At 66.4% G+C, this 112,178-nt stretch carries 109 protein-coding genes, 1 tRNA gene and 1 riboswitch (2 of these 111 cut by a window edge); of the genes, 41 read left to right on the top strand and 69 right to left on the bottom strand.

Annotated elements, in window-relative coordinates:
- Positions 1-154, bottom strand: partial view of a M10 family metallopeptidase gene (locus J4G32_RS15685; RefSeq protein WP_210496264.1) — the beginning only. 1,613 nt of this gene lie to the left of the window's left edge; only the first 154 of its 1,767 coding nucleotides appear in the window; the start codon lies at positions 152-154; the stop codon falls past the left edge of the window.
- A gap of 192 nt (positions 155-346) precedes the next feature.
- Here J4G32_RS15685 and J4G32_RS15680 point away from each other — a divergent pair, with 192 nt between their 5' ends.
- Complete coding sequence (locus J4G32_RS15680) at positions 347-844, top strand: BA14K family protein (protein ID WP_246505118.1); 498 nt, start codon at positions 347-349, stop codon at positions 842-844.
- A 43-nt stretch (positions 845-887) separates the two neighbouring features.
- Here J4G32_RS15680 and J4G32_RS15675 read toward each other — a convergent pair whose 3' ends face one another.
- The 22 genes from J4G32_RS15675 to miaB all read right to left on the bottom strand — a co-directional run bounded on the left by J4G32_RS15675 (position 888) and on the right by miaB (position 25,030).
- Positions 888-2,627: a M10 family metallopeptidase gene (locus tag J4G32_RS15675; protein WP_210496263.1), complete on the bottom strand. Its 1,740-nt coding sequence runs from the start codon at positions 2,625-2,627 to the stop codon at positions 888-890.
- Between the two features lie 180 nt (positions 2,628-2,807).
- Positions 2,808-3,158, bottom strand: coding sequence for a RidA family protein (locus tag J4G32_RS15670; RefSeq protein ID WP_210496262.1), 351 nt, complete (start codon positions 3,156-3,158; stop codon positions 2,808-2,810).
- A gap of 83 nt (positions 3,159-3,241) precedes the next feature.
- Positions 3,242-3,862 carry a pyridoxamine 5'-phosphate oxidase family protein gene (locus J4G32_RS15665; protein WP_210496260.1) on the bottom strand — a complete coding sequence of 207 codons (621 nt, stop codon included), beginning with the start codon at positions 3,860-3,862 and terminating at the stop codon, positions 3,242-3,244.
- 73 nt (positions 3,863-3,935) lie between these two features.
- The gene (gene mbfA, locus J4G32_RS15660) at positions 3,936-4,919 is read right to left on the bottom strand and encodes an iron exporter MbfA (RefSeq protein WP_210496258.1); all 984 of its coding nucleotides are present in this window, start codon (positions 4,917-4,919) and stop codon (positions 3,936-3,938) included.
- Positions 4,920-5,215: 296 nt separating this feature from the next.
- Positions 5,216-5,863 carry a tetratricopeptide repeat protein gene (locus J4G32_RS15655; protein ID WP_210496256.1) on the bottom strand — a complete coding sequence of 216 codons (648 nt, stop codon included), beginning with the start codon at positions 5,861-5,863 and terminating at the stop codon, positions 5,216-5,218.
- Positions 5,864-5,977: 114 nt separating this feature from the next.
- Positions 5,978-8,134 (bottom strand): polyribonucleotide nucleotidyltransferase, encoded by a 2,157-nt coding sequence (gene pnp / locus J4G32_RS15650; protein ID WP_210496255.1) that lies wholly within the window; start codon positions 8,132-8,134, stop codon positions 5,978-5,980.
- A 228-nt stretch (positions 8,135-8,362) separates the two neighbouring features.
- Complete coding sequence (gene rpsO / locus J4G32_RS15645; RefSeq protein ID WP_210496254.1) at positions 8,363-8,632, bottom strand: 30S ribosomal protein S15; 270 nt, start codon at positions 8,630-8,632, stop codon at positions 8,363-8,365.
- A gap of 241 nt (positions 8,633-8,873) precedes the next feature.
- On the bottom strand, positions 8,874-9,809 hold the full coding sequence (gene truB / locus J4G32_RS15640) for a tRNA pseudouridine(55) synthase TruB (RefSeq protein WP_210496253.1): 936 nt from the start codon (positions 9,807-9,809) through the stop codon (positions 8,874-8,876).
- Positions 9,802-10,407: a YcxB family protein gene (locus J4G32_RS22105; RefSeq protein WP_210496252.1), complete on the bottom strand. Its 606-nt coding sequence runs from the start codon at positions 10,405-10,407 to the stop codon at positions 9,802-9,804. Before J4G32_RS22105 ends, truB begins: the two co-directional genes overlap by 8 nt.
- A gap of 5 nt (positions 10,408-10,412) precedes the next feature.
- On the bottom strand, positions 10,413-10,838 hold the full coding sequence (gene rbfA / locus J4G32_RS15630; RefSeq protein ID WP_210496251.1) for a 30S ribosome-binding factor RbfA: 426 nt from the start codon (positions 10,836-10,838) through the stop codon (positions 10,413-10,415).
- Between the two features lie 164 nt (positions 10,839-11,002).
- A complete protein-coding gene (gene infB / locus J4G32_RS15625; protein WP_210496250.1) occupies positions 11,003-13,834 on the bottom strand; it encodes a translation initiation factor IF-2 in 2,832 nt (943 codons plus the stop codon).
- Entirely contained in the window at positions 13,827-14,501 is a 675-nt protein-coding gene (locus tag J4G32_RS15620) for an RNA-binding protein (protein ID WP_343232665.1), read from the bottom strand. Before J4G32_RS15620 ends, infB begins: the two co-directional genes overlap by 8 nt.
- 29 nt (positions 14,502-14,530) lie before the next feature.
- Positions 14,531-16,138: a transcription termination factor NusA gene (gene nusA, locus J4G32_RS15615; RefSeq protein WP_210496248.1), complete on the bottom strand. Its 1,608-nt coding sequence runs from the start codon at positions 16,136-16,138 to the stop codon at positions 14,531-14,533.
- A gap of 5 nt (positions 16,139-16,143) precedes the next feature.
- Entirely contained in the window at positions 16,144-16,797 is a 654-nt protein-coding gene (rimP, locus tag J4G32_RS15610; RefSeq protein WP_210496247.1) for a ribosome maturation factor RimP, read from the bottom strand.
- A 189-nt stretch (positions 16,798-16,986) separates the two neighbouring features.
- Positions 16,987-17,685 carry a tRNA (guanine(46)-N(7))-methyltransferase TrmB gene (gene trmB, locus J4G32_RS15605; protein WP_210496246.1) on the bottom strand — a complete coding sequence of 233 codons (699 nt, stop codon included), beginning with the start codon at positions 17,683-17,685 and terminating at the stop codon, positions 16,987-16,989.
- Positions 17,686-17,693: 8 nt separating this feature from the next.
- Positions 17,694-18,872 (bottom strand): methionine adenosyltransferase, encoded by a 1,179-nt coding sequence (gene metK, locus J4G32_RS15600; RefSeq protein ID WP_210496245.1) that lies wholly within the window; start codon positions 18,870-18,872, stop codon positions 17,694-17,696.
- A gap of 110 nt (positions 18,873-18,982) precedes the next feature.
- A complete protein-coding gene (locus J4G32_RS15595) occupies positions 18,983-19,384 on the bottom strand; it encodes a helix-turn-helix domain-containing protein (protein ID WP_210496244.1) in 402 nt (133 codons plus the stop codon).
- 23 nt (positions 19,385-19,407) lie between these two features.
- The gene (gene lnt, locus J4G32_RS15590) at positions 19,408-21,030 is read right to left on the bottom strand and encodes an apolipoprotein N-acyltransferase (protein WP_210496243.1); all 1,623 of its coding nucleotides are present in this window, start codon (positions 21,028-21,030) and stop codon (positions 19,408-19,410) included.
- Positions 21,027-22,082, bottom strand: coding sequence for a hemolysin family protein (locus tag J4G32_RS15585; RefSeq protein WP_210496242.1), 1,056 nt, complete (start codon positions 22,080-22,082; stop codon positions 21,027-21,029). The genes lnt and J4G32_RS15585 overlap by 4 nt, the downstream gene beginning before the upstream one ends.
- A gap of 31 nt (positions 22,083-22,113) precedes the next feature.
- Positions 22,114-22,593, bottom strand: a complete 480-nt coding sequence (ybeY, locus tag J4G32_RS15580; protein WP_210496241.1) for an rRNA maturation RNase YbeY — start codon at positions 22,591-22,593, stop codon at positions 22,114-22,116.
- A complete protein-coding gene (locus J4G32_RS15575; protein WP_210496240.1) occupies positions 22,590-23,657 on the bottom strand; it encodes a PhoH family protein in 1,068 nt (355 codons plus the stop codon). Before J4G32_RS15575 ends, ybeY begins: the two co-directional genes overlap by 4 nt.
- A gap of 14 nt (positions 23,658-23,671) precedes the next feature.
- Positions 23,672-25,030 carry a tRNA (N6-isopentenyl adenosine(37)-C2)-methylthiotransferase MiaB gene (gene miaB / locus J4G32_RS15570; RefSeq protein WP_210496239.1) on the bottom strand — a complete coding sequence of 453 codons (1,359 nt, stop codon included), beginning with the start codon at positions 25,028-25,030 and terminating at the stop codon, positions 23,672-23,674.
- Between the two features lie 224 nt (positions 25,031-25,254).
- A riboswitch (FMN riboswitch) is annotated at positions 25,255-25,407 on the top strand.
- A gap of 81 nt (positions 25,408-25,488) precedes the next feature.
- On the opposite strand from miaB, the gene J4G32_RS15565 reads away from it, so the two are divergent.
- A complete protein-coding gene (locus J4G32_RS15565; RefSeq protein WP_343232664.1) occupies positions 25,489-25,956 on the top strand; it encodes a 6,7-dimethyl-8-ribityllumazine synthase in 468 nt (155 codons plus the stop codon).
- 19 nt (positions 25,957-25,975) lie between these two features.
- Here the strand turns inward: J4G32_RS15565 and olsA are convergent, their stop codons facing one another.
- The 8 genes from olsA to murJ all read right to left on the bottom strand — a co-directional run bounded on the left by olsA (position 25,976) and on the right by murJ (position 32,457).
- Positions 25,976-26,737 (bottom strand): lyso-ornithine lipid O-acyltransferase, encoded by a 762-nt coding sequence (gene olsA, locus J4G32_RS15560; protein WP_343232663.1) that lies wholly within the window; start codon positions 26,735-26,737, stop codon positions 25,976-25,978.
- Positions 26,734-27,108 carry a Fur family transcriptional regulator gene (locus J4G32_RS15555; protein WP_210496618.1) on the bottom strand — a complete coding sequence of 125 codons (375 nt, stop codon included), beginning with the start codon at positions 27,106-27,108 and terminating at the stop codon, positions 26,734-26,736. Before J4G32_RS15555 ends, olsA begins: the two co-directional genes overlap by 4 nt.
- Positions 27,109-27,251: 143 nt before the next feature.
- Positions 27,252-27,737 carry a GNAT family N-acetyltransferase gene (locus J4G32_RS15550; protein ID WP_210496237.1) on the bottom strand — a complete coding sequence of 162 codons (486 nt, stop codon included), beginning with the start codon at positions 27,735-27,737 and terminating at the stop codon, positions 27,252-27,254.
- A complete protein-coding gene (gene tsaB, locus J4G32_RS15545; protein ID WP_210496236.1) occupies positions 27,734-28,417 on the bottom strand; it encodes a tRNA (adenosine(37)-N6)-threonylcarbamoyltransferase complex dimerization subunit type 1 TsaB in 684 nt (227 codons plus the stop codon). The genes J4G32_RS15550 and tsaB overlap by 4 nt, the downstream gene beginning before the upstream one ends.
- A gap of 134 nt (positions 28,418-28,551) precedes the next feature.
- The gene (locus J4G32_RS15540) at positions 28,552-29,112 is read right to left on the bottom strand and encodes a NifU family protein (RefSeq protein ID WP_210496617.1); all 561 of its coding nucleotides are present in this window, start codon (positions 29,110-29,112) and stop codon (positions 28,552-28,554) included.
- A gap of 142 nt (positions 29,113-29,254) precedes the next feature.
- The gene (locus tag J4G32_RS15535; RefSeq protein WP_425515525.1) at positions 29,255-29,752 is read right to left on the bottom strand and encodes a universal stress protein; all 498 of its coding nucleotides are present in this window, start codon (positions 29,750-29,752) and stop codon (positions 29,255-29,257) included.
- Between the two features lie 73 nt (positions 29,753-29,825).
- The gene (trpS, locus tag J4G32_RS15530; protein WP_210496235.1) at positions 29,826-30,866 is read right to left on the bottom strand and encodes a tryptophan--tRNA ligase; all 1,041 of its coding nucleotides are present in this window, start codon (positions 30,864-30,866) and stop codon (positions 29,826-29,828) included.
- A gap of 67 nt (positions 30,867-30,933) precedes the next feature.
- A complete protein-coding gene (gene murJ, locus J4G32_RS15525; protein WP_210496234.1) occupies positions 30,934-32,457 on the bottom strand; it encodes a murein biosynthesis integral membrane protein MurJ in 1,524 nt (507 codons plus the stop codon).
- 145 nt (positions 32,458-32,602) lie between these two features.
- Here murJ and J4G32_RS15520 point away from each other — a divergent pair, with 145 nt between their 5' ends.
- The 3 genes from J4G32_RS15520 (at position 32,603) to J4G32_RS15510 (ending at position 37,486) form a co-directional block, all read left to right on the top strand.
- On the top strand, positions 32,603-33,817 hold the full coding sequence (locus tag J4G32_RS15520; RefSeq protein ID WP_210496233.1) for a putative DNA modification/repair radical SAM protein: 1,215 nt from the start codon (positions 32,603-32,605) through the stop codon (positions 33,815-33,817).
- The gene (locus J4G32_RS15515) at positions 33,817-35,229 is read left to right on the top strand and encodes a UdgX family uracil-DNA binding protein (RefSeq protein ID WP_246505117.1); all 1,413 of its coding nucleotides are present in this window, start codon (positions 33,817-33,819) and stop codon (positions 35,227-35,229) included. The genes J4G32_RS15520 and J4G32_RS15515 overlap by 1 nt, the downstream gene beginning before the upstream one ends.
- A gap of 115 nt (positions 35,230-35,344) precedes the next feature.
- A complete protein-coding gene (locus J4G32_RS15510) occupies positions 35,345-37,486 on the top strand; it encodes a transglycosylase domain-containing protein (RefSeq protein ID WP_425515524.1) in 2,142 nt (713 codons plus the stop codon).
- Positions 37,487-37,489: 3 nt separating this feature from the next.
- On the opposite strand, the gene J4G32_RS15505 is transcribed toward J4G32_RS15510, so the two are convergent.
- From J4G32_RS15505 to J4G32_RS15490, 4 genes are all read right to left on the bottom strand, one after another.
- Positions 37,490-38,677 (bottom strand): multidrug effflux MFS transporter, encoded by a 1,188-nt coding sequence (locus tag J4G32_RS15505; protein WP_210496614.1) that lies wholly within the window; start codon positions 38,675-38,677, stop codon positions 37,490-37,492.
- A 73-nt stretch (positions 38,678-38,750) separates the two neighbouring features.
- Positions 38,751-39,521 carry a M48 family metallopeptidase gene (locus J4G32_RS15500; RefSeq protein ID WP_210496231.1) on the bottom strand — a complete coding sequence of 257 codons (771 nt, stop codon included), beginning with the start codon at positions 39,519-39,521 and terminating at the stop codon, positions 38,751-38,753.
- 66 nt (positions 39,522-39,587) lie between these two features.
- Positions 39,588-40,856 carry a polyhydroxyalkanoate depolymerase gene (locus tag J4G32_RS15495; RefSeq protein ID WP_210496230.1) on the bottom strand — a complete coding sequence of 423 codons (1,269 nt, stop codon included), beginning with the start codon at positions 40,854-40,856 and terminating at the stop codon, positions 39,588-39,590.
- Positions 40,857-41,028: 172 nt separating this feature from the next.
- Positions 41,029-41,739, bottom strand: coding sequence for an ArsR/SmtB family transcription factor (locus J4G32_RS15490; RefSeq protein ID WP_210496229.1), 711 nt, complete (start codon positions 41,737-41,739; stop codon positions 41,029-41,031).
- Between the two features lie 83 nt (positions 41,740-41,822).
- Between J4G32_RS15490 and J4G32_RS15485 the strand changes: the two genes are divergently transcribed.
- The 4 genes from J4G32_RS15485 to J4G32_RS15470 are packed head-to-tail and all read left to right on the top strand — an operon-like array spanning position 41,823 to position 44,571.
- Positions 41,823-42,167: an NIPSNAP family protein gene (locus J4G32_RS15485; protein ID WP_210496228.1), complete on the top strand. Its 345-nt coding sequence runs from the start codon at positions 41,823-41,825 to the stop codon at positions 42,165-42,167.
- Positions 42,164-42,529, top strand: a complete 366-nt coding sequence (locus J4G32_RS15480; protein WP_210496227.1) for an antibiotic biosynthesis monooxygenase family protein — start codon at positions 42,164-42,166, stop codon at positions 42,527-42,529. The genes J4G32_RS15485 and J4G32_RS15480 overlap by 4 nt, the downstream gene beginning before the upstream one ends.
- Before the next feature lie 51 nt (positions 42,530-42,580).
- Entirely contained in the window at positions 42,581-43,969 is a 1,389-nt protein-coding gene (locus J4G32_RS15475; protein WP_210496226.1) for an ActS/PrrB/RegB family redox-sensitive histidine kinase, read from the top strand.
- A gap of 44 nt (positions 43,970-44,013) precedes the next feature.
- Positions 44,014-44,571, top strand: coding sequence for an ActR/PrrA/RegA family redox response regulator transcription factor (locus J4G32_RS15470; protein WP_210496225.1), 558 nt, complete (start codon positions 44,014-44,016; stop codon positions 44,569-44,571).
- 6 nt (positions 44,572-44,577) lie between these two features.
- Here the strand turns inward: J4G32_RS15470 and J4G32_RS15465 are convergent, their stop codons facing one another.
- Complete coding sequence (locus J4G32_RS15465; protein WP_210496224.1) at positions 44,578-45,075, bottom strand: MmcB family DNA repair protein; 498 nt, start codon at positions 45,073-45,075, stop codon at positions 44,578-44,580.
- A 112-nt stretch (positions 45,076-45,187) separates the two neighbouring features.
- Positions 45,188-45,742, bottom strand: a complete 555-nt coding sequence (locus J4G32_RS15460) for a tetratricopeptide repeat protein (protein ID WP_210496223.1) — start codon at positions 45,740-45,742, stop codon at positions 45,188-45,190.
- 234 nt (positions 45,743-45,976) lie between these two features.
- On the opposite strand from J4G32_RS15460, the gene J4G32_RS15455 reads away from it, so the two are divergent.
- The 6 genes from J4G32_RS15455 to J4G32_RS15430 all read left to right on the top strand — a co-directional run bounded on the left by J4G32_RS15455 (position 45,977) and on the right by J4G32_RS15430 (position 55,236).
- On the top strand, positions 45,977-48,514 hold the full coding sequence (locus tag J4G32_RS15455; RefSeq protein WP_210496222.1) for an ABC transporter family protein: 2,538 nt from the start codon (positions 45,977-45,979) through the stop codon (positions 48,512-48,514).
- Positions 48,515-48,599: 85 nt separating this feature from the next.
- Positions 48,600-49,520: an MBL fold metallo-hydrolase gene (locus J4G32_RS15450; RefSeq protein ID WP_210496221.1), complete on the top strand. Its 921-nt coding sequence runs from the start codon at positions 48,600-48,602 to the stop codon at positions 49,518-49,520.
- A gap of 135 nt (positions 49,521-49,655) precedes the next feature.
- Positions 49,656-52,100, top strand: coding sequence for a calcium-binding protein (locus J4G32_RS15445; protein WP_210496220.1), 2,445 nt, complete (start codon positions 49,656-49,658; stop codon positions 52,098-52,100).
- 154 nt (positions 52,101-52,254) lie between these two features.
- Positions 52,255-53,265 carry an NAD-dependent epimerase/dehydratase family protein gene (locus J4G32_RS15440; RefSeq protein ID WP_210496219.1) on the top strand — a complete coding sequence of 337 codons (1,011 nt, stop codon included), beginning with the start codon at positions 52,255-52,257 and terminating at the stop codon, positions 53,263-53,265.
- A complete protein-coding gene (locus J4G32_RS15435; RefSeq protein ID WP_210496218.1) occupies positions 53,252-54,304 on the top strand; it encodes an MraY family glycosyltransferase in 1,053 nt (350 codons plus the stop codon). Before J4G32_RS15440 ends, J4G32_RS15435 begins: the two co-directional genes overlap by 14 nt.
- Entirely contained in the window at positions 54,301-55,236 is a 936-nt protein-coding gene (locus J4G32_RS15430; protein ID WP_210496217.1) for an NAD-dependent epimerase/dehydratase family protein, read from the top strand. Before J4G32_RS15435 ends, J4G32_RS15430 begins: the two co-directional genes overlap by 4 nt.
- On the opposite strand, the gene J4G32_RS15425 is transcribed toward J4G32_RS15430, so the two are convergent.
- From J4G32_RS15425 to J4G32_RS15415, 3 genes are read right to left on the bottom strand one after another with little or no spacing between them, the layout of a single operon-like run.
- Entirely contained in the window at positions 55,175-57,136 is a 1,962-nt protein-coding gene (locus J4G32_RS15425) for an SDR family NAD(P)-dependent oxidoreductase (RefSeq protein WP_210496216.1), read from the bottom strand. The two genes, J4G32_RS15430 and J4G32_RS15425, sit on opposite strands and share 62 nt — an antisense overlap.
- A gap of 51 nt (positions 57,137-57,187) precedes the next feature.
- Positions 57,188-57,997 carry an ABC transporter ATP-binding protein gene (locus tag J4G32_RS15420; RefSeq protein ID WP_210496215.1) on the bottom strand — a complete coding sequence of 270 codons (810 nt, stop codon included), beginning with the start codon at positions 57,995-57,997 and terminating at the stop codon, positions 57,188-57,190.
- The gene (locus tag J4G32_RS15415; RefSeq protein WP_210496214.1) at positions 57,994-58,998 is read right to left on the bottom strand and encodes a FecCD family ABC transporter permease; all 1,005 of its coding nucleotides are present in this window, start codon (positions 58,996-58,998) and stop codon (positions 57,994-57,996) included. Before J4G32_RS15415 ends, J4G32_RS15420 begins: the two co-directional genes overlap by 4 nt.
- Positions 58,999-59,118: 120 nt before the next feature.
- On the opposite strand from J4G32_RS15415, the gene J4G32_RS15410 reads away from it, so the two are divergent.
- From J4G32_RS15410 to J4G32_RS15400, 3 genes are all read left to right on the top strand, one after another.
- On the top strand, positions 59,119-60,273 hold the full coding sequence (locus J4G32_RS15410; protein ID WP_210496213.1) for an aminotransferase: 1,155 nt from the start codon (positions 59,119-59,121) through the stop codon (positions 60,271-60,273).
- 100 nt (positions 60,274-60,373) lie between these two features.
- Positions 60,374-61,459 (top strand): polyamine ABC transporter substrate-binding protein, encoded by a 1,086-nt coding sequence (locus tag J4G32_RS15405; protein WP_210496613.1) that lies wholly within the window; start codon positions 60,374-60,376, stop codon positions 61,457-61,459.
- 99 nt (positions 61,460-61,558) lie between these two features.
- Entirely contained in the window at positions 61,559-62,278 is a 720-nt protein-coding gene (locus J4G32_RS15400; RefSeq protein ID WP_210496212.1) for an SIMPL domain-containing protein, read from the top strand.
- 46 nt (positions 62,279-62,324) lie between these two features.
- On the opposite strand, the gene ptsN is transcribed toward J4G32_RS15400, so the two are convergent.
- The 8 genes from ptsN to J4G32_RS15360 form a co-directional block, all read right to left on the bottom strand.
- Positions 62,325-62,783 (bottom strand): PTS IIA-like nitrogen regulatory protein PtsN, encoded by a 459-nt coding sequence (gene ptsN, locus J4G32_RS15395; RefSeq protein ID WP_210496211.1) that lies wholly within the window; start codon positions 62,781-62,783, stop codon positions 62,325-62,327.
- 126 nt (positions 62,784-62,909) lie between these two features.
- Entirely contained in the window at positions 62,910-63,479 is a 570-nt protein-coding gene (hpf, locus tag J4G32_RS15390; RefSeq protein ID WP_210496210.1) for a ribosome hibernation-promoting factor, HPF/YfiA family, read from the bottom strand.
- Positions 63,480-63,553: 74 nt separating this feature from the next.
- Complete coding sequence (gene rpoN / locus J4G32_RS15385; protein ID WP_210496209.1) at positions 63,554-64,996, bottom strand: RNA polymerase factor sigma-54; 1,443 nt, start codon at positions 64,994-64,996, stop codon at positions 63,554-63,556.
- Between the two features lie 117 nt (positions 64,997-65,113).
- Positions 65,114-65,953, bottom strand: a complete 840-nt coding sequence (lptB, locus tag J4G32_RS15380; RefSeq protein WP_210496208.1) for an LPS export ABC transporter ATP-binding protein — start codon at positions 65,951-65,953, stop codon at positions 65,114-65,116.
- 53 nt (positions 65,954-66,006) lie between these two features.
- On the bottom strand, positions 66,007-66,651 hold the full coding sequence (locus J4G32_RS15375; protein WP_210496207.1) for an LptA/OstA family protein: 645 nt from the start codon (positions 66,649-66,651) through the stop codon (positions 66,007-66,009).
- Positions 66,648-67,409, bottom strand: a complete 762-nt coding sequence (gene lptC / locus J4G32_RS15370) for an LPS export ABC transporter periplasmic protein LptC (RefSeq protein ID WP_210496206.1) — start codon at positions 67,407-67,409, stop codon at positions 66,648-66,650. Before lptC ends, J4G32_RS15375 begins: the two co-directional genes overlap by 4 nt.
- A gap of 79 nt (positions 67,410-67,488) precedes the next feature.
- A complete protein-coding gene (locus J4G32_RS15365; RefSeq protein ID WP_210496205.1) occupies positions 67,489-68,103 on the bottom strand; it encodes a ribonuclease D in 615 nt (204 codons plus the stop codon).
- A gap of 89 nt (positions 68,104-68,192) precedes the next feature.
- Positions 68,193-68,816: a hypothetical protein gene (locus J4G32_RS15360; protein WP_210496204.1), complete on the bottom strand. Its 624-nt coding sequence runs from the start codon at positions 68,814-68,816 to the stop codon at positions 68,193-68,195.
- Positions 68,817-68,859: 43 nt separating this feature from the next.
- Between J4G32_RS15360 and J4G32_RS15355 the strand changes: the two genes are divergently transcribed.
- From J4G32_RS15355 to J4G32_RS15345, 3 genes are all read left to right on the top strand, one after another.
- On the top strand, positions 68,860-69,150 hold the full coding sequence (locus J4G32_RS15355; protein WP_210496203.1) for a hypothetical protein: 291 nt from the start codon (positions 68,860-68,862) through the stop codon (positions 69,148-69,150).
- 131 nt (positions 69,151-69,281) lie between these two features.
- Positions 69,282-70,355 carry a sensor histidine kinase gene (locus J4G32_RS15350; RefSeq protein WP_210496202.1) on the top strand — a complete coding sequence of 358 codons (1,074 nt, stop codon included), beginning with the start codon at positions 69,282-69,284 and terminating at the stop codon, positions 70,353-70,355.
- A gap of 72 nt (positions 70,356-70,427) precedes the next feature.
- Positions 70,428-71,102 (top strand): spermidine synthase, encoded by a 675-nt coding sequence (locus J4G32_RS15345; RefSeq protein ID WP_210496201.1) that lies wholly within the window; start codon positions 70,428-70,430, stop codon positions 71,100-71,102.
- Positions 71,103-71,109: 7 nt separating this feature from the next.
- On the opposite strand, the gene J4G32_RS15340 is transcribed toward J4G32_RS15345, so the two are convergent.
- The 3 genes from J4G32_RS15340 to J4G32_RS15330 all read right to left on the bottom strand — a co-directional run bounded on the left by J4G32_RS15340 (position 71,110) and on the right by J4G32_RS15330 (position 75,828).
- The gene (locus tag J4G32_RS15340) at positions 71,110-74,265 is read right to left on the bottom strand and encodes an efflux RND transporter permease subunit (RefSeq protein WP_210496200.1); all 3,156 of its coding nucleotides are present in this window, start codon (positions 74,263-74,265) and stop codon (positions 71,110-71,112) included.
- Between the two features lie 4 nt (positions 74,266-74,269).
- Complete coding sequence (locus J4G32_RS15335; protein ID WP_210496199.1) at positions 74,270-75,388, bottom strand: efflux RND transporter periplasmic adaptor subunit; 1,119 nt, start codon at positions 75,386-75,388, stop codon at positions 74,270-74,272.
- A gap of 182 nt (positions 75,389-75,570) precedes the next feature.
- Positions 75,571-75,828 carry a DUF2171 domain-containing protein gene (locus J4G32_RS15330; protein WP_210496612.1) on the bottom strand — a complete coding sequence of 86 codons (258 nt, stop codon included), beginning with the start codon at positions 75,826-75,828 and terminating at the stop codon, positions 75,571-75,573.
- Between the two features lie 152 nt (positions 75,829-75,980).
- Here J4G32_RS15330 and J4G32_RS15325 point away from each other — a divergent pair, with 152 nt between their 5' ends.
- Entirely contained in the window at positions 75,981-77,087 is a 1,107-nt protein-coding gene (locus J4G32_RS15325; protein WP_210496198.1) for an AI-2E family transporter, read from the top strand.
- Between the two features lie 33 nt (positions 77,088-77,120).
- Here the strand turns inward: J4G32_RS15325 and J4G32_RS15320 are convergent.
- Positions 77,121-77,205, bottom strand: a tRNA-Leu gene (locus J4G32_RS15320).
- 194 nt (positions 77,206-77,399) lie between these two features.
- Between J4G32_RS15320 and J4G32_RS15315 the strand changes: the two genes are divergently transcribed.
- The gene (locus J4G32_RS15315) at positions 77,400-78,467 is read left to right on the top strand and encodes a complex I NDUFA9 subunit family protein (RefSeq protein WP_210496197.1); all 1,068 of its coding nucleotides are present in this window, start codon (positions 77,400-77,402) and stop codon (positions 78,465-78,467) included.
- Between the two features lie 21 nt (positions 78,468-78,488).
- Here J4G32_RS15315 and J4G32_RS21825 read toward each other — a convergent pair whose 3' ends face one another.
- The 3 genes from J4G32_RS21825 to J4G32_RS15300 form a co-directional block, all read right to left on the bottom strand.
- Positions 78,489-79,208, bottom strand: a complete 720-nt coding sequence (locus J4G32_RS21825; protein ID WP_246505115.1) for a DUF930 domain-containing protein — start codon at positions 79,206-79,208, stop codon at positions 78,489-78,491.
- 73 nt (positions 79,209-79,281) lie between these two features.
- Positions 79,282-80,004, bottom strand: a complete 723-nt coding sequence (locus tag J4G32_RS15305) for a sulfate transporter family protein (protein WP_210496196.1) — start codon at positions 80,002-80,004, stop codon at positions 79,282-79,284.
- Between the two features lie 40 nt (positions 80,005-80,044).
- Entirely contained in the window at positions 80,045-81,037 is a 993-nt protein-coding gene (locus J4G32_RS15300) for a 2-hydroxyacid dehydrogenase (RefSeq protein ID WP_210496195.1), read from the bottom strand.
- Positions 81,038-81,254: 217 nt separating this feature from the next.
- On the opposite strand from J4G32_RS15300, the gene J4G32_RS15295 reads away from it, so the two are divergent.
- On the top strand, positions 81,255-81,791 hold the full coding sequence (locus J4G32_RS15295; RefSeq protein ID WP_210496194.1) for an SH3 domain-containing protein: 537 nt from the start codon (positions 81,255-81,257) through the stop codon (positions 81,789-81,791).
- Positions 81,792-81,826: 35 nt separating this feature from the next.
- Complete coding sequence (locus tag J4G32_RS15290; protein ID WP_210496193.1) at positions 81,827-81,976, top strand: DUF3096 domain-containing protein; 150 nt, start codon at positions 81,827-81,829, stop codon at positions 81,974-81,976.
- Here the strand turns inward: J4G32_RS15290 and J4G32_RS15285 are convergent.
- A complete protein-coding gene (locus J4G32_RS15285; protein WP_210496192.1) occupies positions 81,973-82,854 on the bottom strand; it encodes an EamA family transporter in 882 nt (293 codons plus the stop codon). The genes J4G32_RS15290 and J4G32_RS15285 overlap by 4 nt on opposite strands.
- A gap of 112 nt (positions 82,855-82,966) precedes the next feature.
- On the bottom strand, positions 82,967-83,437 hold the full coding sequence (gene irr / locus J4G32_RS15280) for a Fur family transcriptional regulator Irr (RefSeq protein WP_210496191.1): 471 nt from the start codon (positions 83,435-83,437) through the stop codon (positions 82,967-82,969).
- A 249-nt stretch (positions 83,438-83,686) separates the two neighbouring features.
- Between irr and fabA the strand changes: the two genes are divergently transcribed.
- The 4 genes from fabA (at position 83,687) to J4G32_RS15260 (ending at position 87,268) form a co-directional block, all read left to right on the top strand.
- On the top strand, positions 83,687-84,205 hold the full coding sequence (gene fabA, locus J4G32_RS15275) for a 3-hydroxyacyl-[acyl-carrier-protein] dehydratase FabA (RefSeq protein ID WP_210496190.1): 519 nt from the start codon (positions 83,687-83,689) through the stop codon (positions 84,203-84,205).
- Between the two features lie 113 nt (positions 84,206-84,318).
- Positions 84,319-85,542, top strand: a complete 1,224-nt coding sequence (gene fabB / locus J4G32_RS15270; protein WP_210496189.1) for a beta-ketoacyl-ACP synthase I — start codon at positions 84,319-84,321, stop codon at positions 85,540-85,542.
- Positions 85,543-85,670: 128 nt separating this feature from the next.
- Entirely contained in the window at positions 85,671-86,501 is an 831-nt protein-coding gene (gene fabI, locus J4G32_RS15265) for an enoyl-ACP reductase FabI (protein WP_343232662.1), read from the top strand.
- Between the two features lie 140 nt (positions 86,502-86,641).
- On the top strand, positions 86,642-87,268 hold the full coding sequence (locus tag J4G32_RS15260; RefSeq protein ID WP_210496188.1) for a DsbA family protein: 627 nt from the start codon (positions 86,642-86,644) through the stop codon (positions 87,266-87,268).
- Positions 87,269-87,310: 42 nt separating this feature from the next.
- Here the strand turns inward: J4G32_RS15260 and J4G32_RS15255 are convergent, their stop codons facing one another.
- On the bottom strand, positions 87,311-87,733 hold the full coding sequence (locus J4G32_RS15255; RefSeq protein ID WP_210496187.1) for an OsmC family protein: 423 nt from the start codon (positions 87,731-87,733) through the stop codon (positions 87,311-87,313).
- 168 nt (positions 87,734-87,901) lie between these two features.
- Here J4G32_RS15255 and J4G32_RS15250 point away from each other — a divergent pair, with 168 nt between their 5' ends.
- A complete protein-coding gene (locus J4G32_RS15250) occupies positions 87,902-88,543 on the top strand; it encodes a DUF1345 domain-containing protein (RefSeq protein ID WP_210496186.1) in 642 nt (213 codons plus the stop codon).
- 29 nt (positions 88,544-88,572) lie between these two features.
- Here the strand turns inward: J4G32_RS15250 and J4G32_RS15245 are convergent, their stop codons facing one another.
- Genes J4G32_RS15245 through J4G32_RS15235 form a run of 3 tightly spaced genes read right to left on the bottom strand, consistent with a single transcriptional unit; the run spans position 88,573 to position 91,092 of the window.
- Positions 88,573-89,109 carry a regulatory protein RecX gene (locus tag J4G32_RS15245; RefSeq protein ID WP_210496185.1) on the bottom strand — a complete coding sequence of 179 codons (537 nt, stop codon included), beginning with the start codon at positions 89,107-89,109 and terminating at the stop codon, positions 88,573-88,575.
- On the bottom strand, positions 89,106-89,837 hold the full coding sequence (locus tag J4G32_RS15240; RefSeq protein ID WP_210496184.1) for a phosphatase PAP2 family protein: 732 nt from the start codon (positions 89,835-89,837) through the stop codon (positions 89,106-89,108). Before J4G32_RS15240 ends, J4G32_RS15245 begins: the two co-directional genes overlap by 4 nt.
- A gap of 49 nt (positions 89,838-89,886) precedes the next feature.
- Positions 89,887-91,092, bottom strand: coding sequence for a winged helix-turn-helix domain-containing protein (locus J4G32_RS15235; protein WP_210496183.1), 1,206 nt, complete (start codon positions 91,090-91,092; stop codon positions 89,887-89,889).
- A gap of 177 nt (positions 91,093-91,269) precedes the next feature.
- Here J4G32_RS15235 and J4G32_RS15230 point away from each other — a divergent pair, with 177 nt between their 5' ends.
- From J4G32_RS15230 to J4G32_RS15210, 5 genes are all read left to right on the top strand, one after another.
- Positions 91,270-92,772 (top strand): MDR family MFS transporter, encoded by a 1,503-nt coding sequence (locus tag J4G32_RS15230; RefSeq protein WP_246505114.1) that lies wholly within the window; start codon positions 91,270-91,272, stop codon positions 92,770-92,772.
- A 125-nt stretch (positions 92,773-92,897) separates the two neighbouring features.
- Positions 92,898-94,448, top strand: coding sequence for a helicase HerA domain-containing protein (locus J4G32_RS15225; RefSeq protein WP_210496181.1), 1,551 nt, complete (start codon positions 92,898-92,900; stop codon positions 94,446-94,448).
- Positions 94,449-94,548: 100 nt separating this feature from the next.
- On the top strand, positions 94,549-95,487 hold the full coding sequence (locus tag J4G32_RS15220; protein ID WP_210496180.1) for a ring-cleaving dioxygenase: 939 nt from the start codon (positions 94,549-94,551) through the stop codon (positions 95,485-95,487).
- Between the two features lie 150 nt (positions 95,488-95,637).
- Entirely contained in the window at positions 95,638-97,158 is a 1,521-nt protein-coding gene (locus tag J4G32_RS15215) for a serine hydrolase (RefSeq protein WP_210496179.1), read from the top strand.
- Positions 97,159-97,175: 17 nt separating this feature from the next.
- Entirely contained in the window at positions 97,176-97,508 is a 333-nt protein-coding gene (locus J4G32_RS15210; protein WP_210496178.1) for a hypothetical protein, read from the top strand.
- Between the two features lie 94 nt (positions 97,509-97,602).
- Here J4G32_RS15210 and J4G32_RS15205 read toward each other — a convergent pair whose 3' ends face one another.
- Together J4G32_RS15205 and J4G32_RS21820 are read right to left on the bottom strand one after the other, a co-directional pair.
- Positions 97,603-98,709 carry a linear amide C-N hydrolase gene (locus tag J4G32_RS15205; RefSeq protein ID WP_210496177.1) on the bottom strand — a complete coding sequence of 369 codons (1,107 nt, stop codon included), beginning with the start codon at positions 98,707-98,709 and terminating at the stop codon, positions 97,603-97,605.
- 76 nt (positions 98,710-98,785) lie between these two features.
- On the bottom strand, positions 98,786-99,994 hold the full coding sequence (locus tag J4G32_RS21820) for an FAD-dependent monooxygenase (RefSeq protein WP_210496176.1): 1,209 nt from the start codon (positions 99,992-99,994) through the stop codon (positions 98,786-98,788).
- A gap of 392 nt (positions 99,995-100,386) precedes the next feature.
- Between J4G32_RS21820 and J4G32_RS15195 the strand changes: the two genes are divergently transcribed.
- The 3 genes from J4G32_RS15195 (at position 100,387) to J4G32_RS15185 (ending at position 103,215) form a co-directional block, all read left to right on the top strand.
- Positions 100,387-102,627 carry a putative bifunctional diguanylate cyclase/phosphodiesterase gene (locus J4G32_RS15195; protein WP_210496175.1) on the top strand — a complete coding sequence of 747 codons (2,241 nt, stop codon included), beginning with the start codon at positions 100,387-100,389 and terminating at the stop codon, positions 102,625-102,627.
- Between the two features lie 42 nt (positions 102,628-102,669).
- Positions 102,670-102,876 (top strand): hypothetical protein, encoded by a 207-nt coding sequence (locus tag J4G32_RS15190; RefSeq protein WP_210496174.1) that lies wholly within the window; start codon positions 102,670-102,672, stop codon positions 102,874-102,876.
- 135 nt (positions 102,877-103,011) lie between these two features.
- Complete coding sequence (locus J4G32_RS15185) at positions 103,012-103,215, top strand: hypothetical protein (protein WP_210496173.1); 204 nt, start codon at positions 103,012-103,014, stop codon at positions 103,213-103,215.
- Here J4G32_RS15185 and J4G32_RS15180 read toward each other — a convergent pair.
- Positions 103,212-103,982, bottom strand: coding sequence for a TSUP family transporter (locus J4G32_RS15180; RefSeq protein ID WP_210496172.1), 771 nt, complete (start codon positions 103,980-103,982; stop codon positions 103,212-103,214). The two genes, J4G32_RS15185 and J4G32_RS15180, sit on opposite strands and share 4 nt — an antisense overlap.
- Before the next feature lie 290 nt (positions 103,983-104,272).
- Here J4G32_RS15180 and J4G32_RS15175 point away from each other — a divergent pair, with 290 nt between their 5' ends.
- Both J4G32_RS15175 and J4G32_RS15170 read left to right on the top strand, forming a co-directional pair.
- The gene (locus J4G32_RS15175) at positions 104,273-104,737 is read left to right on the top strand and encodes a DUF4126 domain-containing protein (protein WP_210496171.1); all 465 of its coding nucleotides are present in this window, start codon (positions 104,273-104,275) and stop codon (positions 104,735-104,737) included.
- Positions 104,734-106,116, top strand: coding sequence for an FAD-containing oxidoreductase (locus J4G32_RS15170; RefSeq protein ID WP_210496170.1), 1,383 nt, complete (start codon positions 104,734-104,736; stop codon positions 106,114-106,116). Before J4G32_RS15175 ends, J4G32_RS15170 begins: the two co-directional genes overlap by 4 nt.
- Here the strand turns inward: J4G32_RS15170 and J4G32_RS15165 are convergent.
- The 3 genes from J4G32_RS15165 to J4G32_RS15155 all read right to left on the bottom strand — a co-directional run bounded on the left by J4G32_RS15165 (position 106,100) and on the right by J4G32_RS15155 (position 108,873).
- Positions 106,100-106,675: a 3'-5' exonuclease gene (locus J4G32_RS15165; protein ID WP_246505113.1), complete on the bottom strand. Its 576-nt coding sequence runs from the start codon at positions 106,673-106,675 to the stop codon at positions 106,100-106,102. The genes J4G32_RS15170 and J4G32_RS15165 overlap by 17 nt on opposite strands.
- A 79-nt stretch (positions 106,676-106,754) precedes the next feature.
- A complete protein-coding gene (locus J4G32_RS15160; RefSeq protein ID WP_210496169.1) occupies positions 106,755-107,603 on the bottom strand; it encodes a universal stress protein in 849 nt (282 codons plus the stop codon).
- A 73-nt stretch (positions 107,604-107,676) separates the two neighbouring features.
- Positions 107,677-108,873, bottom strand: coding sequence for an ABC transporter permease (locus J4G32_RS15155; RefSeq protein WP_425515523.1), 1,197 nt, complete (start codon positions 108,871-108,873; stop codon positions 107,677-107,679).
- A gap of 255 nt (positions 108,874-109,128) precedes the next feature.
- Here J4G32_RS15155 and J4G32_RS15150 point away from each other — a divergent pair, with 255 nt between their 5' ends.
- Complete coding sequence (locus tag J4G32_RS15150) at positions 109,129-109,971, top strand: universal stress protein (RefSeq protein ID WP_210496168.1); 843 nt, start codon at positions 109,129-109,131, stop codon at positions 109,969-109,971.
- 7 nt (positions 109,972-109,978) lie between these two features.
- Here the strand turns inward: J4G32_RS15150 and J4G32_RS15145 are convergent, their stop codons facing one another.
- Together J4G32_RS15145 and gyrB are read right to left on the bottom strand one after the other, a co-directional pair.
- On the bottom strand, positions 109,979-111,568 hold the full coding sequence (locus J4G32_RS15145) for an MBL fold metallo-hydrolase (protein WP_210496167.1): 1,590 nt from the start codon (positions 111,566-111,568) through the stop codon (positions 109,979-109,981).
- A gap of 69 nt (positions 111,569-111,637) precedes the next feature.
- Positions 111,638-112,178: the 3' portion of a DNA topoisomerase (ATP-hydrolyzing) subunit B gene (gyrB, locus tag J4G32_RS15140; RefSeq protein WP_210496166.1), read on the bottom strand. Its footprint extends 1,886 nt past the window's final position; the window shows 541 of its 2,427 coding nt (coding positions 1,887-2,427); its start codon lies off the right edge, out of view — the gene reads right to left on this strand; the stop codon is at positions 111,638-111,640.

Below are 112,178 nucleotides of genomic sequence, written 5' to 3'. Positions count from 1 at the left end.
CCGCCGTGTTCTCGGCGCCGTAGGCCTGCCCGTCGTCATAGAAACTCCCGTTGCGCGGGAAACTGAAATTCAGGCTCGGGAGGCTCCAGGCCACGCCAGAAAGCAGGCCGTTGATGGATTGGTCGGTGCTGAGCGGGACAATGCGTGACGTCATGGCAAGACTCTAACAAATGGCAATAATGTTATTGTATAACTTAAATGTGCCAGAATGCCAGCGCCCGCCACGAAAATCCCTGGCGGCTCCGCCTGACGGCATTGTCACAACTCCGCGACAGGACGGCCATTCCCGAGGTTTGCCGGAACGGCCGGCAGAAATTGGCGTTCCGCCTGCAAGGAGAATGTCCTCATGCGTAAACTGATGTTGAGTCTGGCCGCGATGGCGGCCCTGTCGAGCGCGTCCCTTGTAGCCCCCGCCATGGCGGCGGAATCGCCATCGCAGGCTGTGGCCGCGCCGCTTGCAGCATTGCAAGCCTCCACTCTGGACACGAGCTATGCCCAGTATCGGGGTCGCGGCGCCTACCGGGGCGGATACCGCGGAGGCTATCGTGGCGGCTATCGCGGGCGGCCGGTCTATGGCGGCGGACGCTATTACGGCCGTCCGGGTTACGGGCGTCCCTATTACGGAAGACCCTATTATGGTGGAAACTACGGTGGCGCTGCCGCCGCCGGAGCGGTAGGCCTCGCGGCCGGGGCCATCATCGGCGGTGCGATCGCGCAACAATCGGCACCAGTCTATGCCGCGCCGAACAATGCCGTGGCGTATTGCGCCCAGCGCTTCAAATCCTACAACCCGGCGACGGGAACCTATCTGGGATATGATGGCCTGCGCCATTCCTGCCCCTGAGGTGACTACCCCCGAGAGCTTCGGCCTCGGGGGTCACCCGAGGTCAGATGACGAAGAAGTCCAGGGCGGTCATCTTGAGGCCCTTCTTCAGGGTGGCGATCTCGAGCGCTGTTTTCCCGCCTGAGCCGTCAGCGTCATAGAACAGCACCCCGGTCTTGGCATTGAACACCACGTGGTCATTCTTGTCGCGGGCATGGTCACCGATGGTAAAGAACGCCTTGTTCAGCTTGCCGGGTCTGGCCTCGGTGCCCTTTCCAAGGGTCTTGAACACCGCATTGTCGAGCCATATGGAATCGTCGCGCACGGAGAAATCCGCGATCTTGTCCCAGTTTTTCCGACCCGCTGTGGCATTGAACACGAAGACGTCCTTGCCCGTCCCTCCGGTCAGCCCATCGCGACCGGCCCCGCCGTAGAGGCGATCGTTTCCTGTGCTGGCCGTGAGGTTGTCATTGCCGCCGCCCCCGCTCAGGGTGTCGTTGCCGGATGCGCCCCGGAGGAGGTTCGCGCCGGCATTCCCGGTGAGCCGGTTGGCCAGGCTGTTGCCCGTGAGCGAGAACCCCGAAGCACCGGTGAGAACCGCGTTTTCGATATTGGCCCCGAGCAGCAGGGCAATGGATGTCTGGATCGTGTCGATGCCCTCGTTCGCCGCCTCGATGACGAAATCGCCCGGATTGTCGACCCAATAGATATCGGACCCTGGGCCGCCCCTGAGACTATCGGGTCCCCCCTTCCCGTCGAGGGTATCGTTGCCGGCATTTCCCACCAGGATATTGCTGGCGGCGTTGCCAATCAGCGTATCGAAACCGCTGCCGCCCAGAGCGTTCTCGATGAGCGATCGCGCGTCGCCCTGGAACAGCCGGGCATTGGCGACATTGCCGAGGGCCGGACGCGTGACGCTGCTTCCGTCCAGATCGGCCAGTTGCGTCGAATCGAACGTCGAGAACCCACCGGGCTGAAGGTCGATTTTCAGGGCTGTGGTGTAGAACGAGAGATCGTACGTGTCGTTGCCGTTGCCATCCCAGATCGTCATCAGGATCTTGCGGTCGATCGGCGTGCCCCAGTTCACCCCGTCGATGAAGAAGCCGCCGCTGGCAGGATCCCACTGATAGAGCGTATTGCCCGCATTCGTGCCGAAGTTCGGGCCATACAGATATTGCAGCGCCGCGATGTCGTCCTGCATGTAGGTGGTCGGATTGTCGCTGGTGAAGTTGCCGCGCACCACATCGGTCGCGGCGCCCGCATAGCTGCGGTAGGTCATCAGCGAGTAGTTCCAGTTGTCCTCCCCGGTCGGCAGAGAGCCTGGATTGAAACCGTTGAGACCGTTCGTTTCGTGTCCGTGCTTAAGGCCCAGCGTATGGCCGACCTCGTGCATGATGGTCGCCAGACCCCAGTTGCCCACGCCGGGCGTGGTGTAGGTCGGGCCGCCATTGGGGTTCATCCAGATGTCGCCGTCCTGGAGGTTGCCCGACGGATAGAACCCATAGGCGGTGGACGGCACGTTCGACATGGAAAGCCGGATCGCGGCGTGGTTGATGTTCGTCTCCACGATCTCGTTGAACTGCAGCGCCGTGTAGCTCTGGATCAGCCCGAGACCATACCGCACGCTCTGCTGCTGGAGCGTATTGGCTGGTTGGAACGAGTTGGTTTCGCCGTTGCCATAGCCATTGCCATAGACGGCGCCGCTGCCGGGGAAACTGAACGTGAGGAGGTTCTGTGTCCAGGCGACCCCGGACAGAATGCCGTCGATGGATTGATTGCCGCTGAGAGGAACGTTGCGCGCCATGGCCACCTGGGCTCCCACAATCGCGGCAGAGCCGCGCCAGATAGGGCTAGCGATGCATCAGGGGCCGCTTGGCTGAACTCTCTTCACTCTCTCTATCATGGGTAGTGACGTTACGGCAGCTATCCAGAAGGATGACGCGCCCCGGGAGCCGTCGCCGACCGCTCCCGGGATCTGTGCCATTTACTTGGCGGCGATGATGGCGATTTCGACCTTGAGGGGAGCCGATGCGAGCTTGGCCTCGACGGTCGCACGGGCGGGCGAATTGCCGGCCGAGACCCACGCATCCCACACCGCGTTCATCTCCTGGAACGTACCGATGTCGGTGAGCCAGATATTGGCCATGAGCGCCTTGGATTTATCCGTACCGGCCTCGGCCAGGAGGCCATCGATCTTGGCGAGAATTTCCTTGGTCTGCTCGGTCACGCTCTGACCGGCCGTCTTCTCGGCGACCTGCCCTGCGAGATAGACCGTGTTGCCGTGAACGACGGCGCCGCTCATGCGCGGGCCGGGTTTGAAACGCTGGATCGTCATGTCAAAAATCCTCAGTGGCTGGCGGAAAAGAACACAGGGCTTTGTCACGGGCTCATGGCGTCGCGTCAAGACACGCATCGACGCTAATAAAGCGTGTTGCGCACCCGTTCCGGCAGGGCCCTGTCGTATTCGGCGCCACCGAGCCTGCTCTCGCTCAGGGCGGCGAGCATCTCGCCGGCGCTCGGCAGCGCTCCGCGCGGCACGTGATGGGCAGGGTCCCACAGATGGGAGCGCAGGATGGCGCGCGCGCATTGGAAGAACACCGACTCGACGCTGACCACCAGAACCGTGCGGGGGAGCGTCTCGCCCACGGCAAAGCGCGCCAGCAAAGCCGGATTGGTCGAGATCGTCGCCCGGCCATTCACCCGCAGGGTCTCGCCGATGCCGGGGATCAGGAACAGCAGCGCCACCCGCGGATCCTCGACGATGTTGCGCAGGGAATCGAGTCGGTTGTTGCCCCGGCGGTCCGGCATCAGCAGCGTTCTCTCGTCGGCCACATGGACGAAACCCGGCCCGTCGCCGCGGGGCGAGCAGTCGAGCCCGGAAGGTCCGCTCGTGGCCAGGGAGACGAAAGGGGCGGCGGCGATGAAGGCCGCGTAGACCGGCACGATCCGGTCGACCTCCTTGACGCGGGAGGCCTCGGCGGCGGTGCCATAGAGGGTTTCGAGGTCGGGCAGGGTGGTGACGGTGAAGGAGTCGCTCACGGGTTTCTCTCGCGGGTAGCTCGGACGAGGACACGATCCCTAGCGCAAAACTGTCGCGCTGACATCTTTCCCCTCAGGCATTGCCGATGATCACACCGGCGGCAAAGACCAGGGAGCCGCCCAGCACCACCTGGAAGGCGGCGCGGAGGAAAGGCGTGTCCATGTAGCGGTTCTGGATGAACGCGATGGCCCAGAGTTCGACGAACACGACGCCCATGGCCACCAGGGTGGCGGTCCAGAAATGCGGAATGAGATAGGGCAGGGCGTGGCCGAGGCCGCCGAGCGCCGTCATGATGCCCGAGGCAAGGCCGCGCTTCAGCGGCGAGCCGCGTCCCGACAATTTGCCGTCGTCATGGGCCGCCTCGGTGAAGCCCATGGAAATGCCCGCCCCGATCGAGGCCGACAGCCCGACCAGAAAGGTCTGCCAGGTATCCTGCGTGGCAAAGGCCGCGGCGAAGATCGGCGCCAGGGTCGAGACCGAACCGTCCATCAGGCCAGCGAGCCCTGGCTGGACGAAGGTGAGGATGAACTGCCGGCGTTCGACCTCCCGCTCCTCCTCCTGCACATTGGCGGGCGTATGCGCGACGCCAAGGTCGCGGGCTAGCGCCTGGTGGCCCTGTTCTGCCGCAGCCAGATCGCCCAGGAGCTTGCGGGTGTTCGCATCGGTGCTGCGCTTGGCGGCCTCCACGTAGAACAGGTGCGCCTGCTCTTCCATGGTCTCGGCCGCGGCCCGGACCTTGTCGATCCCCAGCGGGCGGACGAGCCAATCGGGCTTGCGCTCGTAATAGCCGCTCACATGCTCGCGGCGGATCAGCGGGATTGTGTCGCCAAACCGGCGCTGATGCGCCGCGATCAGCGCACCGCGATGCCGGTCCTCCTCGTCCGCCATGTCATCGAAGACCTTGGCGGATTGCGGAAAGGCCTCGCGCAGGCCGTCCGCATAGGCGCGATAGATCCGGCCATCGTCCTCCTCGGACGAGATCGCCAGGGCGAGAATCTCCTGCTCGGACAGGGAATCGAAGGGACGGCGGTTGAAGCTGAAGACCCGGGAGAGCATGGGGACACCTTGTTTAGAATTATTCTAATAAACCTCCCTGCGGCCATGTCAAATCTGGCGGCCGAACCGGCACGCGATTGACGGGTGTTCGGTCCTCGGTAGGCGGCCGAGGGCCGCGGCTGTTGCGGATAGGATATCCGTGCATGCAGCCCTCGGGGCCGAAGGTAGGGCTTCGCCCCGTTGCCCGAGCGAATTGCGACCCACGCCGATAGATCGGGGTATCGGGTCACGCGCGGCTCTCAGCGTCTCGGTGACGTCTCAGCCGTTCTCTTTGCAGACGACGTTCACCGAAAGGGTCACCGTGCCGCCGCCTCGCGCAAGAGCGCCTTCACGAGATCCTGATGGGGCACCATGTAGCGTTCGAAGTACTGGCGACCTCGTGCCTGAGCCTGCTCCAATTGAGCCGGACTCAGCATGCTTGCCAGTTGCATGGCATTCTTGGTCGCCGCACCATCCATGATGGACGCGTGGGTGGCGGGGAACAACCACGCAAATCCCTCGACGAGATCGACACTCACGCCTTGGCCTTGCACGTAAAGTAAAGCCAACTCGTTCGCGGCCCGAAAGTGGCCGCGTTTTGCCGCAAACTCATACCATTGAGCAGCCTTCCCAGGATCAGCCGCCACGCCGTCGCCCTTGCGGAGCGCCTGACCAAGATTGAACGCGGCGAGCGCGCTCCCTTTGCGCGCTGCCTGCTCATAATACGAGACAGCCTTGGGCATGTCGCGCGGCAGGGCTTTTCCGGCCGAGTGGTAAATTCCGAGATTGTAGAGGGCCTGGGGATCGCCCTTCCCAGCCGCGTCTTCGAGGTGGCGCAGGGCAAAGACGTAGTCGCCGCGGTTGTAAGCCGCAATGGCGTCCGCCACATCCGCCAGCGCCGGGTTGGATATCGTCCATCCGATGAGGGTGGCGAGAGAGGCCACAACCCGTTGAACGCGTGACATGGGAAACCCGATAAATGATATGTCATCACTCTTAATCGGAGGCCCCAGAAGAAGCAAGGGCGCGGTTTGCACCGCGCCCTCTGACTTTATCGAAGCAAGTGATGAACCGCTGGCTTACTCGGCAGCGCGGGTCTTCTCGGCTTCCCGCTCTGCCTTCAGCTTCTCGGTGATGTCCTCGCCGGTTTCCTGGTCGACCACCTTCATGGACAGGCGCACCTTGCCGCGCTCGTCCATGCCGAGGAACTTGACCTTGACCTTGTCGCCTTCCTTGACCACGTCCGTGACCTTGTTGACGCGGTTCTTGGCCAGCTCCGAGATGTGGACGAGGCCGTCGCGCGAACCAAAGAAGTTCACGAACGCGCCGAATTCCATCACCTTGACGACCGTGCCCTCGTAGACCGTGTTGATCTCGGGCTCGGCCACGATGGAGCGGATCCAGTTATAGGCCGCCTTGATGGACTTGCCGTCGGCCGACGCGATCTTGATGAGGCCGTCGTCGTTGATGTCGATCTTGGCGCCGGTCTTCTCCACGATCTCGCGGATGACCTTGCCGCCCGAACCGATGACTTCGCGGATCTTGTCGGTGGGGATCTGCATGGTCTCGATGCGGGGCGCATGCTCGCCGAGTTCCGAGCGCGGCGCGGTGAGCGCGTTGTTCATCTCGACCAGGATGTGGTCGCGGCCGGCCTTGGCCTGATCGAGCGCGACGCGCATGATCTCTTCGGTGATGCCCGCGATCTTGATGTCCATCTGGAGGGACGTGATGCCGCCCTCGGTGCCGGCCACCTTGAAGTCCATGTCGCCGAGGTGATCCTCGTCGCCCAGGATGTCGGACAGAACCGCGTAGCGCTCACCCTCGAGGATGAGGCCCATGGCGATACCCGCCACCGGACGGCGCAGCGGCACGCCGGCATCCATCAGCGACAGCGAAGCGCCGCAGACGGTGGCCATCGACGATGAACCGTTCGACTCGGTGATTTCCGACACCACGCGCAGGGTGTAGGGGAACTCGTGCGCCGGCGGCAGCATCGGACGGATGGCGCGCCAGGCGAGCTTGCCGTGGCCGATTTCGCGGCGGCCGGGCGAACCCATGCGGCCGGTCTCGCCGACCGAGTAGGGGGGGAAGTTGTAGTGCAGCAGGAAGGTCTCCTTGCGGGTGCCTTCAAGCTGGTCGATGTACTGCTCGTCCTCGCCGGTGCCGAGCGTGGTGACGACCAGCGCCTGGGTCTCGCCGCGGGTGAACAGCGCCGAACCGTGGGTGCGGGGCAGGACGCCGACTTCGGAGACGATCTGGCGGACGGTCGACAGGTCACGGCCGTCGATGCGCTTGCCGGTATCGAGGATGTTCCAGCGAACGACCTTGGCCTGGGCGTCCTTGAAGACCGCCTTGACCTTCTCGGCGCTGAATTTGGCTTCGCCCTCGGCCGGAACCAGCGCATCCATCACCTTGTGCTTGACGAGGTCGATGGCGGCGTAGCGGTCCTGCTTCTTAGTGATCTTGTAGGCTTCGCGCAGATCGTCGCCGGCGATATCGAGCACGGCCTTTTCGATCTCGGCCACGTCGGCCGGCTGGTAATCGCGCGGCTCCTTGGCGGCCTTTTCGGCGAGGCGGACGATCGCTTCGATCACCGGCTGGAAATGCTTGTGGCCGAACATCACGGCGCCGAGCATCACGTCTTCGGCGAGCTCCTTGGCTTCCGATTCGACCATCAGGACCGCGTCGGCGGTGCCGGCGACCACGAGGTCGAGGGTGGATTCCTCAAGCTCCTGCAGGGGCGGGTTCAGCTTGTACTGGCCGCCGATATAGGCGACGCGCGCAGCGCCGACCGGACCCATGAAGGGCACGCCCGAGAGGGTGAGGGCGGCTGAGGCCGCCACCATGGCGACGATGTCGGGATCGTTCTCGAGATCGTGCGACAGCACCGTCACGACGACCTGCGTCTCGTTGCGGTAGCCGGCGGCGAAGAGAGGACGGATCGGGCGGTCGATGAGGCGGGAGACCAGGGTCTCCTTCTCGGTCGGGCGACCTTCGCGCTTGAAATAGCCGCCGGGGATGCGGCCGGCCGCGTAGGTGCGCTCTTGGTAGTTCACCGTGAGCGGGAAGAAGTCGATGCCGAGCTTCGGCTCCTTGGCCGACACGACGGTTGCGAGCACCGAGGTCTCGCCGTAGGTGGCGACGACGGCGCCGTCAGCCTGGCGGGCGATCTTGCCCGTTTCGAGCACGAGCTTGCGCCCGGCCCACATCAGTTCTTCGCGTTGAATATCGAACATCAGGGTGTCTTTCATGACATGGCGGGGGCGATGCCATGAGCAAGACGGCAAGAGGCTCAGGTGCAACGGGGGTCAGCGCCGGGCTGAGCCTCTGCGTCGGATAAGCCTCTTGCGATCCTGCCATGGTCATCGCGTCGTCCGCCTCTTTTTCCAAGGGCGCGGGGACCACGTCCCACGAGCGCCAAGAGGCCGTCCGGAGCCGGGCTCCGGACGGAAGTGTCATCGAGGTTAGCGGCGGATGCCGAGCTTCTCGATCAGGGTCCGGTAGCGCGCCTCGTCGCCCTTCTTGACATAGTCGAGAAGCGAGCGACGCTGCGACACCATCTTCAGGAGGCCGCGGCGGGAATGGTTATCCTTCGCGTGGGTCTTGAAGTGGCCGGTCAGGTTGTTGATCCGCTCGGTCAGAATGGCGACCTGCACCTCTGGGGAGCCGGTATCGCCTTCCTTGTGAGCGTATTCCTTGATAAGCGCGGTCTTGCGCTCAGCCGTAATCGACATCGATCAGTCCTTTCGGGTTGGTCGTTGAAAGCGGCCTGTTTCCTTTGGAAATCAGGCCATGGTCGCTGGGGAAGGCCGGGCCGGGATGTCGTCCAGCGCGGTCTCGATCGCAGCGCATCCTGCAGACAAGGCCTGCGGGAAGTGGCCGCACCATACACGAAAAGCGCGTAAGTGCGAGTGAAATCATGCGGTTGGTGAGGCCGGTCCGGTTTGCCCGATCAGGCGCCTGCCCGGTTTGCGCTCACGCCCCGAGATTGAAGACCCGGTGCGGCACCAATTCGCCCTTCTCGACATCGCCCACCGCAACGAGCACCCCGTTGCAGGTGGCGAAGATCTTGCCCGAAATGGGCGCGTCCCGCCCGCGCAGGATGATCGACTGGCCGCGCATGAGGCGACCGGCCATGTCGCGGCTCACCGCGATGGAGGGGATGTCGTGCAGAGCCGATTCGACGGGCCGAAGCGCTGCCGCATCCGTCGTCAGATCGTCGACCGTGACCGCGTCGGCTTCCGTGAACGGCCCGACCCGGGTCCTCCGCAGGGCTGCGATGTGGCCGAGGCAGCCGAGCGCCCGGCCGAGATCGCGGGCGATGGCGCGCACATAGGTGCCTTTCCCGCAATCGGCCTCGAGCACGGAGCGATTGCCCCGGTGGTGCACCAGCGCGATCCGGTCGATCTCGACGGTGCGCGGCTGCAACTCCACCACCTCGCCGTCGCGGGCGAGATCATAGGCGCGCTCGCCCTGGATCTTGATGGCGGAAAACCGGGGCGGCACCTGCTGCACCTGGCCGATGAAACGCGGCAGCAGGGCTTCGATGGCGGCGGCTTCCGGCAGCAGATCCGTGCGACCCACCACCTCGCCCTCGGCGTCGTCGGTGTTGGTCTCCTCGCCCCAGGCAACGGTGAACACGTAGGATTTGCGGCCGTCCATGATGAACGGCACGGTCTTCGTGGCCTCGCCCAGCGCAATCGGAAGGATGCCGGAGGCCAGCGGATCGAGGGTCCCCGCATGGCCTGCCTTCTTGGCCGACAGCCCGCGCTTGACCACCGCGACCGCGTGGGTCGACGTCATGCCGACGCCCTTGTCGAGGATAATCCAGCCGTTGACGTCGCGCTTTTTCGGCCGGTCGCCCTGGGGCCGACGCTGCGGGGGATGGGGGTTTGTCGGTGCGTCATTCATGGCGGGTCTCTGGCGGGTACGGGGTCTGACCAGCAGGAGCGATCATGCGACCCAGGAAACGTGCAAAAGCCGTCGCATCGTCGGGTCTGGCGAAGGCGGTTTTCGGAATCGCCAGAAATGGCGTGCGGCGTTTGAACAGGACGAGGTGGGTTTTGGTTTCCGCAACCCGGGACACGGAAGACAGCCTCACGTGAAAGCCGATCTCCTCATTGTCCATGGTCAAGGTATGGCCATCGGCGCGCAGCCGGGACGGCGGGTTTTCTGCCAGGTCGCGGGCGATCCCGTGCTTCCAGGCCCGCTCCATGGCGAACCGGTAAGCGGCGATGCCGAACAGCCCTCCAAAGATCCCGGTGGAAAGCAGCGTCAATCCCAACGGCACATCCGGGTCGGTCAACACCACGAATCCCACGGTGGCGAAGGCCGCAAGCGCGCCGGCGCCGAGCCGTGCGAGGAGGGTGGTTGCCACATGGTATGACCGATACGGATTGAAGCGCGCCAGAGCGCGCTGATCGGCCCCCGTCGCGTCCACGGTCAGGTCGAGGATGCCCGTGGCCGCTCCGATCGCGGGGCCGGGCTCCTGTGCGTTCTCCGCGCTCACCGATGCTACTCGTCGGCGTCGGATTCGTCGTCCGATCCGGGCTTGGCCGTATCGCGGGCGACCTTTTCGGTGCGCAGGAGCTTGGTGATCCGGTCGGCCTCGTCGAAGGTCTCATCCCGATGGAAACGCAGGTCGGGGGCGAATTTCAGGTTTACCCGGCGCGCCACTTCCTTGCGGAGCACGACCTTGTTCTTCTCGAGCGCCTTGATGACCGCGTCTTCGTCGCGCCCGCCGAGCGGCATCACGTAGGCGGTGGCAAGCTTGAGGTCAGGTGACATGCGCACCTCGGGAATGGTGATGACGTGTTTGCCCAGCACAGGGTCCTGCACGTCGCCGCGTGACAGCACCTCGGCCAGCGCATGCCGCACGATCTCGGCGACGCGCTGCTGGCGCTGCGTGGGGCCGGCGTTTTGATCAAACCGTTTAGCCATCTTCAACCTCCGGGATTGGACCGGACCCTCTCGCCTGATCGTGCGGGGACGCGCCCGGTCGCACGGTCTGGCGACGCATTGCTCATGCGATCTTGCCAAGCAGTGTCACCGGGAAAAGCCCGGTGACGATGAGTTTTTTGAACGAACGCGGGTCGAAGCGCCTGTCAGAGCGAGCGCTTCACTTCCTCGACGCGGTAGCACTCGATCTGATCGCCAGGACGCATGTCCTGGTAATTCTCGAACGCCATACCGCATTCCTGTCCGGACGTGACCTCGCGGGCATCGTCCTTGAAGCGCTTGAGCTGGCTCAGGCGGCCTTCGTGGATGACCACGTTGTCGCGGATGAGGCGCACATGCGCGCCGCGCTGGACCACGCCGTCGAGGACGCGACAACCGGCGATCTTGCCGACCTTCGACACGTCGAAGACTTCGAGGATGAGCGCCTCGCCCAGCCGCTCTTCGCGCAGGGTCGGAGCCAGCAGGCCGGACATCGCCTTTTTAACATCGTCCACGAGATCGTAAATGATGTTGTAGTAGCGAATCTCGACGCCGGCCCGTTCGGCCGCCTCGCGCGCTTCCTTGTGGGCGCGCACGTTGAAGCCGAGCACGATGGCGCCTGACGCCTCCGCCAGGGTGATGTCCGATTCCGAGATGCCGCCGACGCCCGATTGAAGGATGCGGGCCGTGACCTCGTCGGTGCCGAGTTTCTCGAGCGCGCCGACGATGGCTTCCGCCGAGCCCTGCACGTCTGCGCGCACGACCAGGGGGAATTCCTTCCGGCCGGCTCCGGCCTTCAGGTCCTGCATCATGTCGGCCAGCGTGCGGCCGGCTGCACCCGTGCGGGCGGCCTGACGCTCGCGCTTCTGGCGGGTGCGGTACTCGGTGACTTCACGGGCCCGGGCTTCCGACTCGACGACCGCGACGCGATCGCCGGCGTCCGGCGTGCCGTTGAAGCCCAGCACCTCGACCGGAACCGAGGGGCCTGCTTCCTTCACGTTGGCGCCGCTGTCGTTGATCAGCGCGCGGACACGGCCCCATTCGGCGCCGGCCACGACAATGTCGCCGGTCCGCAGGGTGCCGCGTTCGACCAGGACAGTGGCCACAGGACCCCGCCCGCGATCGAGCTTGGCCTCGATGACCGTGCCTTCGGCGGACCGTTCGGGGTTTGCCTTGAGGTCAAGGATTTCAGCCTGGAGCTGCAACCCTTCGAGCAGCGTGTCGAGACCGTCGCGGGTCTTGGCCGACACCTCGAATTCGAGGGTGTCGCCACCCATCGATTCCACCACGATGGAATGCTGCAGGAGCTCGGTGCGAACCCGCTGCGGGTTGGCGTCGGGCTTGTCGATCTTGTTGATCGCGATGATCAGCGGAACGTCGGCGGCCTTCGCATGGGCGATGGCCTCCACGGTCTGCGGCATGACGCCGTCATCGGCTGCCACCACGAGCACGACGATATCCGTCACCTTGGCGCCACGGGCGCGCATGGACGTGAAGGCGGCGTGACCGGGCGTGTCGATGAAGGTGATCTTGCCGCCGAGCGGCGAGGTGACCTGATAGGCGCCGATATGCTGGGTGATGCCACCGGCTTCGCCAGACACCACGCTGGTCTTGCGGATCGCGTCGAGCAGCGAGGTCTTGCCGTGATCGACGTGACCCATGATGGTGACGACCGGCGGACGGGTCTCGAGATTCTCGTCCACATCCTTGGCGTCGAACAGGCCCTCTTCCACGTCCGATTCAGCCACGCGCTTGACGGTGTGGCCGAGCTCTTCGGCGATCAGCTGGGCGCTGTCGGAATCGATCACATCCGTGATCTTGTGCATCTGCCCTTGCTTCATGAGCATCTTGATCACGTCCACGGCCCGCTCCGACATGCGGTTGGCGAGTTCCTGGATCGTGATGGTCTCGGGAATGATCACCTCGCGGGCGATCTTTTCCTTCTGCTCGACCTGGCGATGACCGGTGAGACGCTGGTTGCGGCGACGGAACGACGCGACGGAGCGCGTGCGCTCGTCCTCGCCCGAGGTCGCAGCCGTGACGGTCAGGCGGCCGCGGCGCTTTTCTTCACCGGGCGTAACCTTGGGAGTCTTGAGAACCGTGGCGGGCTTGACGGCCACGCCGGGGCGCCGGATCGTCCGGGCTCCATCCTCGTCCTCGATGGTTGCCGGGCGGGCAGCCACGGGCGCTGCCGAACGGGTGTTGGGCTTGGCCGTCGTCGGATCGGGCGCCACCGGAGCTGGCGGACGCGCCATGTGATTAAGGCTCTGCGGACGACCGCCAACCGTTCCACCGCCGGAACGAGGACCGCCGAAGCCACCCGGCCGAGGGCCGGTGCCGGCCGGACGCGGACCGCGCTCGCCCATCGGACGATCGCCGGCCGGACGCGGTGACGGCGCTGACGGGCGGGAAGAGGGGCTGGAGGGCGACGCGGACCGGGGAGCCGAGGCCGGCACAGCCTCTTCGCCCAGGCGGCGACGGGCCTGATCTTCGGCGACGCGCTTGCGCTCGTCCTCGTGGCGGCGGCGATCCTCATCGTCGCGCTTGCGCGCTTCGGCGGCTTCGCGTTCCTGAGCCTCGGCAGCGTCCCGCTCGGAGCGCCGACGGGCGTCCTCTTCCTGGGAATGGCGATCGGCCTCTTCACGCCGCCGCGCATCCGCCAGGGCGTTGGCGCGGGCGTCGCGTTCCTGATCGGACAAGGTGCGCAGCACGACGCCGGAGCGGGGTGCGTTGGACGGCGAACCGCCACGGCCACCACGCCCCTGCGGGGCAACCTTCGCGGCAGCCGGAGCCGGCGCCGCCGCCTGAGGGGGCGCAGCCTTGTGCTCGACGGTTCCGGGAGCAACCGGACGACGCTTCACCGTCTCGACCACCACCGCTTTCGAGCGGCCGTGGGAGAAGCTTTGGCGTACGACGCCCTGTTCGATCGGGCGTTTCAGAGAGAGCGTCTTGGGCGACACATGGAGCGTCTTGTCGCCCGGATTTTTCGTATCATTCATTCCGCTCAGATCCTGCGGGTTGCATAATCGTGGGTTCGCCGGTCTCGGTCTCGAGGCCAGAGGGATCGGCTTCGATGCCGCAATAAGTACGGTAACGATGCCAGCGGTTCAGAAAGCCAACGCTTCCAGCGCCCGCGACAAGCGCAGCATGTATCACATTTGACCGGCCTAATGCCAAACCCAATTCGTCATTCGACAAATCTTGGATCACCGGAAAGTCAGATATGGCCTCGCCGAGGCGTTTACGCAACTGGTTTGCCAGTTTTCTTCGCCCATCTTCGGCCGCCTCTGCGGCATGAATAAGGGCGACGACGGGCTTTTCGGCAATGGCGGAGTCGAGCTTGGCGAAACCCGTCAGCACGACGCCGGCCTTGTTGGCGAGCGAGAGGCCCTGACGGACGTCGTCGCGCAGAGACGCTGCGATGTCGTCCGCAAGCGTTTCGGGAACCCGAACCTCAGCCTTGAAGGCGCGGGCGAAGAGGCGGCGCTTGACCGCCTCCTGGACCTGGTCGCGGCGGGCCGTGACCCACACCCCGCGACCGGGCAATTTGTGTTTCAGATCGGCAAAGACCTGATTGTCGGGGCCGAGGACAAAGCGGATCAGGCCCGCAGCCGGCTGGGCCGCGCGGGTGACGATGCAGGTCCGCTCCGGTTCATGCCGCGCCACGGGTGTCGTCCTCGCCATGCCATGACCGGTCAGGAAGCGTCCGCGTCGGAATCGGCGGGTTCCGCCTCTTCCTCGGCCGCAACGGGTGCTTCCACCCAGCCGGCCTTGACGCGGGCATCCATGACCATCGCCTCGGCTTCCGTGCGCGATAGTTCGAAACTGTCGAGATAGCCGCTGAAGCGCGTCGCCTCTGCGCCGCGTCCCTCGGTCCAGCCGACAAGATCGTCGGTGGCGCAGCCCGCGAGATCCTCAAGCGACTTGACGTCGTTCTCGCCCAGCGCGACCAGCATCGCGGTCGTCACGCCTTCGACGGTTTTCAGATCATCGGCGACGCCGAGTTCCTGCCGGCGCGCTTCGTTCTCGGATTCGATGCGGGCGAGATAATCCTGCGCCCGCGCCTGAATTTCGGCCGCCGTGTCGTCGTCGAACCCTTCGATCGACGTCACTTCGCCAGCATCCACATAGGCAAGTTCCTCGACGGTGCGGAAGCCCTCGGACGCAAGGAGCTGACCCACCACCTCGTCCACGTCGAGCGCTGCCATGAACAATTCGGTGCGCTCGGCAAATTCCTTCTGGCGCCGCTCCGATTCCTCGGCCTCGGTGAGAATGTCGATATCCCAGCCGGTGAGCTGCGAGGCGAGGCGGACGTTCTGTCCGCGCCGGCCGATGGCGAGCGACAGCTGGTCGTCGGGTACCACCACCTCGATGCGGTCGGCATCCTCGTCGAGCACCACCTTGACGACTTCCGCCGGCTGCAGCGCGTTGACGATGAAGGTCGCCTGATCCTGCGACCACGGAATGATGTCGATCTTCTCGCCCTGCAATTCGCCGACCACCGCCTGGACGCGGGAGCCACGCATGCCGACGCAGGCGCCGACCGGATCAATCGAGCTGTCGCGGGAGATGACGGCGATCTTGGCGCGGGAGCCGGGATCGCGGGCAACCGCCTGGACGGTGACGATGCCGTCGTAGATCTCGGGTACTTCCTGGGCGAAGAGCTTGGCCATGAATTGCGGATGCGTGCGCGACAGGAAGATCTGCGGGCCGCGGACCTCGCGGCGCACGTCGAACAGATAGGCGCGGACGCGATCGCCGGGACGGAAGGTCTCGCGCGGGATCATCTCGTCGCGGCGCACGATCGCCTCGCCCCGGCCGAGATCGACAATGACGTTGCCGTATTCGACACGCTTGACCACGCCGTTGACCACTTCGCCGATGCGGTCCTTGTATTCCTGGTATTGCCGGTCACGCTCGGCGTCGCGCACCTTCTGGACGATCACCTGCTTGGCCGATTGCGCGGCGATGCGGCCGAAATCGAAGGGCGGCAGGGTTTCGGAAATCGCGTCGCCCTCCTGGGCTGCCGGGTTGCGCTTGCGCGCTTCCGACAGGGCGATCTCGCGGGAATCGTTTTCCAGCGCGTTGTCCTCGACCACGAGCAGGTGGCGCGACAGGCGCAGCTCGCCGGTCTTGCCGTTGATCTCCGCGTGGATGTCGGTCTCGGCGCCGTAGCGCGAGCGTGCCGCCTTGGCGATGGCGTCGGCCATCGCGTCGAGCACGATCTGTTTGTCGATCACCTTCTCGCGGGCGACCGCGTCGGCGATCTGCAAGAGTTCAAGCCTGTTGGCGCTGACAGCCATCGCAGTTACTCCTTCGTCGATTTCTGAGCGTCGTGGCCGCGCGCGTCCGGCGCAGGCTCCACGACCATGTCGTCGTTATCGTGATCGGTGTCGTCCTCATCCTCGTCGTCGGCCGCAGGGGCGGAGCCCCGCCGCAACGATTCGCGGATCAGGTCGTCGGTGAGAACCAGATGGGCCGCGAAGAGATCCGACAGGGGCAAGCGCGCCACCGGGTCGAGGCCTTCCTTCACGTCCGGAAGATCGATCACCGCATGGCCGTCCTCGATGCCGCGGATGATCCCGCGAAACCGCTTGCGGCCGTCCTGCGGCACGGCAAGCTCGACCTTCGCCTCATAGCCGGCCCAGCGCTCGAAATCGCTGGCGCGCACGAGCGGCCGGTCGATGCCGGGCGAGGACATTTCGAGATGGTAGGCCTGCGGCACCGGGTCCTCGAGGTCGAGCACCGGCGAGATCGCCCGGCTGACTGTCGCGCAATCGTTGACCGACATGGTGCCGTCCGGCCGCTCGGCCATGATCTGCACCGTGCAGCCGTTCTCGGCCGTGATCTTCACCCGGACGAGATTGAATCCCAGATCCTCAATCGCCGGTTCCACCACCGCGGCGACGCGGGCGGCCACGCCGGTTTCGGTGATCAGACGCTTGTCGCGTTCGTTTGCCATCGTGTGTTCGTGTCTCTCCGTGCTCCGGCGCGCGAGCAATAAAAAAGAGCGGACCCGGCGGGGTCCACTCCTGCAAGGCAGTTTACACTGCAACCAGAGCTGACACGGCAGATATACTGATTCACGCCCCGAAAAGCAAGGGAGCTGAGCGCCAGACGCCGTGGCTGAAAGAAGGGCCGCGATGGCGGCTCAGACCGCGTCCGTCCGGGTCATGAAAAGGTAGCTCGGGACACGCCCTTCACGGAAGGCTTTCGCCTCGTAGCGGGTGCCGGGCCAGTTCGCGTAGGGCTTGCGCCAGTCGTCGGCGGCTTCAGCCGTCCAGATGAAATGCCGCGAACGCAGGACGCGGGCCAGCACCCAGCCGATGTAATTGTCGATGTCGCTGGCAAACCGCAATTCGGCGCCCGGACGCATGACGCGGGCCAGCGCCACGAGGCTCTCGTCCGAGACCAGCCGGCGCTTGCGCTGCCGCCGCTTCGGCCACGGATCGGGATAGAGGATGTAAACCCGGTCGAGGCTGGCATCGGCAAGGCTGGGGAGCAGGTCGGTGACGTCCTCGTCCCAGATGCGCACGTTGTCGAGGCGGTCCTGCTCGACCACCGACAGGAGCTTGGCCATGCCGTTCACGAACGGCTCGCAGCCGATGAAGTTGACGTCCGGATGGGCGCGGGCCTGGGCTGCCAGATGTTCGCCACCGCCAAAGCCGATCTCCAGCCAGGTGGGCTGATCGGCACGGCCGGGAAAGCGAGTCGCGGGCGATTCGCCCGGGACGAGCCGCAGTTCCGGCAGCAGATTCTGCACCAGCCGGTCATGGGCCGGCCTCAGGCGCTTGCCCTTCCGGCGCCCGAAAAAGGCGCCGGCACGATCAACGCCGTCGGTGTCGGACATGGCGGGGTCTAGCGCAGAGCCGTCCGCAGGGAATCCGCGAGGTCGGTGCGCTCCCACGAGAAGCCGCCATCAGCATCGGGCTTGCGGCCGAAATGGCCGTAGGCCGAGGTGCGGGCGTAGATCGGCTTGTTGAGGCCGAGATGGGTGCGGATGCCGCGGGGCGACAGATCGATGGCGTCCATCAGGGTCGCCTCGAGGCTCTCCTCGGAGACCTTGCCGGTGTCGTGCAGATCGACATAGATCGACAGGGGTTTAGCAACGCCGATGGCGTAGGAGAGCTGGAGCGTGCAGCGGTCAGCAAGGCCCGCCGCCACGACGTTCTTGGCCAGATAGCGTGCCGCATAGGCGGCCGAGCGGTCGACCTTGGTGGGGTCCTTGCCCGAGAACGCGCCGCCGCCATGGGGCGCCGCGCCGCCATAAGTGTCGACGATGATCTTGCGTCCAGTCAGGCCGCAATCGCCGTCCGGGCCGCCGATGACGAACTTGCCGGTCGGATTCACGTGCCAGACGGTGTCGGACGAGATCCAGCCTTCCGGCAGGGTCTTGCGGATATAGGGCTCGACGATCTCGCGAACGCCGTCGGACGTGAGGGTGTCATCGAGATGCTGGGTCGACAGCACGATCTGGGTCGCGGCGACCGGCTTGCCGTGCTCGTAGCGCACGGTCACCTGGCTCTTGGCGTCGGGGCCGAGGACGGCGGCCCCGTTGGCCTTGCTCTTGCGGGCGATGTTGAGGTCTTCGAGAATCTTGTGGGCGTAGTAGATCGGCGCCGGCATCAACTCGGGCGTCTCGTTGCAGGCATACCCGAACATGATGCCCTGGTCGCCGGCGCCCTCATCCTTGTTGCCGGCCGAATCGACGCCCTGGGCGATATGGGCCGATTGCGCGTGCAGGTAGACCGACACGTCGGCGGTCTTCCAGTGGAAGCCTTCCTGCTCGTAGCCGATATCCTTGATGGCGTCGCGGGCGAGCTGGATGACCCGATCGGAATCAATCGAATCCGGTCCGCGCACCTCGCCGGCGATCACCACCCGGTTGGTGGTGGCGAGCGTCTCGCAGGCCACACGCGATTCCGGCTCAGCCGCCAGATAGGCATCGACGACGGCGTCTGAAATCCGGTCGCAGACCTTGTCCGGATGACCTTCGGAAACCGACTCGCTGGTAAACAGATAGCTTGAACGGCGCACGACCATATCCTTTGAGGCAAAGAAGAAGAGGCCCGCCACGGCAGGCTTTCGGCACGGTCTTGCCGGAGCCCGAAAGAAAGGTCAAGCGGACGCGTTCTTTTTGTCGAACGCTACGGCGTGTCCTGGGAAGCGAGAGCCGCGACAAGTTGAACAATACTCTTGCGAACCTTGGGGTTCTTGATCCCCGTAAAGGTTCGGATGAGCTGAAGTCCCTCGGGCGTGGACATCATCTCGGAAATATAGGGCGGCGAATCCTCTTCACCGAACCCGGCATCTGCCTTGGCGCTGTGCACGCCATCAAAGAAGAAGTGGATATCGACGCCGAGGATCTTCGCAATGTCCACGAGCCGGCCGACACTGATGCGATTGGTGCCTTTCTCGTACTTTTGAACCTGCTGAAAGGTCAAGCCGAGCATATCGCCAAGTTTTTCCTGGCTCATACCGATGGAAATCCGCCGCATCCGCACGCGGCTTCCAATTTCGATATCGATTGAACCGGTCGACTTCTTCATCAGTTCGGGCTTTCTGCCTGGCCTTACGAAAGTGTAGGGCTGGGAGCTCGAGGAGAGGGCCGCTTCCGCCTGCGCAGAGCGGGTGCCATTAAGCAGATGACGAGCATGGCCGTCAAAACAAACCTGCCGCTTTTGCCGTAAACGGTTTGGGACAACGAACGGGGCAGACCGGCATCGAGCACCCCTTCCGTTCCCAGCGGCAGCGACGCCACGACGCGGCCGAAGGGGTCGATCACGGCCGAGATTCCCGTGTTGGCGGCCCGGATCAGCGGCAATCCCTCCTCGACGGCGCGCAGGCGCGCCTGCGCGAAATGCTGGTAGGGGCCGGGCGTCAAACCGAACCAGGCATCGTTCGTCACATTCAGGATCAGCGAGGGGCGCGGCCCATCGGCAAAGATCTCATCGGGAAAGATCGCCTCGTAACAGATTGTGGCGGCCACCGGCGGCAGGCCCGGCACGGCGAGGCGGGTGCGCCGTCCGCCGGCCGAAAAACCACCGGGGATGCTGACGAACTGCTTCAGGCCCAGCGCCCGGATGGCGGATTCGAGAAAGGCCGGCACATATTCGCCGAAGGGCACCAGGTGGACCTTGTCGTAGGAGCCCAGGATGGTGCCCTGGTGGTCGATGGCCTGGATCGCGTTGAAGAACCGACCGGCGGCCTCACCCGGAAGCGGTTCTTCCATGCGGGCCGCCCCGGTCAGCAGGAGCGCGCCGGGGCGCAGGATCGAGGCGATCTGGGCGAGCGCCCCCGGATCCCGGTGGAGCAGGAAAGGAAAGGCCGATTCGGGCCAGATCAGGTGCGTGGCTCCCTCGAGCGTCCCGCCATCCTGGCCAGCATAGCGGCTGATGGCGAGGTAGCGCCGCATGATGGCGTCGCGGTTGCGCGGATTGAACTTGGCGTCCTGCGGCAGGTTGGGCTGCATGATGCGCAAGGTGACGCCGTCCACCGTTTCCACCGGCCCGTCCGGCAGACGCCAGGCTCCGAAGAGCGCCATGGCGCCAAGGCCTACGGCTGCCAGTGTCGGCGCCGCCCAGCGCTGGCCGGTTGTCGGACCGGTGAGAATCAGGGCGGGCGAGGCGCAGATGGCGAGGCTCACAAGCGTCAGGCCATAGAGCCCAATCACCGACGCGCTCTGCATCAGCCAGAGCGACTGGCCGAACGCCATGCCGGGATTGTTCCACGGGAAGCCCGTGAACAGGTGTCCCCGCAGCCACTCGCTGATGGTGAGCGCCGCCGCAAAGGTCAGAATGCGTCCCGCACCGGGCGTCCAGAGCAGGCGCGAGAGCGCGAAGCCGAAAGCGGTGAAGAAGGCCAGAACGGCCGGCAGCCCGACGACGCCGAGCGGCATTGCCCAGGCGAATTGATCGGCCTCGACCAGAAAGGCCGCGCCGAGCCACCACAGGCCGGCGACGAAATAGCCAAACCCCCAGCTCCAGCCGATCAGCGCGGCGGCTCTGAGACGCCCCCAAACCGTGTCGGCCGCGATAGTGTCGAGCAGCCAGATTGCCGGCACCAGGGCCACCACGAGGGCGTGCCACAGGCCGAGGGGCGGCATGGCAAGGGCCCCGACAGCGCCGCAGGCGGCGGCCATGAGGGATCGCCGCCACCCCGACAGGCGGGTCAGGCGGTCAGGCAGCGCATTCATCGCGCGGCGGAGCTTTCGGTGGGCTCGGCGCCAGCACCCGGCGGGGAGGCCGCCTCGGCATCCACCACACCGTTGCCGCTGAATTCCCGGCGGACGATACGCACCTTCTTGACCCGACGGGGATCCGCGTCGAGAATCTCGAATTCGAGATTTCCCGGTCCGAGAATGAGCTCGTTGCGCGACGGCACCCGTCCGGCGAGGGTCACGATGAAGCCGCCGATCGTGTCGATGTCCTCGGCGCTTTCCTCGTATTGCAGGTCGACCCCGAGGCTTTCCTTGACCTCGTCGAGGCTGGCGCGGGCATCGGCCACGAAGGTCCCGTCGGCTTCGGCGAGGATCATCATCTCGACGGCGTCGTCATGCTCGTCCTCGATGTCGCCCACCACCATCTCGACCAGGTCCTCGATCGACACGAGTCCGTCCGTGCCGCCATATTCATCGATGACGAGGGCCATGTGGGTGCGTGTCGCCTGCATCCGCACCAGGAGGTCGATGGCGGGCATCGAGCGCGGCACGAACAGGACTGGCCGCAGGATTTCGGCGGCGGCAAGCGGAACGGAGAAATCGACCTGGCCGAGATTGGGCTGGCGCGGCTTGCCGCCCTCGCTGTCCCAGCCCTGGGCGCCGTTGGTGGTATCGGCGTGCTTGGCAATGAAATCCAGGAAATCGCGGATGTGGACCATCCCCTTGGGATCATCCAGCGTCTCCCCATAGACGGGAAGCCGCGAATGGCCGGCGGTGCGGAAGAGATGCAAAAGGTCGCCCAGCGGGGTGTCGGCCGAGACCGCCACGATGTCGGCGCGGGGCACCATGGCGTCGTCCACCCGGATGCGGTGGAAGCCGAGCACGTTCTTCAGCATCGCCCGTTCCTGGGGCGAGAAATCCGTGTCCTCGACGGTCTCGGCGAGCGCGTCCTCGAGGTCGTGGCGGATGGAATCGCGCGCTTTCAGGCCGAGGCGGGTCAGAACCCGGTCGTACCAGTGGTCACGCAAGCCTTCAGGCTCCGGGAGTGTCCGGAGCGGACGGTCGTTGCGACTTCGATCTTCATTCATAACGGTTGAGTTTCAGCCGAACGTTATCCGTTCAAGCTGCCATATCACGATAGGGATCGGCAATGCCGAGGGTCGACAGCGCCTTCACCTCGAGACCTTCCATCCGTTCCGCCTCGGCCTCGACCTCATGGTCGTAGCCGAGAAGATGCAGAACGCCGTGAACGATCAGATGGGCAAAATGGTCCGCGAGCGGTTTGGATTCCTCCTCCGCTTCGCGCACCAGCGTGTCGTAGGCTAGAGCAATATCGCCCAGATGGCGAGGGCCTGTCACGCCCGGCGGGGCGGGAGCCGGAAACGACAGGACATTGGTCGGCTTGTCCATGCCCCGAAAGGTCTTGTTGAGGACGCGCACGGCCTTGTCGTCGGTCAACAGCACGCTGACCTCGAGCGCGTCCGGGCCTGTCTCGCCGGCAACGTGCGATGCGGCCGCGGCCGCTTTCTGCGCGAGGGCTTCCGCGTCAGGCAGGCTTTCCCAGTTGCCGTCTTCGACCACGATATCGAGGGCGATCACAGGCGGCGTCCCATTTCCTGGCGGAAATCGGCGTCATAGGCCGTGACGATCCGGCGCACGAGGTCGTGGCGGACCACGTCCTGCTCCTTGAAGGTGATTCGGGCGATCCCCTCGACGCCGTCGAGAATGCGCACCGCCTCGATGAGGCCGGATTTCTGGCCCGGAGGCAGGTCGATCTGCGTCGGGTCGCCGGTCACGATCATGCGCGAGCCCTCGCCCAGACGGGTGAGGAACATCTTCATCTGCATGGTGGTGGTGTTCTGCGCCTCGTCGAGCAGGACGATGGCGTTGGTCAGCGTGCGTCCGCGCATGAAGGCGAGGGGCGCGATCTCGATCATGCCGGTCTGCAAGCCGCGATCGACGAGCCGCGCATCCATGAAATCGTAGAGCGCATCGTAGATCGGACGCAGGTAGGGGTCGACCTTCTCGCGCATGTCGCCGGGCAGGAAGCCCAGCCGCTCGCCGGCCTCCACCGCCGGCCGCGAGAGAATCAGCCGGTCGGCCTGGCCGTTCTCGAGCAGCGACACCGCATAGCCCACGGCGAGCCACGTCTTGCCGGTGCCGGCCGGGCCCTCGGCGAAGGTCAGTTCGTGCTGCTTGAGCGCCTTGATATAATCGTTCTGGGCGGCGTTGCGCGCCCGCACCGGCCCGCGCTTGCGGGTTGCGATCTGGTCGAAGGCACTCACGCCTGGCAAGGCGGCGTCGGCTGCGGGAAACAGGGTGCCCTGCACGGTGCTTTCCTGGATCGCCCCGTCCACATCGCCGGTGCTCAGCGCCCGGCCCTGGCGGGCGCGCTCATAGAGGCCCTCCAGCACGCGCCTTGCGACCTCGGAGCTCTCGGGCGACCCTTTGACCGTCACCCGGTTGCCGTTGGCGATCGCCCGCACGTGGAGGCGGCGTTCGAGATGGGCGAGGTTCTGGTCGAACTGGCCGAAAACGAGGCTTGCGAGGCGGTTGTCGTCGAAGGTGAGGATGATTTCGGCTTCCTCGACGACGCCGGGATGGAGGCTCGCCGGGCTCCGTCCCTTCTGCGCTTTGGCGGTCGCATGATCCGCTGGCCTCAAATGTCTCTCCCGTTTCAGGCGGCGACGCGGTCGCCGGCTTTGACCAAGTCTCCGAACAGGCTGCCGCCGCCTGCCCGCACAATCTGCACCGTCGCGATCTGCCCCACCGTCAGGCTGTCGCTGTCGAACTGGACCGGCTGAAGATAGGGCGACTTGCCGGCCATCTGACCGGCCAGCCGTCCCGGCTTCTCGATGAGAACATCGAGAGTCTGACCGACTGTCGCCTGATTGTAAGCCACCCGCTGCGTTTCCAACAGCTTTTGCAGACGCGCCAGGCGCTCGGCCTTGACGGGCTCGGGCACCTGGTCGGACCGCTCGGCCGCCGGCGTGCCCGGCCGCGGGCTGTATTTGAACGAAAATGAGAAGGCGAAGCCGATATCGCTCACCAGATTCAGGGTTTCGTCGAAATCCGCATCGGTTTCGCCGGGAAAGCCGATGATGAAATCCGACGACACCGCGATGCCGGGCTGGCGCTGGCGGATTCGCGCGATGATCCGGCGATAATCGTCGCCGGTATGCTGGCGGTTCATGGCCGCCAGAATCCGGTCCGAGCCCGATTGCACCGGCAAGTGCAGGGACGGCATCAGGGCCGGTAGATCCCCATGGGTCAGGATCAGGGCGTCGTCCATGTCGCGCGGATGCGAGGTGGTGTAGCGCAGGCGGGCGATTCCGGGGATTTCGGCGAGCCGGCGCAGCAGCCGGCTGAGGCTCCAGACGCTGCCGTCCGGCCCCTCGCCGTGATAGGCGTTGACGTTCTGGCCGATCAGGCTGAGTTCGCGCACGCCGGCTTCCGCCAGCCGGGTCGCCTCGTCGATGAGGCGGGCCACCGGCCGCGACATCTCCGTGCCGCGCGTGTAGGGCACGACGCAGAATGTGCAGAACTTGTCGCAGCCTTCCTGGATGGTCAGGAAGGCCGAGACCCCGCGGCTCACGATCTGGGCGCGGGTGGGTTTCGGCAGGTGATCGAACTTGTCCTCGATGGGAAACTCCGTGTCGACGACGCTGCGCGCGCGGGAGCGCTGCAGCAGGTCGGGCAGCCGGTGATAATTCTGCGGTCCGACAACCACGTCGACCTGGGGGGCGCGGCGCAGGATCTCGGAGCCTTCCGCCTGGGCCACGCAGCCGGCGACGATCACCTTCGTGTCGTGGCCGTCGGCCGCGCGCACGAGCTTGATGTCGCGCACCCGGCCAAGCTCCGAATAGACCTTCTCGGCCGCTTTCTCACGGATATGGCAGGTGTTGAGGATGACGAGGTCGGCATCCTCCATCGCGTTTGTCTCGCGATAGCCTTCGCCGGCCAGAAGGTCCGTCATGCGCTCGGCATCGTAGACGTTGGCCTGGCAGCCGTAGGATTTGACGAAGACCTTTTTCACGAAGACCGGAACCCGATTTATTCACGATGGCCAAGGGCGAAGGCGGGGGAGGCGGCCTCGCGACAAAGCCTCCCACCATCGGCCTCTTCTACGAGGTTTGCGTTGCGAAGAGAAGAGTGGCGCACCTGCGGCTCATGCACCGCCTCTTATCACCGCCTCATCACCGCCTCTTGCCAAGGCGACGCTGCCGATTTTAGGGTGGCGCGTCCGCCTTGTCAGGCGGGCGATGGTCTCAGGGCAGGGTGAAAGTCCCTACCGGCGGTAAGCGGATCCTCCAGATTCGCAAGCCCGCGAGCGCCTCCGACGTCGTCGGAGGGTCAGCAGATTCGGTGCGACTCCGAAGCCGACGGTCATAGTCCGGATGAAAGAGATCGGGTGTTGCGAAGGGCGCGCTTGGCGAGCCCGATTCGCGGCTTCCGCTTGTCCTGATGGTGACCGGGCAACGAGAGGAAGACGACGTGGATCAGACGCGGCATTTGGACCTTCGGGTCGCTTTCATCCAATCCTGCTGGCACAAGGACATCGTCGGCCGTGCCCGCGAGGCGTTCTGCGAGGCGGTGGCCGGCCGTGCGACGGTGGAGCAATTCGAGGTCCCGGGCGCCTTTGAAATCCCCCTGCTGGCAAAACGGCTCGCGCGCAGTGGGCGTTACGCCGCCATCGCCGCCTGCGGATTGGTGGTCGATGGCGGCATCTACCGGCACGACTTCGTTGCCGACGCGGTCATCTCCGGATTGATGCGGGTGCAGCTCGAGACCGACACGCCGATCCTCTCGGCCGTGCTGACGCCGCATCACTTTCACGAGCACGCCACGCATCAGGATTTCTTCGCGGCGCATTTCGACCTCAAGGGCCGGGAGCTGGCCGCAGCGTTCCTTGCCGTCACGGACGCATCCTACGCGCAGCCTGTGACGAGCGGGGTGTCCTGAAAGCGCGGGTCGGGAAACCCTAGTGGCGCGACCGCCTCACGGCCGCCTCGGCGGCGGCGGTGGCCTCCTTGCGGTTGCCGTTGAAGGGGATGGGTTCCCCCCAGGTCACCACCACGTCGACCGCGCCGCCGTCGACGAAGGCCGCCAGATGGGGCCCAAGCTCCATGTCGCCGTACCAGGCGAGGAACGGCCGGTCGCGCCGTGTCACCGGCATGCCGCTGCGGCGGGTATAGGCCAGCGCCAGCGGCTGCAGCACAATGCGCGCCTCGGCATCGTTGACGATGACCGCTTGCGCCGCGCCGACAAGCGAGGAGCGAAACGGCAGCAGCCGGTTGCCGTCGCCGGTGGTGCCCTCGGCGAACAGCACGATGACCTCGCCCTTGCCGAGCCTGTCCGCCAGCGCGTCGTTGACCTCGGCGGTGGCCTTGCGGCGCTGCCGGTCGATGAAGACCGAGCGCTGCAGCCGGGACAGGAAGCCAATCAGCGGCCAGGTCTCAACCTCGGACTTGGCGATGAACGAGACCGGATGGAGGGACCCGATCACCGAGATGTCGAGCCAGGACACATGATTCGACACAACGAGGGTGGGAATGTCGCCGGGCGGCGTACCGCGCTGGGTGATCCGCACGCCGAACAGCCGCAGGAACAGGCGGTGAAGCGACATCGGCAGCCAGTCGCGGATGGGCCAGCCGAATCGCAGGGACAGCATCTGGAGCGGGATGACGAAGAGACCGTAGAGGCCGAGGATCAGGAGCCGCGCGACAAGCGCGATGCGCCTCACGAATCGTCCTCTTCAATCGGCACGGCGTAGAGCTCGAGGCGATGGTAGATCACCTTGTAGCCGAGCCGCCGGGCGATTTCCGTCTGCAGCGCCTCGATCTCGTCGGAGTGGAATTCGATGACGGCGCCGGTCTCCAGGTTGATCAGGTGATCGTGGTGCTCGCGGGCCGCCTGCTCGTAGCGGGAGCGGCCATCGCGGAAATCGAGCCGTTCGATGATGCCCTGGGTCTCCAGCAGCTTGACGGTGCGGTAGACGGTCGAGAGGGAAATCCGGTCGTCGACGACGGCGGCGCGCTTGTGAAGCTCGACCACGTCCGGATGGTCGTCGGCGGAATCGAGAATGCGCGCGATGACGCGGCGCTGGCCGGTCATGCGCAGGCCGTGTTCGCGGCAGGCCCGCTCGATGGCGTCCGATCGCTTGATTCTCGCCGGTTTTGTGCTTCGTGCTGCCAAGTCTGACCCGCTCCTCGCGGACGCTTATAGGGGAGGTGGGACGCTGCGGCTACGGTCCGCCGTCAGAGGTCGCGCTTCATCGTCAGGGCCGCGTTGCGGCTGTTGTCGGCCTTCGGATAATAGCCCGCGCGCCGTCCCGTCTCATGAAAGCCCAGCCGCCGGTAGAGGGCAAGCGCCGGGGCGTTGCCCTCCTCGACCTCCAGATGAACCTGCCGGATGCCCAGCCGGGAGAGGCCGTCGAGATGGGCCGTGAGAAGCGGCCGCCCGAATCCCCTGCCGCGCCGATGGGGCAGGATGGCGACGGTGAGGATCTCGGCCTCATCAAGCACGCAACGCGACAGGACGAAGCCCACGGGCGGTCCCGACTGCCCGACAAAGACGCCGTCGGCGATCACGTGCCGCTCTGCCAGCAGGCCTTCGAATTCCAGGGTGCTCCAGGGCCGGGCGAATCCCGTCGCGTGAATCCCGGCGAGCTTTGCGGCGGACCGCGTGTCGAGCGGTTCGGTCCGGGGCCCGGGCTGCGCAAAAAACCGCCCGAGGAGGCTCATCGTCTCGCGATTCGGGCTCCGTCCTGCGGCTTGGCGTCGGGTTCGCGCAGGTAGAGCGGTTTGGGCAGGGCATTGGCCGGATCGGCGATGGCCCCGAGACGGGCCACCCAGGCGATGTCGGGGGCGGGCGAATCCTCGATCACATGGGCCTCGACGCCCTGCGCGCGGGCCTCGGCGGCGAGCAGGGCCGCAGCCGTTCCGGCGATGAGCAGGGGTCCCGATCCGAGCACGCGGATCGCGTCCCGGTAGCTCATGAGCGAGGGCGCGATGATGACCTTGCCGCCAAAAGCGATCGCCTGGATGTAGATATGGCCGTGCTTGGCGTCGATGGCGCTGGTGAACAGGCCGCGCGAATCGCCCGCCATCAGGGGCGCCAGGAAGGCCGACAGGGTCGCGACTCCGACGACGGGAATGCCGGCCGCAAGGCCGATTCCGCGCGCGGCCGAGATGCCCACGCGTAGACCCGTATAGCTGCCCGGTCCGACGGTCACGGCGACCCGGTCGAGGCTCTCGAAGCCGCCATCCACATGGGACACCAGCCGGTCGATCAGCGGCAGCAACGCCTCCGCATGGCCGCGCTCCATCGGAATGGTCTCGCGGGCCAGGGGCTCGTTGTCGCCGGCCTCGAAGACGCCGGCTGAACAGGCACCGAGGGCGGTGTCGATGGCAAGGACGCGCAAAGGTCAGGTCTCCGTCTCGGGGCTCTCTTTAGAGCATGAACGCGCCGGCAGGGAACCGCTTTTCCCGAAACCCGCGCGCTGCCACGAAAAAGCGGCCCGCAGGCCGCTTGATCGAGACGCTCGCGGGAAGCGGTTCAGACCGCCTGGACTTCGCGCACATCCGGCAGGAAGTGGCGCAGCAGGTTCTGGATGCCGTGGCGCAGGGTGGCCGTGGAGGACGGGCAGCCCGAACAGGCGCCCTTCATGACCAGATAGACGATGCCGTCCCGGAAGCCGCGGAACGTGATGTCGCCGCCATCGCCGGCGACCGCCGGACGGATGCGCGTCTCGAGCAGTTCCTTGATGGTGGCGACCGTGGGCGCGTCCTCGGCGTCGAAGAATTCCTCCGCATCGCTCTCGCTCATGTCGGCACCGGCCGTGAACAGCGGCGCGCCGGTCATGAAATGCTCCATGATGGCGCCGAGAATCGCCGGCTTGAGGTGCTGCCATTCGGTATCGGTCTTCGTCACGGTGATGAAATCGTGGCCATAGAAGACCCCGCTGACGCCTGGAATCGCAAAAAGACGATCGGCCAGCGGCGACGCGCCGGCTTCTTCCGAGGCGCGGGCCTCGAAGGTGCCGTCCTGCATCACGACGCGGCCGGGCAGAAACTTGAGGGTGGCGGGATTGGGTGTGGCTTCGGTCTGGATGAACATCGATTGGGTCCTCTGCGCCGGTTCAAGGCCGGCCGAGTGGGTGGAACTGTCCGCCATGGGCGGAGCCTTGGAACAGTTCTAACAGGTTCTGAACCGGATGTGGACCGGGTGTCGCCGGATTCCAAGACCCGGACGCTGCGGCCTAGCCTGCGAGCGCGTCGATCTCTTCGTCGGACAGGCTGCCGGGGACGATGACGATGGGAATCGGAAAGGTCGAGGCGGCCTTGCCGGCGAGCGTCGAGACAAGCGGGCCGGGACCGTCCTTGCTCGACCCGGCGGCCAACACGAGAAACGAGATATCCTCGTCCTCGTTGATGAGGGCGATGATGGCCTCGGCCCGTTCGCCGACCCGAATCACCCGTTCGGGCTCGAGGCCGGCGGCGGCGCGGGCTTCCTTGGCGGCGTCCTCGAGACGCTTCTCGGCTTCCTCGCGGGCCTCCTCGATCATCGCCTCGCCGACGCCGATCCATTCGAAATTGTCGGGCGGGTCGACCACGGCCAGCATAATCATGCTGGCAGCCGTCCGCACGGCGCGACGCGACGCGAAATGCACCGCCCGAAAGCATTCCGGCGTGCCGTCGACCACCACCATGAATTTCGGCCGGTGGCCGGCCTCGTAGGATTGGCGCTTCCCGCTCACTGCACAGATCCCTTCGATGGCGGGAATGCTGCCCTGACGTCAGCCAGAGAGCAAGGGAGGCCGGAAAGTGCGGTCAGCGGGCCCTCACGAAGCCAAGGATGTCCTTGACGGCATTCATGGTTTCGGCAGCGAGGACGCGGGCGCGCGCCGATCCGTCGGCCAGGACTGCGTCGATGTGACCGGGATCGGCCATCAGGCGGCGCATGTCGTCAGCGATGGGGGCAAGTTTGGCCACCGCCACGTCGACCAGCGCGCTCTTGAAGCCGGAAAACTGCGATCCCGCGTGGTCGCGCAGGACGTCGGCGGGGGTGACGTCGGTCAGGGCCGCATAGATTGCCACGAGATTATCGGCCTCCGGCCGCGCCTTCAGGCCCTCGACCTCGGACGGCAGGGGCTCGGCGTCGGTCTTCGCCTTGCGGATCTTCTGCGCGATGGTGTCGGCATCGTCGGTGAGGTTGATGCGCGAATAATCCGACGGGTCGGATTTCGACATCTTCTTCGCGCCGTCGCGCAGGGACATGACGCGGGTCGCGGGCCCGGCGATCATCGGCTCGGTGAGGGGGAAGAAGGCATCGCCGAAGCCGTGTTCGGCAATCGAGGCCGACCAGTCGTTGTTGAATTTCTGCGCGATGTCGCGGGTCAGTTCGAGATGCTGCTTCTGGTCCTCGCCGACCGGCACATGGGTCGCCCGATAGACCAGGATGTCGGCGGCCATGAGGTCCGGATAGGCATAGAGCCCGACGGAGGCGTTCTCGCGGTCCTTGCCGGCCTTGTCCTTGAACTGGGTCATGCGGTTCAGCCAGCCGAGGCGGGCGACGCAGTTGAACACCCAGGCGAGTTCGGCGTGCTGGGGCACCTGGCTCTGGTTGAAGACGATGTGGCGGGTGGGATCGATGCCGGCGGCGAGAAACGCCGCCGTGACCTCACGGATCTGCCGGTGCAGGTCCTTGGGGTCCTGCGGCATGGTGATCGCGTGCATGTCGACCACGCAATAGATGCACTCATGGGTGTCCTGCATGGTCACGAAGCGCTTGATGGCGCCTAGATAATTGCCCAGATGCAGGTTTCCGGTCGGCTGAACGCCGGAAAACACCAGTTCGTTGAATGTCGCCATCGTCCGTCGACTCCCCAAGCCCGTCGCGGCCGGGGTTATGACAGGGCACGGCGGCGATGCAAGCCTCTTAGGGCTTTTTCGTCAGCGGCGCGAGATCCTGTCGCGTCACCGCGCCCAGCAGCCAGGCAGCGCCGGCGAAAACCGCCACTCCGCCGATGCACAGGCCGGCCAGCGCAACCGTGCTCGGCATCGGTGACAAACGGAGGGCGGCTGCGATTCCGCCCGCCATAAGGGCGCTGGCGGACGCGATTCGCGCAGCCTTGCGGGAAAGCGCCCGGTCGGGCGCCCAGAGTCCGGCCTGCCGCAGCAGCCACATCAGAATGCCCGCATGGACGACGGAGCCCAGGCTGATTCCCAGCGCGATGCCGAACACGCCCCAGACAAACCCGAGCCCGAATGACAGCAGCGCGGTCGCGGCGATTCCCCCGAGCGCCGCCACCACCGCGCCGCGCAGAGCGCCCCGGGCGAACAGGGTCTGGCTGAACACCTTGGCCAATGTCGCGACCGGGAGGCCGAGGCTCAGGCCCATGAGAACGAGCGCCGTTCCGGCCGCATCCTCCGCCTCGAACGCGCCGCGCTGGAACAGCACGCTGGCAATGGGACGGGACAGGACCAGCAGGGCGAGACTGGCCGGCAGCGACAGCAGGAGGCCGAGGCCGATCGCCCGGTTCTGCGCCGCGACCAGCGCCTCGCGTGCACCGGTGCGATGGTGGAGCGCGAGTTCCGGCAGCAGGACGCTGCTTGCCAGCGCGGCCATCAGGCCGAGGGGCAATTGCACCACCCGGTCGGCGTAATACAGCCAGGACACCCCGGACGGCCAGAACGACGCCACCTGGGTTCCCACCAGCACGAAAAGCTGCACCGCGCCGCTCGCCACAAGCGCCGGGAATCCCGCCAGCAGCAGACCCTTCAGCACCGGCGACCAGACCGGCCGGCGAAAGCGCACGAGGCGGACATCGCCCCCCAGCATCGCCGCGCCGACAATCACAAGCTGGGCGAAACCCGCAAGGCTGGAGGCTGCGGCGAGCCATCCGGCCTTTTCCACCAGCGGCAGCGCCGGGCGAAGCTCGAGCGCCACGATGGCGAGAATCAGCCCGCCATTGACCGCCAGCGGCGCGAGGCTTGCGGCCCGGAACCGACCATGGAGATTGAGCAGCGCCGCGCCGATGGACGCCAGGGTGATGCAGATGACGGACGGGAAGGCCAGCCGCGTATAGAGCGCCACCAGGGCCAGCGTGTCGGGCTCGCCCGCCAGTCCCGGCGCGAGCGCAAACGCCAGAAGCCCCGCCGTGAGCTGAACAAGCCCCGTGACGCCGAGCAGCGCCAGGGCGAAAACGACGATCACGTCGCCCGAGAGGGTCGCCGCGGCCTTGGGCGCGAGCGATCCGATCACCGGCACGAGGGCCGGATTGAGGCCCCCTTCGCCCACCACTCGACGCACGAGGTTGGGAAGGCGGAAGGCCGCCAGAAACGCATCCGCCACCGGCCCGGCGCCGAGCGCCTGGGCGAACAGGACATCCCGCACGAATCCGAGAACGCGCGAGAGGCCCGCGCCGAGGCCGACAAGAAGAGAGGACCGGATGACCGACATGCAGGATCGCGCTTAACGGGTTGCGCGCCTCTTGTCTAAGCCGTTCGCGCGACGGGCCGACAGCACCGCGGGTGCGGCCACCGGTCCCCCTCGACGGAGGCACCCGCCTGCCCTAGAACAGATACGGAACATCAACAGGCGGGTCATGGACGTACTCTTGTCGCGGAAACTGCGCATTCTTGCCGATGCGGCCAAATATGACGCGTCCTGCGCCTCCTCGGGAGCGCCCAAGCGCAAGGCGGGGCGCGATGGCCTCGGCTCTACCACCGGCGCCGGAATCTGCCACGCCTACACGCCCGACGGGCGCTGCGTCTCGCTTCTGAAGATCCTGCTCACCAATTACTGCCTCTATGACTGCGCCTATTGCGTCAACCGGCGCTCGTCGAACGTGAAGCGGGCGAAGTTCTCGGTCGAGGAAGTCGTCACGCTGACGGTCGAATTCTACAAGCGCAACTACATCGAAGGGCTGTTCCTGTCGTCGGGGATCATCAAGACGCCGGACCACACCATGGAAGAGATGCTGCGGGTCGCGAAAAGCCTGCGACAGGAGCATCAGTTCCGCGGTTATATCCATCTCAAGACCATTCCCGAGGCCAGCCCCTGGCTCATCGAGCAGGCGGGATTATGGGCCGACCGCCTGTCGATCAATCTCGAACTCCCGACCGCCGACAGTCTCGCGGCACTGGCGCCGGAGAAGAGCGGCCCGTCGATCCGGGGCGCGATGGCGCAGATGCACGAGCGGATCGTCGAGGCCAAAGAGGAAAAGCGCCGCTTTTCGCCCGCCGGCCAGTCGACCCAGGTGATCGTCGGGGCGGATGCCACCACGGATGCGGACGTGCTGCGCACCAGCGCGTCGCTCTACGGCGCCTACAAGCTGAAGCGGGTCTATTATTCGGCCTTCAGTCCCATCCCCGATTCGAGCGCGATCCTGCCGTTGAAGCCGCCGCCGATGCAGCGCGAGAACCGGCTCTACCAGGCCGATTGGTTGCTGCGCTATTACGGGTTCGGCGTGGAGGAGATCGCGTCCGGCGGAGAGGAGGGCATGCTCGATCTGGCGGTCGATCCCAAGCTCGCCTGGGCGCTGAAGAACCGCGGCCAGTTCCCGGTCGATGTGAATACCGGCAGTCGCGAGATGCTGCTGCGGGTGCCGGGTCTGGGCGCCCGCGCCGTCGATCGCATTGTCTCAGCGCGCCGCCACACGAATCTGCGGCTCGCGGACGTGGCGCGGCTGACCTCATCGCTGAAACGCGCACGGGCGTTTCTCACCGCCACCGATCATCATCCGCGCGCCCAGCTCGACGCCGCGGCCCTGCGCGAGCGTCTGGTGGAAAAGCCGCAGCAGCTCAGCCTGTTCGGATGATGGCGGATTCAGCCTTGCGCCATGTGGTGCTGTCAGACGGCGCTGATCTCGATGGATTCCGCCGGGCTGTCCGCGCGCTCGCATCAGCGCGGGTGTCGCCGGACGCGGTCGTGTTCATGACCGGGGCCGCGCCTGATCTGTTCGGCGACAGCTTCGCGGCGGATGCACCACCGGTGGCGCTGCCAAAAGGCGTCGGCGCGTTGATTGCGTCGGTGGTCTGTCACCGCGATCCGGAGCGCTACGCCCTGCTCTATCGCCTGGTCTTTCGCGTGCTCAACGGGGAGCGGGCGCTGCTCGAGGTGCCAAGCGATCCGCTCGTGCACCGCCTTGATCTCATGGCGCGCACCATCCGGCGCGATCTTCACAAGATGCACGCTTTCCTGCGTTTTCGCCGGGTTGCAGGGGAGGAGGGCGAGCGCTTCGTGGCGTGGTTCGAGCCCGATCATTTCATCCTCGAGGCCACCGCGCAGTTCTTCATCGACCGGTTCCGGTCGCTCGACTGGACGATCCTGACGCCGGTCGGCTCCATGCGCTGGGATCGCCTTAGCCTCGTCTATGGTCCGCCGGCAGCCCGCGAGGACGCGCCCGCGGGCGACCGTTTCGAGGAGGGCTGGCGCGATTATTACGAGAGCACCTTCAATCCGGCGCGGGTCAACCCGAAGGCCATGCGGGCCGAGATGCCGAAGAAATACTGGCGCAACATGCCGGAGGCTGCCTCCATCACGGCGTTGATCCGGGAGGCGCCCGGCCGCATGGCGGGCATGATCGACAGGGAGGCGACGATGCCGGCAAAACGCAAGCCCGAGCGGGCCCTGGAGGCCATGTGGGACCAGGAGCCGAAGACGCTCGCAGCCCTCAATGCCGTGATCGCCGCTGCCGGTCCGCTGGTACCGGGCGCGACGCAGGCGGTGCCCGGCGAAGGTCCGGTGGGCGCTGCCCTCGCGTTCGTGGGCGAGCAGCCGGGCGATCAGGAGGATCTTCAGGGCCGGCCCTTCGTGGGGCCCGCCGGCCAGCTCCTCTCGCGGGCGTTGCGCGAGGCCGGGATCGATCGCGAGGCGGCCTACCTCACCAATGCGGTCAAGCATTTCAAGTTCGAGGAACGGGGCAAGCGCCGCATCCACGCCAAGCCGACGGCGGGCGAGGTCAAGCATTACCGGCCCTTTCTGATGAAGGAGCTGGCGCTGGTGCGGCCGCGGCTCGTGGTGGCGCTCGGCGCCACGGCGCTGCTCGCCCTGTCCGGCAAGGCTCTGCCGGTCACGAAGGTGCGCGGTCCCCTGCGGCTCGACGATTATGACGGCTACGTCACCGTGCATCCGTCCTATCTGCTGCGCATTCCGGACGAGGCCGAAAAACGGCGCGCCTATGCGGCGTTCGTCGACGACCTGTCGCGCATCAACGCCATGGTGGCGTGAGCCGAAACAGTGTGCGGTCGGTTTAACCGCCCCTTAAACCGCCATAATTATACTGCCTCAGGACAACCATCCGGCACCGGATCCCCGGTCGCTCGAGAATGGAAGAGGTTTTGCCGTGGCGAACGGACGTGACAGGCGCGAGCCGGTGTTTGGCGCGCCCGCCACCGAAGCGGAGTCGCAGGATTTTCGCCTTTCGCCTGACGATCGGGCAGGGGGACAGGCAGGGGGCCACATGGCGCAGAAGCGCGCGGCGCGCTCGAATGACAGCGGGCGCTCGACCCGCCCGCCTTCCCGGCAGAAGAAATCGACCCGCAAGCGCGGCCGCCGGTCCTCGATCTGGCGCAAGCTCTTCTATGCCGGCGTGGTTCTGTCACTGTGGGGCGTGATCGCGCTCGGCAGCGTCGTGGCCTATTACGCCGCCCAGCTGCCGCCCATCGACGAACTGACGATCCCCAAGCGCCCGCCGAACATCGCCATCATGGCGAGTGACGGGTCCCTGCTCGCCAACAAGGGAGAGACGGGCGGCCGAACGGTCTCGATCAAGGAATTGCCGCCCTACCTGCCCCGCGCTTTCGTGGCCATCGAAGACCGTCGTTTCTACGACCATTGGGGCATCGATCCGGTGGGCATCGCCCGCGCGGTCTATCGCAACATTAATCGTCGTGGCGTGTCGCAGGGCGGATCGACGCTGACCCAGCAGCTCGCCAAGAACCTCTTCCTGACGCAGGAACGCACCGCCTCGCGCAAGATCCAGGAGGCGATTCTCGCCCTTTGGCTGGAGCGGAACTACACCAAGGATCAGATCCTCGAGCTCTATCTCAACCGCGTCTATTTCGGCGCCGGCGCCTATGGGGTGGAGGCGGCAGCCCAGCGCTATTACGGCAAGTCGGCCCGCAATGTGTCGCTGTCGGAGGCCGCGGTCCTCGCGGGCCTCGTCCAGGCCCCGTCGCGGCTTGCGCCCAACCGCAATCCGGACGCCGCGCAGGCCCGCGCCGAACTGGTGATCGCAGCCATGAACGAGCTCGGCTTCATCACCCCGGGCATGACCAAGACGGCGCTTGGCGCACCGGCCAAACCGGTGCGCGCGCCCGGCGCCGGATCGGTGAACTACGCGGCCGATTACGTCATGGACGTGCTCGACGATTTCGTCGGCACGATCGAATCCGACATCGTGGTCTCGACCACCATCGATCCGGCCCTGCAGAGCGCTGCAGAGCGCTCGCTGGTGGAGGAGCTCGACAGCAAAGGCCAGAAATTCAACGTCAGCCAGGGCGCCGTGGTGGCCATGCAGCCCGACGGCGCGCTGAAGGCGCTCGTGGGCGGCCGCAACTACGAGGCAAGCCAGTTCAACCGGGCGACGGTCGCGCGCCGCCAGCCCGGCTCCTCGTTCAAGCCCTTCGTCTATCTGGCCGCCATGGAATCAGGCCTCACGCCCAACACCGTGCGGGAGGATTCGCCCGTCAACTACAAGGGCTGGGCGCCCGAAAACTACGACCGGGGCTTTCGCGGCCCCATCACCCTGCGCGACGCGCTCGCCCTGTCGTTGAACACGGTGGCGGTGAAACTCGGGCTCGAGGTCGGGCCCAAGGCCGTCGTACAGGCCGCCCAGAAGCTCGGCATCAATTCGCCCCTGATGGCCAATCCGGCGCTGGCGCTGGGCACGTCTGAGGTGACGCCGCTCGAACTCGTCAGCGCCTATGCGGCCTTCGCCAATGGCGGCACGGGGGTCATTCCTTATGTGATCACCCAGGTGAAGAGCGGCGACGGCAAGGTCATCTATCGGAGGCCCGCCGGCGGCGGACTGGGCCGGGTCATGGACCCGATGACCGCCACGATGATGAACGACATGATGCACAACACCTTCGTCATCGGCACCGCCAAGAAGGCCCAGGTGCCCGGCTGGACGATGGCCGGCAAGACCGGCACGACGCAGGACTGGAAGGATGCGTGGTTCGTCGGCTTCACGGGCAGTCTGGTGGCGGGCGTGTGGCTCGGCAACGACGACGGCACCGTGACCAAGCGGGTCACCGGCGGCAACCTGCCGGCCGAGATCTGGCACGCTTTCATGACGAGCGCGCTCAAGGACCAGAAGCCCGTGCCACTTCCCGGCAGCGAGCGCTTCCTGCGGCAGGGCGATGTCCCGGTCGCGGAGGCGCAGCCACAGCCCGGCCAGCAGCGCGAAAGCGCGTGGATTCCGCCGCAGCAGCAGCGCCGCGGCGCGGAGAAGAACTTCCTCGAAAAACTGTTCGGGCTCTAGCGCTCAGCCGCGCCGGGCCCGCCCGGTGAGGCCGAAGACGGCGAGCGCCATGAGGCCGGTCGCCGCAATCGTCAGCGGCAAGGGCAGAGCCGAGCCGTCGAGATTTTGGCCGAGCACGATGCCGAGGATCGCCGCAAAACTCATCTGGCAGATGCCGAGCAGCGACGACGCGGTCCCGGCCCGGTCGGGGAAGGGCATCAGCGCCGACGCCATGGCCTGCGGCATGGTGAGCCCGACGCCCATGCAATAGAGCGCCATCGGGCCGACCACCGCCAGGAACGAGGCGACGCCTGACGCCACCAGCACCACCATCAGGCTGCCGCCGAGCGCCAGGCAGGCGACCCCGATGCGGATCGTGCCGTCGAGGCCATGCGGCCCGACCAGCCGCTGGGCCAGAAAGGTGCCGCCGATATAGCCCACCACCACGAACGAGAACGACAGGGCGAAGGCCATCGGCCCGAGACCGTAGACGGTTTGCAGGACGAAGGACGAACCCGAGATGAAGGCAAACAACCCCCCATAGGCGAGAAGCGACAGCATCACGTAGACCCGGTAGCCGCGATGGCCGAGCAGGCTGCGGAAGGAGCGCAGGATCGACAGGAAAGACAGCGTCTGGGCCGATTTGCGGGCGAGGCTTTCAGGCAGGCGCAAGGCCACGACGGTGGCAAGGCCCGCACCGAACAGCAGCGCCGCGACGAAGTTCATCCGCCAACCGCCCCAGGGGGCGATGAGCCCGCCGAGCACCGGCGCGATGGCCGGCACCACGCCCATGATGGAGGCCATGCGCGACAATTCCTTGCCGGCGCGCGCACCCTCATAAAGATCGCGCACGATGGCCCGGCCGATGACGATCGGGCCGGAGGCGCCGAGCGCCTGCAGAAACCGTGCGGCGATGAGCGATTCGATGTTGGGCGCCAGCGTGCAGCCGAGGCTCGCCAGGGTGAACAGCGCGAGACCGAACAGCAGGACGGGCTTGCGCCCGACCCGGTCGGAGATCGGCCCGTAGAAGAACTGGCCGGCCGCAAAGCCGAACAGGAACAACGACAGGGTGAGCTGGGTCTGGGCCGCCGACGCGGTCAGATCCTGGGCGATGGCCGGCAGCGCCGGCAGGTACATGTCGGTGGAGAGCGGCCCGAGGGCCGTGAGCAGCGCCAGCACCACGGTGAGCGCGAGGGTATTGGGCTTGAGCATGGTCACGGATGGGTTGTGGAACAGGGCGGAGCCGCCGGGATGCCCGTGGCTCTAGGCCGAAAAAGGCCGCCTGTCACGAAGCGTCAGCGACGGGGCCCGACGACCCGAACCGGTGCAGGGCCGTGCCGTGGTTCTTCAGCCAGCGCTCGGCCTCTTCGGTGCGGGGGCACAGCTTGCGGGTGAGTTTCCAGAATCGCGCGGAATGATTCATCTCGCTGAGATGGGCGACCTCATGAGCCGCGAGATAATCGAGCACGAAGGGCGGCGCGAGAATCAGCCGCCAGGAAAAATTCAGCGCGCCGGTCGAGGAACACGAACCCCAGCGGCTTTTGGTGTCGCGCACGGTGATGCGCTTGGCCGGAATGCCGAGCGTCCCGGTATGGCGTTTGACGCTCTCGGACAGATCGCGCTTGGCTTCCGCCTCGAGGAAATCCTGCACCCGCCGGGCGACGTGCTGGGGATCGCCGGCCACCGCCAGAATCGGCGCGCCGTCGCTGCCCTTCGTCGCCTGGGTGATTCCCCGGATGCTCGACCAATGGACGATCCGGTGCGGGACGCCGCGCAAGGGCACCACCGCGCCGGCCTCGAACCGCACCCGTGCCGGGAGCTTTGCGAGCCTTGTGGCAATCCAGCCCCCATGGCTGTCGGCGAAGCGCTGGGCCGTGTCCACAGGCGTGCGGTCGGGAATGGTCAGCACCGCCTCGCCCGAGGCGTTGGAGACCCGCAGGGTGATGCGGGTGGCCGTCGGCCGTCGCTTGAGCGCCACCTTCAGGGTGGCGCCCTCGTGCTGCACCTTGAGGTGCGGGGGGTCGTCCGGGACCCGGCTGAACAGAGCGAATCGCATCCGTGCAATCTGCCCTGCTCCGGCCCCGCTGTCAGCGCTGCCGTTTGCCGCGAGGCAGGATCGGCCTCATTCGGCCGCCATCAGCTTCTTGCCGGCCTTGGCCGTCGCCCCATGCTGGTGCGTGAAGGCGGTGATCCGCGGCGCAATGTCGGAGCGGAAGCGCGAACCGTTGAACACGCCGTAATGCCCGACGCCCATCTGCAGGTGATAGAGCTTCTTGTCGGACGACAGGTTCGGCGTCAGCTCGATCGCCGCCAGGGTCTGGCCCACGCCCGAAATGTCGTCGCGCTCGCCCTCGATCGCCATGATGGCGCAACGGCGGATGGCCACGAGATCCACCGGCTTGTCCCGGTGCATCATCTCGCCCTTCGGCAACTCATGCCGCACGAACACCTTGTCGACGGTCTGGAGATAGAACTCGGCGGTGAGATCCATCACGGCGAGATACTCGTCGTAGAAGTCCCGGTGCTTTTCGGCCGAATCGCCGTCGCCGTCGACCAGATGGTTGAACATGTCCCAATGGGCCGTCACGTGCCGGTCGAGATTCATCGCCATGAAGCCGGAGAGCTGGAGGAAGCCCGGATAGACCTTGCGGAAGAAGCCCGGATGGGACGGCGGCACATGCATGATGCAATGGCGTTCGAACCAGTCGATCCCGCGCTCCTCGGCCAGCAGGTTGACGGCGGTGGGCGAGCGGCGGGTATCGATGGGGCCGCCCATCAGGATCATGGATTTGGGGATTTTCGGGTCGTTCTCGGCTTCCATCAGGGCGATGGCGGCGATCACCGGCACGGCCGGCTGGCAGACGGCCATCACGTGCAGATCGGGGCCGAAGGCCTGGAACATCTCGATCATGTAGTCGATGTAATCGTCGAGATCGAAGCCGCCCTCCGCCATCGGCACCATCCGGGCATCGGCCCAGTCGGTAATCATGACCCGGTGAGTCGGCAGGAAGGTCTCCACCGTGCCGCGCAGCAGGGTCGCATAATGGCCCGACATGGGCGCCACGATCAGGAGCAGCGGCTGCTTGGCGGCGGCCGAGTGATCGCGCTCGAAGGCGATGATGTCGCAAAAGGGATGTTCCCACACGATCCGCTCGGTGACCCGCACCTCCTCGCCATCGATGGTCGTCGTCGGCAGGTCGAAGGCGGGTTTGCCGTAGCGCCGGGTGGTGCGCTCAAACAATTCACAGGCGGCCGTCACGGTGCGACCGTAGGGTGTGTCGCCAAAGACGTTGCCGGGAATTTCAAGAAAGGATTTCGTGGCGCCCGACGCCGCGCGGGCGGGACCCAGCAACCAATGGGCCGTCTCATACCAATAATAGGACAGATTCATTTAAATATCCCCGCGGGAAGAGCACTCTTGTTCCATCGCCAACGCGATCCGAGCTTGTCCTCGACCCTACGCTTAAAATGTAAGGTCCGGGTCTCAAAAGCAAGTTAACCCCCGAGCGCGCAGCCGGGCGCAAAATCGCCGGTGCCGCGCCAGGGTTAATCCGATTGCCAAATCAAGGGGTTGCAGGAGGAGCGGGTCTCCGGTCGATGCCTGGCGGGGCCAGCACTGCGACGAATTGCTGAAGCCCGGCGGGGCTGAAGACCAGCGTGCGGCCGTTCCGTCCGGCCCATTTCCGCTCGATGAGGGTCGCCAGCACCGCGGCTCCCAACGACCCGCCCAGGTGGCTGCGCCGTTCGCTCCAGTCGAGACAGGCGCGGCAGACGGGTCTGCGGCCCTTCTCGAGAGCCGCCACGTCGATTCCGAAATCGGCAAAGAAGCGGCGTCCCGCCGGCATCACCGTCATGGCGTCGTCGCCCTCGACGAAGCCCCGCCGCTGGAGGCTCGTCAGCATGTCGACGCCGCGCTCTCCGGCCAGATGGTCGTAGCAGATGCGGGCGGCGCGCAGAGCCTCGTTTCGTGGCCCGGTCCGGACGCGCACCGCGCCGGTGCGCTGGGCAAGCCCCATCAGGCCTTCGAGCACCTGCGCCACATCGGGGCCCGAGAGGCGGAAATAGCGGTGCCGGCCCTGCTTCTCGCCGATCAGCAGCTGGGCCTCCGCAAGCTTGGCGAGGTGGCCGCTCGTGGTCTGCAGGGTCACGCCGGCCGCCCGGGCGAGTTCGCTCACCGTCAGCGCGCGCCCGTCGATGAGCGCCGTGAGGATGTTGGCCCGCGCCGGATCGCCCAGCAAAGCGGCCACCTGCGCGATCATCGGACCTTCTTTCATCGTCTCGTCCATACTTCGATCATAGCCGAAGCATCGTCGTTGATCAACGGGCTAGACATTGCCCGGCAACTCTGGAGAGCCCCGTGATCACCTGTTTCATCCGCTACGACATCGACCCGGCCAAGACGGAAGCGTTCGACCACTATGCCCGCAACTGGGGGGCGATCATTCCGCGCTGCGGCGCTGACCTGATCGGCTATTTCTCCCCGCATGAAGGGTCGGCCACCACGGCCTATGGCCTCTACAACATTGCCAGTCTGGCCGAATACGAAGCCTATCGGGCCCGGCTCAAGGACGATCCTCAGGGCCGCGAGAATTACGAATTCTCAAGGCGCGAGCAGTTCATCCGGCGCGAGGATCGCCTCTTTCTCCGCCTGAGCTCGACCCCTCACCACCCGCTTGTTCGCCCGAAGGATCGCACCCGATGATTGCCGTCATTTTCGAAGTCTGGCCGGACGAGAGCGCCCGCCAGACCGATCTCGATCTGGCCGCAGCGCTGAGAGCCGAGCTCGAGACCGTCGACGGTTTCGTGTCTATCGAGCGGTTCCAGAGTCTCAGCGATCCCGCAAAGCTCGTCTCGCTGTCGTTCTTCCGCGACGAAGAGGCGGTCCGGCAGTGGCGCAATCTGTCGTGCCATCGCCAGGCGCAGGCCAGCGGGCGGGATGGCGTCCTGCGGGATTATCGCCTGCGGGTGGCCGGCGTGCTGCGCGATTACGGGCTGGAGTCGCGCCTTCAGGCTCCCCTCGACAGCCGCGCCGTCCATGCTCCGCAAAGGCGAGCGGGGTCGTGAAGCGCACAAGTCTTCCTTGGCGGAAGCGGGAAACGCCCTATCCTGTCGACGATGGATGAGATCAGACCGAAGATGTTGACGCGCAATGCGAGACAGTTGCGCCTCGACACCCTGGTGCGGCTGCGCTGGCTGGCCATTGCCGGCCAGGCTCTGGCGGTCGCGGTGGTGCGGTTCGGTCTGGGGTTCGAACTGCCGTTCGGGCTCTGCTTCGTGGTCATCGTCGCCTCGGCCTTCGTCAACCTGCTGCTGCGCATCCAGTTTCCGGCAAGCCATCGTCTTGGCGACAACCCGGCCACGATCCTGCTGGCCTTCGACATCCTGCAACTCGCAGGGCTTCTCTACCTGACCGGCGGGCTCGCCAATCCCTTCGCGATCCTGTTCCTGGCGCCGGTGCTGATTTCGGCCACCGCGCTGACGCCGGAACGCACGCTCGCGCTCGGCCTGCTCGCCGTCGGGCTCGCCACCCTGCTGGCGCTCGCCCACCGGCCCCTGCCCTGGTATCGCGGCCAGAGCCTCACCCTGCCGTTCCTCTATGTGACCGGGATCTGGATGGCGATCCTGCTGGGCACCGTCTTTACCGGCATCTATGCCTGGCGGGTGGCGGAGGAGGCGCGCCAGCTTGCCGAGGCGCTGGCCGCCACCGAGCGGGTGCTCGCGCGCGAACAGCACCTCTCCCAGCTGGACGGGTTGGCGGCGGCCGCCGCCCACGAGCTGGGCACGCCCCTTGCGACCATCGCGCTCGTGGTCAAGGAGCTGCACCATTCCCTGCCGCAGGAAGGGCCGGTGGCCGAGGATCTCAAGCTGCTGCGCGAGCAGGTGGAGCGCTGCCGCACGATCCTGACCAAGCTCACCTCCATGGGCCAGGAGGATTCGGCCTTCCTCGAGACCATCACGCTGAGCCATCTGGTCGAGGAGATCGTCGCGCCGCAGCGCTCCCTCGAGCTCGACCTTGCGGTGGAAACCGACGGCGAGGGTCCCGAGCCGCTGATCCGGCGCAATCCCGGCGTCGTCTACGGCCTGTCCAACATCCTCGACAATGCGGCCGACTTTGCCGAGAGCGCGGTGAGCGTCGAGGCGATCTGGTCAGATCGCGAGGTTGTCATCCAGATCAGGGATGACGGACCGGGCTATGCGCCCGATATCCTGCTGCGAGTGGGCGAACCTTACGTAACGACCCGGAGCGCGGCCGATCGCGCCGAGAGCAGTGTCGAAGGCGGCGGATTGGGCCTCGGGCTCTTCATCGCCAAGACGTTGCTGGAGCGATCGGGCGCCCAGCTGACCCTGTCCAACGCCGCGCCTCCGGGCTCCGGCGCCGTGGCAAGGATCGTTTGGCCGCGTCAGGCGTTTGACAGGGGTGCGGCAATCACGCCGCAGGCCGGTTCGGAGGCTGCTCTCCCGCTAGGGAGCATCCCATCCCATATGGCAGATCGAGCTGTTTGAGTTCGAGTATCCAAGGAGTCTTGGCGATGCAGGGAGATGTTCTAATGGCCGACGCGCCCGTCGCGTTCGAAGAGCGTGCGGACAAGAGCCTTCTGATCGTCGATGACGATCGCCCTTTCTCGACCCGTCTCGCCCGCGCCATGGAAGCCCGCGGCTACCAGGTCCGCGTCGCCGAGAGCGTCGCGGAAGGCCTCACGGCGATTGAAAGCGAAGCACCGGCCTTTGCGGTGATCGACATGCGATTGGGCGACGGCAACGGGCTCGATGTGATCGAGCGCCTGAAGAAAAGCCGCCCCGAGGCCCGTGGCGTGATCCTCACCGGCTACGGCAACATCGCCACTGCCGTCACGGCGGTGAAGATGGGGGCGTTCGATTACCTGGCCAAACCCGCCGACGCAGACGAAATCCACGCGGCCCTGATGGCGATCCCCGGCGAGCGCGCAACCCCTCCCGAAAACCCCATGTCGGCCGACCGGGTGCGGTGGGAGCATATCCAGCGCGTCTACGAACTCTGCGGGCGGAACGTTTCGGAAACCGCCCGCCGTCTCAACATGCACCGCCGCACGCTCCAGCGGATCCTGGCCAAGCGCGCCCCGCGTTAGAGCGTCTCAAAGGCGACCCTCGGAGATTCCGCCGGGATCGGCAAGCGCATGCAAGGCGCTTGCCGCCGCATGGGCGAACCGCAACATCACGGCCTTGCGCCGCGCGCCGGCGAGAGGATGGCGGCCTGAATCGCGCAGGATCGCGGCCCCGAAGGCGTCGGCCACGATCAGGCCGCGATCCGCCGGGAGCAGGTCCGCCGGCATGGTGTCGGGGACGGCAAAAAAGAAGCGATCGCAGTAATCCTGATAATCCGGCCATTTCCGGTCGGCCCTGAAATCCGCCACGCAGGACTTGATCTCGACGATCGTGATCAGCCCGTCCGCCCCCAGCGCCATGATGTCGGCCCGCCTGCCGCTGGCCAGCGTCAGCTCCGGCAGGGAGGCATGACCGAGCTCGGCGAAAAGCCGCCGGACACCGCGCTGCACATGGAGCGCGGTCGGCGACTGGCGGCGGTCCACGAGCAGGATCGGGCGGTGCGCGGAATCCGGAACCGGTGCAGCCATACGGGGGGAATCAGGGGTGAGCGAATCGGCCATGGGCAAAGATTACGCCCTCGGATCGCCGTCGCAACGGCCCGATTGTCGCGCTTTCGCCGGCTTACCGGAAGGCCCGCCCTCAATGCAGCATGAGGTTGCGCGGCGCGAGATCCTGCAGGATTTCGCCAAGGTCTTCCAGATGGGGGTTGATCGACAGGGCGATCTGGAACGCGGCCCGGGCCTCGTTGAGATGGCCGTTGCGCAGGCACACATGGCCAAAATCCGAGATGGCGCCGAAATGCCGGGGTTCGATGGCGAGGGTTCGCTCGATATCGGCCAGGCAATCCGCGTCGCGCTTCTCCATGAAGCACAGGGTCGCCCGGCGGTTCCAGGCTTCGGCCCAGTCGGGGTAACGTTCGGTCAGATCGTCGAGCAGAATGCGGGCCGCATCCCAGGCGCCGACTTCCATGCCTTCGATGGCCTCCGCCATGATCTCCTCGGCGTCGCGATCCTCGTGGGAGGTCCAAACGGCCCAGATCAGCTCCTCGGTCTCTTCCGCAGCACCCGCGTCGTCGGCTGCCGCGAGCGCATGAAACAGCTCTCCCAGCCGCCGGGGCAGGCCCGGGGCGGGGCGGTGGGCCGACAGGTCGAGAATGAGGTGAAAGACGGGGTCAAGGGTCCGGGGTGAAATCATCGTCGCTCTGCTATCCTCCCAGGCCAGCCAATCCAAGAGGCAAAAGATAGAGTCGAACCGCCCTGAAACGAGGGGTCGGGCCTGTCTTTCGCGCGATGCCGGTGATTTGCTCCGGCTCGGGCCGTGCAAGCATGGCCATCGGACGCATCCCCGTCAACTTTTCGGGCCTCCGGCTCTAGTCGTTACGGTTCCGCTTCGATAACCTCCGCGCATCATGGCAACCAGGGACACGACATGGAGCGCGATCCACTTCGCCTGACCTGGAAGACCACTCCGTGGCAGCACCTTCTGGGTTTCCTTGTTCTGGCATTGTCCGGAATCACGCTCCTCATCGGGCTCGATCTCATCCGGGTCGCGACGGATGTGGGGGTGCGCGCCGCGGCGGTTGCGCAGGACGCGGCCACCTTCCTGCGCCTTTCCATCCCCCTGCCGCGGGAAATCGCCGACGGGCCGCTTGTGCTCGTGCGCGGTTTCGCCCTGAGCGAGGAACAACTCACCATCATCGCCATCGGCGGCGTCGTTCTGGTGCCGCTCCTCATCGCGGTGCTGCACGCAGCCCTTGACTGGATCCTGGTGGGAATCGGCGCGCGGGTGATCCAGCGCATCCGCGACGCTGTGCTCGACGCTTCCCTGCGGGCCCCCCTCTCGCTCGCCTCCGAAGTCGCAGCCCTGCACGATCTCGCGGCCGACGATCTGTCGCGGCAGGGCCGGGTGCTCGGGGCCTCGCTTCTGGTGGCGACCCGGCTCACCGGCATGAGCGCGCTGGCGCTGCTCTATGTGGTCGTGACCGACTGGCACGCGGGATTGGCGCTCGCGCTGGTGATGGGGCTGGGGGCCGCCCTTAACGCCGAACGGTTCCGCCTGCGGGTCGACATCGCGCGGGTCCGCGAGAAGGAGGGCGCGGCGATCGAGAAGACCTTCGCCGAACTGCGGCATCGCATTCCAGCCATCCGGGCCCACGGGACCAGCGCGCTCGAACGCCAGCGGGTGGTCGAGGCGGTGGCGCTCCGCCATCGTCCGGTTGCCGCCTGGGAACGGCGGCTCGCAGTGGTCGAATCCTTTTCCGTTGCGGTGATCCTTCTGGCGCCGCTGGCCATTCTGGCGGTTGCCGCCTGGTATTCGCCCACTGGCCCCGCCAGCCCCGGCGCGCTCGTCGCCTGTGCGCTGGCGGCCGCGCTCGCGGCCTTCGGGATCCGCGAAGGCGTGCAATGGCGCCGGGTGGTCGAGCGCGCCAAGACCCTGCTGACGGCTTTGGGCGACATGATCAACGCCATCCGGCCGCGGGCGCGCGAACTTGCACCCGAGACCCTCCCGCGCAGCGGCACGCTCGTGGCCGAGGGCGTCTCGGCGCTCGATCGCGCCAGCGGGTCGCGGATCGCCGGAGTCGACCTGCGCATTCCCTTCCCGGCCCATGTGGCCTTGACCGGCGACGGCGATGCCGGCCCGCAGGTGCTGGCCTCGCTCCTGGGCGGCCGCATCGTGCCGTCGACCGGCCACCTCACCTATGGGGGCGTCAATCTGGCGGCGGTCGACCCGGTCGAGCGGGCGCGCCGGATCGCGCTGGCGGGCGACACCGTCCTGATCCCCGGCACCCTGCGCGACAATCTCCTCTATGGCTGCGTCGGGGATGCGGCCGAGCTGGAAACCCGGCTTGCGGACGCGGTGGCAACGACCGGTCTCGACCGCCTCACCCACGCGCGCGGCCTGTCCGGCACGCTCGATCCCAAGCGCGAGAAAAAGCTCGCGGCCGCCATCGTCGAGGCCCGCCGGGCCGTCCACGAGGCGCTCGTGGTCGAGGACCTCGACCGGTTCGTCGATCCGTTCGACGCTCTGCGCTACAACCGCTATGCGACGGTCGGCGAGAACCTGCTGTTCGGCAAGGCGATCGGCGACACATTCCGCGAAGACCGCCTGGCCGGCCACCCGTTCATCCGGGCCATCCTGGAAGCGGACGACCTCACCAAGCCCCTGGCGCGGATGGGGCTGTCGATCGCCGGCAGCATGATCGAGATTTTCGCCGACATCCCGGACGGTCACCCGCTCTTCGAGCGGTTCGCGTTCTTCTCGGCGTCGGACCGGCCGTATTTCGAGGATCTGGTGGAGCGTCGGCGCGAGAACCGGCGTGGCGTCCAGACCGGGCGCGACCAGGAGCGGCTCATCGGCCTCGCCCTGCGATACAACGAAAGCCGCCACCGTCTCGGCCTCCTCGACGCCGAGATGGAAGGTCGCATCGTGACGGCCCGCGCGGACCTCGCCCGGATGCTGCCGGTCAGCCTGCAACCCGCCATCGAGTTCTATGACCAGGCCCGGCTGTGCGCAGCCGCCAGCGTGCAGGACAATGTTTTGTTCGGTCGCGTCGCGTCGGATCAGGCCGGTGCCGCGGACGCCATCCAGGCCGTCATCCGCCGCGTTCTCACCGATCGCCGGCTCGACGCGGACGTGGCCCGGATCGGCCTCTCCATGCCGATCGACATCCAGGGCGGCGATCTCACCTTAAGCGACGTGGCGCGGGTCGATCTCGTGCGCTGCCTCGTGCGGCGTCCGGACATTCTGGTCGTGCAGCAGGCGCTCAACGGCCTGCCCACGGCGGCGGCCGAAACGCTCGTCCTGAGCCTTCGTGGCGCCCTGATGGGACGCGGCCTCGTGCTGGTGACGCCGGAGGTCACGCCCGCCATGCAGAACCCACCCTTCGAGGCCGTGATCCGGTTCGAGCGCGGCGTGCCGCAGGTCGATGCGACGGCCGCAGACAGCAGTGCTGCCACGCCCGCATGACCGATTCGCGCTTGACCAACCGGCTGGGTCTGCTCATGTGTGCCAGCGCACATGCGGGAGGTTCCACATCCGTGATGATCGAGGAATGGTAGGGCGAGCTTTATCGTCGGGTGACCTCCAGATCCGATTCTGGGGTGTGAGAGGCTCGACCTGCGCGTCGGGCGCGCAGTTCGTCGAGTTTGGCGGCCATACCCCGTGCGTCGAAGTGCGGTGCGGCGAGCGCTTGTTCATCGTGGATGCGGGCACCGGCCTGTCGGCGCTCGGAACGCATCTGGCCAATTCCGCCCCCGACACCGTCGACCTCCTGCTGAGCCACCTGCATCTCGATCACATCAGCGGCCTGCCGTTCTTCAAGCCTGCGCTTCTCAGCAACGACCGGGTCATTCGCACCTTCTGCGGCAATCTCGGCGGCGAAAGCGCCAAGGCCTCACTCGAGCGGCTCTACGCCCCGCCGCTCTTTCCCATCTCCCTCGACCAGTTGCCGGCGCATTTCGAGCACCACGGTTTCAACGCCGGCGAAACCCTGTCCTTCGCGGACGGCACGCTGGTCCACACGCATCTGCTCAATCATCCCGGCGGGTCGACCGGCTACCGCTTTACCCATGCGGGACGGAGCGTCTGCTACATCAGCGACATCGAGCATACGGTGCCCTGGCCCGATCCGGCCCTGACCGCTTTCGTTCGCGACGCCGATCTGATGATCTATGACGGCATGTTCTCCGATGCGGAATACACCCGCTGCCAGGGATGGGGGCACTCGACCTGGCACAAGGGCGTCGAACTCGCGAAAGCCGCCAACGTGAAGGCGCTGGCGATCTTCCATATCTTCCCCGGCCATGACGACACCTTCCTGAGAGCCTCCGAACGTCAGATGCAGGAACTCATGCCCACGGCCTTCGTGGCCCGCGAGCGCCAGACCATCGCGTTTCCCGCGATCGCCCCCGGCCCCGCGCAACAGACCCAGCAGGCCGCGCGTCAGCCGGCGGGTGCAGACGAGTCCCGCTAACTCCCGGGTCTTCCCGCGTGCCGCCTTCGAAGCGACATTGTCATCGCTACATTATAACGCCTTAAGAGGGCTGATTCCCGTTGGAATCGCCGGGCGAGAGACCAGTCGCGCGGTTCGTGCGAGACGGAGGTCTCGATGCCAGCTCTATTCTCCGCCCACCCGACCGGCAATTCGGCGACGGGGACGCTGGTTCTCATCAACCTAGATGGCGACCAAGTCTCTAGCGCCGGGACCGACGCGGTCTGGCTGGATACGGGGAACGTGGCGACAGTCACCGACGATATCGCGCTCCTGTCGCTGGAAATCGGACTTGCGGACGGCGTGCTCGATCCCGGCAGCATCTTCGGCATCGACACGCGCGCGGGCGCTTTCAGCCTGACGGACGGCCTCGCCGAAGGCAGCGAACTTTCTGCCGGTGATGTCCCCATCGGCAGGATCATGACCACGACCGACGGCATCGGCGCATTGGTCATGATGCTCAATTCGAATGCGACGCCGGCCCTGCTGTCGCAGCTTCTTCACGCGCTCACCTACAAACGCGCCGATGCCGCCCCCCACGATCCCGTCGCGGTCGTCATCAAGCTGACCGATGTCGAGGACGTGAGTATGACCGCCACCGTCACGGTGAAGTCGGGCGACACGCCTATCAACCGATCAGCCCCGGTCATCACGCACCTCGATGGCGATCAGGTCTACAGTGACGGAACCGAGGCGGTTTATCTCGATGCGGGTTCTCTCGACGGGCACAGCCTCGCCAGGGTCACGGACGATGGCGAGCTCGCCCGCCTGGAAATCGGCCTGAAGGACGGCGCGACCGATCCCAAGAGCGTCTTCGGCATCGACACGACCATCGGCGGCTTTTGGTTGTCGAACGGCCTCGCCGAAGGGAGCATCCTGCTGGCCGGCGAGACGGGGATCGGCGAGATCGTGTCCACCACCGGCGGGGCTGGGTCCCTGGTGATCGCCCTCAACGGCGATGCGACGCCGGCGGTGGTCTCGCATCTCCTCCAGCTCCTCACGTACACGCGGACCGATGCCGCCAACCACGATCCGGTCGCGGTCGTCGTCAAGCTGATCGATGCCGACAACTTCAGCGCCACCGCCACCGTCACGGTGAAGTCCGGCGACACGGCGCCGCCTCCGACCGCGCCGGTCATCGCGCATCTCGACGGCGACAAAGTCTACAGCGCGGCGAGCGATCCGGTTCTGCTCGATGCGGGCTCGCTCGCCGCCAATACACTGGCCACGGTGACGGATGACGGCCCCCTGTCTCGCCTGGACATCGGTCTGAAAGGCGGCGCGGTCGATCCCAAGAGCCTGTTCGGGATCGCCACCAGCGACGGCTTTTTCCACCTGACGAAGGGTCTCGCGCAAGGCAGCGCGCTGCTTGCCGGCGAGACGGTCATCGGCGAGATCGTGTCCACCACCGGCGGGACCGGCTCGCTGTCCATCGCGCTCTGGGACACCGCAACCGCCGCCCAGGTTTCGCATCTCCTGCAGACGCTCACCTACAAGCGCGCCGACGCCGCCCTCCATGATCCCGTCGAGGTCGTCATCACGCTCACCGATGCGGACGATCTCACGGCCACCGCCACCGTCACGGTGAAATCGGTCGCGGCGCCCACGGCGCTTACGCTCGACGGGCACATGGTCATGGAGGGCGCGCAGGCCGCAACCGTGGTCGGGACCTTCGTCACGATCGATCCCAGTGCCACCGACACGTTCACCTATGCGCTGGTGGATGATGCGGGGGGCCGCTTTGCCATCCAGGGCGACAAGCTCGTGGTCAAGCACGGCGAATGGCTCGATTTCGAGCAGAGCGTCGCTCACGACGTGCGTGTGCGGGTGACGGATTCCGAGGGGTCGAGTCTGGAGAAAGCCTTTCGCATCGACGTGGCGGATGCGCCGAACGAGTCGATACAGGGCTCCGATGGGGCCGATACGCTCTATGGCGGCGGCAGTGCGGACACCCTGTCGGGCGGGAGTGGCGGCGATCATCTCCACGGCGGGGCCGGCGGCGACTGGATCGGGGGCGGCGCGGGGGACGACGATCTCTGGGGCGATGACGGCACGGATGTGCTTTCGGGCGAGGATGGCGACGACGACCTGGACGGCGGAGCGGGCAACGACAGCCTGTCCGGCGATGCGGGCGCGGACACACTGGAGGGTGGCGACGGCAATGACGTGCTTCAGGGCGGGGCCGGCAACGACCGTCTGTCCGGCGGTCGCGGCACGGATGTGCTGACCGGCGGCACGGGCCGGGACGTGTTCCTGTTCGACACGAAGCCTGCCTCCCACGCGGACAGGATCACGGATTTTCACGTGAAGGAGGATGCGGTGTGGCTCGACAATGCCGTGTTCCGCACCCTGGGCAAGGGCAGCCCCGACAAACCCGTCAAGCTGAACAAAAAGTTCTTCAGCCTTGACCGTGCCAAGGACAACAACGACCACGTCATCTACTTCAAGGCGACGGGCGTCCTCTCCTACGATGTCGACGGATCCGGCAAGGCGAAGGCCGTCGACATCGCGGTGCTGAGCAAGAATCTCAAGCTGGTCTGGTCCGACATCTTCGTCATCTGAGCCGCATCGGGAGCGCAGCGTCGAGCCCGCCCGCTCCTGCCGAACCTCGGTGGTTCCCCCTGCGGAATTCCACAGGGGCGCCGCAGCGCGCGGTTTCCTCGCGGGTGAAACGGCCCTAAGGTGCCGGCCTTCACAGAAGCAGCGGGACCATTTGATGCCAGCGCCCATCCTCGTGACCGGAGCCGCGGGCTTCATCGGGTTCCACGTGGCCCGGCGCCTCCTCGACGACGGCCATCAGGTGGTGGGGGTCGACAGCTTCACGCCGTATTACGACGTCAGCCTCAAGGAGGCGCGCTTCGCCACGCTCCTCCCCCGCAACGGCTTTCTGGGCGAGCGCCTCGATCTGGCCGATCCCCAGGCGATCCGGGACCTGTTCGCGCGGCACCGCTTCACCCATGTGATTCATCTGGCGGCCCAGCCGGGCGTGCGCTTCGTCGACCCACAGCCTTATGTGCAGTCCAACATGGTGGCGTTCGTCAATATGCTGGAGGCGTGCCGGCACGGACAGGTCGAGCATCTGGTCTATGCCTCGTCGAGTTCGGTCTACGGGGCCAATCGCCAGCTGCCGTTTTCCGAACATACACCCGCCGATCATCCCATCAGCCTCTATGCGGCCACCAAGAAGGCCAATGAGATGATGGCGCATTCCTATGCGCATCTCTTCGGCCTGCCGGTGACGGGCCTGCGGTTCTTTACCGTCTACGGTCCGTGGGGCCGGCCCGACATGGCGGTCTACACCTTCACCCGGGCGATCGCCGAGGGTCGCGAGATCCGCGTCGCCCATGCGGGCAAGGTGTGGCGCGACTTCACCTATGTGGACGACATCGTCGAGGGCATCGTGCGTCTCGTGGGCCAGCCCGCAGCAGCCGATCCCGCCTGGGATGCGCTCGACCCCGACCCCGCCACCAGCAGCGCGCCCTATCGGCTGTTCAACATCGGCAACGACCACCCGCAGGAGGTCAATCACCTGATCGGGCTGATCGAGGCAGCCCTCGGCCGCAAGGCCGTGCGGGTCGACGTTCCGCTGCCGCCGGGGGACGTGCTGGAAACGCGGGCCGACGTCTCGGATCTGCGCCGCGCGGTCGGCTTCTCGCCTGCGACCTCGCTCGCGGACGGCGTGCAGAAGTTCGTCGACTGGTACCGGGATTATCATGGCGCTGCGTGATCTTCTGCTGGCGCCGCTGGCTGCTTTCGTCCTGACGGTACTGCTCATCCTCATCCTCAAGCCGCTGCTGGCGCGCTACGCGATGGCGCGCCCCAATGCGCGCTCGAGCCACACGGTCCCGACCCCGCAGGGCGGCGGCATCGCGATCATGATAGCGATCCTCATCGTGGTGAGCGCGGGCCTGGTTCTCCTGCGGTGGGTGCCCGAACCCGGCAGTCTCGTCCTGCCGCGCGGGACGCTCGCGGGCGTGCTCGCGGCGGCGGTCGTGCTGGCGCTCGCCGGTGCGATCGACGACATCCGCCCGCTGCCGGCGCTGCCGCGCCTGACGCTGCAATTCCTCGCCGTCCTCATGGTGATCGGCCCGACCCCCCTGCGGCTGTTTCCGGATCTCGTGCCCGCCTGGCTGGAAACGGCGCTGCTGGTTCTGGCAGGAGTCTGGTTCGTCAACCTCGTCAATTTCATGGATGGGCTCGACTGGATGACGGTGGCCGAAATGGTGCCGATCACGGGCTTCCTGATGGGGTTAGGCCTGCATCTCGGCGGCGTTCCGCTCTTCGACCCGGCCGGCGTTCCGCTTCTGGCCGGCGCGCTGTGTGGGGGGCTTGTGGGCTTTGCGCTCTTCAACAAACCCGTCGCGCGGCTCTTCCTTGGGGATGTGGGCTCCCTGCCGATCGGGCTGATCGTGGGCTGGTGCCTGCTGCAACTGGCCGGTACCGGCGCGCTGGTCGCGGCCCTCCTGCTGCCGCTCTATTATCTGGCCGACGCCACCATCACGCTGGGCCGTCGCCTCGCCCGGCGCGAGAAGGTGTGGGAGGCCCATCGCACCCACTTCTACCAGCGGGCCACCGACCGGGGTTTCACGGCGCTTGGGGTGAGCGCCCATGTGTTCGGGCTCAATCTTGTGCTCGCCGTACTCGCGGCGGTGACGCTCGCGTATCCGAGCCTTTCGGTTCAGATTGCCAGCCTCCTCGCGGGGAGTGTGCTGACCGGCCTGCTGCTGTTCCGTTTTTCGCGACGCCACCCGGAGCCTGTCCGATGACCGCACCCCTGATCGCGCTGACTGGCGCCACCGGCTTTATCGGCCGCCATCTGGTGGCCGAACTGCCCAAGCGCGGCTATCGGGTGCGGGTGCTGCTGCGGCGGCCGAGCGAGGTGCCGCCCGGCGCCACCGGCGCGGTCATCGGCGATATCGCGTCCCCGCAGAACATGGCGGCGGCCCTGCGCGATGTCGACATGGTGATCCATTCGGCCGGGTTGGCACACGCCATGTCGGGACGTCCCGAGGACGATTACCGCACCATCAACACGCAAGGCACCCTGACGCTCGCCCGCGCGGCCGAGCGGGCGCATGTGAAGCGCTTCGTCTTCCTGTCGTCGATCCGGGCGCAGAGCGGCCCGGTCTCCAGCGCCGTTCTGTCCGAGGCAGACGCGCCGCATCCGACCGACGCCTATGGACGTTCGAAACTCGAGGCCGAGCAGGGTCTCGACACGTTGGCGATGGATTGGGCCGCCCTGCGGCCGGTGCTCGTCTATGGACCAGGCGTCAAGGGCAACATGGCGGCCCTGCTGGCGCTGGCGCGCACCGGGTGGCCGCTGCCACTGGGCGGGCTCACGGCGAAGCGCTCGCTCCTGTCGCTCGACAATCTGACGGCAGCGCTGGATGCCGTGCTGACGGCCGAGGGGCCGCTGCGCCGGCCGTTCATCGTGGCCGATCCCGAGCCTGTCACGGTGGGCGAGATCGTGGCGGCTCTGCGCGCCGGGATGGGACGGGGCCCGGGGCTCCTGCCGGTGCCGGCGGGCCTGCTGCGTCTGGCCGCCATGATGGCCGGAAAGTCGGAAGCCTACGAGCGGCTTTCAGGCTCGCTCGTCGCCCGGCCAGACGCCCTGCGGGCCCTGGGCTGGCAGCCGGTCAATGCGACGCGAGACGGATTGGCTGCGCTGGCTCGGGCGGCAGGGCCTTCCGGCGCGTAAATTCCGGAATCGCCTCCTCGAACACGCGCTCGGCCCCGGCCCTGTCATTGGCCTTGAGCGCGTGGGCAAGCGTCTTCAGCCATTCCTCGACGCGGGCGCGGTCGGCGAAGACGGGCTTTGCGGCCATCACGCCGTCGATGCCGATTTCGGCCCGCGGCTCCTCCCGGGCGAACAGGATCTCGTGCAGGCGTTCGCCGGCCCGCGTGCCCGTGTAGGCGATCTCGATTTCCTCGCCGGGCTCGAACCCTGCCAGCCGGATCATCCGCTCGGCCAGCTCCAGGATGCGCACGGGCTGGCCCATCTTGAGCACGTAGACGGAGGCGCGCTCGTCGCGATTGCTGCCGTCATGGAGCACCCGTCCCTCGCCATCCGCATGCGACGCGGAGGTCAGCACCAGATCGGCCGCCTCCCGGGTGGTCATGAAATAGCGCACCATGTCCGGATGGGTGACGGTGACGGGACCGCCGCGGGCGATCTGCGCCTTGAATTTCGGCACCACCGAGCCGACCGAACCCAGCACGTTGCCGAACCGCACGGCGATCAGGCGCGTGGCGCGGTTGCGGCCCATGAATTCCGCATCGAGCGCCTGGCCGTACATCTCCGCAAAGCGCTTGGTCGCGCCCAGCATCGAGACCGGGTCGATGGCCTTGTCGGTGGAGATCATCACGATGGCCGCAGCCCCCGCCTCGACCGCCGCATCGGCGACGTTCACCGTCCCGAACACATTGGTCTTGATGCCCTCGGTCCAGTTCTTCTCGAGATAGGGCACGTGCTTCAGGGCAGCGGCGTGGAACACCACGTCGGGCTTGAAGCCGTTGATGACCTCGCGCACCCGCTCCCGGTCGCGCACATCGGCGATCGCTCCGTCCACCACCGTGTCGCTCGACAGGATGGTGGGGTTTTCCAGAATATGGTGCAGGGAGGGTTCGGAGCTTTCGAGCACCAGCAGGTCGCTCGCACCGAACGCCACCACGCGGGTGCAGATTTCCGACCCGATGGAGCCGCCGCCGCCGGTGACCAGCACGCGCTTGCCGCGGATGAAGGTTTCAAGCCGGCCGCGGTCGATCTGCACGGTGGGCCGCAACAGCAGGTCTTCGATCTCAAGCGGGGCGAGTTCGGCGTCGCGCATGCCCTCGCCGAGACTGGTGACCCTTACCAGCGGCAGGCCGAGCCTGCGGGCGCGGGCGATCAGCATGTCGGGATGGGCCTCGGGCGCCAGCGCACTGGGGGTCGCGACCAGCCGCCTGATCGGCACGCCGCGCTCCTGGAAATCCTGCACCACCTGGTCGAGATCCGCGAAGGTGCCGAGCACAGGAACGCCCCGGATGGACTGGCCGAGATCGTCGGCCCGGTAGGACAGCACGCCCTTGGGCTGCAGCTTCTTGACCGAGCCCGATTCGATGGCGCGCAGCATCACCTCGATGTCGCTGCCGCGGCCCAGAAGCAGGGTCGGCGTGTTGGCGTCGCGCTGCAGAACCTGCCGCGACTGCGCATATTTCACGTAACGGAATGCGAGACGTGGCCCGCCCAGGAAGAACATCTGGATCAGCCAGTAGAGCGCGATGGTGATCTTGCCGAAGAAGAAAAACCCGAAAAGCTGCGGCGATACCAGGATGTAATCGACCACCAGCAGAGTGAGCGCCAGGACGCTCGAGGCGCGGAAGATATTGTAGAGGTCGGGCAGCGACGCGAAGCGCCATTTCGACCGGTAGAGCTGGAAAAACCAGTAGACGCAGCCTGCAAACAGGACGAAGGGCGGCAGCACATAGGGGAGCTGGCGCAGCCTCTCGGCCAGCAGGAACCCGTCGAATCGCACGAAAAATGTCGCCACGACAGCCAAAGCCGTCATCACGAGATCATGCGCGATGATGAGGGTTTTCTTGAAATCCTGGCGGGTCATGGGCCTCTGTCGCAAACTGCGAGGGCGGTATCCGCCCCGGCTGCTCCTTTGTCAATCTGACGGAAAACCGGCGCCGGGCGACCGATCCGGCAGCGGCCGGTCGGCCACCACCACGAGTCCGCCGGCCTCCCGGGCGATATGGGCCTCGATGCCGAAGCTCTCCGCCAGACGGTCCGGAGTGAAGACCTCGGCCGGCGCGGCATGGGCCGTCAGCCGGCCCCGATCGAGCAGGACGATCGCGTCGGCATAACGGGCGGCCAGCGTCAGGTTGTGCATCACCGCCACCACAAGTGTGCCGGCTGTCGCCTGCGCCCGCAGCACGTCCAGCACGATGAGTTCGTGGCGGGGGTCGAGGGCGGCGATGGGTTCGTCCACCAGCAGCACCGGGGCCCGCGTGGCAAGCGCACGGGCAAGCAGAACCCGGGCGCGCTCGCCGCCGGACAAAGCCGTGGCGGACCGGGTCTCGAAGCCGCCAAGGCCCACGGCCGCGATGGCGTCGGCGACAGCGTCGCGTCCCGCAGCCGAGAGGGAATCCGGGGCCTCCCCATGGGGCAGCCGTCCCAAAGCCACCACGTCGGCAACCGGAATCGGCCAGGCGATGGCTCCCCCTTGGGCCAGGTAAGCGATGGCCCTCGCTCGCTCTCGGGCGGGCATGGACAGAACCGGGACGGCGTCGAGAAGCACCGCGCCGCGGTGGGGCGGCGCCAGCCCGGCGAGCGCGCGCAACAGCGTCGTCTTGCCGGCCCCGTTCGGCCCGACCACCACGACGAGACGTCCGGCGGGCAGGGACAGGTCGACGCCGGACAGCGCCTCGCGGCGGCCCAGGCGCACGGTGAGGTCCCGGGCGATCAGCCGGGTCATGTGGCCATCTCCGACAATTCGGCCCGCCGCCGCGCGATGACGAACAGGAAAAACGGCACGCCGAGCAGGGCGGTGAGCACCCCAATCTTGATTTCGGCCGTGGAAGGAATGAGCCGCACTGCCGCGTCGGCGGCGAGCAGCAGGGCCGCCCCGGCAAGGCCTGCGGGCACCAGGGTGCGGGCGGGGTCGTGGCCGACGAAGGGCCTGACCAGATGCGGGGCGACGAGCCCGACGAACCCGATGGAGCCTGCGACAGCGACGGCAGCACCGGTTCCGATGGCCGCCCCGCCGACGATCAGGAGCCGCAGGCGAGACGGGGCAAATCCGAGGCTGCGGGCGGTGTCTTCGCCCAGGGCCAGCGCCCGCAGGCCGGGCCCGGCGGTGAGCAGGGCGATGCTCGCCACGAAAAGGAACGGCACGCAGAGCATCACATGCACCATCGAGCGGTCCTCGAAGGAGCCCAGAAGCCAGAACACGATCTCGGTCACGGCGAAGGGGTTGGGCGAGAGACTGATGGCAAGCGCCGTCCCGGCTCCCGCAAGGCTGCCGACCGCGAGGCCCGCCAGCACCAGCACCACGATGGTGGCCTGCCTTCCCGCGACCGCGACCACGAGCGCGATCGACAGCAAGGCGCCCGCGATCGCCGCCACCGGCAGCAGAAACGACAGGGCGCCGACGAGGCCGAAATAGAGCATCGACACGGCCCCCAGAGCAGCAGCCTGCGGCGCGCCAAACACCGCCGCATCGGCCAGCGGGTTGCGCAGGAGGCCCTGCAAGGCCGCGCCAGTGAGCCCGAAGGTCCAGCCGATGGTGAGCGCCAGCAGCGTGCGTGGCAGGCGGATGTCCCGCACCACGATGCTGGCATTGCCGAGATCGACCACCAGCGCCTTCATGGCGGTGAGCGGAGGGATCGGGGCCGGGCCGATGGCAAGCGAGGCCGCGCTCAGCCCGCAGAGCAGGAGCGCGAGGCCGGCGGTGAGGCGGTGGCGGGAGACGGACATGTCATCCCGTCATGAGAGGAACCCGGACCGATGGCAAGAGCGTTGGCGGGTGCCACTCCGGCAAGACCGTGCTACGAACCGGCCGAAACCCTTGAAATCCCGCAGCCATGAGATGCCGGCATGAATCCGCTTTTCGCCAATCTGCCCACCACGGTCTTCGAGGTCATGTCCGGCCTCGCCCGCGAGACGGGCGCGATCAATCTCGGCCAGGGTTTTCCCGATGACCCGGGCCCCCTGGATGTGCGGCAGAAGGCGGCCGATGCGGTGCTCAACGGCTACAACCAGTATCCGTCCATGATGGGCCTGCCGGAATTGCGCAGCGCCATTGCGGCCCATTACCGCCACTGGCAGGGCCTCGATCTCGACGCCAGCACGGAAGTCATGGTCACGTCGGGCGCGACCGAGGCGCTGGCCGGCGCGATCCTCGGGCTGGTGGAGCCCGGCGACGAGGTCGTGCTGTTCGAGCCGATGTATGATGCCTACCTGCCGCTGGTGCGCCTGGCAGGCGGGATTCCACGCTTCGTCACCCTTGAGCCGCCCCATTTTCGGCTGACCGAGGAGGCGCTGGCCCGGGCGTTCTCGCCGAAGACCAAGGTGGTGGTGTTCAACAATCCGCTCAATCCCACCGCCACCGTGTTCAGCCCCGACGATCTCGCCCTGCTGGCGGATTTCTGCCGCCGGTTCGACGCCATCGCCATCTCGGACGAGGTCTGGGAGCACGTGGTGTTCGACGGCCGCAGGCATCAGCCGGTTTTGGGGCTCGAGGGCATGCGCGAGCGCAGCGTGAAGATCGGGTCCGCCGGCAAGATCTTCAACCTGACCGGCTGGAAGGTCGGTTTCGTCTGCGCCGCGCCCGAAATCATGCGGGTGCTCGCCAAGGCGCACCAGTTTCTGGCCTTTACGACCCCGCCGAACCTGCAAACGGCGGTGGCCTACGGGCTGGGCAAGGACGACGCTTTCTTCGACGGTCTTCGCGCCGATCTTTCGCGCAGCCGGGACCGGTTCAGCACCGGGCTCGAGAGTCTGGGCTTTGCGGTCCTTCCCAGCCAGGGCACCTATTTTCTCAACATCGACATCGCGCCGCTGGGCGAGACCGACGATGTCGCGTTCTGCCGCCGTCTGGTGATGGACCACGGGGTGGCGGCCATTCCGGTCTCGGCCTTCTACGCGCAGGGCGCGGTGAAGACCGTCGTGCGGTTCTGTTTTGCCAAGAAGGACGAGACCCTCGATGCGGGGCTCGAGCGTCTGGCCGGCGTGATCGGCGCCGCCCGTTGAGGGGACCCCTTGCCGGCTACCCACAAGGATGTTCCGGCGGCCGTTGTTTCGAGCGCTGGAAGTCCCTAGCCTTCGGGCCGAGCCCGGAGTGCAGCCACCGATGATCCGCCTGTTCGTCTCGCTTGCTCTCGCGCTTGGTCTGGCGACCTCAGCCTTCGCGCAGGAGCGCGTCGTCAACGTCTATAACTGGTCCGATTACATCGACCCGAAGGTGCTGGATGCCTTCACCCGCGAGACCGGCATCAAGGTGGTGTACGACACCTACGACAACAACGAGATCGTCGAGACCAAGCTGCTCGCGGGGAAATCCGGCTACGATCTCGTGGTGCCGTCCGGGCCGTTCCTGCAGCGTTTGATCGCCGCCAAGGCCTTCCAGAAGCTCGACAAGTCCAAGCTTCCCAATCTTGCCCATCAATGGCCCGAGATCAGCCAGCGGCTCGCGGTGTTCGACCCCGGCAACCTCTATGCGGTCAACTACATGTGGGGCACCACCGGGATCGGCGCGAACGTCAAGAAGGTGCGCGAGATTTTGGGCGATGTCCCGCTCAACAGCTGGGAACTGGTGCTCAGGCCCGAATTCTCCGCCAAGCTCAAGGGCTGCGGCATTTCCATGCTCGATTCCCCCGAGGACCTGTTTCCGGGCGTGCTCGCCTATCTCGGCCTCAACCCGGATTCCAAGCGCAACGAGGACCTCATCCGGGCCGGTGACGCCCTGTTCCGGGTGCGCAGCAACATCCAGAAATTTCATTCCTCCGACTACATCAACGCGCTGGCGAACGGCGATATCTGCGTGGCGGTCGGCTATTCGGGCGACATGATCCAGGCGCGCAACCGGGCCCTCGAGGCCAAGACCGGCGCGGAGATCGTCTATGCGGTGCCGCGCGAAGGCGCGCTGATGTGGTTCGACAATCTCGCCATTCCGGCCGACGCGAAGAATGTCGCCGAAGCGCATGCCTTCATCGATTTCCTGATGCGGCCGGAGATTGCCGCCATGAACACCAATTTCGTCTCCTACGCGTCGGGCAATCTCGCGGCCAAAGCCTTCATCGATCAGGACATCCTCAACAATCCGGGCATCTACCCGGATGCTTCCACCTTCAAGCGTCTGTTTACCAACACCGCCTATGACGAGCGCGCGCAGCGGGCGGTCGCGCGCCTGTGGACGCGGGTGAAGACGGGCCGTTAGCGCACGTGTCCGGGTCCTGAGGCCGGTCATCGAATTGCCGCGCTGCGACGCGAGTCTTGGGGTCCTGCGCCCGCTGGGGGCGATATTCGGAGCGTTTTGATGCGTTTGACGATTCTTGCGGCCGTCTCGGCCCTGCTGCTTTCGCCACCGGCCTTCGCCCAGGAGCGTTCGCCCACGCGTACCATCAGCGTCATGGGGACAGGCGAGGCCGAGTCGAAGCCGGATTTCGCCCGGATCTTCGTCGCCGTCGAAACCCAGGCCGATACGGTGGCGCAGGCGGCCTCTGCCAACAATGCGGCAAGCGAGCGTGTGCTGGAGCGGATCCAGGCGCTGGGCATCCGCAAGGATGACATCCGGACCGTGAATTTCCAGGTCTTCCAGACGCCGGTGGTGGAGAGATCCAGCCGCGACGCAAAGCCGGTGCCGAAATTCACCGCCAATCACCGCCTGCAGATCACAACCCGGGATCTTCCCGGCGTCGGCAGGCTGGCGGGGGAGATTCTGGCGAGCGGCGACATGACGTTCCAGTCCGTCTCGTTCGGTCTCGACCGTCAGGATGCAGGAGGCGACAGCGCCCGGGAGGCGGCCGTCAAGGACGCCATGCGCCAGGCGGACGTCTATGCGAAGGCCGCCGGCGTGAGCCTCGGCCGGGTCATGGAGATCAGGGACGGATCGGCTCAGCCGTTCCAGCCGCAGCCGGAGATGCGCATGCAGATGGCCATGGCCAAGGGCGGTTCGGACGTGCCGATCGTGCCGCCGGCGACGATCCGCTACAATGCGGGCGTGCAGATCGTGTGGGAAATCGCCTCTCAGCCTTAAAACCGAGCAGGTCCTGCCGTGTTTTCGGTCCGCGACCGCAGGGCCTTCAGGCGGCGCGGGGGATTTCGGTCATCACCGCATAGAGGGCATTCGCGTCCCGGGTGGCGCGGATGCGGTCCACGAGGCCCGGCTCGCGCAGCACGCGGGCGACGCGGGCCAGCGCCTTCAGGTGGTCCGCGCCCGCCCCTTCGGGGGCGAGCAGCAGGAACAGGATATCCACATATTCGCCGTCGAGGGCCTCGAAATCGATCGGCTTCTCGAGGCGCGCCACAAGGCCGAAGATCCGGGTCAGGCCCGGCAGCTTGCCGTGGGGGATGGCGACCCCCTCACCGATGCCGGTGGAACCGAGGCGTTCCCGCTGCAGCAGCGATTCGAACACCAGTCCCTCATCCAGGCCGAGCAGTTTCGACGAATGGGCTGCCAGTTCCTGCAAGGCTTGCTTCTTGCCGCTCACCCGCAATGCGGGAAGGACGGCCTTTGGGTCGAGAAAATCCAGCAAGGGCATTGATCAAGCTACGTCCGTTTTGAAGCCAGGGCGGCTTCGCGGGGGTTCAGGCAGCACTTGCCACACACGACTCTTCACGCAAAACCCGGGCCAAGGCAAAACCCGGTCCAAAGGAAAGGACAGCCCTCAGGACTGGCCCGGCGGCGGATCGACCCATCCGATCGCTCCGTCGCTGCGGCGGTATACGACGTTAATGCGGCCGGTGCTAGCGTGGATGAAAACCAGCGCCGGCGACCCGGTGAGATCGAGCTGGAGCACGGCGTCGCTGACCGAGTAGCTGTGGAGGGACTTGGTGGTCTCGGCCACGACGATGGGATGAAAATCCTCTTCGGTGACCGCCTCGTCGCTGGGCGATTCGAACACCGCGTAGGGAACCTGGCGGCCATTGGCCCGAGCCGAGGGGGCGTGTTCCTTGAGGCGCCGCTTGTAGCGACGCAGGCGCTTCTCGATCCGCTCCGCGGTCTGGTCGAAGCTCGCATAGGCGTCGTGGGCGTTGCCGGAGGCCTCCAGGGTCATGCCCGAGGCGAGATGCAGCACGCAATCCGTGCGGAAACCTGTGCCGTCCTTGGCAACGGTGACGTGACCGGAATAGCCCCCGTCGAAATACTTGCTCAGCGCGCTTTCCACGCGCGCCTCGACCTGGTTGCGCAGGGCTTCGCCGATATCGAGGTTCTTGCCTGATACCCTCAAGGTCATGTCATCCTCCGTTGTTTTTGTTCAGCTGTCGTCGCGATGATGAGGCAGTCGATCGGCTCTGCAATGTGAGGTCGTTACGGCACCGGTCCGGTCATCCTCCTGTTGAGTCTCCGCCGGTGGGCGGAGGCGGGAATCCGCAGGGATTCCCGATATTTGGCAACCGTGCGGCGGGCGATGTCGACCCCGGTCGCCTTCAATCGCTGGGCAATGGCATCGTCCGACAGCACCGCGGCGCGGGTCTCGGCTGCGATCAGCGCCTTGATGCGGTGACGGACGGCTTCGGAGGATTGGGCCTCGGCGCCGTCTGCGCCTGACAGCGCGCTGCTGAAGAAATACTTCATCGGAAACGTGCCCGCGGGGGTGCCGACGGCCTTGTTGGCGGTCACGCGCGAAATGGTCGATTCGTGCATGCCGATCGCCTCCGCGACGGCCCGCAGGGTCATCGGCCGCAGATGGCCGGCGCCGTGGCGGAAGAAGTCGCCCTGCTGGCCTACGATTTCCGTCGCCACCTTGAGAATGGTGGTCGCGCGCTGGTCGAGGCTGCGGGCGAGCCAGGTGGCGCTGCGCACGCAATCCGACACGAAGAGCTGATCGGCCTTGCTCATGGCGTGTCCGCTCACCTGCGCCTGATAGGTCCGGTCCACCAGCAGCCGGGGCATGGTGGTGGCATTCAGCTCAAGGTGGAAGCTGCCATCCGGTTGCGGTCGCACGAACACGTCCGGCACCAGCGCATCGACCGGCGCGACCGTAAAGGCAAGGCCCGGCTTCGGCTCGAGGCTGCGCAGCTCCGACAGTTTGGCGGCAAGCGCCTCCTCGTCGAGATCACAGAGCCGCCGCAGGGCCGCATAATCCCGCCGCGCCACGAGGTCGAGGCGGGCGAGCAGGGTTTCCATCGGCCGGTCGAGACGCCCGCGCTCGCGGAGCTGGATCGTCAGACATTCGGAAAGCGTCCGCGCCGCGATGCCAGGCGGGTCGAAACTCTGGACGAGGGCCAGCGCTCGCAGCACCGCATCCTCGCTTGCTCCGCATCCGCTGGCGATCTCGGCGACGTCGTCGGCCAGATAGCCGGTTTCGCTCAGGGAATGGATCACATAGCGGCCGGTGTCGCGCAGCAAAGGGTCGGCGGTGGCGAGGTCGAGCTGGGCCTCGAGGTGATCGGTGAGGCTGACCGTGCCGGCCTGCGTCGCCTCGAGATCGCCGCCGGCCTCGCTCGGGACCGATCCGCTGGCCTGACCTGTCTTCGACGAGACCAGCCCCTGCGGATGGCGCGCGCCGGCCTGCGGGAAGATCCGGCGGATCACGCGCTCGGCCTGTGCGGCCCGCGCCTTGCCGTCGGGCGGACCGTCCTGCGCCATCTCGTCGGCATGCTGCAGCAGGGGGTTGCGCTCGAGTTCGGCATCGACGAAGGCGGCGAGTTCAAGATGGGACAACTGCAGCAGCTTGATCGATTGCAGCAATTGCGGCGTCATCGTGAGGGTCTGACCCTGCCGCAGCTCCAGCCGTTGCGTCGAACTCATGAGCGCATCCCAGCAAATCGTCAGACTAGATCTAATCCGTCCCCGCGCTGCCGTCAAAAGGGTTCGGGCCGCAAGGCGGCCCGGCAGGAGCGATGGCGGCGTGGCTACAGCCTTGCGTCAGAGCTTGAAATCTTCGCCCAGATAGAGCCGCCGCACGTCCTCGTTCGCGACAATCTCGTCGGGATGGCCCTCGGTCAGAACGCGGCCGGAATGGATGATGTAGGCCCGGTCGATCAGGCCCAGCGTCTCGCGCACATTGTGGTCGGTGATGAGCACGCCGATGCCGCGCCGGGTCAGGTGGCGGACGAGATTCTGGATGTCGCCGACGGCGATCGGATCAATGCCCGCGAAGGGCTCGTCGAGCAGCATGAAGGTCGGATCGCCGGCAAGCGCGCGGGCGATTTCGCAGCGGCGTCTCTCGCCGCCCGACAGCGCAATGGACGGGGCCTTGCGCAGCCGCTCGATGTTGAATTCCTCGAGCAGGGAATCGAGCTTGCGCTCGCGCTCCTTCTTGCTCGGCTCGACAATCTCGAGCACGGCCCGGATGTTGTCCTCGACGTTGAGGCCGCGAAAGATCGAGGCCTCCTGGGGCAGGTAGCCGATGCCGAGGCGGGCGCGGCGATACATCGGCAGATGCGTGACGTCGTGGCCGTCGAGGCTGATGACGCCGCGATCCGCCGAGACCAGCCCGGTGATCATGTAAAAGATGGTCGTCTTGCCGGCACCGTTGGGCCCGAGCAGGCCGACCGCCTCGCCGGCGCGCAGGCTCAGTGCCGCGTCATACACCACGGTGCGGCCGCCATAGCTCTTCTGCAGGCCCTTGACGGCAAGCGCGCCGGCGCCCCCGAAGGTCGCCTGTCCCTCGTAGCGGTCGAACGAGCGCGTCGCCGTGCTGCGCGGTTCGGAAACCGGGGCCGGAGCGGAACCGGCTGGGGAACGGCTGAAAAATGGTTTCAACGGGACAAATCGCTAAAAGAGGACAATGACAGACGGGCGCGCCGCCGAACCGGTCAGTTCGTCGCCGGCTTCTGGGGCTTGGGTTTGGCCGGGGCGGCAGGGGCCGGCGTCGCCGCCGGCGCGTTGCTGCCGGGCACGAACAGCGCGCGGACGCGGCCGCCGGGCGCTGTTTCCACGTTGGCCACGCCGGTGTTGAGGTCGTAGATGACGCGCTCGCCGCGGGTGACGTTCGGGCCGTCGCTCAGTGCCGCATTGCCGATCAGGAAGATCTTGTTGGCGACCCGGTCGAACACCGCGTCGTTGCCGGTGGCCACCTGAGTCTTCGACACGATGGTGACCGGGCCCTTGCAGTCGATCTTCTTGATCGAGCTGTCGTCCGAACCCATCGGGCCCGCAGGGGCGGCTGTCCCCGCGGCCGCGCCGTCGCGCTTCTGCTCGTAGAGCACCGTCATGAGGGTGCAGTTCATGGTGCTGTCGCCCTGCACCGCCACCACGTTGCCGGCAAACACCGCCCGACCTTCCTTGTCGAACACGTCGAGCCGGTCCGCGTCGATCTTGATGGGCTCCTTGCTGGCGCCGAAACTGCCGAAGCCGGCGGCCCGCTCCTTGGTGGTGGGCTGGGCAAGGGCGCCCGATAGGCCCAGCGGAAGGGACAGGAGGAGCGCGGTGCAGAACACCGCCTGCTTGAACATCATCATGAGCGGGAGCTTGTCGGTTGCGCGGGCGCCGCCGGGGCGGCAGGTCCTGCGGGAGGAGTCTTTGGAGCCGAATCGGATTCGTTCTGGAACACGGCCCGGACGCGGCCGCGGAAATGCATGATCTTGCCGTTGTCGCTCACGTCGAGCCCGGTCGCCTCGATCACCCCGTTGCCGAGGGACACCGAGACCGGCTCGTCCGACACGACCGTGCCGGCCTTGAAGTCGACGAAGGCCGATTTCAGCCTCACTTCCTGGCCCGCATCGGTGCGCACGCGCACGTCCTGGCGAAGGTTCATCTGTTCCTTCTCGGTGTTGAGCACCCCGAAGGCGGCCTCCAGCCGGGCCGCATTGCCGTTGTCGTCAGTCACGATCCGGGCGCGCAGATCCTTCAGCTCGACGAAATTCGGCTTGAGCACGTCCTGCGTGGCCTGGCTCGCGGTGACCTCGTAGGGCCGCGAATCGTTGCGGAAGCCGTTGAGCTTCGGGCTTTCCATGGTGACCTGGGTGCCGCTGACCCCGATTTTGCCGATGGTCAGGCCGGGAATGTGCCGGAAAGGGTCGAAATAGGCGTAGAGGCTGACCAGCGCCACGGCCAGGACCGACCCCAAGGGAATGGCCAGCTTGGCGAACCGGACGAAACGCGAGTGGCGCTGGGCGCTGGCGAACCCGCGCGAGCGCGGCAGCGACTCCCTCGCAACCGGGTCTCCCATCGTCATGCCGCCGGGTCTCGCCACGCTGCGTCCTTTGTTGGTGTTCATCGGGCAGGGTCGCCATGATGGCAGCCCGTGGCGAAGTTATGTCCTTATAGGTTATATCCTCTGAAGTTTGAAGATCGCGTCAACTATGCGCGAAGATGTCCGTCTCCGGCCAGCCGAGCAGGTCGAGCTGGGCGCGGGTGGGCAGGAAATCGAAGCATTGGTGGGCGATTCCAAGCCGATTTTCGCGTTCCAGGTTGCGATCGAGCTTCTCTTTCAGGGCGTGCAGGTGGAGCACGTCGGAGGCCGCGTAGTCGAGCTGGGCCTGGGTCAGGGTCTCGGCGCCCCAATCGGAGGATTGCTGCTGCTTGGAGAGATCCACGCCCAGCAACTCGCGCGTCAGGTCTTTCAAGCCATGCCGATCCGTGTAGGTGCGCACCAGCCGCGAGGCGATCTTGGTGCAATAGACCGGCCGCGGCATCACCGCGAAGGCGTGGAAGAGCACCGCCAGGTCGAAGCGCGCATAATGGAAGATCTTGAGCACGCTCTCATCCCCCAGAACCGCGATCAGGCGGGCAGGCGCGGGGCCATGCGGGATGATCTGCACCACGTCGGCGCTGCCGTCGCCCTTCGAGATCTGGACCACGCACAACCGGTCCCGGTGCGGGTTGAGACCGAGTGTCTCCGTGTCGATGGCGATCGAGGGGCCGGGCTGATATCCGGCGGGCAGGTCGCCGCGGTGGAAACGGGTGGTCATGGGGCATCCGGATGCGAGAGGACGGGAGACGCTAGCGTCTAGCGCGTCCCGCGCCCCGCATCAACGGCGACGGCAATTCCGCCTCGGCCTCAGTAGCAACTGCGCACCCGTCGCACGGCCGTCCGTCCATGGCCGATCTTCACGCGGCGCTTCTCGTAGAAGCAGTGGCCGGCGGGCGCATAGACAGCCGGACGGTAGACCGGCTGCGTGGCCGCATTGGCGATGGCGCCGAGCGCCAGGCCGCCGACGAGGCCTGCGGCAATCGCCCCGCCATCCCCGTACCAGCCGTTGCCGTACCAGCCAGGATACCCGTAGCCGCCATAGACGGGGCGATAATAGCCCGGATAGCCCCATCGCCCGCCATACGCGGGTCCGCGATAGCCGCCCCACGGCCGGTAGCCGTAGCCTCCTCCGTAGGGACGCCCGATCGGCCGATAACCGCCGGCAAAGCCGCCGACCGGTGCGCGGCCGATCGTGCGGTAGACGCCGGGGGAGGAAAAATAGCCCGCTCGGTAGGCGGGGGGGCGAAACCCCGGCCCGCCCATGCCGCCGCGAAAACCGCCGCCACGGAAAGCCGGTCCACCGGCCCCCGGACGACCATGGAATCCCTGCGCGTTCGCGGAGGTCGCGAAGCTCATGCCGGTCAAGCCGGTCAACAGGCAGGCGGCGAGCGCGAGCGCGTGGCTCAAGCGACTTTGGTGCGATCGGAACATGGCCGTTCTCCCGAGGTCCGGACATGCCGTCCGGACTGCCCCGGTGAAACGGGAAAAACTGTTGTGCGTTCCGGCTTTGTCTTGCGTCGAAGCAGCGCAAGGAGCCGCGCCGTCCGCCATGGCGCGGGAGATCGCCAGCGGTTATCATTCGCCGGATTGGACGCCGAAAGGACAGACGATGCTGCGCGCACTCTCTCTTGTCGTTTTCACCTTGACCTTTCCCATGCCGTCTCAGGCGAGCGAGCCGAACGATCATACGGTCGTGGCGCAGGAAAAGCCCGCAGCGCCGATTCCCCAACGCGATTGCGAGAAGAAGGCCGAGGGCATCAGCTGAGTCGCTCGCGCGCTGCCGGCCGCCATTTATTCCTTAGCGACATCGACGCCTTAACCTTGTAGCGTCCGTCTGCGACAGGACGATGCTGTGGCGATTATCGGCAAAGCTCCGGCGGATCGGCCTCGTGGCCCATGGATACGACCCAGAACCTGGACCACTCGCAGACGCTGGCGCAGGCGATCGTCAACACCATTGCGGAACCGTTCCTGGTGCTCGACGAACAATGCCGGGTGCTGGCCGCGAGCCGCTCGTTCTACAGCACCTTCAAGGTCACGCACGAGCAGACTCTCGGCTCGCTTCTCTACGCCCTCGGCGACGGCCAGTGGGACATTCCGGCCCTGCGACTCCTGCTGGAGACGATCATCCCCCAGCACGTCGCCATGGATGGTTTCGAGGTCGATCACGAATTCCCCAATCTCGGGCGACGGACCATGCTGCTCAACGCCCGCAAGGTGCTCTACGACGACAGCCCGGACATCAAGATCCTCCTGGCGTTCGTGGATGTCACCGTCCGCCGCACGATCGAGCGCGAGAAAGCGGAGCTGCTGCAGCAGACCGAGGAGCTCCTGCGCCAGAAGCAGGTTCTGCTGCAGGAGATGCAGCACCGCGTCGCCAACAGCCTGCAGATCATCGCCAGCATCCTGTTGCTCAAAGCGCGGGCGGTCACGTCGGAGGAAACCCGGCATCACCTGAAGGACGCGCACCAGCGCGTCATGTCGGTGGCGGCCGTGCAGATGCATCTGCACGCATCCGAGGGCATCGATCGGATCGCCGTCGGCTCCTATCTCGAGAAGCTGTGCGAAAGCCTCGCCGCCTCCATCGTCGGTGAGAGCCAGTCGATCGCCATTCGGGTGGTGGCCGAAGACGGCACCATCGAATCCGCCAAGGCGGTCAGCATCGGCCTCATCGTCACCGAACTCGTGATCAACGCCATCAAATACGCCTTCCCGCACGACAAGGAGGGCGCGCTCGTTCTCGTGACCTACGAGGTCAACGGGACTGACTGGAAGTTGACGGTTGCGGATAACGGCGTCGGCAAGAGCGTCTCCGACACGCCCCCGCCGACGCACGGTCTGGGAACGAGCATCGTCAAGGCGCTGGTGAACCAGCTCGATGCGCGCATGGAGGTGGAGGCCAGCCCCGACGGTCTCAGCATCACCATCACGCGCGCCACCTTTCCGTCGCGTCTCCCGCAGGCGGCCTAGCGGCGCGTGACATCGGCGCGTCGCCATGCGAGGTGTCGCGCTTCTTGAGACCCGATATCCGAAGGGTGGCCGATGATCCCCTGGATCCATCTCGATACAGCGAAAGTCCCCGGCGGGGATGAACTGCGCCTGATGAAGCGCGGCGACGAATTCTCCATCATGCTCGGCGCCAACGAGCTCATGAACAGCCGCCTCAGCGGGTCCGAGGAGGCGCTGGCGAACCTGTCCTGCGCGGCGATGGGCGATCGCCCCCGGGCCCAGATGCTGATCGGCGGGCTCGGCATGGGGTTCACCCTGCGGGCAGCGCTCTCGGAACTCGGGCCGCACGCGCGGATCGTCGTCGCCGAGCTGGTGCCGGGAGTCGTGGCCTGGGCGCGGGGTCCCATGGCGGAGGTCTTCCAGGATAGTCTGGCCGACCCGCGGGTAAGCATCCGCGAGGCGGATGTGGGACGTGTGATCCGGTCGGCGCGGTCGACCTATGATGCCATTCTGCTCGATGTGGATAACGGCCCGGAGGGCCTGACTCGCAAAGGCAATGATGCGCTCTACGATCTCGACGGCCTGCGGGCCGCCCGTACCGCGCTGACCCCCGGGGGCGTGCTGGCCGTCTGGGCCTCGTCCGCCAATCGCATGTTCACCCAGCGGCTCGGGCGCGCCGGTTTTGCCGTCGAGGAGATGGTGGTGCGCGCCAATGGCAAGCGCAGCGGCGCCCGGCACGTGATCTGGATCGCCACCCGCAAGTCATGACGCCTCGTCAGTGCGGCGCCGTATCGTGCGGCGCGGCCGATCCGCGTGACGCGAACCATCCCTTGATCCGCTCCCGAAGGCCCTGGAACGTGGTGTAGAGGGGTGGGATCGCGAAGATGCCGACCACGGCTGCCAGGATCATGCCGCCGAAGACCGGCGTGCCGACATTGCGCCGGGCAAGCTCCGACGCACCGGTCGCCACCACCAGCGGCAGCAGGCCCAGGATGAAGGCAAGCGACGTCATCATCACCGGGCGGAACCGCAGGCGCGCGCCCTCGGTGGCGGCCTCCTGCAGGGGCACGCCCCGCTCGCGCTGATCCTTGGCGAATTCCACGATCAGGATGCCGTTCTTGGCCGCCAGACCAATGAGCACGATCATGCCGATCTGGCCGTAAAGATCGAGCGTCAGCCCCGCGATGACGATGGCTCCGAAAGCCCCGAAGACGCCCACCGCAACCGACAGCAGCACGGGAATCGGGATGGTCCAGCTCTCGTACAGGGCGACGAGGAACAGGAAGGCGAACAGCACCGCCAGGGCCAGGATCATGGCGGTCTTGCCCTCCGCCCGCTTCTCCTGGAACGCGGTATCGGTCCATTCCCCGGCAAAGCCCGAGGGCAGGGTGCGGGCGGCGACCTGCTCCATGGCGGCAAGCGCCTGTCCGGACGAGACGCCCGGTGCCGGGCTGCCCTGAATGGTGACCGCGCGGCGGTTGTTGTAGCGAATCAGGGCGGGCGGCCCGACGACGACACGAACCTCCAGGAGGCTGCGCAGCGGCACCATCGTGCCGGCCGCATTGCGCACGTTGATGCGATAGATGTCCTCGACCCGGGAGCGGTCGACCGCCTCGGCCTGGACCTGGACCTGCCAGGTGCGGCCGAACAGGTTCATGTCGTTGACGTAATAGCCCCCCAGGGAGGCCTGCAGGGCCTGGAACACGTCGTTCAGCGCGACGCCGAGAATCTGCACCTTGTTGCGGTCGATATCGAGATACACGGACGGACTGGTGGCCGAGAAGGTGCTGAACACCCGGGAAAGCAGGGGTTCCTGGTTGGCCGCCACCGTGACGCCGCGCAGCACCTGGGCCAGGGTCTTGGGATCGCCGCCGCGCAGATCCTCAAGCACATAGGTGAAGCCCCCGCCCGTCCCCAGGCCGATGATCGGCGGCGGCGCGAGCGGCACCACCGTCCCGCCCTGGAGCTGGCGCAGCTTGGGTCCGATGCGCGCGATCACCTGCGTGGCGCCCAGGGACCGGTCTTTGCGCTCCGCGAACGGTTTCAGGGTGACGACGATGAAGGCCGCATTGGGCTGCGAGTAATTGTCGATGAAGTTGAGGCCCGTCACCGCGGTGAAATCGGCCACCGCGGGCTCGGCGCGCAGGATGGCCTCGGCCTGTCCCACCACCTCGGCGGTGCGCAGGACGGAGGCGCCGTCGGGCAGCTGCACCACCACGAAAAACGCCCCCTGGTCGTCCTCGGGAAGGAAGCCCGTCGGCGTGATGGCCGACAGGCCGACAATGCCGCCGGCGGCGAGCGCCACCATGGCAACGCCGATGAGCGAGATCCGCACCAGCCGCGCGACAACCGATCCGTAAGCGTCGCGGACCTTGTCGATGAAGCGCATCACAATCCCGATGATGCCGCGCCGCGGGCCGTGATGGGGCCGCAGCAGGACGCCGCAGAGCGCCGGCGACAGGGTCAGGGCATTGATGGCCGACAGGCCCATGGCCACCGCCACCGTGACGGCGAACTGGCGGAACAGCTCCCCCGAAATTCCGGGGATGAAGGCGACCGGGACGAAGACCGACAGCAGCACGAGGGTGATGGCGATGATCGGCGCGGTGATCTCCCGCATCGCCTTCTTGGTGGCGTCGGCGGGGGACAGTTCGGGGTTTTCCTCCATCACCCGCTCGACGTTCTCCACCACCACGATGGCGTCGTCCACGACGATGCCGATGGCCAGAACGATGGCCAGCAGCGAGACCGAGTTGGCCGAATAGCCGACCGCGTTCAGAACCACGAAGGTGCCGATGAGGCTCACCGGCACCGCGAGTGTCGGAATAAGCGTCGCGCGCAGGCTGCCGAGGAACAGGAACACCACGATGACGACCAGGATGAAGGCCTCGATCAGGGTCTTGACGACCTCATGGATCGTATCGGTCACGAAGACGGTGGGGTCGTACGTCACCGTCCAGGCGAGGTCTTCCGGGAAGGTCTGGGCGAGGGTCGCGATGCGGGCCTTGACCGCGTCGAGCGCCGCGATGGCGTTGGCGCCCGGCGATTGATAGATCGCCATGACGGCCGCCGGGCCGCCGTTGAACCGCGTTTCGCGGTCGAGATTGGCAGCGCCCAGTTCGAGGCGCGCCACGTCGCGCAATTGCAGCACCGACCCGTCCGGGTTGGTGCGCAGCACGATCGCCTCGAAATCCGCCACCGAGGACAGGCGTCCCTTGGTCTGGACCGTGAGCTGGAGCTGCTGCTCGTCCGAGATGGGTCGCGCACCGATGCGGCCAACGGCGGCCTGCACGTTCTGGGCCCGGATGGCGTCGATGATATCGCCGGTGGTAAGCCCCAGACCGGTGAGCCGGTCGAGCCGGATCCAGACCCGCATGGCGTAATCCTGCGGTCCCCAGAGGGCGGCGTCGCCGACGCCCGGCGTGCTCTTGATCTGGTCGAGCAGGTTGATCGTGGCGTAGTTGGAGATGAACAGCGGATCGTGCGTGTGCTTGGGCGAATAGAGCGCCACCACGCCCAGCAGCGCGGAGGATTTCTTCTTCACCGTCACGCCCTGGCGCTGCACGTCCTGCGGCAGCTTCGACAGGGCGACCTGCACCCGGTTGTTGACGTTGACGGCGTTGATGTCAGGGTCGGTGCCGAGTTCGAACGAGGCGGTCAGGCTGTAGCTGCCGTCGTTGCCGCTCACGCTCTTCATGTAGATCATCTTGTCGACGCCGACGACCTGCGACTCGATCGGCTGCGCCACCGTCGCGTCCATCACGTCCGCGGATGCGCCCGGATAGCTCGTGGTGACGGACACCTGCGGCGGCACGATGTCGGGATATTGGGCGACGGGAATGCTCAGCAGCGCGAGCAGACCCGCGATGGTGGTGACGATCGCGATGACGATGGCAAGGCGCGGGCGGTCGACGAAAATCGCAGACAGCATCGGGCTACATCCCGCTCAGGCTGCGGGGCAGCGGCGTGGCGCGCACCGGAATGCCGGCGCGCACGCTCTGCAATCCCTCGACGATCACCGGATCGCCGACCGACACGCCCTCGGTGATGATCACGCCGGATCCGGTCTCTGCGCCGAGCTTCACGCGCCGCATAGCGGCCTTGCCGTCCTCCACGATGAACACATAGACGCCGCCCTGGTCGGCGATCAACGCCGCCTGCGGAATCACGATGCGGTTCTCGGGTTCGCGATTTTCCAGCAGAACGCGCACCAGCTGGCCGTCGGTGAGGGTGAATTTCGGGTTTGGCATCACGGCCCGCACCAGCAGTGTATCGGTGGTGCGATCAACCGACACGTCGAGAAAGTCGAGACGCCCGGTCTGGTCGTAGATGGTGCCGTCCGGAAAGACGATCTGGACTTTCAGGCTCTTGGGATCCACCGGCCGTCCGGTCTCCTCGCCGCGCAGGAATTCCCGTTGGCTCACCGGAAAGGTGACGTACATCGGGTCCTGGCTGACGATCGTCGTCAGCACGCCGCTATCGGGCCCGACCACATTGCCCTTGGTGACGCTGGTGCGACCGATCCGGCCCGCGATGGGCGACAGGATCTGCGTATAGCCGAGATTGATCTGTGCGGTGGTGAGGTCGGCCTTGCTGGTGGTGACCGCACCCATGGCCTCCTGCTCCTGCGCACGGGCCTGATCGCGCGCCACCGCGGTTCCGGCGGCCTTGGCGAGAAGATCTTCGGCGCGCTGCAGCTGGATGACGGCCAGCGCATGGGTCGCGGTGCTGCGCTCGAGCGCCCCTTGCGCGCGCTCCACATCGGCCTCGAACAGACCCGGCTCGATGCGATAGAGCGGGGTTCCCTTCTGGACGACCGCGCCCTCGGTGAACAGGACCTCGTCGAGAAATCCCTTCACCCGGGCCCTGATTTCGACCCGCTCCGGCGCCTCCACCCGGCCGACGAAGTCGAGCGTCTTGGCAATGGGTTTCATGGCGGCGCTGACAGTGCCGACCGGCACCGCGGCGGGAGCCGGTTGCTGGGCCAAGGCCGGCATCGCCAAGACAGGCATCGCCAACCCCGCCACAAGAATCGCCAGAACCGCGACGCGCATATTCCCCTCCCGGGACGTTTCCAATCCCATCTTCAGGAAGGCCTTCATGCCCCCGTCGACGACCGCCCGACAAAGCTTAGCACAGCAAAAGAGCCGCGCATCGTTTCCGACGCACGGCGGATCAAGAAAATCCAACGGTGGCAAGACCGGCGGAGCACGTGCCGCCGGCCGCCCGGTTCGGTCTAGGCGGGTTTGTGATCCGCTTCCTCTTCGAAGGTCACGGCCACATCCCCGTTGGCCGAAAGCCGCACATTGTTGCCCTCGACATCGGCCACCAGGCTCAGGGGAATGAAGTGGTGATGACCTTCATGCGAGCCTTCGCCGCTGTCGCGTTTGGTGAGCTTGATGCGGTCGCCATCGAGGCGATCGACCGTCCCCACAGGGGCGCCGTCGGCGCCGATGACTTTCATGTGCTCTTTGATGTTGCTGTGATCGACCAAGGCGCTCTCCTGTTGTGTCACGTCCACAACGTCGGACCGGCCTAAAGGATGCATGGAAACGATCGCGAGGACGCCCGCCCGGCAGTGAGCGGGTATCAAACGACGGGCCAATATGGTCATACTCAACGCCATCATTGTTTCAGGATGACCCGATGTTCGAAGGGCGCTTGCCTGACCGTCAGCAAATCTCGACCCTTGTCCTCACCGGCGGAGTCCTTTTCGGTCTGTTTCTCTGCTACCTCCTGGCGGTCCCGTTCCTGCCCGCCCTGGTCTGGTCCTTCACCCTCGCGGTGCTGTTCGGACCGGTCTACGCGCGGGTTCTCTCGGCAACGAACGCGCCCGGCCTGTCGGCTGCGATCATGGTCGCCGTCGTGGCGGTGATCGTCGTCGTGCCGGCGATCCTGGTCATCGGGACGCTACTGACCGAAGCCGTGCGGAATGCGACGCTGGTCAGTGCCATGGTCGATGCCGACAGCTGGACGCGCTGGGTCGATGCCCACCCCCGTCTGGCGCCCGCTTTGCGCTGGCTCGACCTGCCCGAGCTGGTGAAAGCCCCCTTGGCCTGGCTTGCCGGCTGGAGCGGGACGTTCGTCAGCGTGTCGCTGTCGGGCCTGATCAGCCTGTTGCTGACCTTCTATTTCCTGTTCTACTTTTTCCGCGACCAGGAGGCGATCCTCGCCGCCACCCGAGGCCTGCTGCCGCTGTCGTCTTCCGAGTTCGCGGTGGTCGCCGACAGGATCGTCAACACGATCTTTGCCACCATCCTGGGAACGGCGGCGGTCGCGGCGCTTCAGGGCGCGCTGGGCGGCGCCATGTTCTGGTGGCTTGGCCTGCCCGCTCCCTTGCTCTGGGGCGTGCTGATGGGATTGCTCGCCGTCGTGCCGTTTCTCGGCGCCTTCGTCATCTGGGCGCCGACCGCGGCCGTCCTGGCGATCCAGGGCGAGCTTGGCTCGGCGGCGGTGCTGACCCTCTGGGGAACGCTGGTGGTGGGCGTAGTGGACAACGTCGTCTACCCGATCCTGGTCGGTAAGCGCCTGATGCTCCACACGGTAGCGTCCTTCATCGCCATCGCAGGCGGGTTGCTCGTCTTCGGCACGCCGGGCGTGGTGCTGGGTCCTCTGGTGGTGGCGATATCTCTCGCGCTACTGGACATCTGGCGCCGGCGCATCCCACCCGACGCGAAGGCCGCGGCCGGCGAGGCGAAGGGGATCCAAGCGGTCGCTCATAACCAAAAAAGCCCGGAAAACCGGGCTCTTTGATCAATCTCTCACGTTATTGGACGTCTTCGGATTTGGTGCCCAGGAGAGGACTCGAACCTCCACGACTTGCATCGCTGCTACCTGAAAGCAGTGCGTCTACCAATTCCGCCACCTGGGCATGCCTGTTCGGCGAGCTTCGTTTAAGGCGGCGCAGGCGGCGCGTCAATTGCCTAAAGTGGGGCTTGGGCGCTTATCGGGCGATGGCACCCCTTCACACGCGACCGGGGTTTGATTAGAGACGGTCGCAGACGCAATGCCCGGGCCTTCGGCCGGGTCCAATCCCGCCATCGTCCGGCGGGGCAGGAGGCTTCCATGATCGGACCGATTCGCACCCCGGCCCAGCAGCTCGTCACCATCTTTGGCGGGACGGGGTTTCTCGGCCGGCAGGTGGTGCAGGCGCTGGCCCGGCGCGGCTATCGCATCCGCGTGGCAAGCCGCAGGCCCGACCGGGCGTTCTTCCTTCAGCCCCTCGGCGCTGTCGGCCAGATCCTCGCGGTCCAGGCCAATCTGCGCGATGCGGCTTCAGTCGCCCGCGCGGTTGCGGGCGCCGATCACGTGATCAACCTGGTGGGCATCCTCCAGGAAGGCGGCCGCCAGCGTTTCGACAGCCTGCAGGCCAAGGGCCCGCGCCTCATCGCCGAATCCGCGGCCCCGGACGCGCGCATCATCCACGTCTCGGCCATCGGCGCCGATCGCTCGTCGCCTGCCGCCTACGCCCGCTCGAAAGCCGAGGGCGAGGACGGTCTGCTCGATGCGCGGCCGGATGCCATCATCCTGCGGCCCTCGCTGATGTTTGGCCCCGGCGATGGCTTCTTTACCCGGTTTGCGACGCTCGCCCGCCTGCTGCCCATCCTGCCGCTGGCCGGCGCCGAGACGCGCCTCCAGCCGGTCTTCGTCGGCGATGTGGCCGAGGCGATCGCCCGCGCGGTCGATGGCACCGTTCCCGGTGGGCGGATCTACGAGCTGGGCGGGCCTGAAACCCGCACCCTGCGGCAGATCGTGCAATACGTGCTGTCGGTGACCGAACGCGGCGCGGTGATCCTGGGTCTCCCTCCGACGCTTGCCCGCCTGCAGGGCAGCCTGCTCGGCCTGCTCGACAAGGTGACCCTCGGGCTGATGCCCGATGCCCTGGTGATGACCCGCGATCAGGCGGTGATGCTGGAAACCGACAACATCGTGTCCGACCAGGCGGCAGCCGAAGGGCGCACCCTGCCGGGGATCGGCATCGCGCCCATGGCGCTGGAGGCGATCGTCCCGTCCTATCTCGTGCGCTTCCGTCGTACCGGCCAGTTCGACCTCAAGCGCAATGCCGGCCCGGACGCTGTCCCGGCCGTGTTGGCCGACGAGCCGCACCGGGGGCAGCCCGCTTCGGGACATTAATCAGGGCCGATTCGAAAAAGCTCACTCATCCGTATCGAGACGCCATGAGGGAAGGTTGTGGGCCTCCCAATCCTTCGCGGGAATCGGGTCTCCGACCGTAAACTCAAAATGCGCGATGCGTTGGGCATCGGCCGCGAGCTGGCATTTAAAAGACAGCCGGTACCACCGATGTCCGCTGCGAAAGGCAGCGCCGTCGGCCTGCAGCAGGGACTGCGCCACGACCAAGTCGGCCATCGCATAGGCGACGATCCGTTGGGGATGAAATTCCGGCAGCGCCTGTGCGATCTGGGCCATCGCCTCCAAGCCGCAAAGCTGTTCCATTCGCGTCTCGGCGTCGTAGCGGGCGAGCGTTTCCCTCATTTGCCGGCTGCGGGGATCGGAGAGAACGGCGTCGGACAAGATATGGGTCGCCCGGATTGGGCCGGCGCGCGAAACTTCCTTTGATGACTTGGGATAGGGCTCGGGCGCAGGGGTGGTTCTGGTCCCGTCAGGCGGAGACTGCTGATTGCGGTCCGACGCACCGGCAGATCCGTCGGCAATGGCGCGCCACGCCTGCGACGACCAGATTTCCACCGGCGTCCCTTCGGGGGGAGGCAAGATGGGCGTGTGGTTCCGCCAGACGAGGACGAGCCACAGCAAAAGGGCCGCGTGGGCCATCCCCGACCCGACCACGCCAGGCCTCGTCCAGCGCGGGCCGTCGGGTGCCGTCAGGATGGCGGCGGGGCGCATATCGACGTGCAATCGGCGCCCTCCGTCGCCCGGTCCGACACAGCCCATCAATCGTTATCATGTCCGGAAGATGGCGGCCGCGCCCTCAGGCTCCGATCCGCGACCGCGACGGCGGGATGATCGTGCTGCCGCGGGAGGCGCTCAGGCGCTTGTGCACATGGACCATCATGGCGGCGCCGAAGAGCGGCGTCAGGAGGTTCAGCACCGGCACCATGACGAGGGCGGCCACGATCGCGCCGGCGGCAAAGACCGTGCCGCGATACTGGACGCGCATCTGCGCCGCCTCCTCGATCGAGCGAAACCGGCCGGCCGCGAGCTCGAAATATTCCCGCCCGAGCAGATAGGCGTTGGCCGCAAAAAACACCCCGATATTGATGCCCGGGATGAAGAACAGCAGCAGGGCCGCCAGGTTGATGATCAGCGACAGGCCGGCAAAGCGCAGGCCGTAGAGGAGCGCCCGGCCGACCGGCAGCGGGCGGCCCGGAGGGTCGGCCGGAAAGTCGGTCGCCTCCACCACCTCGGCCACATCGTCGAGGAAATAGCCGGCGACGATCGCCGACACCACCGGCAGCAGATAGGCCAGCAGCACGAACAGGCCGGCGCCGGCGAGAAAGAACGCGAAGCTGTTGAGGATCGGATAGCTGGCGCTGATCGCGTGACCCTCGAGCAGATAGCCGAAGAGCCGCGTCAGTCCCAGCCAGACGAGGCCGAGGAGCGCGATGGTCAGCGCGAGCGACTTCCACAGGATGCCGCGCAGCGGCGCCGAAAACACCTGGCGGGCGGCCGCAAACGCCGATTGGATCAGCATGAATGGTCTCTCAGAATCTGAAAAAGGAGGGCGGGGCGGCTCAGAGCATGCTGAGCAGTACCCGGTCGGGCGGTTTGTGACCGTCGATGAACGACTTGATGTTGACGATGACCTTCTCGCCCATGTCGACCCGGCTCTCCTGCGTGGCCGAGCCCATATGGGGCAGCAGGACCACCTTGTGCTGGCGGGCGAGCTTGAGGAGCCTCGGATTGACGGCGGGCTCCTCCTCGAACACGTCGAGACCGGCCCCGGCGATGGCGCCGGCCTCGATGAGGCGCGTCAACGCGGTCTCGTCGATCACCTCGCCCCGGGAGGTGTTCACCAGAATGGCGTCGGGTTTCATGAGCTTGAGGCGGCGTGCCGAGAGCAGGTGATAGGTGGCGGGCGTGTGAGGGCAGTTGATGGACACGATGTCCATCCGGGCGAGCATCTGGTCGAGGGATTCCCAATAGGTCGCCTCGAGCTCCTGCTCGATCTGGGCCGGCACGTGGCGGCGGTTGTGGTAGTGGATCGACAGGCCGAACGCCTTGGCGCGGCGGGCCAGCGCCTGGCCGATGCGGCCCATGCCGACGATGCCGAGCCGCTTGCCGGTGATCCTTCGGCCGAGCATCCAGGTTGGCGACCAGCCGGCCCACTCGCCATCCGGCACGATCCGCGATCCCTCGGGAATGCGCCGGGCGACGGCGAGAATCAGCGCCATGGTCATGTCGGCGGTATCCTCGGTGAGAACGCCGGGCGTGTTGGTGACCGTGATGCCGCGGCCGATGGCCGCCTCCACGTCGATATGGTCGACGCCGTTGCCGAAATTGGCGATCAGCTTGAGGTCGGGCCCGGCCTCAGCCAGCAGCTCGGCGTCGATCTCGTCGGTGACGGTCGGCACCAGAACGTCGGCGGTGGCAAGCGCCGCGGCCAGCTCCTCGCGGGACAGGGGCTTGTCGTCCAGGTTGAGACGGGTGTCGAACAACTCGCGCATGCGGGTCTCGACGGCATCCGGCAACCGGCGGGTCACGACGACGACGGGTCTTTTTTTCATGCGTGGCAGCTTCCCCAGCTCTCGAAAAACCGTGACCCGTTTCGGTCGCGCTTCACGCTCCCTTAACCGTATCTCGGCGACTAAGAACAGTGTCGACACAGTCGCCCGACCGTTTCGACCCGTGCTCCAAGGCAGCGAGCCGTCGCGTGGCGATGCTCGTCAGAGCTTCTCTACCAGAGGGGCTGCCCGCCGCACAAACACGAAGGTGAAGGACATCATGCGCAAGATCCTGCTGGCCATCGCGTTGCTGGGCTTCGGCATGTCGCTTGCCTCTGCCCAGACGCCGCCCCCGGGCGGACGGCTGGGGACCGGCCTGCCGGTGCCTCGCTATGTCAGCCTCAAGACCGACCGGGTCAATCTGCGCGAGGGGCCCTCAAAAGATCACCGGACCGCCTGGGTGTTCCAGCGGGCGGGTTTGCCGGTGGAGATCGTGGCCGAGTACGAGACCTGGCGGCGCATCCGCGATTCGGAAGGCACCGATGGCTGGGTGCTCCATTCCCTGCTGTCCGGTCGCCGCACCGCCCTTGTCATGCCCTGGGCCAAACCGCCGCAGCCTCCCATCCACCTGCTCGACCGTGCCGAGGAAAAAGCCGGGATCGTGGCCAATCTGCAGCCCGGCGTCATCGCCAACATCAAGACCTGCGACAACGGCTGGTGCCGGGTCTCGATCGTGATTGACCGGGCGCGGGACGTCGACGGCTATGTCCGGCAGGACAAGCTGTGGGGCGTCTATCCCAATGAGAAGGTCGAGTGACCGCAGCACACGTTGCCCAAACATCCGAGAACCCGATGACACTTTCCTTCAGCCTCAAGAACCTCCTGCCCCTGCTTGCCATCATCCTCGGCGTGGCCGCGATCGTTGCGCCGCGCTTTCTCAACGTGATCGTGGCGATCTCCCTGATCGCGTTCGGAATCTATGGCCTGGGTCTGATTCGTTAGGAGCGCGGCAGGACCCGACCGACGAGGCGCAGGCCGAAGACGTTGATGGCCAATCCCAGCACGATGATGGCGCCGCCAACCGCCTCAAGCGGCCGCATGACCTCGCCCAGGATCAGCGCTGACCCGAGAATGCCGGCGACTGGCACGAGCAGGGCAAACGGCGTCACCGTTGCGGCCGGGTGGCGTGACAGCAGATAGGCCCAGATGGCGAAGGCGAAGACGGTTGTCGGGTAGGCAAGATAGGCCACCGCCGCCAGTGTCCCGACATTGAGATCGAGAAGGGACGCCACCACCCGGTCCGGCCCGTCGAGCAGCAGGGACAGGCCCATGAGCGGGATCGGCGCGATGAGACTCGACCACACCACGAAGCCCAGCATGTCGATGCGGCCCGCCCGCTTGGAGATGATATTGGCGACCCCCCAGCAGGCGGCGGCCACGACCGTCATGGCGAAGGGCACAGCCCCGCTGCCGGTCAGCCGCGGCCAGGCGATCAGGATCAGGCCGAGACAGGCCACGATTCCGCCGACGATCTGGTGCGGCCCCGGGCGCTCGCCCATCAGAAGGGCGGCAAACAGAATGGTGAAGAAGACCTGCGCCTGCATCACCAGGGAAGCAAGGCTCGCCGGCATGCCGAGCGAGATCGCCGCAAAGAGCAGCCCGAACTGCGCAACCCCGAGAAAGAAGCCGTAGCCGACGATGAAGCGCCAGCCGGTCTTCGGGCGCGGAATGAACAGCACCGCCGGCAAGGCCGCGAACACGAAACGGAGGGAGGCCAGCACCAGCGGCGGGGTCGTCGAGACGCCCAGCTTGATGACGACGAAGCTCATGCCCCACAGGAAGGCGACGAAGACGGCCAGAAGGCAATGAGGAAGCGGCATGACGCCACGCTATAAAGTATAGAAAGAAGCGCGGCAACACGCGTCCGGCTGAGGCCCGATGCCAGGCGACCCGGCGCAGGTATGGAGGTTCTGTCGCGAGCGACCTGCTCGGTCAGGCCGCCTTGCGACGCAGACGGACGATCACCTCGATGCCAGCCACTTCCATGCCGGCCGGCGGCTCGGGCAGTTCGGTGACGCTGATTCCCGCATGCGGCATGTCCACCAGCTCGCCCTCGTCCTCGAGGAAGAAATGGTGGTGCTCGCTGGGATTGGTGTCGAAATAGGATTTGGCGCCGTCCACGGCGAGCTGGCGCAGGAGGCCGGCCTCGGTGAACTGATGCAGGGTGTTGTAGACCGTGGCGAGCGAGACCGGCACCCGGGCGCGGGTCGCCTCGTCGAACAGGACTTCGGCCGTGATGTGCCGGTCGCCCTTGCCGAACAGCAGCCAGCCGAGGGACACCCGCTGGCGCGTCGGGCGCAGACCCACGCGGCGCAGCTTGTCGCGCAGCTCGGAGAGCGGACATCCCCGCCTCTGGAGAGGCGTGGACGGAGACTCGATGTAGGCTGAAAGCGGATCGGTCATCGTCACAATGATTGGCCGGAACTGTTTGCGGAAAAACGGCTTCTATCACCTCAATGATAGGAAAGCGAGGGCCGGCCCGCAAGGCGGCCTTGCCGGGAGCGCCCGACGGCGCGCGGCAAAGAATTGCTGCGGCCGCGGCGGTGGCCTTTGATGCCTGGCCAAGCCTGTGCTACCAGAGCCGCGTATTCGGTGGCGGCGGACATTTCGTCGCTCTAATGTGAAGATTGTTGAGAAGGATCGGCATCCGGCATGGCGCGCCAGTCGAGCTTTACCTACGAAGAACTCCTGGCCTGCGGGCGGGGAGAATTGTTCGGCCCCGGCAATGCCCAGTTGCCGCTTCCGCCCATGCTGATGTTCGACCGGATCACCTCGATCGGCGAGGATGGCGGCGCGAACGGCAAGGGCCATGTGGTGGCCGAGCTCGATGTGCGGCCGGATCTCTGGTTCTTCCCGTGCCATTTCAAAGGCGACCCGGTGATGCCGGGCTGCCTGGGGGTCGATGCGCTCTGGCAGATGGTCGGGTTCTTCCTCGGCTGGTCGGGATCGCCGGGCCGCGGCCGGGCGCTCGGCGTCGGAGAGGTCAAATTCAGCAACCAGGTGCTGCCGACTCACAAGAAGGTCGTGTACGGCGTCGATTTCAAGCGCGTGTTCCGCTCCAAGCTCATCCTCGGCATCGCCGATGGCTGGCTCGAGGCGGATGGCCAGCGCATCTACGAGGCCAAGGATCTGCGGGTCGGCCTTTTCCAGGCGGATGCGGCCGGCGGCTGATCTGGGCCCATCCCGTTCTGGCCCCAATTTGCGGGCTTAACGTTGAGAATGCGCACGGCCGCCCTTACCTGTTGGGCAAGGGTTGGCGAAAATTTCCTATGAAGGGGTAGGCTATGAGACGCGTCGTCGTCACCGGAATGGGCATTGTCTCGTCCATCGGCAACAACACCGAGGAGGTGCTGACCTCCCTGCGGGAAGCAAAATCCGGCATCACGAAAGCCGACGATTACGAGAAATACGGCTTTCGCTGCCAGGTGCACGGCAAGCCCACGCTCAATCCGGAAGAGTTCGTCGACCGCCGCGCCATGCGCTTTCACGGTCTCGGCACGGCCTGGAATCACGTGGCGATGGATCAGGCGATTCTCGACGCGGGGCTGACGCCCGAGGACATCTCCAATCCCCGCACCGGCATCATCATGGGCTCGGGCGGTCCCTCCACCCGCACGCTCATCGACGCCGCCGACATCACCCGCGAGAAGGGTCCCAAGCGCATCGGGCCGTTCGCGGTGCCCAAGGCCATGTCGTCGACCGCGTCCGCCACGTTGGCCACCTGGTTCAAGATCAAGGGCGTCAACTATTCCATCTCGTCCGCCTGCGCGACCTCGAACCATTGCATCGGCAATGCCTATGAGACGATCCAGGTGGGTAAGCAGGACATGATCTTTGCCGGCGGCTGCGAGGATCTCGACTGGTCGATGTCGAACCTGTTCGACGCCATGGGCGCCATGTCGTCGAAGTATAACGCCACCCCCGAGAAGGCCTCACGCACCTACGACGCCAACCGCGACGGCTTCGTCATCGCAGGCGGCGCGGGCGTCCTCGTGCTCGAGGAACTCGACCACGCGCTGGCGCGCGGCGCCAAGATCTATGGCGAGATCGTCGGTTACGGCGCGACGTCGGACGGCTACGACATGGTGGCGCCCTCGGGCGAAGGCGCGGTGCGCTGCATGCGCATGGCGCTCGAGACCGTGAAGGGCAAGATCGACTACATCAACCCGCACGGCACCTCCACGCCGGTGGGCGACCTCAAGGAAATCGAGGCGATCCGCGAAGTCTTCGGCGCGGGCGAGTCCTGCCCGCCGATCTCGGCCACCAAATCGCTCACCGGCCATTCGCTTGGCGCGACGGGCGTGCAGGAGGCCATCTACTCACTGCTGATGATGAACAACAACTTCATCTGCGAGAGCGCCCATATCGAGGAAATCGACCCGGCCATCGCCGACATGAACATCGTGCGCAAGCGCATCGACGACGTGACCCTCGACACCGTGCTGTCCAATTCCTTCGGCTTCGGCGGCACCAACGCGACGCTTGTCTTCAGCCGTTACAAAGATTGAGACGACAGCGTGTCCGCTGCTTGATATGGGGCACGAGGGCGCGGCTGGTTCGGCCGCGCACTCGGAAAGCGGATCCGATTGCCACATCGTCGTCATAAGAACGGGCATCGGATAAAGGGGAATTTTGCGTGAACGGTCTGATGCACGGAAAGCGCGGCCTCATCATGGGCGTCGCCAACGACCACTCGATTGCCTGGGGAATCGCCAAGACCCTGAGCCAGCACGGCGCGGAACTGGCCTTCACCTATCAGGGCGAGGCGCTGGGCAAGCGCGTCGCTCCGCTGGCGCAGTCGCTCGGATCGGACATCGTGCTCTCCTGCGACGTGGAAGACATCGGTTCGGTCGATGCGGCCTTCGCGGCCCTCGACCAGCGCTGGGATGGTCTCGATTTTCTCGTTCATGCGATCGGGTTTTCCGACAAGTCCCAGCTCAAGGGCTCCTATGTGGACGTCACCACGCGGGAGAATTTCTCGCGCACCATGGTGATCTCGTGCTTTTCCTTCACGGAGGTGGCGCAGCGCGCCGCCGCCCGCATGAAGACTGGCGGCTCGCTCCTCACGCTCACCTACGGCGGCTCGACCCGGGTGATGCCGAACTACAACGTGATGGGCGTGGCGAAGGCGGCGCTGGAAGCCAGCGTGCGCTACATCGCGTCGGATCTCGGCCCCGCGGGCATCCGCTGCAACGCCATCTCGGCCGGTCCCGTGCGGACGCTGGCTGGCGCCGGCATCGCCGATGCGCGTCTCATGTTCACCTACCAGAAGGCCCATGCGCCGCTGCGGCGGACCGTGACGATCGAGGACGTGGGGGGCTCGGCTCTCTACCTGCTGTCCGATCTGTCGAATGGGGTGACGGGCGAAATCCACTATGTGGATTCGGGCTACAACACCATCTCGATGCCGCGTCCCGACATCCTCAAGGCGCAGGACGCCGCAGGCGTCACCGGCGAAGAGGCCTGACACCACGGCGTTGATGCGTCTGCTGTCGCCACCGCTCGGAAAAAGACCGCAATCGCCGGTTTGAAAAGGCCGTCCGGCCGCGGCGATTCGTCGAGCCGGACGCTCGCCTTCTCCGTTCCCTCTCGCCTTCGGTCCTCACGATGATGTTTTCCCGCCGCACGGTGCTTGCCGGCCTTGCCCTGTCGGGCGCCACCGCACCCGCCTTCGCGCAATCCGCACCCGAATCGCAACGCGCGCCCGTGGAACTGGTCGAGGATACCCTCGATTTGCCGTCCGCCGTCCGCCTCGGCCATGCGCGCGGCAGCGTCATCATGGTGGAATATTTCGATTATAACTGCCCATGGTGCAAACGCTCGGCGGCTGAACTTAACGCCCTGCTGAAGGCCGAGCCCGATCTGACCTATGTGCTGGTCAACTTCGCGGTGCTCGGCCAGCCATCGGTGGAGGCAACCCGCGCCGCCCTTGGCTTCCTGCAGGTTAAGGGGCCCGGCACCTATTTGAAACTGCATCTGGGGTTATTCGGATTGCGCGGCGTCGTCACCGGAGAGCGGGCGATCGCCGAGGCCGAGAAGCTCGGCGGGGATCGCCGCAAACTCATCGAGGCGGCGGATGCGCCCCGTACGACCCAGTGGATGAAGGACGCGTTCACGCTCGGCAATTCACTGGGGTTCACCGCAACCCCGTCCTATCTGGTCGGCACGGAGGCTTATGTGGGCGGCATGAGCCTCGCGCAGAAGCGCGAGGCGATCGCCAAGGCCCGCGCCTGACGCGACCCCCGCCGAAAGCGGGGAGGTCGCGCCCCGGCCCGGTCAGGCCAGCGTGAAGTCCAGGCTGATTTCGGCGTTGAGAACCTTCGAGATCGGGCAGTTCTTCTCGGCGATGCGGGCCAGTTCCTCGAACTTCGCCTTGTCGATGCCGGGCACATTGGCCGCGAGCGTCAGGTGCGACTTGCTCACCTTGAAGCCGTCGCCGTCCTTGTCGAGGGAGACGGCCGCCTCGGTCTTCAGCTCGGTCGGCGTGAAGCCCGCGCCCTGCAGCTGGAAGGCCAGCGCCATCGTGAAGCAACCCGCATGGGCGGCTGCGATCAGCTCTTCGGGGTTGGTGCCCTTCTCGTTCTCGAAGCGGGTCTTGAACGAATAGGGCGTCGCCGACAACACGCCGGAATCGGTCGTGAGGTGGCCGGTGCCGTCTTTGCCCGTTCCCTGCCAGACTGCCTTTGCCTTGCGATCCATGCTTGTCTCCTTTGGGTGATGATCGTCTCTGATGTAGGACGTGCCGCGCGGGAAACCACCGCGTAGCGCAAATGAGCCCATAATTCGCCCGCCCGGGCTGCCGGATCAGCCGCGCCCTTGTCCAACGGCCGCTTCCCGCGCATACCGCTGCCGAATCGAGGATCGCCCATGTTTTTCAATATCGCGCGGCTGCGTCCCCGTCTGGTGCTGGCGCTTCTCGTCGGCCTGATCGTTGCCGCGGCCCTGCCCGGAGGCCTCCACCCCAACACCCGGTTTCTCATCTCCTGGGATGTCGCCGTGACGTTCTACGTCCTGTCGGCGGTCCAGCTGGCCGCCACGGCGAGCATCGACGACATCCGCAAGCGGTCCAATCTGGAGGATGCGGGCGCGACCGCGATCCTCTTTCTGACCATCGGGGCTGCTGTCGCGAGTCTTGCGGCGATCGGCATCGAGCTGCTCGGCATTCACGACAAGCAGGGCGGCGATCAGGCCCTGCGTCTGATCGTGGCCGGCCTGACGATCCTGTGCTCGTGGTTCTTCGTCCACACCATCTGGGCGATCCACTACGCCCATGAATTCTACGGCGACAAAGGCGAGCGGCGCGGGCTTGCCTTCCCCAAGGAGGACAGCCCCGACTACTTCGACTTCTTCTATTTCTCGTTCAATATGGGGGCGGCGGCGCAGACCTCCGACGTGACCGTGGTATCGCGCAATATGCGCCGGCTCGTGCTCTGCCACACGATCCTGTCGTTCCTGTTCAACACGACGATCCTGGCGCTGGCCATCAATGTGGGCGCGAGCGTGATCTAGGCGGGTGCCCCCGGAACCGCCCGGCGTGGCTAGCTTTGCGGCTCTTCGTCCACGATCCGCTTGGCCACGCCGTAGCCGAAGCCCGCCCGACCCATGGCGGCCAGATCCTTGTCGCGATAGGGCGCCCGCTCGCCCGGCCGGAACGGCCCCAGCCGGCGCCGGCGCGCGAAAGCGAGGGCGGCCTCCTCGTCGTCGCCCGTATGAGACTCGAGCGCTGCCGCGATGGTCTCGCCGTCGACGCCCTTCTGGGCGAGTTTGGCGCGGATCGCCCGGGCCGATCCGCCCCGCAGCCTTAGCGACGCGACCCGTCCCTCGGCATAGCGGACATCGTCGATCAGCCCGATCCGCAAGCTTTTCTCCACCACGTCGTCGATGGCCTCACGGAAACCGGACGGGTCCTCGCCGCGAAGCCGGCAGCGGTTCGCGACCTTGCGGGTCAGGACCCGCCGAAGGTTCGCCGACGAGGAGGTATAGCGCTCGAGATACGCCATGGCGGCGCGCTGCAGATAGGCCGGCGTGACCTTTCCGGGAGGCTTGCGGGGAGGCCTTTCGGGCGCATCGGTCAAGGGGAGGTCTCGCCCGGGGCCTCGACCTTCCCCTCGCGCTGCAATTGTAGGGCCACGAACCAGCACAAGGCGGCCCAGGCGGCGCCGACCGCCCAGCCGGCCAGGACATCGCTCGGCCAGTGGACGCCGAGATAGACCCGGCTGACGCCGACCAGCAGGGTCAGGACCACCGCCAGTCCCATCAGGAAGGCCTGGATGCGCCGGCGCGTCTGGATACGCGAGAGCAGGGCGCCCAGCGTCAGGTAGGTGATGGCCGACAGCATGGCGTGTCCGCTGGGAAAGCTCGCCGTATAGACCCGCGTTCCGTGCGGGACGAGATCGGGGCGGGGGCGCTCGAAGCCGAATTTCAACGCGGTGGAGAGCAGCATGCCGCCGACGATCGCCACCAGCACCAGCAAGGCCGCGCCGCGCTTTCCGGCCATCAGCAGGAACGCCAGGGTGGCGAGCGTTACGATGGACAGGACGGCATAGCCGCCAAGGCCCGTGATGTCCCGGGCGGCTTCCTCCAGCCAGCTCGGACCGAGGGGATTGGCCGGGTTCTGCGGATCGCGCAAGGCCAGCAGCAGGGCCCGGTCGAGGGCGTGGGTCTCGCCCTCGCGGACCTCGTCGGCGAGCGCGATGAACGCCCAGGCAAAGAACCCGAAACCCGCCAGCGACAGGAGCGGGCCGATTTCGTTGAGGCGAAAGCGCAGCCAAAGCCGCGTGGCGGGAGCGATCATGAAGTCCATGGCCCATTCAAGTAATGCGCTTTTGGCATCATGACGAGGGGGCCTCGAGTCACGGGCGGATCAGCGTCGTCCAGCCGGGCGGCACGACAATGTCGGAGAGGCCCAGCCAGCCGGCCATCAGGCGCAGTTCGTCGGTCAGAGCGGGGGCGATCATCTCCGGCGGCGCGTGGGATTCCGGGTGAATGGAATGGACCAGAAGCGCTCCGGCCGCTCGGTCGGCCTTGAGGTCAAGACGGGCGACGATCGCGTCGCCGAGCAGGAACGGCAGGCAGTAATAGCCGAATTCCCGTTTCTCGGCCGGTGTGTAGATTTCGATGCGATAGCGAAAATCGAACAGGCGTTCGGCCCGGCTGCGCTCCCAGACGACCGGGTCGAACGGCGACAGCAGCGCCTGCGCGGCGATTCGGCGGGGAAGCGTCGCCTTGGGATCGAGATAGACCGGCCCCGGCCAGCCCTCCACCGTGACCGGCAGGAGAGCGCCCGCTTCCACCAGTTCCGGAATGCGGGCCTTGGCGTCGGCCGCGTCGAGGCGGAAATAATCGCGCAGGCAGCGTTCGCTGGCGATGCCCAAAGCCGCAATCGACAGGCTCAGGAGGGCACGCTGGGCCTCAGCTGCGTCCGGTGTCGGAGCCCGCAGGATCTCGGCCGGAATCACCCGCTCGGTGAGATCGTACAGGCGTTCGAATCCCCGCCGGCTCGCCGTCGTCACCTCGCCGGCCCAGAACAACCATTCGAGCGCCCGCTTGCCGTCGCTCCAGCCCCACCATCCGGCGGGGCCGCGCACCCGATCCTCGGCTCCGGCCGACAGCTCGCCCGCGCCGATCGGGCCGCGCGCCGTGATTTCGCGCCGGACCGCGGCGATGAAATCCTTCTTCTCGTGGCCGAAGGTGGCGAGGCCCCCATAGATGCCCTCGCCGCGGCCGGCCCGCGCCATCCGCCAGCGAAACAGCGGGTGGAGGTCGAGGGCGACGAGGGAGGCCTCGTGGCCCCAATACTCGAACGTCGCGCGCTTTTTCGGATGATAGGCGGCGCGGTCGAGCAGGTCCCGGTCATAGGGCCCGAGCCGCGAATAAAGCGGCATGTAATGGGCGCGCACGAGCACGTTGACCGAATCGATCTGGAAGAGTTTTGAGCGCGCCAGGGTGCGGGCCACATGCCGGGCGGAAGGCTGCGCCGGCCGGGCGTCTGCGAATCCTTGCGCCGCGAGTGCAATGCGTCTGGCTTGAGAGACGGAGAATCGGGTGCGGGCGGTCATGGCGATCAACAGGGCGGGGAGAACGAGCTAGCGTCAATCCGCCCTCGCCCGCAAGGCTCGACGGCCGAAGGGGTGTCGCTCCGGCGCAACGAGACGTCCTGCATATCTGCCCTGCGTGGTATTGGGGGACAAACGCGCCGGTGCGCCCTAGATGCAAGCGCGATAAAGATGGATGCCATGGACCAGTCCACACCCCAGACCCGGGCGCTGAATCCGCCGACCCCGCTGACGCAGGCCGAGATCCGGTCGATCATCATCGGCCTCATGGTGGCCCTGCTCCTGGCGGCCCTCGACCAGACCATCATCGCCACGGCGCTGCCCACCATCGGACGCGAACTGGGCGATCTCGAGCATCTTCCCTGGGTGGTCACCTCCTACCTTCTCACCGCCACCGTCGCGACGCCGCTTTATGGCAAGTTCAGCGACGCCCATGGACGGCGAATCACCCTGCTGATCGGCATCTCGGTCTTCATCATCGGGTCGATCGCCTGCGCGCTGGCGCCCTCGATGCTGTTTCTGATACTCGCCCGCGGACTGCAGGGCCTGGGCGGCGGCGGGCTGATGGCGCTGTCGCAGACCATCGTGGCCGACCTGGTGTCGCCGCGCGAACGCGGCCGCTACCAGGTCTATTTCGCCAGCGTGTTCATGACCTCGAGCCTTGCCGGTCCCGTGCTGGGGGGCTTCTTCGCCGAGCACCTGCATTGGTCGATGATTTTCTGGATCAACCTTCCCTTGGGCCTGCTGGCCTTCCTGATCTCCTATCGGGGCCTCAAGCGCCTGCCCCGGCACGATCGCCCGCACAAACTCGACTGGCTGGGCGCCTTCTTCCTCGTCGTCGCCACCGTGTCGATCCTGCTGGCGTTGAGCTGGGGCGGTCTTCGCTATGCGTGGGTGTCGCTGCCGATCGCCGCCATGGCGGTGGTGTCGGTGATCTTCTGGGGTCTGTTCGGCTGGCGGATGAAGACCGCGACGGAGCCGTTGATCCCCGCGGGCGTCCTGCAGAACCCGGTGGTCCGCATGGGCGTGCTGGCCGCCTGCTTCGGCATGGGCACCTATATCGGCCTGACCATCTACCTGCCGGTCTATTTCGAGACCGTGCGGGGCCTATCGGCGAGTCATTCGGGTCTTGCCCTCATTCCCCTCATGGTCGGCACCGTGATGGGCGCCAACATCTCCGGCCAGCTCATGGCCAAGATCACCCATTACAAGCGCGTCCCCATCGTGGGCCTCTCGGCAGCCGTCGTGGGGGTGGGGGTCCTTGTGTTTTTCGAGCGCCAGCTTTCGCTCACCGGGGTCGAACTGGTGCTGGGTCTTCTCAGTATCGGGCTGGGAACCCTGCTGCCGGTCAGCACGGTGTCGATCCAGAATGCGGTCCGGTCGCATGAACTCGGAACCGCCACCGGGGTCGCCAATTTCTTCCGCTCCATCGGCGGCGCGTTCGTGGTGGCGATCTTCGGCGCGATCATCCTCGGGATGTCGGGCATCGGGGGAATCTCGAGCCTGGAGGCTCTGGGCTCGGCTGTCGGTCGGAATAGTGCCGATCTCGCGCAGGTCTTCCACTACCTGTTTGTCGCCGCCCTCGTCGGCTTCAGCCTGTCGCTGTTCTTCCTGATTCGCATGAAAGAGCTGCCGCTCAAGGGTAGCGCCGTGCGGGCGGCGGAGGCTGCCATCGCCGATTGACGGCCCTCGCCTGCCCCCTTCCGCCTGCGGCCTCTTGACCTGTGGAGCGTTCACCCGTCCGTTGCCGCTTGGCCTGGCGGATATGGTAAGTCCGACCTGACGGGTTTCAGGCGAGAGGGAGGCGGATGACGGTCGGTATCGATATGGGGCAGGTCTCCGCCGGCATGGCGTCGGGCGCCGCCAAGGGCAGTGCGGCGATCCTCGATCTCGAGGAACTGCTCGCCACCCGTCTTCTCGTCCAGGGCAATTCAGGTTCCGGCAAATCGCATCTGCTGCGGCGGCTGCTCGAGCAGAGCGCCCCGATGGTGCAGCAGGCCGTCATCGATCCGGAAGGCGACTTCGTCACCCTGGCGGAAAAGTTCGGCCATGTGGTGGTGGATGCTGCCCGCAGCGAGGGCGATCTCCAGCGCATTGCCGCACGGGTGCGCCAGCACCGCGTCTCCGTCGTGCTCAATCTCGAAGGTCTCGACACCGAGGCGCAGATGCGCTGCGCCGCGGCCTTTCTCGGCGGGCTGTTCGATGCGGAGCGGGACGTCTGGTATCCCATGCTGGTCGTCGTCGACGAGGCGCAGCTCTTCGCCCCGTCGGTTGCCGGGGAGGTCTCCGACGAGGCCCGCAAGATGTCGCTGGGGGCCATGACCAACCTCATGTGCCGGGGCCGCAAGCGCGGACTGGCCGGCATCATCGCCACGCAACGCCTCGCCAAACTCGCCAAGAACGTTGCGGCCGAAGCATCGAACTTTTTGATGGGGCGGACCTTTCTCGACATCGACATGGCGCGTGCCGCCGACCTCCTCGGCATGGACCGCCGCCAGGCCGAGATGTTCCGCGATCTCGAACGCGGCCATTTCGTCGCCCTCGGGCCCGCGCTCTCGCGCCGGCCAGTGCCGATCCGCATCGGCGACGCGCAGACGGCACCGCGCAGCGGCACGTTCAAGCTCGTCCCCTTGCCGGGGCAGGACAGGGGCGAGGCCCGCGACCTGATCTTCACGGCGGGCGAGGACGAAGTCGCCCGTCCGCTCGCGCCGCGCCGGGCTCCCCCGGCGCCCCCGCCCGCCACCCACGACGTGCTGGCCCAGCTCGCCCGTGCACGGCCGATGGCGGCCGAGCCCGAAGCCGCGCCGAGCGAGGAAACCCGCGCCGAGCGGGATGCGGTGCTCGACAACATCCTGCGCGAGATTCTGACCGATCCGGAGGCCGCCTTCCGCACGGTGGCGGTGCTCTATCAGGATTTCCTGGTGCGCTGCCGCATTCGCCGCGTCGCCGGCGAGCCGCCGAATCTCCCCGCCTTCCGCCGCCTGCTCGCGGTTGCCCGGGCCGGCGTCGATGCCGAGACCGCGTCCGGCTCCGAATGGGGCCGCGCGATGGCGTTCGCGGCCGATCTCGCGGAGGATATCCAGGGCGTCTACCTGCTCCTCGCCCGCGCCGCCATGATGGGCGTGCCGTGCCCGCCGGACGGCGAGATCGCCCGCTCCTGCGGCAGCCGGTCGCCCGGCCGCGCGCGGCGGCTCGTCGCCTATCTGGAAAGCCGCAATCTCGTAGTCACCCGCAACGACCCACGGGGCTTTCGCATCATCGCGCTCCCCGACCTTGGGTGGGAAACCGGCCCGGGCGACGCCAATGCCTACGAGGAGCCGGCCCCGGCCGAGACGCGGGACCTCTTCGCGGTCGGGTGATCTGCCGTTTGTGCGTTGCTGCAAAGAACACTTGGCGGAAGCCGGGATCGCGTGTGCGCTCCCGCAACGCTACATTGCCTTCAACACGTTGGAGGACACTATGAAACTCACCGGAATTCACCATCTGACGGCGGTTTCGGCCGACGCTTCGGGAAACCATGCCTTCTACACTCAGGCGCTGGGCATGCGGCTGGTCAAGAAGACCGTCAACCAGGACGATGTCAGCGCCTATCATCTCTTTTACGCCGACGGGATCGCATCGCCCGGATCGGACCTGACCTTCTTCGACTTCCCCACCGGTCGCGAGCGGCGGGGCACCCACGGCATCGTCCACTCTGCGCTGCGCGTCAGCGGCGAGGACACGCTCGCCTGGTGGAAGGATCGCTTCGATGCGCAGGGCATCGCCCATGAGGGCATTGTCGAGCGCGATGGCCGTCTCTGGCTCGATTTCGAGGACCCGGAGGGCCAGCGCCTCGGTCTTGTCGATGATGGCGGCGTGGGCGAAGCCCATCCGTGGGATCGCTCGCCCGTGCCGTCAGCCCACCAGATTCGCGGTCTCGGCCCCATCACCATGAGCGTGCCGCGGCTCGAGCCGACCGCCCGGGTCGTGGTTGACGGCATGGGCATGCGGGCTGCGCGGGACTACACCCGCAAGGGCGCGTCCGTGCAGGTGTTCGAGATGGGCGACGGCGGCCCGGCCGCCGAGCTTCACGTGGCGGTCGAGCCGCATCTCGATCCGGTCCAGCCGGGGGCGGGCGGCGTCCATCACGTGGCGTTCCGCACGCCCGACGAGCAGACCTATCGGGAGGCGGCCGAGCGCCTGCGCACCATCCGCGCACCGTCGAGCGGGCCGATCGACCGGTTCTACTTCAAGAGCCTGTATTTCCGCGAGCCGAACGGCATCCTGTTCGAGATCGCCACCGACGGCCCGGGCTTTGCCACCGACGAACCCCTCGCCACGCTGGGCGAGAAGCTCGCGCTGCCGCCGTTCCTGGAGGGCCGGCGCGCCGCCATCGAAGCGGGCCTGAAGCCGCTCTGACAGATGAGGCTGGACCGCGCGAGTCATGATCGCGCGGTTCAGATCGACGAAAGGGACGTTGTTCCTAATGCGCTGTTCTGTCACCATGCCGCAACGGCATGACGGTAAGGCAGGGGGCGACGGATGGTGGGTTTCAGATGGAGCGGCGGGATGGCAACCGCGTGCTTTGCGGTGTTCGGCCTGCTGGCGGCGCCGGCTCAGGCTCAGGCCAAGAATGAGGCCGCGATGCGCGCTCGGATCGACGCCCTCATCCCGGCATTCGAGGCGTATCTCAAGGACGGCATGAAGACCGCCCGGGTGCCCGGCATCGCCATCGGCATCGTCCACGGGGACGCGCTCGTCTATCAATCGGCCTTCGGCGTCCGGAACGCTGCGGGCTCCGAGGCGGTCACGCCCGAGACCGTGTTCCAGATCGGCTCGGCCACCAAGGCGTTCCTCAGTACGACGCTCGCCCAGGCGGTCGATGCCGGCAAGCTCGCCTGGACCGACCGGGTCGTCGACCGCATGCCGGCGTTTCAGCTCAATGACCCCTGGGTCGGCCGGGATTTCCGCATTCTCGACCTTCCGGCTCAGCGCAGCGGGCTCAGCCCTTACGTCAATGACGGGCTGGGTCTTCTCGGGTTCGACGAGGAAACGATGATCCGCTCCCTGCGGGATGCGCCGCCGGTCGGGATCTTCCGCTCCGATTTCAGCTACCTCAACATCACCCACATGGTGGCGGGCCGGATCCTGGCGCAGGTCTACGGCGTGCCGTCCTGGTCGGCTGTGGTCAAGACAGGCCTCCTCGATCCGCTCGGCATGGGCGCCACCTCATGGACCCCCGAGGCGATCGAGGCTGCGCCCAACCACGCCACCGGCCATCGGGCGGCGGCGTCGGGACCGGTGGCGATCCCCTTCCATGCCTCCTTCCCCTACGGCTTCGGTCCGGCCGGCAACCTCAATTCCAACGTGCCCGACATGGCCCAATGGCTGCGGCTGCAACTGGGCCGGGGCATGCTGGGCGAGAAAGTCCTGGTGTCCGAGGCCAATCTCGACGTCACGTGGACGCCAAGGGTGTCGATGAGCGAGCGGGTGTCCTATGCGATTGGATGGGTGGTCACGGCGACGCCCAACGGGCGCGTGATCTGGCACAATGGCGGCACCACCGGCTTCGGCGCCCATGCGGGTTTCCTGCCGGATCGCGATGTCGGGCTCGTCGTGCTCAGCAATCTCGAGAACCAGGGTTTCCCGGACGCGGTCGCGCAGTGGTTCTATGACCGCCTCCTGGGCAATCCCGAAGTCGACAACGTCGCCCAATGGCTCACCGCGCTTCGCGCCCGGGAGCAGGAGGCCAAGGACAGCGCGCCCCGCGTCTCGGCCACAGCCGTGGCGCCCGGTCCCTATCTGGGGACGTACGAATCCCGGCTCCTCGGCGAGGCGACGATTCGCACCGGTCCGGCGGGCCTGCAGATGGTGCTCGAGACGTCGGAGGCTGTGCTCGATCTCGAGCCGACAGAACCCGACACGTTCAGCGCCCGTCTGTCGCCGACCGCTGCCTTTGCGGCGGTGGCGGCGATGACCGGCGACGACATCGTCACGCCGGTCCAGTTCGAGCGCGACGGCAAGGGCCTGGTGACAGGCCTGCGCTGGACGTCGCCGGCGATTCCCCAGACCTTTTCCCGTCAGCGCTGAGGCCGCAGGAGAGCATCATGGCAAGATCCACATCTCTGGCGTTTGCCCTCGGGCTGCTGATCGCCGGCACGGGCCTGGCATCGGCCTCGGGGCGCCCTGTCCCCGTGCGTCCCGACAGCGCGCCTGCGATCGTGAAGGTTCAAATGCAGGGCCTGCTCGACCTGTTCGTCGACGACGGCGAACCCTATGGCTACGACCGCCACTACGACTTCGACCAGTACCGCAACGCCACCAGCCGCAAGGAGCGGGTCCGCGACTATTACCGGATGCAGACCGACATGCAGAAGAACTACTGGAAAGACCAGAAGCAGATGCAGAAGAACGCCATCAAGCGCCAGCGCGGCTGGTGAGACGAAGCCCGCCTACGGGCAAGCGCCAGCGCGGCTGGTGAGACGAAGCCCGCCTACGGGCAAGCGCCAGCGCGGCTGGTGAGACGAAGCCCGCCTACGGGGCGGGCGGCTGACCGGGGAGAAACGCGAACGGATCCGCCTTGGCGAATTGCGCGCTGACCTCGCCGGCAAACACCTCGCCGTTCTGAAGGGTGAGTTTGCGCGGGGAAGCGCCGGGCTTGAGGTCGATCTTGTCGAACGCGATCCAGAAGGTGTTGGGACGCGTCGCCGAGTCGAAATAATAGATGCGGTTCTTCTGGTCGGCGACCGTGCGCCAGAGGGTCGATGAAATGTTGGGCTGGGACGGCGTGGTGATGCCGAGCGGGACGCTGACGGCGCGCTGAACGCTCATGACGCTCGCAACCGCCTGATAGGTGAAGTCCTGTCCGGGCACGCCCGCGATGTAATTCGGGTCGCGCTTCCTCGGAATGGCATCGAGCAGAAACGAGGTGCGCACGAAGCGATCCGCCGCCCGGTTGGTGCCGGGCAGGAAGGTCAATCCACCGATGTCTTTCCAGTAGGCGTTGAGCGCCAGCTGCTGGTCATAGGTCGGCGAGTTCGTCATGACGGTGTATTGCTTGCCGTGATGGATCACGAGCTTGCCGTCGATGTGCTCGAAGATCGCCGAATCACCCGTCGCGTCGGAGATCGACAGGTGCAGCGAGGCCGGCGCGCCATTGGGCAGGGTCGGCGCGAGGATGCTGAACCGTTGGGCCGCGAGGCCTTCGACGGCCTCGGCGACCGTCGCGTAGGAATCCAGCACGTACTGGGCCCAGGCGGCAATCGACAGGAAGGGTCCGTCCTTCGCGGGCGCGCCATAATCCGCTTCGGCCAGGTAGAGGATGTTGGCGACGAGCCCCTTCTCGTTCATGCCGTCGGTCGTTCCGGCCTCGTAGCCCGAAACGATCACGCTGCCATATCGGGACGTCCAGGACAGCGAGCGCGGACCCGACGCGCCATCCCGTTTCATCCCGGCCGGAAAGATCCACAGGTTGGAGGCCATGTCCTCCTTCCAGTCCATGTTGCGGCCGGTGATGACCAGATTGCCGTCGCCCACATAGAGCGAGCGGGTGCAGGCCATCGCCGCGCCGCTCAGGCTGGGAACGATCATCGCGGTCGCCATCAGCATGGCAGAAAGACGGGTGGACAGAGGTGTCGTCATGGCGCTCTCCCGGCTTTCTATCCGCCCGTCCTTCATGCGTGGCGGCACAGAGAAAACACCAGAAGCCCGTGTCGCGCTAGAGTGAGCGCGGCGCGCGCCGGTAGAAGTCGCCTGCCATTCGCCGCATGGTCTTGAGAACCGACACGTTGCGGGTCAGCCCGTCGAGCTGGCAATAGACTCGCGGCGGCAGCATGGCCACCAGCGGCGATCGGCGCCCGAGCATGGCGATGGCGAATTGCGGGGCCGCCAGATGGGTGTAGCGGCCAATGTTCTCATACCAGCGCGCGCTGTAGCGGGCATCCTTCAGGGTCCTGGAAATCGCCAGCTTGCGGTCGGTCTCGTAGGCGTGGAAAGCCGCCGCAATGGTCGGCTTTTCGTGCAGATGCCGGGCCAGCGCGATGGAATCCTCGATGGCCAGACGCGTGCCGGAGCCGATGGAAAAATGCGCCGTGTGCGCCGCGTCGCCGATGAGAACGACGTTCTTGTTGTGCCAGCGCTCGTTGGTCACCTGCGAGAAATTGAGCCAGGGAAGGCGGTTGTCCCGGGTCTGGGCCAGAAGCTTGTGGCCCCGGAGGTGATGGGCAAAAATCTCTTCCAGCCGGGCGAGACTGTCTTCCGCCCCGAGTTCGTCAAAGCCGAGCTTGGTCCAGGTCTCGGGCGCGCATTCGACGATGAGCGTGCTCATGCCGTGTTCGAACCCATAGGCGTGAAACCAGAGCCAGCCCGCCTCGGTGGGCACGAAGGCGAATTCGAACGCGTGAAAGACCCGGGTCGTGCCGAGCCAGACGTATTTGTTGCGCCCTTGCTCGACCTTGGTGCCGAATTCGCTCGCCCGTTGGCGTCGCAGGCGGCTTCCGACGCCGCCCGAAGCGACCACGACATCCGAATCGGACAGGTCGGTCGCGGGGTCGACCTCGGTGTCATAGCGGATCGTGACGCCAAGCTCGCGGGCGCGTTTGGCCAGAATGTCGAGGAGGCGCTGGCGGCGCATGCTGTAGCCGCCGCCGGTGCCGCGCACCGGCTTCTGGTCCTTGATGTCGACGATCTGATCCACCCACAGGAACGACTGGTCGACGATCTCGCGCGCGGTTTGCGGATCGTTGTCCTGAAGCGCATGAATTAAGTCGTCCCAGAAGACCACGCCCCAGCCATGGGTCACGCCCTCGGGATTTTGTTCATAGACGGTGACGTCATGACGCGGGTCCCGATTCTTCATCAGGATGGCCAGGTAGAGACCGGCGGGTCCCGCTCCGATACACGACATCTTCATGGTTGTGGCGTCCACTCTTTACTGCTTCCGGGAGAATGCCGCAGTTTCCCCGTCAGCGCGCGCGGTTGGGGGGCGTAGAGACTGTTTATTGCGGAGTAGCCCTGTTGAGCGTATGGCTCGTGGGCGCGGGGAAACGCTCCTCGCCCGGCGATTGCCAGGGCGGACGGGCGACCGACGGCCAATTCCTGCAGTTCCGATGAAATATTCCTATCCGATGGACACAAACGGCGTAAGCTTGAACGCTTCCCGAGGTCCCGCCTTTTTCTCTTTTACGATCGGCTTCCGGCGATGCGCGACACAACCCTCGAACGACCGTCTCTCCTGTATGGGGCTGTCATGGCAGGGGCGGTTCAGGTCCGCGGGCCTGTCGCAGTCGTCCTTGCCGCATAGCGTGACTGGATCCGGCAGTGCCCCGAGCCTCGCTCCCCCTTTCGCCCGCAAAGCGACGGTTCTTCGCGCAGATATTGCTGCCGGTAGCGGCCGTGACGGCGGTCGCGCTCGTGCTCGCGGCCGCGGCTTTGTTCTGGACGGTGCTGAAGACGGACGGCATTTCCATCGACCGTCAGGTCCGGATTACCCAGAACGCCATTAACCGCAGCGTCGACGAACTGGCCACGCAACAGCAGACCATCGCGGTCTGGGACCAGGCGGTGGCCGAGTTGCAGAAAGAGCAACCTGACTGGGCCTGGATCGACGACGAGATGGGAACCTGGCTCCATCGGCTCTTCGGACACGACCAAGTCTACATCCTGAACGCCCGCGACGAGGCGGTCTACGCCATGAAGCATGGGGGCGTGGAGGCAGCCGGCGAATACCTCCTCGCGCGCCCGGATCTCCAGGGCCTGGTCGACGGCGCGCGCCAGGGCCTGCGCGCCCAGGGCCCGGGCCGCAATGGCTTCAACGCGCCGGATCAATTCGGCCGATCGGGACGGTTCCTCGAGGTGCTGGGGCAGCCCGCCATCGCCAGCGCCATGACGATCGTTCCCTCGACGGGCGCAGGTGTCCAGCGTTCCGGGTTCGAGCCGGTGATCGTGAGCGTTCGGTTTCTGGCAGGCCCCTTTCTGACGGAATTGTCGGCACGCAATCTCATCGAGCAACCGCGGCTGTCCCGGTTCGACACCGCCCTTGCCCGGGAACGCTCCTTCGCCCTGCACAACGATCAGGGTCACATCATCGGCTATTTCATCTGGGAGCCCGAACTGCCGGGCACGACGATTCTCGGGGTGCTGGGCCCGGTCGCGGCGGTGGTGCTGGTCGCCATCCTGATCCTGACCGCGCTGCTTGTCTGGTCGCTTCGACGCTCGATCAAGGCGGTCGAGGTCAGCGAGCGCCATGCCCGCCGCCTCGCCCTCCACGATGTCCTGACCGGGCTTGCCAATCGCACGCTCTTCAACGGCCGCCTGGACGACGCCCTCGCGGCGGTCGGGCGCGACAGCAGAGTGGCGCTGCTGACCCTCGATCTCGACCGCTTCAAACACGTCAACGACACGCTCGGGCATGGAGCGGGCGACACGCTCATCCGCGATTTCGCGACCCGCCTGTCGGCGCTCATGCGCCCTTCCGATACGCTCGCCCGGCTCGGGGGCGACGAGTTCGCCATCGTCCTTGCGGGGGTGGATAGCGTTGCAGAGATCGATGCCCTGTGCGAGGCGATCCTGTCCGCCGTCCATCAGCCGTTCGAGCTCGGCGGCAGCCAGGCTTTCGTCGGCGTCAGCATCGGAATCGCGATTGCCCCGCAGGACGGGACCGATCGGGTGGAATTGATTCGCAAGACCGACATCGCGCTCTATCGGGCCAAGGACGAGGGCCGTGACTGCTACCGGTATTTCGCCCCGGCGATGGACGAGGCCGTCAAGAGACGCAGTCAGATCGACGAGGATCTGCGCGCGGCCCTGCGGACCGGCAGCGGGCTCGTCATGTACTACCAGCCGCAGGTAGCGGCCGACAGTCGACGGATCGTCGGGCTGGAGGCATTGGTCCGGTGGAACCATCCCACGCGGGGGTTCCTGTCACCGGAGCATTTCATTCCCGTCGCGGAGGAAACCGGCGTCATCGTTCGCCTGGGCGAGTGGGCCCTGCGTGAGGTCTGCACGATGTCGCTGCGCTGGCCCCAACTCTTCCTCGCGGTCAACGTCTCGGCGGCACAATTCCGCTCGAGCGGCTTTGCCGAGCGGGTGATCGCCATCGTGCGCGAAGCCGGCGCCGATCCGCGCCGCATCGAACTCGAAGTCACCGAAAGCGTGCTGCTCGGCGACCAGCTCACCCGCGATTCCCTCAGGACCCTGCGGGCTGCCGGGTTCACCATCGCGCTCGACGATTTCGGCACCGGTCATTCCAGCCTCGGCTACCTGCGTCAGTTCCAGGTCGACAAAATCACGATCGACCGCACCTTCGTGCAGCATCTGGGCGAGCCGGACGATGGCGATTCCGCCGCCATCATCGTGGCGATCGTCACGCTCGGCCAGGCGCTCGGCCTGGTCGTCACGGCCGAGGGTGTCGAGACCGAGGATCAACGGCGCTTCCTGTCGCGAAGCGGCTGCACCGAAATGCAGGGCTACCTCTTCGCCCATCCGATTCCCGAGGCCCAACTCGCGGCGCTGCTGGACGACGTGGCCGACCCTGCGGTGACGGAACCCGTGGACATTTGAGTCGCCCCCTCCCATGGTGCGCGCCACGATCACGGAGGATGCATGGCCTGGCTGCAATTTATCGACTCGGGTGACGCACCGGTGTGCGTCAACATGACGAACATCATCAGCTTCACGCCGCACAAATACGGCGACAAGGTCTATACGCGGCTGATGGCGATCGGCCAGAACAGCGAGAGCCTGAAGATCATCACCGTCAAGGACAGCATGGACGAGATCCTCGCCAAGCTGAAGGCAGCCGGCGAATAGCAGCTGCGACGGCCTCGCCCCTGTCAAAAGCTGGTGTTTTCGGATATGCAGGCCGCACCAGTGGTTCCCTAGTCGGCTGCTGCCCTTTTGGGCGCGATGATGCGTCTCGAAGCCTTCGGCTTTTGAGGTCAGCCCATGCCCACCGAACTCCCGCCGCGCAAGAAATCCGAGCCCACGCTCTCGCTTCCGCAGGATCCCTGGTTCGACAAAAGCCTGAACTGGCTGGCCGTGATGGTCGGGATCGGCCTGTGCGTCTGGGCCATCACCTTCGGCATCAACGCGCCGCCGTCGCTCAACAGCCCGAGCCAGCGCGCCGCCACGTCCGCGATGAGCCGCTAGTTCGCTCCGCGCAGCAGATGGACGAGGGCCGGCGCGCCGAGCGAAACGCCCGACAGGAAGAGCAGTACGAACACGATCCGTCGCAGCATCGCGGCCGAGATCGGCGGCGGCCACCGGCGCGCGGCGTGGGTCGAGACCATCACCATCGGAATGGCCAGAAGGCCCCACCAGGCCGAGCCGGTCGGCAGGTTGCCCGACAGCGTCACCAGTGAGATCCGCACGACCGCGTTCAGCGCAAACACCGTCACCAGGGTTTCGCGCACGCTCGCGAGCGGCATCGGCTGGCGGTAGAAATGATAGACCAGCGGCGGCCCGGCGGTCGAAAACAGACCCCCCATGAGGCCGGAAATCATGCCGAAGGCGGCAAAGGATCCGCTGCCGGATTTCCGCCCCAGGGGCTGCGGGCGCAGCGCCAGTTGCAGGCTTGACAGGATGATGATGATCCCAAGAATCAGGCGCAGGATGTCGGTCCGGGTCTCGGCCAGCCACTCGAGCAGCACATAGCCGACGACGAGCATCGGAATATTGGTCGCCATGACGAGGCCGAATTCCCGCCAGGCCACATCGCGCCAGCCCTTGGTGAGCATCTGCACCGCGTTGACCAGAGTCAGCACGCTGACGAGGGCTGCGGCATCCGGCAGCGACAGGAGACCAGTGAGCGCGATGCCCCCCATGGTGATCAGCCCGAAGGCAAAGCCCGTCAGGGTCTGGGCGTAGGCCGCCGCTCCCGTCAAGACGAGGAAACCGAGGAGCGTGACGGGTGACATGGGGAAGCCCTTCTTCAGGACGGGCGACCAATGCCTCGCGCAACGCGTTTGCCCGTTGACCGCCAGCGAACAGGACGGCGCTGCGTCAGGCGTGCCGGTGCGGTCGTCGATCCCGTCTCTATCTCCGGGCGGGAGGAGCGTCCAGTGCGTTTGTCCCGGGCGCCATTCTCTGGTGGCGTCGGCTTGGGCAGTCGCGCTACCGTAGGGTCCAGGGGCGACGACTGGCCCAGCGTCCAGCCAAGGCGATGCCATCGTCGAGGCTTCGGCCCGGATAGAGGGGGATCGGAACCATGCTTGCCATGCTTCTCGCCGGCCTGATCGGGGTCGTCGCCGGTCTCAGGGCTATGATGGCCCCGGCCGTCGTCAGCTGGGTTGCCCATGCGGGTTGGCTGCCTCTGGAGGGGACCTGGCTCGCCTTTTTGGGCTTCGCCTATACGCCCTACATCCTGACCGTTCTCGCGGTGGGTGAACTCATCACGGACCAATTGCCGTCGACGCCGAGCCGCAAGGTGCCGATGCAGTTCGGCGCTCGCCTTGTCAGCGGCGCCCTCAGCGGCGCCGCGCTCGGCATTGCGGGCGGATCGATGATCGGCGGTCTGGTGGCGGGCCTTGTCGGGGCGGTGATCGGGACCCTCGGCGGAGCCGCGGCGCGCGCCCGTCTGGCCGCAGCCTTCGGCCGCGATCTTCCGGCCGCCCTGGTTGAGGACGTGGTGGCCATTCTGGGCGCGATCCTGATCGTGGTGGCGATGCGATGAGTGAGAGCAGCTTCGATGCCATCATCATCGGTGCCGGACAGGCCGGTCCGCCGCTCGCCACCCGCCTGTGCCATGCGGGAAAGCGCGTCGCGCTCATCGAACGCAAGTTCTTCGGCGGGACGTGCGTCAATGCCGGCTGCATGCCCACCAAGACTCTCGTGGCAAGCGCGGCCGCCGCGCACGTCGCGCGCCGCGCTGCCGATTACGGCGTCGTCATCGGGTTGCCGATCGGGATCGATATGCCGGCCGTCAAAGCCCGCAAGGACGCGGTCGTCACCAAGGCGCGCGCCAATGTGGAAGCCGGATTGCGCGCGCTCAAGACCTGCACGCTGCTGGAAGGACACGCCCGGTTCCTGTCCCCCACGCAGGTCCAGGTCGGCGACGCGATGCTGAGCGCGCCGCAGATCTTCATCAATGTGGGGGCGCGCGCGACCGTGCCGGATTTTCCGGGGATCGATGCCGTTGCGGTGATGACCAGCACGTCGATCCTCGCCCTCGAGACTGTGCCGCGCCATCTGGTGGTCGTCGGCGGCAGCTATATCGGGCTGGAATTCGCCCAGATGTATCGCCGCTTCGGCAGCGAGGTGACCATCGTCGAGAAAGGCCCGCGCCTGATCCAGCGCGAGGACCCGGATATCTCGGCCGCCATTGCGGCCATTCTCGAGCGCGAGGGCATTCGCCTGCGGCTCAACGCGGAGTGCATCCATTTTGCCCCGCGCGGGACCGACATCGCCGTGGGGGTCACCTGCGCGTCCGGCGATCCCGACGAGATCGGCAGCCATGTGCTGGTAGCCGTCGGACGGCGCCCCAATACCGACGATCTGTCGCTCGACAAGGCCGGTGTCGACATCGATGCGCGCGGCTCCATCGTGGTTGACGACACCCTGCGTACCACCGCGCCCGGCATCTGGGCGCTCGGCGATTGCAACGGCAGAGGAGCCTTCACCCACACTGCCTACAACGATTTCGAGATCGTCGCCGCCAATCTGCTTGACGGCGAGACGCGGCGGGTGAGCGATCGCCTGCCGGCCTACGGGCTCTACATCGATCCGCCGCTCGGCCGCGTCGGACTGACCGAGACCGAAGCCCGCGCCACCGGCAAGCGACTGCTGGTCTCCACCCGCCCCATGACCCGCGTCGGCCGCGCCATCGAGAAGGGCGAAACGCAAGGGTTCATGAAAGTCGTCGTCGACGCGGACAGCCAGCGCATTCTTGGCGCGGCCATTTTGGGCGTCGGCGGCGACGAGGTCGTGCACGGGCTCCTCGACTCCATGTATGCGAATGCGCCCTACACCGTGATCCAGCGATCGGTGCCCATCCACCCGACCGTGTCGGAATTGCTGCCGACGCTGCTCAGCGATCTCAAGCCTGCATCCTGAAGCGGGCCGCTTTCTCCTGCGCCCGGCTCTTGAGGGCAAGCCACAGGCGCTGTTCCTGGCGGGCATCCGCCAGCGCCCGGTGGGCCGGCGGGCTCTCGCCGTCGGCGGCCTTGCCGTCGGGCGGCAGAAGCTCGGCGAGGAGTGTCTCGTGCAGGGATTCAGGCACCCCGGCCGCTGTCAGAATGCCGACCACCAGATCGCGATGGGCGACCTGTGTATCCTGCAGCCGCAGGGCATGACGGGGCAGGCCCCCGGCACGCAGCAGCAGGCTCATCCAATGGCCGTCCCAGGACGGCGCGGTGGCGTAGATCGCGTGCCCCTCGAGCGCTGCCAGCATGGCGGCGGCCACGTCCCCGGCCGGGCGGCCCTCAGCCAGCAAGCGGGCGCGCGTCAGGCCATGAAGCGCCTCGGCGTCATCCGCCCAATCGGTCCAGGCCGGTTCGGGACGGATCAGGAAGCTTGCTGATTCGCCGGTCCTGAACACCCACGCGACCTCGATCGGATAGCCATGCTTTCCGAGCGACGAGGCCTCGAAATCGACGAAGGCGATACGCGCCAATGCGGGGTTCCTCCGGCTGCCTGATGGCCGCAGTTTCGCATGAACCCGGGTCAGGCGCGAGGCGGTCTCCGCCTGCGCGCTAATGCGCCATGAGGAGCGGGATGGGGGAGGTCTCCAGCAGGTCGCGCGTGGCGCCGCCCATCAGCCACTCCCGCGACCGTGAATGACCATACGCGCCCATGACGATCAGGTCGGCCGAGAGGCGTTTGGCCTGTTCGAGGATCACCTCGCTGACGTCCCGGTCGCCGCTTGTCACGACGTTGACGTCGACCTTCGCCCCATGCCGGTCGAGATGGGCCGCGATGTCGGCCGCAGGCTCGCCGATTTCTCCGGTGAGGAGGGGCCGCGGATCGATGATCAACACCGTCGTGCGGGTCGCCTGCGCGAGAATCGGCGTTGCGGCGGCGACGGCGCGCGCGGATTCCCGCGTGTCGCGCCAGCACACCAGCACGCGTCGGATGGCGTCGGGTGCGCGATAACCGGGCGGCACGACGACAACCGCCCGTCCGCTTTCGAACAGCACAGCCTCGAACAGGGCTTTCCAGCGCGCCACATCCGCATCTCCTGTTGGGCGGCTGAGAACGAACAGGTCCGCCCAGCGTCCCTCGGTGGCGGCGCAGGACGGCAGCCGCGCATCCACCTCGTCGATGCGGCGAACGTCGTTCGGGCCGGCCATGCGGGCGAGGCGTTCATTGAGCCGGGCCTCGATCACCGCGCCTTCGCGACGGGCGTCGATATCGAGCGACGTGATCATCTCGGCCGCAAGCGCTCCGCCGTCCAGAGGCACCAGGGTGGCGAAATCCGGGAGCGCGTTGGTGAACAATCCGGTCAGGTGGGCGCTGCCGATGGAAGCGATTGCCTCGGCCTCCAGCAGCCGCTCCTCGTCGTGAGGGGAGCCGTCGAGGTGAACGAGAACGTCTTTGATCATGGCCATTGTCCTGATGAGAGTCTGGCAGAATAGATTGGGCGGCCGGCCGGACGGTTGAGAATTGTCAATCGCCCTAATAGGCGATGGCTGCGAAGAAGATGGCGAAGAGGCCATCGACCACGATCACCATGAAGATGCCCTTGACCACCGAGGCCGTGACGTGCTCGCCCAGCGACTCCGCCGAGCCCTTCACGGCCAGGCCTTCGATGGCCGCAATCAGCCCGATGATCAGCGCCATGAAGGGCGCCTTGATGAGGCCGACCAGAAACGTATTGAGCAGGATGGCGTCCTTGAGCCGGGACAGGAAAACCGTCGGACTCATGCCGTCGTAAAGCCACGCCACGAGGCCGCCCCCGAGCAGCGCCGACATGTCGGACAGGAAGGTGAGGAGGGGCAGAGCGATCAGCAGCGCCAGAATCCGTGGGATGATCAGGACCTCCATCGGGTCCAGGCCCATGACGCGGATCGCGTCGATTTCCTCGCGCATTTTCATCGAGCCGATTTCGGCCGTGAAAGAGGAGCCGGATCGACCCGCGATGATGATGGCGGTGAGCAGCACGCCCAGCTCACGTAAAGTCAGAATGCCCACGAGATCGACGACGAAGTCCCCTCCGCCGAACCGGCGAAGCTGGAAGATGCCCTGTTGGGCGATGATGCCGCCGACCAGGAACGAGATCAGCGCGATGATGGGAACGCCGCGCAGGCCCACGCGGTCGAGTTGGGCAACGAGGGCCGTGCCCCGGAAGCGGCCGGGATGAAGGATCGCCTTGCCGAGCGCGACCACGAATTCGCCCAGGAATCGCAAGCCGCCCATCACTTCGCCGCCGGCATCGACCACGCCGTGGCCGACGCCTGACAGGACGAGCGTCACCTCGCTCGCATCGTCCGCCTTGTGCTCTTTCGGGATGTCGTAATGGTCGACTTCGTCGATGAGGATGCGGTGCTCGTCGCGGGCGCCCGAAAGGGTGACGGTGTGCCCTTCGCCCACGAGTTCATGGCGTGTGCGGTCGATCAGCCAGGCGGCGGCCGTATCGAGGCGCTGCATGGCCGAGAGATCGAGCACGATCCGGGCATGCGGCTGGCAAACATCGCAAATCTGAGCCACTGCCACTTCGATGCCGGGGGCGTGCTCCGCGCTCCAATCGCCCGCCAGGCCGATGCGGATCTGACCCGCCGTTTCGGTGTGATTCCATGTGGGCGCCTCAAGCGCCGCGCCGGTCAACGTGCTGGCGGACACGACGTGCCGGATCGTGGAGAAAGGGACGCGCACGCGGGCATGGGAATCTCTCCGACAGCGGACGGATCCGCCAAGTGCGCCCACTATCCGCGGGGCTCGGAGCGAACCTGTTGATCTATCGCAATACGGGCGGGAAGAACCGGCCGCCGTCTCCGTGCGCTTGATCAGAATCAATGGCGCCGCGTCGCGCCGCGCCTAACGTTGCGGCCCACGAGAGAAGCCCGCCGGGTCCCGCTTTTGCGGCGGATTTCGGCCGATAACCCGATCGCCGCAGCAAGGAACGCACCCATGCTTCAGAACCTGAAAAGTATCCTCATCGGCCTGATCCAAGAAGGCGACCCGGACCAGGCGGGGTCGGCTTTGCCGTACGGTTTGTCCCTGGCGCGCGCGGCCGATGCGCACGTCACTGTCGAGTCGGCCTCGTTGAAACTCGTCATGACCGGCGCCTTCATCGGCGGTGTGGCGGCGCATCTGGTTCTGACCGAAAATCGCAGGCTTGACGCCCTCGCGCAGGCTGTGGCCGAGAACGCGCTCCGGGCCGCTTCGGCCTGCGGCCTCTCCTGCACGACGCAAGCGCCCCAACTTTCCTATCCGAAGCTCATCGAGAGCTTTACGGATCTGGCGCGCAGCCATGACCTGACGATCCTTGATGCTGAGCCTGTCGCGCTGGCGGCCGAACGGGGATTGATCGAGGCGATCCTGACCCAGAGCGGCCGCCCGCTGATCGTGGTGCCGAAGGCGCACGAGACATTTGCAGGACAGCGCATCGTGGTGGCCTGGGACGGCGGGGGAAAAGCCGCGCGCGCCCTGAACGACGCCCTGCCTTTCCTGCGCGCGGCGGAGATCGTCGAGCTGGTGAGCGTGATCGGCGAAAAGGACCTGGCGGATTCGGTCCCTGGCGCCGAGGCGGCAGCCCATCTGTCACGGCACGGGGTTCCGGTCAGCGTCCTGACCCTTCCCGTGGTCGACGGCAATGTGGCAGAAACCTTGCGCAACCACGCTCATCTGACGCGGGCGGACATGATCGTCATGGGGGCGTTCATGCACTCCCGGTTTCGCGAAATGGTGCTCGGCGGCACCACGCAGGGGATGTTGAAGACATGCCCGGTTCCGTTGATGCTCTCATACTGAGACCGCTTCACGGTGCGTCCTCGATCGCGCGCCGCACCCGTCTCAGGATCACCTCCTTGGCGTTGCGGTCGGCCGCCTTGTCGATGGCGTCGCTGAAGGCCAGCAGCACTTGCGCGTAGTCGTTGTGCCAATCGCGATGACCCGCGCTGGCGGGCGGCAGGCGGGGCTCGCCGCCATCGGCCGGCACGGCAGCGTCGCCGGAAAGTTCATAGACATCGTCGAGCGCCGCCACGATGGCGTGCGGTGCGCGTCCCAGGGGCCCGAGCAGGGTTTGCAGGGCCGTCAGGGCGTCGGTTTCTCCGTGGACAAGAAAGACCCCCCGCCTCACCGGCAGCCGCTCGGTCAGCCACGCTTTCAGCTCAGGCGCATCGGCATGGGCCGAATAGAGATCCAGCGTTCGCAACCGCGCCCGCACCTCGACGTCCTCGCCCTGGATCCGCACGCGGGACACGCCTTCCTGCAGGATGCGGCCAAGACTTCCCTGCGCCTGATAGCCGACGAACAGCACCGTCGCGTCGTCGCGCCAGAGCCAGGCCTTGAGGTGATGGCGGATGCGTCCGGCCTCGCACATGCCACTCGCCGCGATGATGATGTGGAAGCTGTGAATGCGATCGATCGCCTTGCTCTCGTCGACGCTCTCGGTAAACCGCACCCAGCGCGATTGCAGCGCGCGCACCAGTTCGTCGCCATGTTCAAGTTCGGCCGCATGACGCTGGAAGATCGCGCTGGCCTTTGTGGCGAGCGGCGAATCGATGAAGACTGGAATGTCCGGCAACTCGCCCGCCTCCATCAGGGCGAGCAGGTCGACGAGGAGTTCCTGCGTGCGCTCGACCGCAAAGGACGGGATCAAAAGGGCGCCGCTCGGGCGCGTGGCGGCCCGCACCTCGTCGCGCAGCATCCGGCGACGGCTCTCGACCGTCACGCCCGCCCGATCGGTGTCGCCATAGGTCGATTCCACGATGATGTAGTCGAGGTCGCGTGGCCCTTCCGGGTCCGGCTGCAGGAGCTTGTGGTCGGGCCCCACATCGCCCGAGAACAGCAGGCGGATGGGCGGCGCCGGCCCGTCCTGCGTCACCTCGATCTCGATGGAGGCCGAGCCCAGAAGATGCCCGGCGTTCCAGAACCGGGCGCGGATCCCCGCCGCGACCGGCTGCCACTCTCCATAGGCCACGGGCCGGAACTGGGACAGGCAGGCCACCGCCTCCGCGGCGGTGTAGATCGGCGTCACCGTCGGGCGGCTGCGACGGCGGTTGCGGCGGTTGAGGCTCTCGACCTCCATCTCCTGGATATGCCCCGAATCCGGCAGCATGATCGAGGCAAGGTCGGTGGTGCTGGCGGTCGCATAGATCGGACCGTCAAACCCGGCTTTCACCAGTTTTGGAACAAGCCCGCTATGGTCGATATGCGCATGGGTGAGGCAGAGCGCGTCAAGGCCGGAGGGGCGGAACGGAAAAGCCCGATAATTCAGCTCCCGCTCCGATTTCGAACCCTGGAACATCCCGCAATCGACCAGCACCCGGGCCGTCGCGGTTTCCAGCAGGAAGCACGATCCGGTGACGGTGCCGGCAGCCCCATGGAACGACAATCGGAGCGTCACGGGCAGGCCCTCCAGCCGACGACCGTGGCCGAAGAATGCACCCAACCGTCCCCGGCGTCGAGTCGGGGATCAGACGTCCAGATTGGCGACGCTCAGCGCGTTTTCCTGGATGAATTCCCGGCGCGGTTCGACCACGTCGCCCATCAGCTTGACGAAGAGATCGTCCGCATCCGTCACGTCCTTGACCTTGACCTGAAGCAGCGATCGCACGTCGCGGTCGAGGGTGGTCTCCCACAACTGCTGCGCGGTCATTTCGCCCAGGCCCTTGTAGCGCTGAAGCTGCAGGCCCTTGCGGCCGGCCGCCAGCACCGAGGTGAAGAGCGTCAGCGGGCCGTCGATGAGCATTTCGTCGCCCTTGCGGACCAAGGCTGCGGGCTTTGCGTAGACGTCCTGCAGCGATTTCGAGCGCTCGTCGAGCTTCTTGGCTTCCTGGCTGGCGATCAGCGATTGGTCGAGCACCGAGACCTGCTTGACGCCACGCACGGTGCGCCAGAAAGCGTACCCGCCATCGCGGACCTCGCCGCTCCAGCCGCGTTCCAGCTCGTCCGAAATCAGGTCGAGACGCTGCGCGATATAGGCTGCCGCCGCAGGGCCCCGCTGCGGGTCTTCG

It is taken from the genome of Microvirga antarctica (assembly GCF_017921815.1).
GTDB classification, from domain to species: domain Bacteria; phylum Pseudomonadota; class Alphaproteobacteria; order Rhizobiales; family Beijerinckiaceae; genus Microvirga; species Microvirga antarctica.
The sequence above is the reverse complement of the archived record's forward strand: the minus strand, read 5'-3'. Positions and strand labels throughout refer to the sequence as shown.

What these genes read in the sequence shown, in the direction of transcription:
- trmB (WP_210496246.1), bottom strand. Translation starts at nt 17,685, where the DNA reads ATGTCCGACACCGACGGCGTTGATCGTGCCGGCGCCTTTTTCGGGCGC.
- rpsO (WP_210496254.1), bottom strand. Translation starts at nt 8,632, where the DNA reads ATGTCGATTACGGCTGAGCGCAAGACCGCGCTTATCAAGGAATACGCT.
- J4G32_RS15505 (WP_210496614.1), bottom strand. Translation starts at nt 38,677, where the DNA reads ATGCTCAAGCCCAATACCCTCGCGCTCACCGTGGTGCTGGCGCTGCTC.
- J4G32_RS15455 (WP_210496222.1), top strand. Translation starts at nt 45,977, where the DNA reads ATGGAGCGCGATCCACTTCGCCTGACCTGGAAGACCACTCCGTGGCAG.
- J4G32_RS15255 (WP_210496187.1), bottom strand. Translation starts at nt 87,733, where the DNA reads ATGGATCGCAAGGCAAAGGCAGTCTGGCAGGGAACGGGCAAAGACGGC.
- J4G32_RS15180 (WP_210496172.1), bottom strand. Translation starts at nt 103,982, where the DNA reads ATGTCACCCGTCACGCTCCTCGGTTTCCTCGTCTTGACGGGAGCGGCG.
- J4G32_RS15185 (WP_210496173.1), top strand. Translation starts at nt 103,012, where the DNA reads ATGCCCACCGAACTCCCGCCGCGCAAGAAATCCGAGCCCACGCTCTCG.
- J4G32_RS15515 (WP_246505117.1), top strand. Translation starts at nt 33,817, where the DNA reads ATGGCGGATTCAGCCTTGCGCCATGTGGTGCTGTCAGACGGCGCTGAT.
- J4G32_RS15420 (WP_210496215.1), bottom strand. Translation starts at nt 57,997, where the DNA reads ATGACCCGGCTGATCGCCCGGGACCTCACCGTGCGCCTGGGCCGCCGC.
- J4G32_RS15260 (WP_210496188.1), top strand. Translation starts at nt 86,642, where the DNA reads ATGATGTTTTCCCGCCGCACGGTGCTTGCCGGCCTTGCCCTGTCGGGC.
- J4G32_RS15555 (WP_210496618.1), bottom strand. Translation starts at nt 27,108, where the DNA reads ATGACCGGCCAGCGCCGCGTCATCGCGCGCATTCTCGATTCCGCCGAC.
- rbfA (WP_210496251.1), bottom strand. Translation starts at nt 10,838, where the DNA reads ATGGCTAAACGGTTTGATCAAAACGCCGGCCCCACGCAGCGCCAGCAG.
- J4G32_RS15520 (WP_210496233.1), top strand. Translation starts at nt 32,603, where the DNA reads ATGGACGTACTCTTGTCGCGGAAACTGCGCATTCTTGCCGATGCGGCC.
- lnt (WP_210496243.1), bottom strand. Translation starts at nt 21,030, where the DNA reads ATGAATGCGCTGCCTGACCGCCTGACCCGCCTGTCGGGGTGGCGGCGA.
- J4G32_RS15480 (WP_210496227.1), top strand. Translation starts at nt 42,164, where the DNA reads ATGATTGCCGTCATTTTCGAAGTCTGGCCGGACGAGAGCGCCCGCCAG.
- J4G32_RS15470 (WP_210496225.1), top strand. Translation starts at nt 44,014, where the DNA reads ATGGCCGACGCGCCCGTCGCGTTCGAAGAGCGTGCGGACAAGAGCCTT.
- J4G32_RS15500 (WP_210496231.1), bottom strand. Translation starts at nt 39,521, where the DNA reads ATGCGATTCGCTCTGTTCAGCCGGGTCCCGGACGACCCCCCGCACCTC.
- J4G32_RS15495 (WP_210496230.1), bottom strand. Translation starts at nt 40,856, where the DNA reads ATGAATCTGTCCTATTATTGGTATGAGACGGCCCATTGGTTGCTGGGT.
- J4G32_RS15550 (WP_210496237.1), bottom strand. Translation starts at nt 27,737, where the DNA reads ATGAGCCTCCTCGGGCGGTTTTTTGCGCAGCCCGGGCCCCGGACCGAA.
- J4G32_RS15205 (WP_210496177.1), bottom strand. Translation starts at nt 98,709, where the DNA reads ATGACGACACCTCTGTCCACCCGTCTTTCTGCCATGCTGATGGCGACC.
- J4G32_RS15460 (WP_210496223.1), bottom strand. Translation starts at nt 45,742, where the DNA reads ATGATTTCACCCCGGACCCTTGACCCCGTCTTTCACCTCATTCTCGAC.
- J4G32_RS15465 (WP_210496224.1), bottom strand. Translation starts at nt 45,075, where the DNA reads ATGGCTGCACCGGTTCCGGATTCCGCGCACCGCCCGATCCTGCTCGTG.
- J4G32_RS15305 (WP_210496196.1), bottom strand. Translation starts at nt 80,004, where the DNA reads ATGCTGATCCAATCGGCGTTTGCGGCCGCCCGCCAGGTGTTTTCGGCG.
- J4G32_RS15190 (WP_210496174.1), top strand. Translation starts at nt 102,670, where the DNA reads ATGGCCTGGCTGCAATTTATCGACTCGGGTGACGCACCGGTGTGCGTC.
- murJ (WP_210496234.1), bottom strand. Translation starts at nt 32,457, where the DNA reads ATGTCGGTCATCCGGTCCTCTCTTCTTGTCGGCCTCGGCGCGGGCCTC.
- pnp (WP_210496255.1), bottom strand. Translation starts at nt 8,134, where the DNA reads ATGTTCGATATTCAACGCGAAGAACTGATGTGGGCCGGGCGCAAGCTC.
- J4G32_RS15250 (WP_210496186.1), top strand. Translation starts at nt 87,902, where the DNA reads ATGTTTTTCAATATCGCGCGGCTGCGTCCCCGTCTGGTGCTGGCGCTT.
- rimP (WP_210496247.1), bottom strand. Translation starts at nt 16,797, where the DNA reads ATGGCAAACGAACGCGACAAGCGTCTGATCACCGAAACCGGCGTGGCC.
- J4G32_RS15490 (WP_210496229.1), bottom strand. Translation starts at nt 41,739, where the DNA reads ATGAAAGAAGGTCCGATGATCGCGCAGGTGGCCGCTTTGCTGGGCGAT.
- J4G32_RS15475 (WP_210496226.1), top strand. Translation starts at nt 42,581, where the DNA reads ATGGATGAGATCAGACCGAAGATGTTGACGCGCAATGCGAGACAGTTG.
- hpf (WP_210496210.1), bottom strand. Translation starts at nt 63,479, where the DNA reads ATGACCTTGAGGGTATCAGGCAAGAACCTCGATATCGGCGAAGCCCTG.
- J4G32_RS15425 (WP_210496216.1), bottom strand. Translation starts at nt 57,136, where the DNA reads ATGACCCGCCAGGATTTCAAGAAAACCCTCATCATCGCGCATGATCTC.
- J4G32_RS15175 (WP_210496171.1), top strand. Translation starts at nt 104,273, where the DNA reads ATGCTTGCCATGCTTCTCGCCGGCCTGATCGGGGTCGTCGCCGGTCTC.
- fabA (WP_210496190.1), top strand. Translation starts at nt 83,687, where the DNA reads ATGGCGCGCCAGTCGAGCTTTACCTACGAAGAACTCCTGGCCTGCGGG.
- J4G32_RS15440 (WP_210496219.1), top strand. Translation starts at nt 52,255, where the DNA reads ATGCCAGCGCCCATCCTCGTGACCGGAGCCGCGGGCTTCATCGGGTTC.
- truB (WP_210496253.1), bottom strand. Translation starts at nt 9,809, where the DNA reads ATGAATGACGCACCGACAAACCCCCATCCCCCGCAGCGTCGGCCCCAG.
- J4G32_RS15295 (WP_210496194.1), top strand. Translation starts at nt 81,255, where the DNA reads ATGCGCAAGATCCTGCTGGCCATCGCGTTGCTGGGCTTCGGCATGTCG.
- rpoN (WP_210496209.1), bottom strand. Translation starts at nt 64,996, where the DNA reads ATGAGTTCGACGCAACGGCTGGAGCTGCGGCAGGGTCAGACCCTCACG.
- J4G32_RS15400 (WP_210496212.1), top strand. Translation starts at nt 61,559, where the DNA reads ATGCGTTTGACGATTCTTGCGGCCGTCTCGGCCCTGCTGCTTTCGCCA.
- J4G32_RS15445 (WP_210496220.1), top strand. Translation starts at nt 49,656, where the DNA reads ATGCCAGCTCTATTCTCCGCCCACCCGACCGGCAATTCGGCGACGGGG.
- J4G32_RS15360 (WP_210496204.1), bottom strand. Translation starts at nt 68,816, where the DNA reads ATGTTCCGATCGCACCAAAGTCGCTTGAGCCACGCGCTCGCGCTCGCC.
- J4G32_RS15595 (WP_210496244.1), bottom strand. Translation starts at nt 19,384, where the DNA reads ATGAAGAAGTCGACCGGTTCAATCGATATCGAAATTGGAAGCCGCGTG.
- J4G32_RS15335 (WP_210496199.1), bottom strand. Translation starts at nt 75,388, where the DNA reads ATGCGCGTCGCGGTTCTGGCGATTCTTGTGGCGGGGTTGGCGATGCCT.
- J4G32_RS15170 (WP_210496170.1), top strand. Translation starts at nt 104,734, where the DNA reads ATGAGTGAGAGCAGCTTCGATGCCATCATCATCGGTGCCGGACAGGCC.
- J4G32_RS15220 (WP_210496180.1), top strand. Translation starts at nt 94,549, where the DNA reads ATGAAACTCACCGGAATTCACCATCTGACGGCGGTTTCGGCCGACGCT.
- ptsN (WP_210496211.1), bottom strand. Translation starts at nt 62,783, where the DNA reads ATGCCCTTGCTGGATTTTCTCGACCCAAAGGCCGTCCTTCCCGCATTG.
- J4G32_RS15315 (WP_210496197.1), top strand. Translation starts at nt 77,400, where the DNA reads ATGATCGGACCGATTCGCACCCCGGCCCAGCAGCTCGTCACCATCTTT.
- J4G32_RS15230 (WP_246505114.1), top strand. Translation starts at nt 91,270, where the DNA reads ATGGACCAGTCCACACCCCAGACCCGGGCGCTGAATCCGCCGACCCCG.
- J4G32_RS15415 (WP_210496214.1), bottom strand. Translation starts at nt 58,998, where the DNA reads ATGTCCGTCTCCCGCCACCGCCTCACCGCCGGCCTCGCGCTCCTGCTC.
- J4G32_RS15680 (WP_246505118.1), top strand. Translation starts at nt 347, where the DNA reads ATGCGTAAACTGATGTTGAGTCTGGCCGCGATGGCGGCCCTGTCGAGC.
- J4G32_RS15285 (WP_210496192.1), bottom strand. Translation starts at nt 82,854, where the DNA reads ATGCCGCTTCCTCATTGCCTTCTGGCCGTCTTCGTCGCCTTCCTGTGG.
- nusA (WP_210496248.1), bottom strand. Translation starts at nt 16,138, where the DNA reads ATGGCTGTCAGCGCCAACAGGCTTGAACTCTTGCAGATCGCCGACGCG.
- J4G32_RS15540 (WP_210496617.1), bottom strand. Translation starts at nt 29,112, where the DNA reads ATGTTCATCCAGACCGAAGCCACACCCAATCCCGCCACCCTCAAGTTT.
- J4G32_RS15655 (WP_210496256.1), bottom strand. Translation starts at nt 5,863, where the DNA reads ATGTCACGCGTTCAACGGGTTGTGGCCTCTCTCGCCACCCTCATCGGA.
- J4G32_RS15410 (WP_210496213.1), top strand. Translation starts at nt 59,119, where the DNA reads ATGAATCCGCTTTTCGCCAATCTGCCCACCACGGTCTTCGAGGTCATG.
- J4G32_RS15405 (WP_210496613.1), top strand. Translation starts at nt 60,374, where the DNA reads ATGATCCGCCTGTTCGTCTCGCTTGCTCTCGCGCTTGGTCTGGCGACC.
- infB (WP_210496250.1), bottom strand. Translation starts at nt 13,834, where the DNA reads ATGAATGATACGAAAAATCCGGGCGACAAGACGCTCCATGTGTCGCCC.
- mbfA (WP_210496258.1), bottom strand. Translation starts at nt 4,919, where the DNA reads ATGCTCTCCCGGGTCTTCAGCTTCAACCGCCGTCCCTTCGATTCCCTG.
- J4G32_RS15450 (WP_210496221.1), top strand. Translation starts at nt 48,600, where the DNA reads ATGGTAGGGCGAGCTTTATCGTCGGGTGACCTCCAGATCCGATTCTGG.
- J4G32_RS15160 (WP_210496169.1), bottom strand. Translation starts at nt 107,603, where the DNA reads ATGATCAAAGACGTTCTCGTTCACCTCGACGGCTCCCCTCACGACGAG.
- J4G32_RS15210 (WP_210496178.1), top strand. Translation starts at nt 97,176, where the DNA reads ATGGCAAGATCCACATCTCTGGCGTTTGCCCTCGGGCTGCTGATCGCC.
- J4G32_RS15215 (WP_210496179.1), top strand. Translation starts at nt 95,638, where the DNA reads ATGGCAACCGCGTGCTTTGCGGTGTTCGGCCTGCTGGCGGCGCCGGCT.
- J4G32_RS15300 (WP_210496195.1), bottom strand. Translation starts at nt 81,037, where the DNA reads ATGAAAAAAAGACCCGTCGTCGTCGTGACCCGCCGGTTGCCGGATGCC.
- irr (WP_210496191.1), bottom strand. Translation starts at nt 83,437, where the DNA reads ATGACCGATCCGCTTTCAGCCTACATCGAGTCTCCGTCCACGCCTCTC.
- J4G32_RS15675 (WP_210496263.1), bottom strand. Translation starts at nt 2,627, where the DNA reads ATGGCGCGCAACGTTCCTCTCAGCGGCAATCAATCCATCGACGGCATT.
- J4G32_RS15340 (WP_210496200.1), bottom strand. Translation starts at nt 74,265, where the DNA reads ATGCTGTCTGCGATTTTCGTCGACCGCCCGCGCCTTGCCATCGTCATC.
- J4G32_RS15375 (WP_210496207.1), bottom strand. Translation starts at nt 66,651, where the DNA reads ATGATGATGTTCAAGCAGGCGGTGTTCTGCACCGCGCTCCTCCTGTCC.
- J4G32_RS15350 (WP_210496202.1), top strand. Translation starts at nt 69,282, where the DNA reads ATGGATACGACCCAGAACCTGGACCACTCGCAGACGCTGGCGCAGGCG.
- J4G32_RS15585 (WP_210496242.1), bottom strand. Translation starts at nt 22,082, where the DNA reads ATGAATGAAGATCGAAGTCGCAACGACCGTCCGCTCCGGACACTCCCG.
- J4G32_RS15430 (WP_210496217.1), top strand. Translation starts at nt 54,301, where the DNA reads ATGACCGCACCCCTGATCGCGCTGACTGGCGCCACCGGCTTTATCGGC.
- J4G32_RS15435 (WP_210496218.1), top strand. Translation starts at nt 53,252, where the DNA reads ATGGCGCTGCGTGATCTTCTGCTGGCGCCGCTGGCTGCTTTCGTCCTG.
- J4G32_RS15325 (WP_210496198.1), top strand. Translation starts at nt 75,981, where the DNA reads ATGTTCGAAGGGCGCTTGCCTGACCGTCAGCAAATCTCGACCCTTGTC.
- J4G32_RS15240 (WP_210496184.1), bottom strand. Translation starts at nt 89,837, where the DNA reads ATGGACTTCATGATCGCTCCCGCCACGCGGCTTTGGCTGCGCTTTCGC.
- J4G32_RS15235 (WP_210496183.1), bottom strand. Translation starts at nt 91,092, where the DNA reads ATGACCGCCCGCACCCGATTCTCCGTCTCTCAAGCCAGACGCATTGCA.
- lptC (WP_210496206.1), bottom strand. Translation starts at nt 67,409, where the DNA reads ATGAACACCAACAAAGGACGCAGCGTGGCGAGACCCGGCGGCATGACG.
- J4G32_RS15225 (WP_210496181.1), top strand. Translation starts at nt 92,898, where the DNA reads ATGACGGTCGGTATCGATATGGGGCAGGTCTCCGCCGGCATGGCGTCG.
- fabB (WP_210496189.1), top strand. Translation starts at nt 84,319, where the DNA reads ATGAGACGCGTCGTCGTCACCGGAATGGGCATTGTCTCGTCCATCGGC.
- J4G32_RS15150 (WP_210496168.1), top strand. Translation starts at nt 109,129, where the DNA reads ATGCTTCAGAACCTGAAAAGTATCCTCATCGGCCTGATCCAAGAAGGC.
- trpS (WP_210496235.1), bottom strand. Translation starts at nt 30,866, where the DNA reads ATGGCGACATTCAACGAACTGGTGTTTTCCGGCGTTCAGCCGACCGGA.
- J4G32_RS15345 (WP_210496201.1), top strand. Translation starts at nt 70,428, where the DNA reads ATGATCCCCTGGATCCATCTCGATACAGCGAAAGTCCCCGGCGGGGAT.
- J4G32_RS15365 (WP_210496205.1), bottom strand. Translation starts at nt 68,103, where the DNA reads ATGACCACCCGTTTCCACCGCGGCGACCTGCCCGCCGGATATCAGCCC.
- J4G32_RS15670 (WP_210496262.1), bottom strand. Translation starts at nt 3,158, where the DNA reads ATGACGATCCAGCGTTTCAAACCCGGCCCGCGCATGAGCGGCGCCGTC.
- J4G32_RS15290 (WP_210496193.1), top strand. Translation starts at nt 81,827, where the DNA reads ATGACACTTTCCTTCAGCCTCAAGAACCTCCTGCCCCTGCTTGCCATC.